The following is a 115343-nucleotide window of genomic DNA, read 5'->3' on the forward strand; positions in this document are numbered from 1 at the left end:
GCTGGTGATCTGCACGTCCGATGTCTGGAACGCCATGCTGAGGCCGATGGCGAAATAGCAGAAATCGACGTAATCGGGATTATCCGCCAACGGGAACTGCAATCCGCCACGCCTCGCGGCATTTTTGGATGATGAATAATACATATGCGCGTAATGGATGGCATAAACGAGACTGCTGAAAGACCAGGATAATATAAGTGTTGCGACGATGAGGAGCGTGGAGATCAAATCCGGAGTGCTCTGCTCCATCAGCACGCTGGCGACGACGATGAATATCGCCCCGGTTACGACTGCCGTGATGACCAGCAAGCCAATGCGATTGGCGTCATTGGACTTGGCCTCGTGATGCATTTCTTCCGAGGTTTGGTAAAACAGCGGCCAGCATAAGATAATGAAAATCAATGCGGCGATATCGAAGCCGATCAGGATGCCGCGTCGCCAATCCAGAAAAGGAATGGCCGCCATGCTTGCGAGAAGCAGTACCAGGCTGAATATGCTGAAGCGGGCAGGTGCGACAACGTTAAACACATATTGCATGAACGGGCCGCGCGGCTGTTGCGGGCTTCGCTCCTGCTGCTCCTTGCCTGCGTTTTGCGGGCCTGCTGCCGGTTTTCCATCTGCCGGATGCTGCTTAGGCGCTTCCGGTTGATCGGGTGTTTTCGCCTCTGTGGGCACGGGGGGACGCTCCATCTGATTGCTGGCCACACCACCGGGCAAAAATGCCGATTACGTTTTGCCGGTGAAGGTTACGGCGTGATTGTTTCACTGTCTTGACTATCCAATCATCCAATTTTTGGAAAATGGAGATGAACAACCAAACCAATTTGCTCGTTGTCATGCGGGGATGTATCAGATCTGGCGCAAACTGTTAATGCAGGTTCTTTTTATATCATTATATATAATATTTCGAAATGGTTGTTCGGATTATCTACTCAATTCAAATAAATATATATATCACATGCTGAAGTCCATTGTGATTTCGTGTTTCATTCCAGTTTCATATGCGCGCTGTATGCACCGAAAATACGTTCCGAATACAGGATATCAAAGCATGGCGCTCTCGGGCAATATATCTTCAGATGTCGGTGCATCAAATGCCGATGCCGTTGATTCACAAGGCCGTTCGGCTCAAAGTTATATCGACGAAACGCCGTTCTGGAAGGAAGGCACGCCAACTGCTTCCGCCTCGCTGACCGGCATGCAATGGACGATCTGGTTCCTTGCTGCATCAGCCAAGTTTTTCGAAGGTTTGATCGTCTTCATGACGGGCGTTGCCATGCCCCTCATTTCCAATGAATTTGGCTTGTCGGCCTTGCAGCACGGCTTGCTTGGCGCGGCGACGTTGTTCGGTATTCTGATCGGTGCCCTTTTTCTGGGTGGCCTGTCCGATCATTTCGGGCGCAAACCCGTGTTTATCGCCGAGATGGGCGTGCTTGTTCTTTTCCTGGTGCTGCTGTCGATAAGTCCCAATTTCGTCTGGCTGCTCATCGCGCTGTTCGGCGTGGGGCTGATGCTGGGGTGCGATTATCCCACCGGCCATCTTGTCATCTCCGAGGCTATTCCCTCCAGAAATCGCGGCAGCATGGTGCTGTCCGCCTTCGGTTTTCAGGCCATCGGCGCGTTGCTAGGCGCGGTCGTGGGCTTCCTGATCCTGAGCATCGTTCCCGAGGTCTGGGCGTGGCGTTACATGTATGCCGTCGTCATCATCCCCGCTTTGGTGGTGTTTCTGGCTCGCTTCAAGGTAACGGAAAGTCCGTCATGGCTGCTGGCGCACGGCAGGGAAGAAAAGGCTGAGAAGCAACTCGTCCGCCTGCTGAAGCGCCATCCGCAATATCCCACGGCCGTCAAGCTGAAACTCCCGCAAGAGAAGGCCGTCAAGCATAAGGGCAGTTACGCCGATCTCTTCAAGGGCCGCAATCTGCGGTCGACGATTTTCGCCAGCGTCCCCTGGCTGCTGCAGGACCTTGGCACCTATGGCATCGGCATCTTCACGCCGACTATTCTGGCCGCCACGGTCGGCGTTGCAACGGCGCACCATCGGAACGTCGCGGACCTCGTGGCCAGTGATATCTATGCCGCCAAAGGCTCGGCGCTGCTGGATATTCTGTTCATCTTCGGCATCATCGCCGCTGTGTTGCTGGCTGATCGGGTGGGGCGCATCTGGCTCCAGATCGTCGGCTTCATCGGCTGCGCGCTGGGGTTGTTCATCGCCGCCCTCTCCACCGGCTACACCGGCGGCACGCAGATGACGCTGATCTTCGTCGGCTTCATGCTGTTCAACTTCATGACGAACATGGGCCCGAACGCACAGACTTATCTGCTGGCGGGCGAGGTGTTCCCGGTGCATATCCGTGCGCGAGGCGCGGGCTTTGCCGCGGGTTTTGCCAAGATCGGCGCAGTGACGACGGCGTTTCTGTTCCCGATCCTGTTGCAGCACATCGGCATGTCGTGGCTGTTCACCATCCTGATCGTCACCTCCCTGTTAGGCGCGATCATCACCTGGAGTTTCCGTGTCGAGACAAGAGGCCGCAGCCTCGACAATATGGAATAACGCGGTTGATATCGAATAAAGCCGGCCTGCGGCTGGAGTGACCAAATCGGCAGGGATATGCCTCCCTGCCGCCATGCAAAATCACTGTCACGCGGTGGTCGCGGTACGGCTGCGGAAGGTGCCTGGGCTTTCCCCGGTCCATTTGCGGAAGGCGCGGTAGAATGCGCTGGGTTCGGCAAAGCCCAGATCGGCGGCGATCTTGCTGATGCTGTCGCTGCTGGAGGCGAGTTGCTTCATGGCCAGATCGCGGCGCAACTCGTCACGGATCTCCTGAAAACTCTGCCCGTCCTGCCGCAATTGTTGGCGCAGAGTGGAAGGCGAAACCCGGAATGAGCGAGCCATCTGGTCGAGGTTGGGCCAGACGTTCGGATGCATTTCCTTCAACTTCGCGCGCACCTTACCGACAACGCTGCCGTCATACCGATAGCGGACGAGGATGTTTGCCGGCGCATCTTTCAGGAATGCCTTCAGCATCCGCTCGGTCCGCGTATTCGCAAGCGTGAGGTAAGAGGCGTCGAAGGCTACGCGGTCGTGAGCCTGTCCGAAGCGCACCGACGCGCCGAACAATAACTGATACTCGGCGTTGCCCTCCGGCGCGGCGCATCGGAAGTCCACGAACCGAAGGGCGATCCGCCGGCCTGCGATCCAGCAGCACAGCCCCAGCAGGATCAGCCAGAACGTGCGGCATGCGAAGGCGGAGTGAGGCTCGTCTGTGTCTGCGAGCACGATTTCCGCCACGCCATCCCGCACGAGCAGCCTGCCATACGGATCGTCAAGCACCACGCGCAGAAAGCGCAGCGCGCGGCGCAGCGCCTGCTCCAACGTTTTGGTGTGAAGAACACAATGGCCCATAAGCGCGAAGCTTCCCGGCCGCATCGGCCGCGCGCCGAGCCCGAAGAACTCGTCCTGCGTCAGGCGAGCGATTTGCAGCCACAGGCGTCCGTAGGATTCGGCGGAAATCGGCTCGCCATCCTTCCACAATGCACCGTCCTGCAACGCAATGCCGGCAGCCTCCAAAAGCGGTTCGATGGGCGCGCCCATGCGCCGGACGGGCGCAAGCGCCTCCTCCACGAAGCAGGCCGCCACCGTTCTGCGATCGGCACGCCGTGCGCCGACTGGTAAATCCGACGGCAAAATTTGTTCAGACAGGTCACCGTTTGCCATAGCAACTCATCCTAACATCGATCCTCGCGCAACGGATGATGTCGAGAAGCGAATCCGGTCGGACAATCCCCGCACGGCCTCGCTTTTCGAGAGTGGGAACCTGCTCCGACAGAAGAGCTAATACACACAAAAGGCGCATCCGAGACCGGAATAATTGATAATTCTGAATGGGAGGTTCAGGTGCATCAAAGTGAATTGCAAGAGCTGATAGCGCGATCCAAATTCGGCCGCTATCACGCGGTGGTGTTGTTTTGGGGCATTATCATATTGGTGCTCGATGGCTATGATCTGGCCGTTGTCGGTGTCGCACTGCCCGCGATCATGGCCGATATGGGCATCGATGCCACGCAGGCGGGCTTCATGGCAAGTTCGGCCCTGTTCGGCATGATGTTTGGAGCGATCAGCTTCGGGACATTGGCCGATCGCATCGGCCGCCGCAAAACCATCGTGATCTGCATTCTGCTCTTGAGCGCGTTCACCGCGGCAAGCGGATTGGCGAACGACCCCGTGACATTCAGCGTTCTGCGCTTCATCGCCGGTCTCGGCATTGGCGGCGTCGTTCCCGTCGTCACGGCGCAAATGGCCGAAGTTGCACCGGCAAGGCTGCGCGGCAGGATGATAACCCTTGTTTTCGCGGGCTATTCGGTTGGTGGTGTCATCGTTGCGCTCGTTGGCCGGCAGCTGATCGAGGCATATGGGTGGGAGCCGGTCTTTTATGTGACGGCGCTTCCGATCCTGCTGATCCCGTTCATTCTGCGGTCGATGCCGGAATCGATCGCCTTTCTCATCAAGAAGGGCCGCGACGAAGAGTGGAAGGCGACGGTGCGCAAGCTCGTTCCCGATTACCCTCTCGACCCCAACCTCAAGATCATCCCCTCGGCCGAGAACCGCATCGCCAGTTCGCCGGTGTCCTCGCTGTTTCATGAGGGCAGGGGCCTGAGCACCCTGATGATCTGGGTGGCGTTCGGCATGGGCCTGTTCATGGTCTACTCGCTGAGTTCGTGGCTGACGAAGCTCATGGCGCTTGCTGGCTACAGCCTTGGTTCGTCACTCAATTTCGTGCTTGTCTTCAACGTGGGGGCAATTACCGGCGCGCTGCTCGGCGGCTGGCTGGGCGACCGCTTCAATATCAAATATGTCCTTGCGGCTTTCTACGCCATCGGAACCGTTGCGCTTGTATCGATGGGCTATGCCCGGTCGACGGAGCTGCTGTTCGTGATCGTCTTTATCGTCGGCGCGTCGACTTTGGGAACGCAGCTGCTCGCCTATGCTTTTGCGGGGCAGGACTATCCCACGCAGATCCGCTCGACCGGCATCGGTTTTGCCACCGGCATCGGCCGTCTCGGTGCTGTCCTCGGTCCGTCGCTGATCGGGTTTCTCGTGTCCTTGCAATTGCCGCTGGAGCAGAATTTCATGGCCATTGGCGTCGCAGGCTTCATCGGCACCATCGCTGTGCTCTTGATCGACCAGACCAGAGCCGCGGCGGTGACGGAACGCGTCATTCCCCAGGCAAGACCGGCAACGTAATCCGCACGCGGGCGCTCAACCCTGTCATTGAGCGCCCATCTGCTGCCCTCGCAAGACAACAGCGCCAGAGGGCGGTTTCTGTCCGCGCAACTCATATTAACCGCCGCGCCAAAGGGTGCGGCGGTTCTTTTACGAGGCGCGTCTATTATTTTACTGTGCGTTGGAAGCGGCGGCGGTTTGGGGGTCGATCCGGCCCGGCGGGGCGTGCACAGTTGCTTCCGCGAACCGCTTTCGCAATTCCGGGTGGTGCATCAGCAGGATGCGCACAGCATCTTCGTTGATGGACAGCAGCCGCGCTGCGGTGATGGCATGGACAAAATCGGGCGGCGGGGCCACGTCCTCAAGGCCCGGCACGGCGCCGAAGATATCGCCGGGGCCAATGGTGACGGGGCCAGTGGCGGTGGCCGCCTGTAGCAATCCGTCCAGCACGATGTAGGCGTTGTGAAAGGTCTGGCCCGGCAACACGATGGCCTGCCCCCGGACGATGCCGCGCGAGTTGACGACCTGCATCAGTTCGATCAGCACTTGCGAGCCGATGTTGTTGAACAGCGGCAGACGCGAAATCATCGGGAAGGTGACGACGAAGTCATGCCGCTGGATCAGCGTGGAAAACGACGATGAGATAATTGCGATGGGCAGCGCCAGCATGATCACGCCGGTCACCATGGTCAACGCGCCGACCATGCGGCCTATATCGGTTTGCGGCACGACGTCGCCATATCCCACTGTGGTCAGCGTGGTGATGGACCACCACATCGCCAGTGGAATGGAGCCGAACTTTTCCGGCTGAAGCGACCGTTCTGCCAGATAGGCCGCCGTCGCGGTGAGCAGAACGGACGCGCACAGAATAAGCAGGCAGGCCATCAGCGCGTAGCGCTCGTGCCGGATAGCGAGATAAAGCGCACTGAATCCGGACGAATAGCGCGCCAGCTTGAAGAAGCGCAGCAACCGCACGACCAGCAAGGTCTGCAAGCTGATGTCGAAAAAATATCCCAATACGAACGGCAGGATCGCGATCAGGTCGATGATGCCTGCGAAAGTTATCATATAAAGCAGGCGAGACTTCCACGCCGGCAGTTGGGAATGAAGCGGATTCTCCGGCGCGACCCATAGCCGGGCAATATATTCGACGACGAAAACGATAAGCGCAAAACGCTCCAGAGTGTTTACCCAGACGCTGTCGTGCAATTGCAGTGACGGCATGGTGGCGAGCACCGCAACCAGCACACTGACTATGATGACGCTGACGAGGAAGTAATACACCGCATCAGCCAGCCGGTCCCCGGTGGTGTCGCGTTCAAGGATATCGAACATCCATCGCCGGAGTTTCAGGTAGGTCATGCTTCAAAACCTTGTCGTCATTGTTGCCACCTGACTGGACAGGAGAAAGAAACCAGTTTCCCATATCCGGCGATCTTTGGCGAGATAACTATCCCTTCGCTGTATCCGTTAGCGACTTGCATGGCAAGATGGCTGTCATGGAGTGTCGTTCAGCTTTATAGTCTGTATAGCCGGCGAAATTGTCCATGATCATGAATGGTGCATACTTTATTTTTTATGGAATATATATTTCTAAATCAGGAATAAATGTAAATTTACATTATAATGTTGATCTCGATATCATGTATATGACGCTCTAAATTATCTGTAGAACTTGGCGCTCCGCAAGCCGAAAAGGCTTGGCTCCTGGAGAATTCACATGCAGGCAGGCAATAGTGGATTAATTTTGTAGATTTTATTGACTTATGAGATGCCTGACATCATAATCCGTGCGATGAATCATCCTGATAGTAGAAGGCATAAAATATAAATAGCAACGCAATTGTTATTTGTATTTCTTGTGCTTTACAGGAAGTAAATGGGTAGTTTCACCTAGTTTTTGGTGTTTAAACGGTTTTATTTTGCCGATTCCCTTCCATTTTTCGACAGTATCTGGGGTTGTCTATGTTCAATTCGCATAAAATTCGTCGCTTCAATCGTGTGTTATTGGCGGGGGTTATTGCCTTGGCCGTTTCAGGCGTTGGTGCTGCTGCCGTGGCGGAGACGCTGATCGTCGGAACCAATGCAGCTTTTGCCGACCCGATCCTGACGGCCGCGGCGGAAGCCAAGAAGGCTGGCCTCGACGTTAAGGTAATCGAATACACGGACCCGGTTTCCCCGAATACCGCGCTCGCCAGCGGAGAAATCGATGCGAACTACTTCCAGCACGGCTACTTCCTCGACACCGTCAAACAGGCGCGGAATCTCTACATTGTTCCGTTCGCCGATGGCATCGTCAACAAGACAGGGCTTTATTCAAAGAAGCACAAGAGTCTGGATGCGTTGCCGGATGGTGCGCGCGTTGCCCTCGCCGGCGATCCCGTCAACTTCGGACGCGGGCTGCGCTTGCTTGAGAAGGCCGGGCTGATCGAGCTGAAGCCGGAGGCAGACTTGCGGGCAACGACCGCCGATATCGCTGCCAATCCCAAAAACCTCAAGATTATAGAAGTCGACTTCCATCAATTACCCCTGTCGCTTGACGAGGTGGATCTGGCGCACGGTTATACTCACTTCCTGCTGGCTTCCGGCGTTATCGATCCCGCTTCCGCGTTGTTCTGGGAGCCTGAGAGCGAAACCAGAGGCTATGGCATCAAGTTCGTGATCCGCCCGGAAGGTCGCGATAATCCGCGAATTGCCGAATTTGTGAAGATCTACCAGACATCCCCTGCCGTGCGGAAGGTTCTCGACGACCAATACGGCGACCTCTACTTCCGCCTGTGGGAGAAAGATTGATGTCTGTCTTTTCGGAAGAAAAGACGCACATTCTCGTTTCGGGGCTTGTCAAAAGATATCCGGGGGCACAGGCCCCCGCCATCGCCGGTGTCGATCTTGCGATTCGGCGAGGGGAGATATTCGGCATTATCGGGCGCAGCGGTGCAGGCAAATCTTCGCTGCTGCGCACGTTCAACCGTCTGGAACTGCCAACCGAGGGCAGCGTGCAGGTTGCAGGGCAAGATGTCGGCAGTCTCACCGGGGCGAGCCTGATGCAGTTGCGTCGGCGAATCGGCATGATCTTTCAGCACTTTAACCTGCTGTCCGCGAAAACCGCATTCGGCAATGTCGCTCTGCCGCTCAAGGTTGCCGGCGTCGGGCGTGACGAGATCGAACGGCGCGTTACCGAACTTCTTGATCTTGTCGGGCTTGCGGACAAGCGCGATGCCTATCCGGCGCAACTTTCCGGTGGCCAGAAGCAGCGTGTGGGTATCGCCCGCGCGCTTGTGCACAGGCCGGAGATCCTGCTGTGCGACGAAGCGACATCGGCTCTCGACCCGGAAAGCACCGATGCCATCCTGACACTGCTACGGGATATCAACAGCCGGCTTGGGCTGACGATTGTCCTCATCACCCATGAAATGAGCGTGATCCACGAAATCTGTCATCGCGTGGTTGTCCTGGATCAGGGCCGCGTGGTGGAAGAGGGAGAGGTCTGGAACATTTTTGGTGCGCCGCAACATGACGTAACCCGCGCCTTGCTGCGAACGCTGCAAAAAACCATTCCGGGTGATCTGCGTGAGGGGCTGCTGGACCAGCCGCAAGCGTCCGATGATCGTCTGGTGCTCGATCTGCATTATACCGGAGGTCAGGGGCGCGGGCCTGATCTTGCCGGTCTTGTGGAGGCGCTCGGCAGCGGCGTTGAGTTGTTGTTCGGTGGCATCGACCGCATTCAGGGACATGGGCAGGGACATCTGCTCGTCGCCATCGAGAGGCGAGGGCGTTCCGATGCCGATATCCTTGCACGGGTACAATCTCTTTCGGACGATGTGAGAAAGCTTGGCTATGTCCCAGATCGTATATGATCGCCTGATCGAAGGGACTATCGACACTCTACTGATGATCGGTATTTCTTCCGTCATTTCCTTATTGCTTGGCCTGCCGCTGGCAGTTCTGCTGGCGACCACAACGAGGGGCGGCGTCTTTGAGTCCCCGTGGTTCAATGCAGGTCTCGGAAGTATCGTGAACGTGGTGCGCTCCATCCCGTTCCTGATCCTGATGGTGGCCCTCATTCCATTTACGCGAGCTTTGGTCGGCACCAGCTATGGGGTCTTGGGGGCGGTTGTGCCGTTGAGCGTTGCAACGATCCCCTTCTTCGCCCGTATTGCCGAAGTCAGTCTGAGAGAAGTGGATCGCGGTCTGGTCGAGGCGGCGGAAGCCATGGGATGCAGCCGCTGGCATATCGTGTGGCATGTTTTGTTGCCGGAGGCGCGGCCGGGTATCGTTGCCGGGTTCACCATTGCGGTGGTGGCGATGATCAACGCCTCTGCTGTGGCTGGCGCTATCGGAGCGGGCGGTCTTGGCGACCTTGCCTACCGTTATGGTTATCAGCGCTTCGACACGCAGGTCATGGTGACCGTCATCGTTCTTCTGGTGGCGCTGGTCATGCTGATCCAGTTGTTCGGCGACAGGCTGGCGCTGTTTCTCAACAAGCGGAAATGATGGCAGCGCAGTCGCGGCTCTCTATTTTCCGGGTTTCAATGATAGCCGGGGAACTATAGCTTTGGTTGACGCGCCTTTTTCCGTCCGAGACGGCGTAGGGTTTGCTTGAGAAGGTGTTAGGAGATTTCGCTTATGGCTGAGGCAGGCGACAAACCGACGATTGCCATTGTCGGCGGAGGTTTCACCGGCGCTGCGGTTGCTCTGCATCTTGCCGCGGGCTGGGCGGGGCCTGGGCGGCCCAGGATTGTCGTTTTCGAGCCTCGGCCGCAGCTGGGTGGTGGGCTGGCCTACAGCACACGTGAGCCGACCCACCGGATCAATGTCCCCGCCGGTAACATGAGCATGTATCCGGATGACCCTACCAGTTTCCTGCGCTATGCCGAAGACAGGATAACGCCCGCCAACGATCCCGATGCACGTAACGCAGCGGGGCTGCTTTTCCCGCGACGACGTGTTTTTGGCGATTATGTCGCGCACGAAATAGAGCCTTATCTTGCGTCTGGCGCGATTGAACATCGGCAGGCCGCAGTCACCGCAGTCGCTCGCGATGGGGCGGGCTGGCGTGTGGAAAGCGACGGCGCGGAGAGCCTTCCGGCCGATATCGTCGTGCTTGCCGTAAGCCATCCTGACGCCGGCTTGCCCCGCGCGCTTGCGCCGCTTGCAGGGCATGCGGGTTTGATTGCCGGGGATACCGGCCCCGAGGCGCTTACGGCCGTTCACGCCGAAGACCGCGTATTGGTCGTCGGAAATGGCCTTACCGCTGCTGATGTGATCGCCACGCTCAACCGGCAAGGTCATCGCGGTCCGATCCTGTCCATATCAAGGCGCGGCCTGCGTTCGCGCGGGCATGCGCCCGTGCCGCAGGAGTTCGAAGCGGATTTCACCTCTCCGCCGCCGGAAACCGCTTCGCAGTTGCTGCATCGCGTCCGCGTGTCGCTGCGGGAGGCTGACGCGCAGGGGATCGGCTGGCACGCGGTGCTCGATGCGGTGCGCCGACAGGGGCAGGCCTTATGGCGTCTTCTGCCGGTTGCAGAGCGCCGGCGGATTGTGCGGCACGTGCGGCCCTATTGGGACGTGCATCGGTTCCGTATCGCTCCGCAGGTGGAGCAGGTGCTTGAACGGGCGATTGCCGAGGGGCGTCTCGATGTCATCGCCGCCAGCCTGCGCGGCGCGCGTGCCGATGCAGATGGTATTCATATTGCCCTGAAGTCGCGCCGGGATGGCGAAACCATCGAAAAAACAGTCGATAAGGTCATTGTCACCACTGGCCCGGCCCACGGCGGAATTCTGGAATCGCAGCCTTTCCTCAGCGGCCTGCGTGACGCGGGTTATCTGACCTTATGCGCAACAGGCCTCGGCCTTGCGTGTGACGACCAGTCATATGCTATCGGCGCAGATCATTTGCCTGTGAAGGGGCTGCTGATTGCCGGCCCCCTGGCGCGCGGCACTTTCGGCGAACTGATGGGAATGCCGCAGGTGAGCGAGCATGCGCTGGATATTGCGCACCTGATCAAGACGCTCGCCGCCAGGGAAAGCCCCGCGACGGAAAACGCTGCTGCGGATCAGAGAACATAGGATTCATCGATCACGGATGGCTCCGCTACTGGCGGCGCTCCGGCATCGTTTTGAAATACAGGACACTTGTTATGACAAAAACCGACAAACCGCTTGATTTTCTATGGTTCATTCCCTCGTCCGGTGATGGAAGCTATCTGGGTTCCGATGCATTGAACCGCCCGGCCGATCCGGGTTACTTTCGCGAAATCGCACAGGCGTCGGATCGGTTGGGGTATTCCGGCGTGCTGATCCCAACCGGGGCAGCTTGCGAGGAAGCGTTCATATTGGCGGCCAACCTTGCCGCCAGTACCGAAAGGCTGAAGTTTCTCGTCGCAATCCGCCCCGGTACGGCATCGCCCGCCTATTATGCCCGGCTTGCCTCGACCCTTGACCGTGTGTCGAATGGCCGGTTGTTGCTGAACATCGTGGTCGGCGGCAGTGCTTCGGAACTGGCGGGCGACGGCATTTTTCTTCCACATGACGAGCGCTATGCCCATGCGGATGAGTTCTTTCAGGTCTTCAACAGCCTGATCGAGACGGGGCATGCCGATTTCGATGGCCAGTATATCAAGGCTCACAACGCTACTCTCACGCTGCCCCCCGTTCAGGAGCCGCGTCCGCCGATTTATTTCGGCGGTTCATCCGACGCCGCCATCGATTTCTCTGCCGGGCTTGTCGACAAATACCTGACGTGGGGCGAGACGCCTGAGCAGGTTGGGGAGAAAATCAGCCGTGTTCGCGCCGCCGCAGCAGCGCAGGGACGTGAAGTGACGTTCGGCATCCGCCTGCATTTCATCGTGCGTGAAACGGATGACGAAGCATGGGAAGCGGCGGATCGGCTGATTTCCCGTCTGTCGGACGACACCATCGCCGCGGCACAGGAGAATTTCCGCACCCGCTCGGATTCCGTGGGGCAGGCGCGCATGGTGGCGCTGCACAACGGCGACCGGCGGAAGCTGGAAGTTTCGCCCAATCTCTGGGCCGGAATCGGGCTTGTGCGTTCGGGTGCCGGGACGGCTCTCGTGGGCTCGCCGCAGACCGTTGCCGCGCGCCTGCGGGAATATCAGGCACTGGGCATCGACACGGTTATCGCATCCGGCTACCCCCATCTGGAGGAAGCCTATCGCGTCGCGGAACTGCTGTTTCCGGAAATCGGCATCACGCTGCCTTACAAGCCGTTGCGGTCTGCCTTCGGCGAAAAGCATGTGTTCGGCGGCGGCGGGCACCTCGGTAATATCAAGGCAAAATCTGCTTCGTAAAGGCACTGGCCACCATAAGCGCGTCCGCCGGAACCTCGGCGGACGCACATGTTCGATGAGCGCCTTTCAGTGATCGGAGGCTGGCAATTATGCTGCCTCCCGAATGTCTGCCTTTGGCTGCGCCGATTATAACACATTGGCAATTAATGATTTTATCACGCGAAGGCCAAGAGTGGATGGCCCCTTCGCTATTAATATACTAATTACATATTATTAATTGACATTAGATATTCCAACCTTTACCCCTTGCACAGGAGGTGCATTCATCGGCCTGCACTGGTCGGCGGTGACTGCATTGCAAGTCGGGCGTGAGAGCCGGGCAATCCGCTCTCGGGCAGAATCATTGAGGGGTCTGGAAAGATTTCATGACGAATTTTCAGCAGGGATGGGGCGCTGGACCCAGTCAACGTTACGACGCGCTCGCAGCGCCGTTCCGGCCGATCTTCGCCCGTATCCGTGAGCAGGCCATCGCCCGCGATCTCGACCATACCTTGCCCGCCGAGGAGATCGGCTGGCTGCGCGCTGCGGATTTCACCAAGCTGCGTCTCGCGCCGGAGCTGGGCGGGCAGGGGGCGACATTGCCCGAGCTTTTTGCTCTTCTGATAGAACTCTCCGTGGCAGACCCCAATGTCACCAACGCTCTGCGCGCCCATTTCGGTTTCACCGAGGACGTGTTCCACAGCGACGATGAGGCATGGCGTCAGTTGTGGATCGACCGGATTGCAGCGGGCCAGACTGTTGGCAGCGGCTATTCTGAAGCGGGCGCCAATCCTCTGGGAAGCCAGTCGACAACGCTGCGCCAGCGCGATGGCCAATGGGTCATCGACGGCGAGAAATACTACACCACCGGCTCGCTGTTCGCAGATTGGGTGCATGCGTCGGCAGTTGATGAAAACGGCGACGTGAGGTTAACTTTGGTGCCTGCCGGCGCGGCGGGCGTCGCCATCATCGACGATTGGGATGGTTTCGGCCAGCGCCTGACGGCCAGCGGCACGACCCGGTTGGACAATGTTGCGCTCGATCCATCGTCAGTGCGCTCGTCGCAGGTGCGCTTCGCCTATGCAACGGGTTTTTACCAGCTCGTTCATCTGGCGACGCTCGCGGGCATCGCCCGCTCTGCCGCCATTGATCTCGCTGAGCATGTCGCCTCACGCAAGCGGGTTTATGCGCGCGGAAACGGCCTTTCCGCCGCAACCGACCCGCAGATCCTGCAAGTTGTTGGCCGCGTGCGCTCTATCGCGTACACGACGGCGGCGATCGTGCTTCAGGCTGCCGGGGCATTGCAGCGAGCGCATGACGCCGCTTTCGACGACAGCCTGGATGAAGAGGGGCGCAAGTTCGTGCAGGATCTGTCCGAGCTTGAGGTCAGCCAATCCGTGACGGTGGTCACCGATCTTGTGCTTGAGGCGACGACAATCCTGTTCGACGCGCTTGGCGCTTCCGCCGCGAAACGCTCTCATGGCCTTGACCGCCACTGGCGGAACGCGCGCACGATCTCATCACACAATCCGCGCGTCTACCACGACCGCAACGTCGGACAATACGCGGTGACTGGCATCATCGACACGACGCGGCCCGGCGTTGGCGTTCCGACTGACGAACAGAAAACGGCCGTTTCCGCCCATTGATTTGGCGACGCGAGGGCCTCCCCGGTGAAAACGGAAGCCTCTCCGCGTGACAAACGCGCTGTATCGACAATAGACGGCGCTCCCCCGTTTCAATGAAAAACAGGGATGCTGTCATCGAAAAATAGGGAATAGCGAGCATGAGCGAGCGCGAGCTGCATCTCAATATCAATATCCTGCACTCGGGCTTTCACGTCGGCGCGTGGCGCGTGCCGCAGAGCGATCCGAATGCTTTCATCGATGTCGGGCATTATGTCCGCACCGCGCAAATCGCCGAGCGCGGCAAGCTGGATGCGGTTTTTCTGGCGGACGTGCCATCCTTTGCCGAGCGGCCGGAATATCGTCCGTATCCGGCGTTGGAACCCACAATCATTCTTGCCACCGTGGCCGCGCATACCAGCCAGATCGGCGTGATCGGCACGGCATCGACATCCTTCAACGACCCGTACAACATCGCCCGCCGGTTTGGATCGCTGGACCTCGCCAGCAACGGGCGAGCGGGCTGGAACATCGTCACGACGGCGGACCCCGGCGCCGCACGCAATTTCGGTCTCGATGCGGCCATCGCGCATCATGAGCGCTACGAGCGGGCGGCCGAGTTCGCGGATGTCGTCACCCGGCTCTGGGATAGCTGGGAAGATGGGGCGCTCGTTGCGGACAAGGCCAGCGGCCGCTTTGTCGATGTGGGTCGCGTGCATGCCATTGACCATGCAGGCAAGCATTTTCAGGTGCGCGGACCTCTGAATGTGCCGCGCTCCCGGCAGGGGCGGCCGGTGCTGGTGCAGGCAGGCGGCTCGGAAGATGGCCGTGAGCTGGCCGCGCGCCATGCGGAGGCGATCTTTTCCGTCGCCCTGACGCAGGAGGATGCGCTGGCCTTTGCCGCCGATGTCACCGCGCGCGCCAAGGCGCTGGGGCGTGCTCGCGGCCCATTGTTCCTGCCGGGTCTCGCGACGCTGATCGGCTCGACGGAGGCGGAGGTCAAGCGGCGTGAGGACGAGCTGTGGGACGTGTTCCCGCTGGAGTTCGGGTTGCAGCGTATCGCGGGCACCTTCCAGATCGACCCCGCGCGCCTTTCCTATGATGAGCCGTTGCCTGACGATATCGAGATCCCGAAGGACGGTGGGCACACATTCGCGCAGGCGACGCTGGCCGTTGCCCGCAGCGAAGGGCTGACTGTGCGCGAGATTCTGCGTCGTCTTGGAACAGGCGGCGGGCACCGTTTCATTGCTGCCACCCCGGAAGTTCTTGCCGACGATATCGAAGCCTGGTTCCTCTCCGGCGCTGCCGACGGCTTTAATCTCATGCCGGATGTTCTGCCTGACGGTCTTGAGGTCTTCGTCGACCATGTCGTACCGCTGCTTCAGCGCAAGGGCATTTTCCGCACCGAATATCGTGGCGATACGTTGCGCGATCACTTCGGGCTGTCCCGCACGGAGAGCGCGCTCCGGCGATAACATGAACATTGTCGAAGGTCATTTGCACCGCAGGTGAGCGTGTTGATGCTCGCCTGCGGCGCGACGTACTGCTCTCTACGGCCGGAACAGGTTATAGCCGAGAATTTCGGCCACCTTCGCAACCGCTACCTGCCCGCGAACGCTGTTGCCGGCGTCATCCAGCGGCGGCGCGAAAGCGGCTATGGCGAGCTTGCCCGGCACGACAGCGAGAATGCCGCCGCCGACGCCGCTTTTTGCCGGCAGCCCAACGTTGAACGCCCAGTCTCCGGAGGACGTGTAAAGGCCCTCCATCATCATCTCAGCCAGAATGGGCGCGACATGATCGCCGGCGATGACGCGCTCTTTCGTCACCGGGTTCACGCCGCCTGACGCGAGTGTCGCGCCCATCGTCGCAAGGTCGACGGTGGTCACGAGTGTCGAGCATTGGCGCGTATAAACATCAACGGCCCGCATCGGGTCGCTGTAGCAGGTGCCGGCGCTGTAAAGCAGCCATGCGATGGCGCGGTTGTGGAAGTTCGTAGCCTGCTCGGAACTGTTCACCTCCGGGCTCAGGGCGATGGGGCGGCCGGCGAAGCGGCTCTGGTTGTCGAGAATGCTGGCCCAGCAGCTTTCGGCATCGCTTCCGGCCACGAGGCTGGCTGCCGCGATGGCACCCGCATTGACCAGCGGTGACAACGGCTTGCCCTGATGCAACTCAAGCGCGATCACGGAATTGAACGGCAGGCCGGTGGGGTCCGCGCCCAGCTTCTCGTGCACTGCGGATGCTCCGATGGCCTCCATCACGAGGGCCAGCGTGAACACCTTGGAGATGGATTCAATGGCAAAGGCGTAATCGGCGTCGCCCGTCTTGAAAACCTGCCCCTCCGCCGTGACTACGGCGACAGCCAGCAGATCTGGCGGAACGGAGGCGAGGAAGGGAATGTAATCGGCGTTCTTGCCGCCACCCGTCGCCTGCGCTGCCGCGTATCCTGCGGCAATGGCTTCCTCGATCCGGGCACGTCCGGTTTCTGTCTGGGTCATACTGAAGCCTCCGGAGAAAGAAAAACCGGGAGATGCGTTTGGCATTCTCCCGGCACGAAGCGTGTCATGGCTCCTTCGGCAAGGCGTAGGACGCCTTGCCGGCGAGGACTGCCGTTATTGATCGCGCGGGACCACGATGTGGGTGGCGCGCGCCCGCGGCGTGATCGCGAAATGGCCATCAGGCGCATTATGCGACTTGATGTGGACCAGATCGGCCTGCGGAACCTTGCCGTGCTTGCTGTGGACAGCATACACGATGAAGGGAATGGCCACCACGATCAGGAAGCTGACCACGAGCAGCGTGACGTAGGTTTCGTCGCCGGTCGCGCCGGCGAGTCCGCTGGGCGGGAAGAAAGAAACGACGAACGCCAGCAGCGAGATGATGAAACCCACCACCGCCACGGCCACGCGGAACTTGTCGCTGCCGGGCAGGCGATAACCGCGCTTCTTGTCCTTCTGCTTCAGCACCAGGTTGATATAGGCGAGGAACAGCAGGAAGTACGTGATCAGATACAGCACAACCGTCAACGACATGGCGATGAGGAACGACATGTTGCCGCCGCTGCTGGTGTTGGTGAAAACGGTCAGCGCAACGGTGGTGATGAGGAGCTGGAAGATCACCATCGGAACCGGAACGCCGTTCTTGTTCACCTTGGCGGCGATGTTCGGCAGAATGCCATGCTGGGCCGTGACGTACATGCCGCGCGAGGGGCCGACGATCCATGAGGCGATTTCGGCCAGCACGCCGAGCGCCAGCAGCACGGCCACGAGGCGCACGGCCCATTCCAGCCCTGCGCCGTGGCTGAGAATAAGCTGCTGGAACGTCTGCACGACGCCGGCGCTGAGGTTGATCTGATCCTGCGGAATGACGGAAGCCACCGACAGGCCGCCGATCGAGCTGAGGACGATCGCGGTGATCATCAGCAGGAACATGGCGATAGGATAATCGCGGCCGGGATTCTTCATCTCGTTGACGTGGGTGGCGGACGCTTCCACACCCATATAGCTGAGGATGAAGGCCACGAAGACCACCAGCGTCCCGATCTTGGTAAAATCGGGGAAGAACGTGGCGGCGGTCATCTCGATTTCCAGCCGTGCGCCGCTCGTCAGGTGGACGATGGCCAGCACCACGAGCAGCACCGCCGGAAGCAGGATGCCGGCGAAAAAGCCGACCTTGGCGATCTGTGCGGTGTATTTCGTGCCGCCGAACTGGGTAAAGGCCAGTCCCCACAGAATGACAAGGCCGGCAATGGTCTTCACCACCGGATCATCGTTCAGGGCCGGCCACGACAGGATGTAGGACAGCGACCCCAGGACGAAGTAAAGCATCGGAATAAAGCCGATGGCGATTTGCAGATAGGTAAAGGAGATCGCGGCAAAGCCCCAGCGCTCGCCTAGCGTGTTGGACACCCAGGCAAAGACGCCGCCTTCTTCCCAGCCTTCCACGGTGGCCATTTCGGCGGCGCACAGCGCAACCGGAATGAACCAGAGAAAACCACCCAGAAGAAGGAAGAAGACGAGACTGAAACCGGATGTCGCGAAGGTCGGATACTCGTAAACCGCCATCACCATCGAAGCGGTGATGGCGAAAAAGCCCAGAAGCGTCAACTGCTTTGCTGGAGCTGGCGTGCTGCTTGTCGCCATTTTCGATTCTCCATAAATCGGGCACTGGAAGAGAGGGGGAACGGCCCTTTGGCAAGCGCCGCTGCGTTCCCCGGAGGGATTTGTCGATCTTGACCGCGATCCAATGGTGTCTGGGGGCAGTTTATGGTCACGCCGACGGTGCGGCCTGATCGTAAACTGCCATGGCGGGATGCCGGCTGGCGGCGAGATTCCCCACCTGCGGCCTCATGTCGTAACAAACAGTTTGTCGGCGCGGGACAATCGCGCCGACAAACGACCCTTGCGGAAGATGGCGCTGACGGCTTTCAGCGCCCTGCTTCAAGGTGTATCAGTGGTGGAAGCCCGTGGCTTCTTCCTTCGTCAGCGGGTTGGAAACCGGGTGCTTCTCGAAGTATTCGATGGCGCGCTTCATGTCGTCCAGCAGCAGGCTCGCCAGATCGTGGCTCACGCCGTGACGGACGAGAATGCGCTGCACCACGAGGTCTTCGCGGTTCGGCGGCATCGAATAGGCCGGCACCTGCCAGCCGCGGCTGCGCAGGCGGTCGGCCAGATCGTAAAGCGTGTAGCCGCCGATAGCCGCGCCTTCCTTCAGCTTCCAGGCCAGCGCCGGAATGCCAGCCTTGCGGTCACCGTCGAAAATGATCTCGAACGGACCCAGCTTGGCAATCTCGGCGGCAAGATATTCCGCCGTGTCATAGGAAGCGCCCTGGACTTTCGTATAGCCTTCGCGGCCGAGGCGGAGGATGTTGTAGTACTGCGCAATGATCTGGCCGCCCGGGCGGGAGAAGTTCAGCGCGAACGTGGGCATGTTGCCGCCCAGGTAGTTCACGTTGAAAATCAGCTCTTCGGGGAGGTCGGTCTTCTCGCGCCACACGACCCAGCCCACGCCCAGCGGGGCGAGGCCGAACTTGTGGCCGGACGAGTTGACGGACTTCACGCGCGGCAGGCGGAAATCCCATTCCAGTTCCGGTGCGCAGAACGGCGCGAGGAAGCCGCCCGAAGCGCCGTCGACATGGATCGGGATGTCGAGGCCCGTGTCCTTCTGCAGCTTGTCGAGAGCGTCGCTGATTTCCTTGACCGGCTCGTACTGGCAGGTGAAGGTCACGCCCAGCGTCGGCACGACGCCGATGGTGTTCTCGTCGACACGCTTCAGCACTTCTTCCGCGTTGAGAATGAGGCGGTCGCCTTCGCCGGGGACTTCACGCAGTTCGACGTCGAAGTAACGGGCGAACTTGTGCCAGCAGATCTGCACGGGGCCGGTGACGATATTCGGCTTGTCGGTGGGCTTGCCAGCCGCAGCCTGACGCTTGCGCCACTGCCACTTGAGCGCAAGGCCGCCCAGCATCGCAGCTTCGGATGAGCCGGTCGTGGAGCAACCCAGCGTGCCGCGCGGATCGGGCGAGTTCCACAGGTCAGCGAGCATGTGCACGCAGCGGTTCTCGATTTCAGCTGTCTGCGGATACTCGTCCTTGTCGATCATATTCTTGTCGATCGACAGCGCCATGAGCTGGTTGATCTCTTCATCAACCCACGTCTGGCAGAAGGTGGCAAGGTTCTGGCGCGAGTTGCCGTCCAGCATCAGCTCATCGCGGACAGCCGCGTAAACATTCTGCGGCACCTGCTCTTTTTCAGGAAATTCATACTTGGGGAGCGCACCGCGAAGCGCGCTGGACGCGTAGACATCATCCAAAAGGTCGTCACGCAGAGATTTCTCCAGATCTTCCTGCGACATCTCACTCTCCTGTAGTGTCGAACACATGAAATCCCATCGGAATGCTGATGGGACACTCTCCTCCCGGTGGAATACTGCTCCGCCAGATGGCGATAACAGGTCGATCGCCCGGTTATTTCCAAAACACCGGCGCTCTGACGAAATCAGAACGGGCGCTTCAAGTGCTGTTTTACCGCGCCTTGTGCTCAATTCGATGAAGCGGGCTGAACACAAGTTGCCTGAGCATACAATGTACACGGATTATCGAATTGACCGTGCGCAAAACAGGTGCGGTTTAAAGAGGATAATTGAGCCAAGTAAGGAAAATACGAGATCAAAACGCAAAGTTCGAATGGTCGACCTCCGGTCAAATGCACTGATATTTGATTCATATTCGCATCAATATCAGGCATGTTATCATGATTTCTTGCGATTAAATCAGTGATATGCGAATTTCTTCTCGTTATTTTCTCGTTTTTGTATCAGAAAGCAAAAAATGATGTCAACTGCCAATTCAAGATAAATATTTACTTATCATGACATAATTATTCATTTTTATTTTAATTATAGAAACGATAGCTTTGATTATGGGTGCCTAAAGCGTTTTCACGCAAAGCGATATCCGCTCTGCGTGAAAAACGTGTAAAAACAATATTATAGAGTGTTTTTGTGTTTCAGAGAAATGCCGAAAAGCTTTAAGTAGGACAGAGTACTGAAGCACAGCTCGATGAACGCGGCAAATATTGATTGCCGCGTCCCGATATAAAGTTGGCAGTCACAAATATGAGTTGGATCTCAGGATTACAGCCACCCGCTCTTTTTGAATCGCCAATACAGAATACTACATAGAATGACGATAACGCAAAGAACGTAGTAGTATCCATAAGTCAGATGAAGTTCCGGCATGTTATCGAAGTTCATGCCGTAAATGCCCGCTATGGCTGTTGGAACGGCCAGAATAGCGGCCCATGCGGCCAGCTTGCGGGTGATGTCTCCCTGACGCTGCTGTTCGAACAGGTTACTGGCCTCGAACACGCTGATCATGATTTCGCGCAAGCCCTCGACGGTCGTTTCGACGCGTTTGACGTGATCCTGCACGTCCTTGAAAAACGGGTGCGACTTTTCATTGACGACCGGCAGTTCGACCGTCGCCAGCCGGCCGGTGACTTCGGACATCGGGCCGAGAATGCGCTGGAAGAGAATGAGCTGGCGGCGCAGGTGAAACAGCCGTGCGATTTCGTCGCGCCCGAGGAAGGAGGACAGCATATGCCGCTCCATGTCGAGCACGCTGTCTTCGATGGTCTGCACGGTCGGCACGTAGCCGTTCACGATGAAATCCAGAATGGCGTAGAGAACGTAGTCCGGGCCATGTTTCAGCAGTTGCGGCGAGTCCTCAAGGTGGGCGCGCAGGTCGCTGTGCATGCGCGCGGAACCCTGCCGAACGGTGATGATATGCTGCTCACCGACAAAAATTGCCGTCTGACCATAGTAGATGCGGTCGTTTTCAAGATGAGCCGTCTTGGCGATGACGAACAACTGGTCTCCGAAGACATCCACTTTGGGAAGTTGCCGCAAGACACGCGAATCCGCCACCGCGAGCGGATGCAGATTGTAGGTCTTTTGCAGAGCCGTCATCTCCTCCGCCGTGGGTTCGAGAAGGCCGATCCAGACGAAATCACCCGGTTGCAGATCAGTCGGGGGATTATTGTAGACATCCCCCTCCTGGCGTTTCCCGTTGCGATAGAGATATGCGGCAATGCAGGTCATGAAACACTCTCGGAAAACAGAAACAGGAACGACACGTATACAGGCCCATGCCTGGTGCTCGGAGCGTGGGGGCACGCATCCAAACCATTCTATCGATGTTCCATTACGGTTCATTGAGCGCATAACGGCTCACCGCGCCACATCATGCCCTCAGAATATAAATCGTCTGCATCCCTTTGATGAAAGTTGTTGCTCAAGACAAATATATTTTTGCGGCAAACATCAATATGTTTGCCTGAGATTGTGCGGCTGTTTCCCCCCTGCACCCGGCCATTCCGCGCGGCTTGCGCCGTCTATGTCTGCCGCGGGCAGGGGCGCTCTTCATCGCGGCGTGAAGAAATGGCGTGTTTCATCCGCATTGCAGGGTGTCAGACCCAGTTGGCGAATGCTGCTTGCGACGACAGATACCAGCGCGGCATTGGACGGAGCCTGTTCTCCATCCGGCAGTGACAGGTTGTTCTCGAACCCGACACGAATATGGCCGCCAAGCAGGGCGCCGGCGGTGACGCAGGCGGCTTCATGCCGCCCGAAGGCGCAAACGCTCCAGTTATCGAAGTCCGGCGCGGCGCTGGCGCGAAACGGCAGCAGATCATCCGGCTGCGAAGTTTGCGACACAGTATAGCGCCCAAGCACATACAGAACGGGGATCTGTTGCCACGGCACGATGCCGCGCTCGATCATGCCGGATAATTGAACTGCCTCTGCCGGATCATAAAGTATGATCTGCGGCTGTACATCTGCGTGCTTGGCCCAGAGAAGAAACTCGGCGAAAGCAGATTCCGCGCCCGCATCCGGCACCAGCTCACGCAACGCGAGAGATACGGCTTCCGGGCGCACGGCTTTGACGACGGCGATCTGTTCGGCAGGCGCATAGATGCCCAGCGCCTCGCTGGTAATCTGAATCACCATGCGCTGCCCGACCTTGCTGCGAATGGCGGCGATGGCTTCACGATAGGCGCCGGCATCGAGCAGGTGGCGGCCATCGGGCCGCCGAACGTGAACATGAATCATCGCAGCGCCCGCATCGAGGCATTCAGCCGCCGTTCGTGCCAGTTCATTGGCCGTCAGGGGAATCGCGGGGTGGTCGACCTTGGTTCGCCGTCCGCCGTTGGGTGCGACAGTGATTGTCACGGGCGCGCCGAACCCGATCCGGGCTGACGCAGCCGCCGCTTGCGCGCTTACTCCCGCCGCGTTCGACAGCGTTTCATCCTGATTTTTATTCACCAGCCTGCTCCGGTTTGCGCCATTTGTATCTTAATTATGCATCGACGAAACGAATGTTGCAATGACGGATCAGGGGTGTTACGAATTCAGCATGCAGACCGAATCTGTCATCGAAAAAATTGTTCGCGCTTTTGACCGGATGTCCGGGCAGCTTCAGACTGCGGCGCGTTACATTCTGGAATCGCCGCATGAGGTGGCGCTTCTGTCGATGCGGGAACAGGCTCGGCAGGCCGGGGTGCAGCCGGCGACGATGACGCGGCTTGCCAAGCACCTTGGCTTTTCCGGCTACGACGATATTCGCAGGTTTTATGCGGATGCGATGCGCAACGACGCGACGGGATTTGCCGGTCGTGTCGACGCACAGGCCCGCAACCAGAAGTTGAAGGGCGATCTGGCGCTGGCCGCGGATATGCTCGATGGCGCAGCCAGGCAGATGGCGGCGCTCGGGCAATCTGCTGAGCTGGCCAGGATGCTCGAAGCCGTCGACCGCATTTGCGATGCGTCGCGCATTTATTGTCTCGGACTGCGGTCCAGCTATCCGGTTGCGTGGTACCTGCATTACAAGCTGTCGCTGGCTGGCAAAGAGGCGATCATGCTGTATGCCATCGCCGGCATCGGCGCGGATGTTCTCGGTCATGCAACCGCTGACGATACTCTGGTTGCGGTTAGCGTGGCCCCCTACACACGCCAGACGGTTGAAACCGCCGACTATGCGCGCTCCTGCGGCGTGCCCGTCATCGCCATTACGGACAGTCCGGTTTCGCCGCTGGCGCAACTTGCGACGACCGCGCTGATCGTGCCGACCGACAGCCCGTCGTTTCTGCATACGCTGACGCCGGCGTTTATCGTGGCGGAAATCCTCGGCGCGCTCGTTGCCGGGCGCAACAGCGAAACGTCGGGGCAGGCGTTGACGCGAATGGATCGGCAGTCGGCGGCGCTCAACACGCATCTCACGCCTCGGCATCCGCCGGGTCGCTCAACCGATAACAAGAACGAACGTCCATAGAGAATGTCCATGAGCACTCATCTCCTGCACCGCGCTATTCATGGTCACCTGCCGACAGCCGTTGGCGGCAAGGGCATCGAATTGTTCGATGCTGAAGGAAACGTCTATATCGATGCATCCGGCGGCGCCGCCGTGTCGTGCCTCGGGCACGGCCATCCGGCGGTTATCGATGCGCTGCACAAGCAGCTTGACCGGCTGGCCTACGCCCACACCGGCTTCTTCACCACCGAGCCGGCGGAGCAACTGGCCGATCTCCTCGTGCGCAATGCTCCTGCCGGTCTTGATCACGTGTATCTCGTCTCGGGCGGGTCGGAAGCCGTCGAGGCCGCCATCAAGATGGCGCGGCAATATTTCGTCGAGACGAACCAACCCCGGCGGCGGCATATCATCGCACGTCGGCAGAGCTATCACGGCAACACGCTGGGTGCGCTGGCCGCCGGCGGCAATGAATGGCGCAGGACGCAATTCCAGCCGCTGCTCATCAATACGCACCACATCGACCCTTGCTTTGCCTATCGCATGCAGCAGGTTGGAGAGAGCGACGAAGTTTATGCCGCGCGCGCGGCGCAGCAGCTTGAGGACAAGATCCTTGAGCTGGGCGCGGATGAAGTGATCGCCTTTATCGCCGAGCCTGTGGTCGGGGCCACCGCGGGGGCGGTTCCCTCCGTGGGGGATTATTTCAAGCGCATCCGCGAGATCTGCGACCGTTATGGCGTGCTGCTCATTCTGGACGAGGTGATGTGCGGTATGGGCCGCACCGGCACGTTGCATGCGTGCGAACAGGATGGTATCGCGCCTGACCTGATGACGGTCGCCAAGGGCCTTGGCGGCGGCTACCAGCCCGTGGGAGCGGTGCTGTTATCCGGGAAGATTTTCGACGCCTTTGCCAACGGCTCCGGCTTCTTCCAGCACGGCCACACCTACATGGGGCACCCCATGGCGGCGGCGGCGGGGCTTGCGGTGCAGCAGACCATCGAGCGTGAATCGTTGCTTGCAAACGTCGTGGCGATGGGTAACGAATTGGAGCGTCAGCTGGTCGAGCGTCTGGGGAACGATCGGCACGTTGGCGACATTCGTGGCCGGGGGCTGTTTCGCGGTATCGAGCTTGTCGCGGACCGCGCCACGAAGCAGCCTTTCGATCCGGCGCTCAAGCTGCACGCGCGCATCAAGAAGGAAGCGTTGAAGCGCGGTTTGATTGTCTACCCGATGGGTGGCACCATTGACGGCGTGCAAGGCGACCACGTCTTGCTCGCTCCTCCCTTCATCGTTGATCGCAACGATGTTGAACGTATCGTCGAACGTCTGGCCGATGCCATCAAGGCCGGGATCGACGGTATCCAAAGTTCGATAAAGACATGACGTAATATTCTCAAAGTAAACAGAAGGGGACAATAATGAAAATCCGTCATCTCGCCGCCATGGCTTTCGCAGTCGCAGTCGGTTTTGTGCAGCCCGCGCAGGCCAAGGATCTGATCGTCGCCACCGACACGGCATTCGTGCCGTTCGAGTTCAAGGAAGGGGACAAGTACGTCGGGTTCGACATCGACCTGTGGGATGCCATCGCCAAGGAAATCGGCGTCACGTACAAGCTCCAGCCCATGGACTTCAACGGCATCATTCCTGCCTTGCAGACCAAGCAGGTGGATGCGGCGCTTGCAGGCATCACCATCAAGCCCGAGCGCCTGCGGGCAATCGACTTCTCCGACGGCTACTATGACAGCGGCCTCATGCTGATGGTGCCGGCCGACAGCGACATCAAGGGGCCTGAGGATCTGAAGGGCAAGACTCTCGCCGTCAAAACTGGCACGTCAACTGCCGATTACGCCAAGGAAAACTTCAAGGACACCGAGCTGCGTCAGTTCCCCAATATCGACAATGCCTACCTTGAGTTGCAGACGGGCCGTGTGGACGCCGCCATGCACGACACGCCCAACGTGCTCTACTACATCGCCACCGCAGGCCAGGGAAAAGTCAAAGCCGTTGGCGACCAGCTGATGGGCCATGAATACGGCATCGGCTTTCCCAAGGGCAGTGAACTGGTTGCCAAGGTCAACGAGGCTCTCGCCACGTTGAAGAAGGACGGACGCTACAACGAAATCTACAAGAAGTGGTTCGGCACGGAACCTAAGGGCTGATCCCTGAGGCTGATCTGATGAGCGGATGCGCCGGCATGGCCGGTGCATCCACCTCTCCTCAAGTGGAATGCTGCCATGGATTTTGAATGGTCTGTCATTGCGGACGCGATGCCTGCTTTGCTGAATGGCGCGCGTCTTACCATCCTGATCACGCTTTCGGGCCTTGCCGGGGGCCTGGTGATCGGTTTCGTCATGGGGCTGATGCGGGCTTTCGGCAACCGTATCGCCAACACCATCGCCTTTCTCTACGTTGAGCTGATCCGCGGCACGCCGATTGTCGTGCAGGTCATGTTCATTTACTTCGCGCTTCCGGTGCTGGCGGAAATCCGCGTCAATCCGCTGACCGCCGCTATCACCGCAATTGCCATCAACGCGGGTGCCTACATCGCGGAAATCGTGCGCGGCTCGTTTCTCTCGGTTCATAAGGGCCTGCGGGAAGCGGGGCTCGCCATGGGCCTGCCGATGTGGAAAGTGCTGCTGTACATCATCGGCCCCGTCGCGTTCCGCCGCATGATACCGCCGCTCGGCAACCAGTTCATCGTCAGCCTCAAGGATACGTCGCTGTTCATGGTCATCGGCGTTGGCGAGTTGACACGCCAGGGGCAGGAAATCATGGCGTCGAACTTCCGAGCCGTCGAGATCTGGACCGCTGTCGCAATCTTCTACCTGCTGATGACGGGCGTGCTGACCCTCGTTCTGCGCATAACCGAGAAGAGGATGCGGATCCTATGAGCATCGTCGAGTTCCGCAAGGTTACCAAGGCATTTGGCCCTGTGGTCGTGCTGCAAGAGGTCGACCTGTCCATTTCGGTTGGCGAGGTGGTGGTGCTGATCGGGCCGTCAGGGTCGGGCAAGTCCACGCTGCTGCGCTGCATCAATGCGCTTGAAGAAATCACCTCCGGCGATCTGATCGTCGACGGCATCAGCGTGCGCGCCGGCGGATCGAAGGTCCGCCTGATCCGTCAGGAGGCGGGCATGGTTTTCCAGCAGTTCAATCTGTTTCCGCAGATGACGGCGCTGGAAAACGTCGCCTTCGGCCTGCGGCATGTGCGCGGCATCGGTGGCAAGGAAGCCAACAAGCAGGCGAATGCATTGCTGGCAAAGGTGGGGCTGGCCGAGCGTGGCGGGCATTATCCGTCAGAGTTATCCGGCGGGCAGCAACAGCGTGTCGCCATCGCCCGGGCATTGGCCATCAAGCCGAAGCTGATGTTGTTCGATGAGCCGACCTCCGCGCTTGACCCTGAATTGCGGCACGAGGTGTTGCAGGTCATGCGGTCGCTGGCGGAAGAGGGGATGACCATGGTCGTGGTTACCCACGAAATGGCCTTTGCACGTCAGGTCGGCACGCGCCTCATCTTCATGGAAGGGGGCAAGATCACGGTCGACGGCGATCCCAAATCCCTGCTTGCCTCTCCGGACAATCCGCGTTTGCAGGAGTTTCTCCAGCATGTCGAATGATACGGGTTCAAGGCTTCAGTCCATCAGGATAGAAGGGTCATCCTACGACATCGGCGTGCAGCTTGGCCGGTTCGGAGCAGCCATCGTGCATAGCCATCTGGTGAAACGGCATGCGTGGGCATCCGTCATGCGTCATCGGCACCACCCGCGCGTGGCTGCCATGCGCGAGGCGGCTCAGGTTCGTTTCCCGGCCTATTGGCGCGAGCTGGAGGGGCTGGCTGATGGGCTCGGACTGCCCTTCGACGATGTGTTCCTGTGGAACAGCCGGGGCGATATCTGGGCAATGGCCCCGGAAGGCTGTACCACGGTGCAGATTCCCGGCGACGAGCCGATCGTGGCTCATAATGAAGACGGCGATCCTGCCATGCGCGGCCATTGCGCGCTCGCGCATGTCCGGCCGGCGGAGGGCTGGGCATTCACCGCGTTCGTCTATCCCGGCTCGCTGCCGGGGCACACGTTCGCGGCGACTGAAACCGGGCTTGTGCAGGCGGTGAACAACATCCGCTCGCTGTCGTCCGGGCCCGGCGTGCCGCGCATGGTGCTCGGCAGGGCGGTGCTGGACTGCGGGACGCTCGACGAGGCGTTGTTACTTCTGGAAACGTCACAGCGGGCAGGGGCATTTCATTTCACGCTGGCGCAGCGCGGCGACACGCGGGTATTCGGTGTCGAGTTCACCCACGCGGCTTGTTCGGTGCAGGAGGTCGCTCATCCCGCCTGCCACGCCAACCACCTCGTGCATCCGGACATGAGCGCCGAGTTGCAGGAAATCACCGGCTCGTCCAGATCCCGTCAGAACCGCGGCGATGCTATCATCGACGCGGCTCTGGCCGAGACGGTGCTTGATCCGTTGACCATCCTCCGGGATCGGGATGACGATGTCCTGCCTGTCTACCGCAGCCAGCCCGATGATCCGGATTACGAAAACACGCTGGCGACGGCTGTTTTCAGGATTGGGCAGACTTCGCTGAATTGGCGTGTCTATGACCGCGCGCAGGCAGAGCCGCGCTTTGTTGTCGGCGACGATCTCGTGCCGGTGGAGCCTGCTTCCGGGCAGTAAGAGCCGTTCTGGCATCTGCCCGGTTGGCAGGCGTCATCCGGGCGGCGCGTGCTCCAGCACCACGGCGGGGGCGTTCGCGGTCAGCGTGACGCGCTCGCCAATCGTCAGCGATGCTTCGGACATCACGTCGATCTGGTAACGGTTGCCGTCGATATCGACGAGATATGTCCAGTCATGCCCCTTGAAGTCGCGCCCGATCACCGTGCCTGGTCCGGTGGGAGAGGGGGTGATGGCAATCGTTTCCGGCCGCAGCGACAGCAGCACCCGGCCCGTGGCAGGTGATCCGAGCGCAACCGGGCCCATGGGCGTTGCGGCGACATCGCCGTTTGCGTCGGCCTCAACCAGATTGGTGCGGCCGAGAAACTCCGCCACAAAGCGGGTACGCGGCCGCTTGTAAACCTCTTGCGGGGTGCCAATCTGCTCGATGCCGCCCGCGCGCATCACTCCGATCCTGTCGGCGAACGACAGCGCCTCTTCCTGATCGTGGGTCACGAATATGACGCCGATGCCCGTCCCTTTGAGAATTTCACGGATTTCGCGGCGGGTGCTGTGGCGTAGCGCCGCGTCGAGATTGGAGAAGGGTTCGTCGAGCAGGATCAGCTTCGGCTTTGCCGCGAACGTGCGCGCCAGCGCCACACGTTGCTGCTGGCCGCCGGAGAGTTCGTCGGGATAACGCTCCCCCAACCCGGAAAGGCCGACCATATCGAGGTGGCGCGCAACCAACGCCGCGCGTTCCTCTCGCGTGACATTGCTTGTGCCGAACCCCACATTGGCCGCCACTGTGAGATGCGGAAACAGCGCATAATCCTGGAAAACCATGCCGATTTCCCGCTGATCCGGTGGCAGGGCCATGACCGAGCGGCCGTTGAGAGACACGTCTCCCGTATCGGCGGTTTCAAAACCGGCAATGATGCGCAAAGTCGTGGTTTTGCCGCAGCCGGAAGGGCCGATGAGTGCGAAAATCTCCCCCGGCTCCAGCCTGAAGCTGACATCGCGCACCACCCACTGCGCCGCGGGTGAGAAGCGCTTGCCAAGGCCGGTGACGGCCAGCAGCGTGTCGGCTGTCGGGGCGGGCTGACTCATTTCTGACCCTCGTAACGCAGAATAAGGCCGACGAACAGGCTGGAGAACAGCACAATGGCGGCGGCAAACGGGGCGGCCTCCGCCATCATGCCCTCGGACGTGCGGCTGAAAACGGTCATGGCCAGCGTGGTATAGCCGGCGGGCGCGAGCAGGAACGTGATCGGCAACTCCTTGACCACCACGATGAACACCAGCAGCGCCCCGGCGACGATGGGCGCCCGCAACAGTGGCAGCACGGTGCGCCGGAAGGCTCTGAACGGCGGATCGCCGAGGGAGCGCGCCACCTCTTCCGGCCGGGTGCCGATCTGTAGCAGCGCCGTGCGCAGCGGGCCGACGGGTAGCGCGAGAAATGTCATCGAACAGGCGAAGATCAGCAATGCAAGGCTCTGGTAGAGGAAGGGCGCGGAACGCAGCGCGAAGAACACCATCGCCAGGCCGAAAGTCAGCGGCGGAATGGCATAGCCGAGATAAACGAGCCGCTCGATGACGGTGGAGAAGCGCGACGGAAACCGCACCACGAGATAAACCACCGGCAGCGCCAGCACCGCCGCCAGCAGGGCCGACGGTGCGGCCACCGCGGCTGTTCGGCCAAAGGCCCGCCACAACTCTCCCATCAGCGCGACGAAATCGACATTCGATGCCGCGAGGGTCATCCAGTGGATCAGCACAAGCGTTGGCAGGCCGAGGGATGCGATGAATACAAAGCCAAGGAAGAGCCAGGCAAGCGGACGCCATTGCCCCAGCGGCACGGGCGCGGCGCGTCGCCGCACGCCTGTTCCGGTGCGCGCGTGCCGGCGGCGGCGTGTCAGCGCGGCCTCGCCCAGCACGAATGTCAGCGTCACGGCCAGCAGCATCAGCGACAGCCATGCGGCATAGATGCGGTCGAACGCGCCGGAATACTGCGTGAAAATTGCGTAGCTGAACACTTCATAGCGCATCAGCGCGATGACGCCAAAGTCCCCCAGCACATAAAGCCCGATGATCAGCCAGCCGGACATGATCGCGGGGATGAGATGCGGCAGAACAACCTGCCGAAAGGCCCCCCAACGGGAATGGCCAAGGCTGCGGGCGGTTTCCTCAAGCGCCGGATCAAGGCCAAGCAGCGCCGAGCGCAGGTTGAGGAAAAGGTAAGGGAATGTATAGAGCGAGAGCGCCAGCGTCGCACCGGCCAGTCCCTCGGGACGTGGCAGGCGGATGCCGAAGAAATGGTTGGCGAAACCGTAATAGCCGGACATGCCGATCAGCGCGTAAGCCATGACATAACCGGGGATCGCCAGCGGCAGCACGCTGACAATCGACAGCAGCCTCTTATGCCGCAAGTCGGAGCGCACCACGAGCCATGCCAGCGGCAGTGCGATAACCGTCACCACCGCCAGCACGGAAAAGGTCAGCAGCAACGTGTTGACCAGAAGCATGAGATTGCGCGCCCTGAACACGATCTCGCCGAGCGTAGCGGTATCGGCCTCCAGCGCTCTCAGCACGAGGTAGGCCATGGGCAGAAGCATGCCCGCCCCTATGACGAGGGCGGCGACGCGCAATATCAGGGGCGGGCGCCGGCCATCGTGCGCCCGCCATGCGGTAACCGGTGTACTCAGAGCAGGCCCGCCTCACGCAGGAGGGCGAGCGTGCCTTCGAGATCGGTCAGCTTGTTGATATCCACCGCAGGTGCGTTTTCGAGAACTTCCGCAATCGGCGGCAGGGTCGGGTTCTGGATCACGCCGCTGATGACGGGATATTCATTGCCCTGGGTCGTGATGTACTGCTGCGCGGCGGGCGAAAGCAGGTATTCGATGAAGCGCTGGGCGCCTTCCTTGTTGTCGCTGGCCGAAACAACACCGATACCGGCCACGTTGACCAGGTTGCCGACGTCGCCCTTGCCGAAGCCCGTCTGCGCGACGGGGAACTTGCTGTCGTTGGCGAGGTAGCGGCCAAGATAGTAGTTGTTCACGAGGCCGAAATCGATCTCGCCGTTGGCAATGGCCTCAAGCTGCGTGCCATTGTTGCGATACTTCTTGGCGTCATTGGCGACGAGGCCCTTGAGCCATTCGCGAACGGCATCGTCACCCTCGGCAACGCGGAAGGCCGTGAGGAATGCCTGGAACGAACCGTTGGTGGGCGCGAAGCCGACGCGGCCCTTGTACTTTTCGTTGGCGAGGTCCTTGATCGAAGCCGGCAGATCCTCGGGCTTCACGCGGTCCTTGGAGTAGACCAGCGTGCGCGTGCGTCCGCTGGTGGACACCCACTTGTTGTCCGCATTGCGGAACACGGGCAGAACGCCCTCGTTCACGGCTGCCGGAAGCTCGACGAAGACCGCATTGACCGCGCCCAGCGCGCCGCCATCCTGCGCCCAGAACACGTCGGCGGGAGACTTGTCGCCTTCCTCAAGCAGCAGGGTGGCGAGTTCCGACGTGCCGCCATAGCGCACGTCCACTTTCAGGCCCGTTTCCTGCTCGAACTGCTTGATGACCTGGCCCACCAGCGCTTCGCCGCGGCCGGAGTAAATCGTCAGGTCCTGTGCCGATGCCCAGCTCGGCAGGCTGAGGGCAAAGACAGTGAGACCGGCGGTGATCAGCTTTTTCATGGTAACGAAATCTCCCCCAATAATAAGATCATGGCTACCGGCAGGTCAGGATTAACGGCGCATTTATTTTTAACTATTCTAATTAAATTCACAATAGATCAACCTGCAAGCTGCCTATACAACCGATATATCGTGATAAGCATTGCAGCACAAGTTTATATGATCGGCGGGATGTGCATATCCGCAATTTATGTAGTTTTATTATTTAAATCTGCGGTATGTATGGGAATGGTATTCATTCTTATATTCAATTTTAAATTGCTGTAAATTCAGATCCGCACCATGAAACGCGCGCCAAAATAATATTCAGGCAAATTATCCGATCAGACGGGCTTCAGGATCCATTGAACATGCGCGTGTGGGCAAGGGCAACGAAACGCCCGGCAGTTGATGCGACATACCTTGAAGCGCCCGATCCATTCGGCTACGCAGAAGTCCGCGCGGTCCTTGATCGAACTCGTTGAGAACGGTCGAAAACAGCGGGCGTTGCCTCGTCGGAGGGGACGCCGGAGGCAGTGTCCCTTTGGCTCTGAAAATGCGTTAACTGTTTAAAAATACAAGAAGAAAGGAAACACCATGCAAACAATCACCCGCCGGCTCGCGATGGTCGCGGCTTGCCTTGTCATAAGCACCGCCGGCCTTGGGTCTGCCGCTGTCGCAGGTCCGCGTCTGGACCGCATCACGGAGAGCAAGACGCTGCGCGTTGGCACGCCCGGGGATTATCGTCCTTTCGCCATCAAGGCAGGTGACGGCTATGAGGGGCACGATATCGACATCATTGAGAAGCTTGCGACTGATCAAGGGTGGACCATCGAATACGTCCAGACCTCGTGGCCGAACCTGATGGCAGACCTTCAGGCCGACAAATTCGATGTGGCTGTCGGCGGCATCACGCGCAACGCCAACCGCATCGGCAAGGTCGCCATGCTGCCGGGCTATGCGTCGTTCGGCAAGGTCGCGCTTGTGCGGCGCGAGGATGCGGACAAGTTCAAGGCGCTGGAAGATCTGAACAAGCCGGACGTGCGCGTCATCAAGAACCCCGGTGGCACCAACGAGGCGTTCGTTCTGGCCAACCTTGGCAATGCCCAGGTGAGCACGCACGAAAAGAATGCCGAAATCCCGGCCCTGATCGCCGAAGGCAAGGGCGATGTCATGATCACCGAGACCTATGAGGCGCTGCACTACAGCAATGCCGATCCGCGTCTGGCCGCGATTTTCATCGACGATCCGCTCACTCCCGAGAGCTTCCTCGGCTTCATGCTGCCTGTCGACGATAACGACTATCTGCGCGTCATGGAATTCGCTTGGGATCTCAACGACAAGCGCGGTGAGCTGGATAACGCTGCCGAACGCTGGCTGAAGTAAGAATAAAGCTGGCCAGGACAAGTCCTGGCCAGCTTGTTCCGTGGCTATAAGGGCCACTTGCTATGTCATCACACCAAGCGCGGCAATTTTACTGCGCGGTGCCCAACCAGGCCTTGATCTGGTCAGGATGCTTCTCGATGTAGCTCTGAATGGCCTGATCGTAGGAGGTGTTCTGAGCCTCGTACATGCCGTTCTGCAGATCCTCAATCGGCAGTTTCATGCGCGACAGGAACTCGGCAACCTTGGGGTTGTCTTCCTTGAAGCCCTTGCGTGCAAGAATATCGACGTGCTCTGCCTCACCAAGAGCGTTCTTGGGGTCGTCGAGGTAACGCAGCTCATACTTGCCGAACGCCCAATGCGGGCTCCAGAGCGTCGCGACGAACCAGTCGTCGGAACGGATGGCGCGGTCGATGGTCGTCAGCATGCCCGCCTCGCTGGAAATCTGTAGCCTGTAGCGGTTCAGGTCATAGTCCTTCACGGCAGCCTCGGACAGGCGCGTCAATCCTGCTCCCGGATCGATACCCTCGATGCGGCCTTTCAGCTTCTCGCGAACATCGTCCTTTTTCAGGTCTTCGATGGAGCTGATCGCGTCCTCTGGAATATAGGCCGGCACGGCCCAGCCCAGCTTGGCTCCGTCGTAGACGGTTCCCAGGGTATCGACCTTATCCTTGACGCGCGCGAAATAGTCGGCATGCGTCTGCGGCAGCCACGCCATCATCATCGCGTCGACATCTCCGCGGCTGACACCCTGATACAGCGGAGCGATATCGACCTGAATCAGCTCAACCTTCTGGTCGTAGTTGTCCTGGATGAGCTTCGCGGCCAGCTTGGTGACGAACTCGCCGTCCGCCCATGCGGACCAGCCGAGCTTGACCGGCTTGGTGTCCTGCGCCATCGCGGAGGAGGGAACGCTGCCGAGCAGAACCGCAGCCAGACCCATGGAAACGAGTGTTTTAAACATACCTGCTCCTTTTCAGAATGAGCGAATTAATCAGCGTGTATTGTCGTAAGCGCGGGTGAGGTCAGGTCGCGGGTTGCGCGACCTCCTGCTCAGTCTTCGCGGGCTTGCGGAAAAGCACCTGCCAGAAGTTGGCACCCTGCTTGCCGAGGCTCTGCGTGAGCCGGTCCAGAATGACCGCGAGGATCACAACGGCGATACCGCCTTCAAATCCGGTGCCGACATCCAGCCGCTGAATACCCGTCAGCACGGTGTTGCCCAGACCGCCGGCGCCGATCATCGACGCGATCACCACCATCGACAGCGACAGCATGATCGTCTGGTTGATGCCCGCCATGATGGAGGGCAGGGCATTCGGCAGTTGCACCTTGAACAATAGCTGCGATGCGGTGCAGCCGAAGGCATTGCCGGCCTCGATATATTCGGCAGGCACCTGCCGGATGCCGAGGTTGGTCAGCCTGACGACCGGCGGCATGGCGAAGATCACTGTTGCAATCGTGCCGGGCACCGCGCCAAGGCCAAAGAACATTGCGGCCGGAATCAGATAGACGAAGGCGGGCATCGTCTGCATCAGATCCAGCACAGGCCGCGTGATGGCTGCGACCCGGTCGCTGCGCGCCATGGCGATGCCGAGCGGCAGGCCGATGACGATTGCGATCAGCGTTGAAGCGATCACCAGCGACAGCGTGCTCATCATCTCCGGCCAGAGCTGCATATGCTCAACCAGCCAGAGCGAGACGGCCGTAAAGATGGCGAAGCCCACGCCAACGCGCCAGAGCGCGAGAATGACAAAAATTGCCAGAGCGGCAGGCATGGGAATAGCAAGCAGGAATTCCTGAATGTTATTCGTCACAAAGCCAATAACCGCCGAAATGAAGTCCAGCGTCGAGCCGAAATTGTCTTGAATGTAATTGACAATACTATCGACGCCGTTTCCGATGTTAAAGTTCATCCGTCCGTCCGTTCCTAGATGTCAGGTCGTTCTGTCGAGCGTTTCAAGAAGCGCCGACTTGGTGATGGAACCGACATAACGGTTTCTCTCGTCGACCACCGGCACAGGCGATGAGCTGCTGGCCACCCTGCCCAGAACATCCGACAGCGGTTCGCTGGCCAGAATTGGTTCCACATCGGTCAGAAAAGCGTTCCGGTAAGGGTCAATAACCTTGTTGCGGATATTGTCGACCAGCGATGTCCGGCTCACGATGCCGTGGAACGTCCTGTCACGGCCGAGAATAATCGCATATTCGCGGTCATAACTCTTCATGCGCTCCAATGTAGCGGCGGCCGAAACGCCTTGCCTTTCGATAAGGGTCACCTGGGTCTGGCGCGCGATGTCGCCTGCCTTGAACACCCGCGAAACGTCGACGTTGCGGAAGAACGAACGGACGTAATCGTTGGCCGGATTGAGCACGATGTCATCGGGGGTGCCGATCTGCACAACATTGCCGTTTTCAACAATGCAAATCCGGTCGCCGATGCGCATGGCCTCGTCGAGATCGTGGCTGACGAATACGACAGTGCGGCTATGTTCACCCTGAAGACGCACCAGTTCGTCCTGCATCTCCGTGCGGATCAGGGGATCGAGCGCGGAAAACGCTTCATCCATCAGCAGGATCGTCGGCTCGCTGGCAAGGGCGCGGGCAAGCCCTACACGCTGCTTCATGCCGCCGGAGAGTTGGTCGGGATGGCTTTCCGCATAGCCTTCGAGGCCGACGGCGCGCAGCGCATTAAGCGCCTTTTCCTTCCGCTCGCTCTCGCCAATGCCCGCGACCTCAAGGCCGAAAGCGGCATTCTGCAGGACGTTGCGGTTCGGTAGCAGCGCGAAAGACTGAAACACCATGCTGATGTCACGCCGGCGCAGGTCGATCAGCTCGCGGGACGATATCTGAGTGACATCTACGCCATCGATTTCGATGGCGCCGGCGGTCGGTTCGATCAGCCGGTTGAGCAGGCGCAGAAGAGTCGATTTCCCGGATCCGGACAATCCCATGATCACAAAGATTTCGCCGGCCATGATGTCGAAACTGGCATCGTTGACGCCAACAGAACATCCGGTATCGGCAAGAATCTCGGGCTTGCTTCTGCCGCTTTTTAACTGTTCGAGCGCGGTTTCAGGGCGCTCGCCAAAAATCTTATAAACGTTTTTCAGACTGATCTTGATTGGACTGGCTGCTGGCGCAGCCGCATCTTTTTCAATTGTCAAATCCATATGTGCAATGCCCAGCTCAACAGCGAAGGCACTCTCCTCATGTTATAATCCGCAGCCACGGATAACAAATATCCGCGCTACGAATATGTCAGTTGATTCTTTGACAGCGACAGAGGAGCCGCCGACTGTTTTGAGTGCCAGCGCCTGCCCTTTGAATGTAGTCAAAAGAACAGCGAATTCCGAGAGCGTTGAGCACTCAATGTCTACGAGCTCAACACTCATCACAGGCAAAAACAATGCCTTTTTACAGTGATAAACGTCAAATGTCCATCAAAAAAACAAAATTCAACGTAACACGCCGATAAGTGCCTCTTAGAGCAGCAGATTTATGGCGCTGCAATAAGGTGTCGAAACTCAGGCTCCTTTCAGCATGCCTGTTGCGCGTTTCCAGATCGGCGCCACGCAATAGCTCACGATCGGGATCGCCAGTCCGCCCAATACCAGACCGAAAATGGCCGAGCTTGCCGCACCGGCAAACCAGCCAAAAATAGGACCGGCGACCTCTTCCGCTGCGACGGAAAGGTCGTGGACGATATGGGCGCCGCCTGCCAGCCCGAACTGCTCCAGGCCGTGCAGCACGATGCCGCCTCCCACCCATAACATCGCAATCGTGCCGATTGTTCCCAGTCCTTTTAAAAGTCCGGGCATGGCTTTCACGATCCCGCGCCCGATGGCGCGGATCACGCTGCCGCTCATGGAGCGCCAGGTGACGCGCGACAGCATGAGGCCGAAATCGTCCGCCTTGACGATAAGCGCCACCACGCCATAAACGCCAAGCGTGATGCCGATGCCGACAATGCCGAGGATGACGGCCTGCATCTGCCATGACGCATCCGGGATCACGCCCAGGGTAATCGCCATGATTTCCGCCGACAGGATGAAATCTGTCTTGATGGCGCTGGCCACGCGCTGATCTTCCAGCGTGCTGGCATCCGTCGCTATCGGCTCCAGCGTTTCTTCGTGCTCGTGCGCTGCATGCGGAACGATGACCTGAAAGACCTTCTCCGCCCCTTCATAAGCAAGATAGAGGCCGCCAAGCATCAGCAGGGGGGTGATGACCTGCGGCAGCACGAGGCTCAGGATAACGGCTGCCGGGAGCAGAATGAGCAGTTTGTTGCGGAGCGAACCCATGGCAATTCGCACGACGATGGGAATTTCGCGCGCTGCCGAAAAGCCGGTGACGTAGCGCGGCGTAACCGCGGTGTCGTCGATGACCACGCCGGCTGCTTTCGTGCCGGCTTTCACCGCCTGCGTCGCGACATCGTCCAGAGAAGCGGCGGCAACCTTTGCCAGAGCCGCGATATCGTCAAGAAGTGCTATCAGGCCCAGGCTCATTGCCGCCTCACACAGGTTTCATGATAAAGGTGATATACGCCGCACGGCATGGCAACAAAATGACCTCGGCGGCGACAGGTTCCATGCGGTTATTATAGAAATAACGTTAAGGCTGAGGTGTGGTCTGGACACCCATAACTTCACTGGCTTTTGTGGGGGGCTCTGCCTCGACCAGAAGCGTCCTGGCATCGAGGTGCGGCAGGCGGCTTTCCTCTTTCGTTCCACGCGCCGAAGCGACATAGAGCGCAAATACAACGCAGAATTTGCCTCCAGATCGAATTGCAGGCCTGCGATAGTCTCGAAACAAGAAACGCACGTTCCGATAAAGTCGGAACGTGCGTTATCGTTTCCATAATATCGCGGAAGCTGCGTCAGCTTCCGGCGAGCCTTGCCAGATAGACCCACACCGGCGCTGCGACGATGAAGCCGAGCACGCTGACCGCCAGCGATGAGGTTCCCGTGCGCGTATACACCTGAAACCGGCTGGAGATGATGATTCCGGAAAATGCCGGCGGCAGTGCCACGCTGAGAACCAGCATCTGAAGGATCAGCGAGTCGAGTCCCGCAGCCCAGCCCGCGATCAGGAACAGGCCCGGCATCAGGACAAGTTTGAAGAACGTATTGTACGCAACTTCCCAATCCAGCTCGATCTTGTAAGCGGCAAGGGTCAGGCCCGCAGCAAACACGGCGACGCTGGAGTTGGCCTTGGCCAGCAAGTCAAACGTCGGGTCGACCTCATCGGGCACCTTGATGCCGACAAGCACCAACGCCACGGCGAGAATCGGAACCCACACCACCGGCTCTTTGAGCGAGGCAAGCAAAGCATTGCCTTGCGACGCGCCGCCGGCAGACTTGTCACCGCCACCGCCTGCGTTAAGCAGGTAAAGGCCGATCGGGATGGTTATCGCGTTCACCACAATGGCAACGATTGCGATGACAAGGCCGGTTTCGACGCCGGTTCCGTAAAGCGGATCAAGCACCGCGTAACCGAGAAAGCCAATGGTCGGCGAGCCCGCGATCAGCGCGCAGACAGCTCCTTCGGCCTTGGTCCGTTTGAAGAACAGCTGAACGGTAAAGTAAGAGACCATGAAAAGAGCAACCAGCCCGACTAGCGAGATAATGCTCAGTGCCGCGTTCTCAACCAACATCGCCCGGTCTGCGCGGACAATCGAAACAAACAAAGCCGCGGGCAGGGCGAAATCCAGAACCAGCTTGTTAAAGACGCGCGCCTGATCTGCCTGGAAGGCATTCACCTTGCCGGCCGCATAACCCAAAATCATCACGACGATGATCGGGATAAGATCGAACACCAGCATCTTGGACATGAACTCTTCCATGTCTGCTCCTTTTTAACATGCAAATGAGCACGCCGTTGTTGAAGCGGGGGCTCCGTAGCCCCCGCTTCATGTTCAACCCTTGGTGACAGGCTGGCGCGTGGCACGCAGCGATGAGATCAGCGGATCGCCAACATCAAGGTGGCCCTCAACCAGGTGCTTGGGTGTCAGAGCAAGCCAGTTGTTGAGCGAGATGTCTTTATATTCGCTTTTGTGGAAAATGTTCAGCACACGCACCGGCTCGTCGCCCGTATTCTCGATGTAGTGAGCGAGCGTCTTCGGAATATAGCCAACATCGCCAGCCACATAATCGAAGGTGCGAGCATTGTTGACAGCATCGAACACGGTTACGCGCGCTTTTCCGCTGATGTAATACTGCAGCTCGTCTGCATCGGGATGCCAGTGGATTTCACGCAGGCCACCCGGCTCCAGATCAATGAATAGAGCTGCGAGTTCGGTAGCGGGGAACGTGCGCGAATCGACCACCTGGGTAGCGCCGCCCGGATAAGGAGTCGGTGCAATCTCGGAGGCGCGGAAAACGTATTTATCGGTAAACGTTACAGCACCCAGCTCCGCACGGACCTGCTCCAGCGGCGGCGGAACGGGCTGACGGAAGATGTACTTCTCTTCAGCCGGAATGCCGTTAAAGGCTTCGACGGGTACGCCAAAGTTCTTCGCCAGCACCTCACGCGGGGTGTGTGCGAACAGCTCGGTGACCAGAAGTGTCTGATTCTCGGAGAAGTTGCCGTCATTGAAAACGAGAACGAATTCAGTGCCTTCTTCGTCAAGGCCCTGAATGGCGTGCGGGAAACCTGCCGGGGCGAACCAGAGATCGCCCGGTCCCAGATCCTCAATCAGCGTCTGGCGCTGATCGTCAACCAAGTAGAAGCGGACCCGGCCCTTGAGGACATATGCCCATTCGCCTTCCTTGTGCCAGTGCAGCTCACGCACCACGCCGGCCGGCAGGCGCATGTTGACGATGGCCAGCTCTTCCAGGCTACCCAGCTCACGATGCGTGACCTCACGTGCCCAGCCGCCATCTTCAAGACGGTTGTGGGCAAGGGCGAAAGGAAACTTCAAGTTGGGAATGCCGCCATGATCCGTCTCCGGCGGAAGCAGAATATCGGGATTCTGCGCTTCAACCTCAGGGTTGCGGGGGCCGAGAACGTTCGCGCCCTTATCGCCGCGGATGGGTTGCTTCAGATCGATATCAGACACTCTCAGTCTCCTTCATCATAATTACTTGAATCAGCGCCAGGAAGTATAGGTATCCTCGCATCATGACGCTGATATTTCAACGGAAATAAGTCAAATATATAATATCCATATATTTGAATATGCGATATGTGTCTGCCGATTAATTCAATCTATCTCTTCCAACCTCAGTTGGAGTGCGCACAGTGATGATATTTAAAAGGTCATAACTTAAAATAGATATATAAATTCTATTATAAAATTAGAAAGCTGTTTGATAAAAGTAATGTAAGTTCATTTAGTTTTTATTATAAGATGATGCATATATCTGTTGTATTGATGTCAGAGGTTTCCAGCCTGTCAGGCTGTATGGACGGATTTTCACATGAGGAGTGCCCGGGTTTGCCCCTGAAGTCGATTCGGGGGCGACAGGAGCTACGCCAGCAAGGCTAACCGGCAGGCGGCGCGGTCACGCGGTATCATCCCCGTCATTCCGCGAAGGACGAACGAGAAGGACAAGCCGGGATTTTTCATAAAGGCCATCTACAAAGGCGCGCACGTATCGAGCAGGCAGTCGGAATGCTCAAGCGCTTCAAGCGTGTCGCCCTACGACGCGAGAAGACCAGACACAACTTCGCATCCATCGCCGCGCTTGCAGCGGGGGTCGCCTGGGCCAAATCCGTCAGCACTGTCCAGGAGCCTCTGACAAACCTTCGCCGGCGCAACCAGTATCGATTGCGTTCGGCCCCTTGCAGGATGGCCAAATGTATTCGACCATCCTCAATCCCAGGGTTTTATTGGAGGCCCCTGATCAGAGTCAGCACGCCTGCTTGTCATGTTCAGGATGTCGCTGCTTCATATTCATTTTCGTCTTCGCTTTCGCTGGCGAATATATTGAGTTCGATAACTCCGAAGCAGACGATCCAAAGAAGTGCGTCGTATAACTCCAGAAGAGCGTGGGCGCTTTGGTCCACGACGAGACCGTCATAAGCCCACCAGATTGCAACTCCGAAGAGGATCGCATAGAGAACTCCCTTCACGAGATTGCGGATGCGCCATTCCAGCCCGCCGTACTCGCCCGGCACATGGACATCATATGAAATCGCCGCACAGACGCAGAGCCATGCGGAAGCATTGATGAAATCAGCCCATTGCTCCACCTGCCAGTAGCTCCAGGTGGCATAAATAGCAAAGGCGTAGCCCATGAATTGCAGTGTCCAGAGTATATATTTTTCGAGCGGAGAACTGTAATCCTCGTCTGAGGTTGAGGTCTCGTATTCGAAAGATCCAAGCAGGAGCATCCAACCAAGCGAGTCGATTGCTTCGTGCGGTTCGCCGAAAATCAGAAAAAGACCGATATTAAGGACCAGAAGGCCATAAACCACATATTTGAAAATCGTAAAGCGGAGTGATTGCGTCGGACTAGCTGACATGCTCATGACCGTTATTATCCATTGCGGCATCCAGAGCGCAACATACGTCGCTGTTATGCCGGGCCGATGACATTCCAGGAGCGTCATGGGGCAATGGAGCGGTAATGTGGTGCGCATGAGTTGGTCGTATGTCCGAGACAGCCAGTGACGATCACGTAAAAGAACGTAGGTGTGGAGGTCGTTATGCCCGTGCATAGCGCATTACAGCAGGCGCTGCCCCCAATGCGACAAGCTGGTGTTGCGAGGTTGTCGTGACGATTTAATTCTGGGGATTCCCAAAGCGGCGCACATCATGAGCACGATCGTCCGCGGCCATCGACATGATGAATTGCTCTTCCTCGGTGTGCGAAGAGGCTTTGTATGACGCGCGTCTGCGATTTGATAAAGGTGTTTTGGTTCGATATCGTGCTGACTTTAAACTCTCTGCGAAACAACCGGAACTTTGAATAAGTCATGCCAGAATGGGTTATATGGTCCGGCGTGTTTTTGGCCGGTGCTGTGGCGATCTACCTGTTGCTCGCTCTGGCGCTGATTGCGATCTCGCAACCCAAGACTTCGCATCCGACGGGCGAGGGCATTGATTTCAATTCAGCGATAGCGGCGGATTATGCCGATATGCCGACATTGAAAACGGTTCCGGCGAGAGACGGAGAGGGACTACGCTACAGAATTTATGGCGACGCGGCTGCGGCCCGCAGGCTGGTTGTGCTCATTCACGGTTCAGGCTGGCACGGCATGCAGTTCCATACGATGGCGCGTTGGCTCGCCGTGGAAGCGACTGCACTCGTCGTTGTGCCGGATCTGCGCGGCCATGGCGATAGTCCCCGGCGGCGGGGTGACATCGACTATATCGGTCAGTTGGAAGATGATCTCGCTGACCTGATCGAATCGATGGTCAAGCGTGTGGCGGGGCTCCCCGTCATCGTGGGCGGTCACTCTTCCGGCGGCGGGCTGGCGGTTCGTTTTGCCGGAGGCGATCATACAGGCAAGGTGGATGGCTATGTTCTGCTGGCTCCATTTCTGAAATACAATGCGCCAACCGTCAGGCGTGGTTTACAGTCATGGGCATCCGCTGCGATACCTCGCATCATCGGGCTGTCCATGCTCAACGCTGTCGGGATTACTGCTTTCAATCATTTACCCGTCATCGCGTTTGCTATGCCGCGGCAAGTGCTGGAGGGTCCCTATGGCGCGACGGTTACCGGGCGATACTCCTATCGGCTGAACACGTCCTTTGCGCCGCGTTCCGACTATCGGCGCGATCTCGCCTGCATCCGAAAGCCCCTGTTCGTGGTTGCGGGGGATGCCGATGAGGCGTTCGACGCCGCCCGATACGAACCGCTGATCGCCGCGCAGACCGCCACCGGCGAATATGCCGTGGTTCCTGGCGTAAATCATATTGAACTGCTGGCGGATCAGGCGACGTTGGTGCTGATCCGGGACTGGATCGACCGTCACTTTCCGATTTCAGCGAAAGAACAGCGGTGATTACCACTGCATGATGCGCCGGAAAGCCTCATCCATGGTGAGTTCAGGAATGAAACGCCCATCGCGCAGGTAGGAAAGCGTTTGCGCAATCGCCAGCGGGTTGTTCATGATGAAGGTATGGCTGGCGTGCAGGACGATGTGATCGCGCATGCCTTCGAGTTTCGTGCTGTCGACGGACACCTTGCCGTCATTCGGGCCGTGGAAGAACATTGATGTCAGCGGGTTTAGCGACACGTCGCCGGCGATGATGCCGACATCGAAATGCGCCGGGCCGAGGCGGTTTGGAATACTCTCCGGGTCTGTGCCGAGTTCCAGGCCAGCCGGCCCGTTCATGGTGCCGAACAGCGATAGATCCTTGAACGCGTCGACGAGTTCGGAGCCGTGGTTGGGCGGCGCCAGCATGATGACCCGCCCCAATCGTCGCGGCATGTCGGTCTCTGTCGATTCAGTGCCGGTTGCGAGGTCCGTCCGTCCGGCGAGCCAGCCGCGCACCAGAATGCCGCCCATGGAATGAGTAACAAAATGCACCGTCTTTGCGGGGCCGCAGGACGCGATGGAATCGCTGACATAAGCCAGCAGATCCTCGATCGATGCCTCGGTGGAGGGATAGGTCTTGTTGACGACAGTATAATCGAAGGCGTGTAGAACCTCTTCCATCAACGTGAATGAAGCCTGAGTGCGCGCCAGCCCGTGCAGCATGACGATGCAATCGCCGGCAGCCGATACAGGTCCCGCGGGTGGCGGCGGCCGGAATCGCGATGAGAAAGGGCAAAACCAGCAGGCGCTTCATGCGGCGGATTCCAGAAGTTATCATGCGGATACTGGTGTTGTAGTGCGCATGAGCCGTTTCAATCGGTTATTGAAGCCAATATGCTTACTTTGCAGGCAGAGGATTGCCGTTCTCCATTTTAGGAATAATACAAAATTTATGAATTTTGCACGATGAATCGGCTTTAGGTTAATATGTTGTGAGAAAAGATTTGCCAGATGTCACGGTTTCAATAAAAAGTCCTGTTATCGTCCTTAGATAGTATATATCGTCCGGCGAGATAATCAATGAAGGGCAGCCGAGTATGAGCACACTCTCCATCCATTATGACCGGGTGCTGTCAATCGTGGGGGAGGTTGTGCGTATTGCGCTGCCTTCGCGCGCGCCGGGTGTGGTGGAGGATGATCCGGACGGCCCGCGCTATGGCGATCTTGCCATCGTCAGCGAAGGCGAAGGTGATATCGGAGTCACCGGCCGGCTGGCGCAGGTGGTGCGGCTTGGTGCCGGCGAGGTGTCGCTGCAGGTGTTCGGCGGCACGCAGGGCCTGTCGACCCGGTCCAGAGCCCAGTTTCTCGGCCACCCGCCGCGCGTGGCCTTTTCCGGCAACATTCTGGGCCGCGTGTTTTCCGGTGACGGTAGCGTCTCCGATGGCGGGCCGGCGCTGGATTACGATCCGCAGGTGGAAATAGGCGGTCCTTCGGTGAACCCGGTGCGGCGCGCGCTGGCTTCACGTATGATCCGCACCAATGTTCCGATGATCGACGTGTTCAATTGTCTGGTGGAAAGCCAGAAGATCCCGATTTTTGCCCGCGCCGGCGAGCCCTACGATCCGCTGCTGGCGCGGATCGGTGTGCAGGCGGATGCCGACATCGTGGTGTTCGGCGGGCTTGGGCTGACGTTCGACGATTACTGGCGCTTCCGCTCGACATTCGAGGACGCAGGGGTTTTCTCGCGCACGGTGATGTTCGTCAACCAGGCCGCCGATCCGCCGCTGGAGCGGTTGCTGGTGCCGGACATGGCGCTGGCGGTGGCTGAGAAATTCGCCATTGAGGAAAAGAAGCGCGTCCTCGTGTTGCTCACCGACATGACCGCCTTCGCGGATGCGCTCAGGGAAGTGGGCGTCGCCATGGAGCGGGTGCCCTCCAACCGGGGGTATCTGGGCGATCTTTATTCGCAATTGGCGCGCCGCTATGAAAAGGCCACGGTGTTCCACGGCGCGGGTTCTGTCACGATCCTGACGGTGACGACCATGCCGGGCGGCGATGTCACCCATCCGGTGCCCGATAACACGGGCTACATCACGGAAGGTCAGTTTTACCTGCGCGACGGGCTGATCGACCCGTTCGGCTCGCTGTCGCGCCTCAAGCAGCACGTCATCGGCAAGGAGACACGCGAGGATCATTCGGCGGTGATGAACACCATGATCCGTCTTTATGCCGGCGCGCGCGAGGCGGATCGCAAGAAGGCCATGGCCTTCGACCTCTCGGATTATGACGAGCGGCTTGTGCGGTTCGGCGAGGCGTTCAAGGAACGCTTCATGGATATCGCGGTATCGATTCCGCTGGAAGAGGCGCTCGACCTTGGCTGGGCTACCATGGCGGAGAATTTTTCGCCGGAAGAGTTGCTCATTCGCCAGAACCTGCTCGACAAATATTACCCGCATCCGGCTTGAAGGGGCGACGATGAGCCAGATCCCCCTGAGCAAAGCGCAGCTTGCGCGCGAAAAAGACAGCCTCGCCGCCAGCAAGCGTTTTCTTCCGGCGCTCGATCTCAAGCGCCAGCAACTGATGGCGGAGCGCAACAAAGCCCGCATCGCAGCAGCGCGGGCGCGTCAGGCTTATGATGAGGCGGTGAAGGAGGCTGGTGCAGCAGTGCCCATGCTCGCGGACCGGCGCATCAAGCTCAAGAAGCTGGTGAAGGTCGATTCCGTCCGCATCGGCGAAATGAACATCGCCGGTGTGCGTGTGCCGGTGGTGGAAGATATCGTCATCACGGCACGCCCTTATGGCTTCTTCGTTCGCCCGCACTGGGTGGATGAGGTGGTGCGCAGACTGACGATAGCCGCGCGGCTGCGCATCGAGGCGGAAACGGCGGAGCGGGCCATCGCGCTGCTGGACCGCGCCGTGACGCGCACGACCCAGCGCGTGAACCTGTTCGACAAGATACTGATTCCGCAGGCGGAGAAGAATATCCGCCGCATCATGGTGGCGATTGGCGATACCGAACGCGCGGCGGTTGTCGGCGCGAAAATGGCCAAGCGCAAGCGTGAGCAGGAAGTGGTGTCGTCGGCGGGCAAGGTGGCGGGGACAGCGGGAGGTGACGCATGACCATCGTGCCCATGCGCCGCATCACCCTGTGCGGGCTGATCGGCGAAAAGGAAGCCGTTCTTTCCGGCCTTCAGGATCTGGGATGCGTTCATCTCATTCCGCTCAGCGCGCCGGGTGCGCTCACCACGGATAACCCGGTGCTGCGCCGGCGCACGGAAACGGCTTTCCGGCATCTGGAAGAAGCGCCCTACAAATTACGGCCCTTGCGCCCCTCGACAGAGTTCGATCAGGCCGAGGTCGTGGACGAGATCATCGCGAACCGCGCCCGTCTCAACCAGTTGCGCGAGCGTGTTGACGCACTGGAGCAGCGCATCGATACGCTGGAGCGCTGGGGCGATTTCAAGCTGCCGCCTATCGATGACCTACGTGGCCAGCGGCTGTGGTTCTATGTGCTGCCGATCAGCGAACGGATCGCTCTCGACGCGGTGGAGTTGCCCTGGCAGATCGTCGGCCGCGGGTCGACGTCGCTTTATGTAGCCATTATCTCGCCGGATGAGCCGCCTGCCGACATTCTGCCGGTCCCCCGCAGCCGTACCGGCGCGTTACCATTGAGCGATCTGCAGGAAGCGCTTGAGGATACGCGGGACGACATCGAGCAAGCGGAGGTGCGCCGTACGGAACTGACGCGCTGGCTTTTGCCGCTCGGTCTGCGCCTCGCAGATGCCGCCGACACCGATGAGCGGCGTGCCGTTGCGGAGCAGACGCTCGACGATGATCGCGTGTTTGCGCTTCAGGGCTGGGCTCCGGAGGGGGCCACGCAAGACCTCGAAACCTTCGCGCGCGATCACGGACTGGCGCTTGTCGTGGAGGAGCCCTCCGCGATCGATCAGCCGCCGACCCTGCTGAACCCGCACGAACGCGTGGCCAGCGGCGCGGACCTGACACGCTTTTACACCAGTCCGGGCTATCGCAGCTGGGACCCCAGCCTCGTGGTGTTCGTGTCATTCAGCTTCTTCTTCGCCATGATTCTGGCGGATGCCGGTTATGCGGCCATTATTGCGCTGTTCGTTGTGCTGTTCTGGGGCAAGCTGGGCAAAAGCCCGGCAACGCGCCGCGCGCGCGTGCTGCTGGTGGCGCTGTCTTCGGTGGCGATATTCTACGGCGTGTTGGCGGGATCGTATTTCGGGCTGAAATTGCCGGAAGGCAGCTTCCTGTCCCGCTTCGCCATCATCGATGTCCATGATTTCGATGTCATGATGAAGCTGTCGGTCGGCATCGGCGTCATCCATCTCAGCATCGGCCTTGGGGCGAACGCGTGGGTTTACCGGCACGTCAACGCGATCAATGGCGGCATTGTCATCAGCGGCAAATCGTTGACGTCGATCGGCTGGATCGTATCGATCTGGGCCGGATTCCTCATGTGGCTCGGCGACGGCGAGACGCTGGCCACCGGCCTGACATCGCTTCTGTTGTTCGGCGGCCTTGCGGCTGTGGTGCTTGGCGGCGCGACGGCGCAGCCGGGGGCGGGTTTCGGCGAGCGCGCGGTCAAGGGCGCAATGGCGTTGACCGGCATCACCAAGATCTTCGGCGATATCCTGAGCTATCTGCGCCTGTTCGCGCTCGGCCTCGCCAGCGCATCGCTCGCAGCGACATTCAACTCGCTGGCGGCAGACATTCGCGGCGAAGGTCCGGCGATTTACGTGCTGCTGTCCATCCTTGTGCTGCTGCTGGGGCATGGCGTCAATTTCGGGCTCGGCATCATGAGCGGTGTGGTGCACGGGCTGCGGCTTAATTTCATCGAGTTTTTCGGCTGGGGGTTGAGCGAAGAAGGCTACCCCTTCCGGGCATTCGCCAGACGCGCGGCACAACCGGCGCCGACCGGGAAGCAGCCGGCACACGCCAAATGAAAGAGGCAATTCATGAATGAGTTCATCATCGCCCTCGGGTGGCTTGGCGTATTCGCGCCGATGGGTCTGGGCGCGCTGGGCAGCGCCATCGGCGTCACACTTGCCGGGCAGGCAGCCATCGGCGCCATGCTGGAGACGGACGGTAATTATGGCCGGTTCCTCGGTGTGTCGCTGATGCCGTCCTCGAACGTGATCTACGGCATCGTGGTGATGTTCTCGCTGCAACAGCCGATCACGCCCGAAAACGGCGGCGCGCTTTTCGGCATCGGCATCATCACCGCGCTCGTGCTGCTTTATGCCGGCATGTATCAGGGCCGCGTGTGCGCCAGCGCCATCGCCGCCTCCAAGAACAAGCCGGAGATTTTCGGCCTCAGCCTTGCGCCGGCGGCCATCGTGGAAGGCTTTCAGGTTTTCGCCTTCGTGTTCGCGCTCGTGCTCGCGGGCTCCATCGGATCTTGATAACAGGCAGGGGAGGATCGCCGCATGGCTGAGCAGACAGGATCACAGCGCACGGCATCCGGCGTGGAAACGCTGATCGCCCGCCTGCGGGACGAGGGCGTCGTTTCCGGCAAGGCGGAAGCCGACAGGATTGTGGCCGAAGCGCAGGCGCTGGCACGCGCCACCGTCGAGGAAGCGCAGTTGCAGGCCACCGAGATACTGGAGCGATCGCGGCGCGAGGCGAACAACTTCCAGCGCGCCGGCGAGGATGCCCTCAAGGCCGCCGCGCGCGACACGGTGCTGGACCTGAAGGACTTTCTCTCCAGCCGGTTCGCCGGCGATGTCCTCAAGACCATCTCCGCCACCATGCGCGACGAGGAGCTGCTGAAGCAGATGATCCTGGCCGTCGCCGGGCGTGTGCGCGAGGAAGCAGGCGTCGATCGCTCGAAGGAAGTCGTGTTCAGGCTGCCCCGCGCGGCCGTCGGCCTCGATGAACTGCGCCGTAACCCGGAGGAGCTGAAGGAGGGGTCGTTGACCCACTTCGCCGCTGCCTCGGCCGCGGCCATGTTGCGCGACGGCGTGACCTTCGCCCGTGCCGATGACGATGAGGGCGGCCTGCGCATCCAGCTTGTGGATCGCGGTGTATCGGTCGATCTCACAGACAAGGCCACGGCGGACATGATCCTCGCCCACCTGCAGCCGCGGTTCCGCGCGCTGCTGGAAGGCGTCGTGAAATGAGTGGCAAGGATTCGTACATCCTGCTGGTTTCGAGCCTGCCCGATCTCGGCGGGTTCCTGGAAGCGCATGTGCCGCCGATCAGCCGTTCGCAGATCGAGGAACGACTGGGCATGCTCTCTTCCGAAGACCGGGCTGAACTCGAAGCCATGGTCGACGTGCTGTCGTGGGAACATCTGCGCATTGGTGACGATGACGCTACCGTTTTGGCCCGCGCCAACAAGGTGATGGCGTCGCTGAGCAGTGAAACGCTCCGTCATCTCTTTCGCGACCGGCTGGAAATCCGCACGGTCATCACCGCCTTGCGAAAGCGGTATGCGGGAGAGGACGCGCCCGCACCGCAGACGCCTTGGGGCTATGGCCGTTTTCGGGAGACGATCCGGGCCAACTGGTCCGATCCCGCTTTTGGCATCTCCCGTGCCTTTCCGTGGGTGATCGAAGCGCGCGATAAACTTGAAAGCGGCGATACGGCGGGCATGGAGCGCATAATTCTCAAGGCGGTCTGGGACTCCATCGACCGTTATGCCGACAATCACACGTTCGATCTTGAGGCCGTTGCGATCTACCTGCTTCGCTGGTCCGTGGTCGACAACTGGGCGCATTACGACACCGCCGCCGCCACGACGCGCTTCAGCCATCTGCTCGATGAAGCACTGACAGACGCCATTCCGACATTCGAGGCTGTGCCATGACCGGACCAAATTCCACCGACACTGCATCCGGTTCCGCCGAGCCGACGGCCAGCGTCGTCGCCGTGCAGGAGGATATCATCCGCCTGCGGCTGAACGACCCCGAAACCGGGCGGCTGGTGAAAAACGAGGTGATCTACATTCACCCCGCGCGCGCTCCGGGCCAGCGGCTCAAGGGCGAGGTGCTGCGCGTGGAGGGCGATATCGCCGATGCGCAGGTTTTCGAAAGCACCGGCGGCATCGGGCTTGGCGACCCGGTGGAGCAAACCGGCGAGCAACTGTCCATCCTGCTGGGGCCTGGCCTTCTGGGGCAGGTGTATGACGGTTTGCAGAATCCGCTCGAAGGGCTGGCGCAGAAATCCGGCGTGTTCCTGCCGCGCGGCGTCGAGGTGACGGGGCTTGACCCGGCGACGAAATGGGCCTTCACCGCTACCCGCCGCGTCGGCGAGCGGGTGAAGGCGGGCGATGTGCTGGGCACGGTGCCGGAGGGGCCGATCACGCACAAGATCCTCGTGCCGTTCGATCTCGACGAAACGGTGACGATCGACTGGATTCGCGATGGCTCCATGACGGTAGATGAGCCGCTGGCGCGCCTCAAGGCATCGTCCGGCGCAACGCGCACCATCACCATGAAACAGCGGTGGCCGGTGCGTCAGGCACTGCCGCGCCGCCTGCTGGCGAAAGGCTATTCCACGCGGCTTTATCCCGATGAGCCTATGACGACGACACAGCGCATCATCGATGCGTTCTTCCCCATCGTGCAGGGCGGCGCGGCATGCATTCCCGGGCCTTTCGGCGCGGGCAAGACGGTGCTGCTCAACCTCATCGCCCGGCATTCGGACGTGGATATCGTGATTCTGGTGGCCTGCGGCGAGCGCGCGGGCGAGGTGGTGGAAACCATCACGGAATTTCCCCAACTCATCGATCCGCGCACCGGCAACTCACTGATGGACCGCACCGTGATCGTGTGCAACACGTCCTCGATGCCGGTGGCCTCCCGCGAGGCGTCGATCTACACCGGCATCACCATTGGCGAGTACTACCGCCAGATGGGCCTGCGTACGCTGATGATCGCCGACAGCACCTCGCGCTGGGCGCAGGCGATGCGCGAAATCTCCGGCCGGCTGGAGGAAATCCCCGGCGAAGAAGCTTTCCCGGCCTATCTCGACAGCGCCATCAAGGGCGTTTACGAACGCGCCGGTGTGATCGCCACCAACGACGGCGAAAAGGGCGCGCTGACCATCATAGGCTCGGTGTCGCCGGCCGGCGGCAACTTCGAGGAGCCTGTCACGCAGTCGACTCTCGCCGCTGTGAAGTGCTTCCTCGGCCTCTCCTACGACCGTGCCTACAAGCGTTTCTATCCCGCCATCGACCCGCTGCAATCGTGGTCGCGCTATCGGCAACAGCTCGCCGGCTGGTATGCAGAACACATGGGCGCGGGCTGGACGTTGCAGGTTGACGAACTCGTCGAGCTGCTGCGGCGCGGCGATGAAATCGCGCAGATGGAGCAGGTGGCCGGCGAGGAGGGGATCAGCACCGACGATTTCGTCACCGCCGAGGCGGCACGTTTCGTCGATATGGTCTTCCTGCAGCAGGACGCGTTCGATCCCATCGATTCCTCTGCCTCTCCAGAGCGGCAGAAGGAGCTGTTCGACATGGTCTATGCCATTGCCACCCGGCCTTACGCCTTCGAGGAAAAGGACGACGTGCGCCGCCACTTCACCAAGCTTACCGGCCTGTTCAAGAACTACAATTATGCCGCCCCCGGCTCCAACGACGCCAAAAGGCTGATGGGCGAAATCGAAAAGGTCGATGCCAGCGCAGCAGTAAGTTGAGGCCAGCGGACGTTGTGGGGGCAAGGGGCATCCTGCCCATTGCCTTTGCGACGCAAAGTCACGCATCGGCTTGAAAACGGCGGAGAGCGGCTGCATGATGCAGCTCTTCGCTCGCGCTGCCGCGACAACAAAAAGGATGACAGACCTTGTTCGACTCAACGAAGCTTGAACACAAGCTCACCAAGGAAGCGTTCAAGGAAATCCAGGCGCAGTTGCGCAACGAACTGCTCGATGCCCAGCGCGAGCTTCGTGAGCGCGGCACGCACAGCATCATGATTCTCATCAACGGCGCCGATGGTGCGGGCAAGGGCGAGGTGCTGAATCGCCTCTATGAATGGCTCGATCCGCGCTATCTCGAAACGATCAGCGTCGACATCCGCAACAACGACGACAACGACCGGCCGAACCAGTGGCATTACTGGCGCGACATGCCGCCGAAGGGCACCATCAGCGCGGTGCTGGGATCGTGGTATCACGTCATGCTGCGCGACCGCGCGCTGGGCAAGCTGGACCGCGACGGGTTCATGCAGTCCGTTTTATCGGCGCGAGCGTTCGAAACCATGCTGGGGCACGAGGGCGTCAAGGTGCTCAAGCTCTGGCTGCATATCGATTTTGAAGAAGCCGAGCGCCGTCACAAGGAAGAACGCAAGAGCGACCATTTCCGCCGTCCGCTGGTTGAGGAATGGGCGGATGTTCCGGCAGCGCATAGCAGGAAAAAGCTGCACGAGGCCGCCCGCGAGGTCGCGCAATTCATCTCGCCGGATTCCGTGCCGTGGAACGTGGTGCCTGCCGCCGATGCCCGTTATCGCGATGTCGCCATCGGTCAGGCCCTTCTGGCCCTTATCCGCAGCACGTTCATAGTGGAAGAATCCGCACCCGCACCCGCGCCGGAACCTGATTCCGCTGCGGGTTATCATCTGCCGCGCCCGTCGATTATCAGCACCATCGACCTAACCAAAACCATTGACGAAGATACCTACAAGCGCAAACTCAAGGAAGAGCAGGAGCGCATTTTCGATTTGACGGAATCGGCTGCTTTCAGCAAGCGCGCGCTTGTCTGCGTGTTCGAAGGCAACGACGCAGCCGGCAAGGGTGGCTGCATCCGCCGCATCCGGCAGGCGCTGGACCCGCGCGACTTCCGCGTGCACGCCGTTGCAGCGCCTTCCGAGGAAGAGCGTGCGCGCCCTTATCTGTGGCGTTTCTGGCGTAACATCCCGCCCAAGGACCACGTGGCGATTTTTGACCGAAGCTGGTATGGCCGCGTGCTGGTGGAGCGGGTGGAAGGGTTTGCGTCCCCTGCCGACTGGATGCGCGCTTATGGCGAGATCAACGCTTTCGAGCGTGAGTTGACGAATGACGGCTATATCATCGCCAAGTTCTGGCTGGCGATTACGCCCGAGGAGCAATTGAACCGCTTCAACGAGCGCGCCGATACGCCCTACAAGCAGTTCAAGATCACCGAAGAGGATTGGCGCAACCGCGACAAGTGGGACCAGTACGACGAAGCCGTCACCGACATGGTCGACCGCACATCCACGGCACTCGCGCCATGGACGCTGGTGCCGGCGGTGGACAAGCGCTACGCCCGCGTGCACGTGCTGAAAACGGTCGCCGACAGGATTGAAAAGGCCCTTTAAGGCATCTCAAATGCGTTTCTCCCGCAAAGCAATCTCCTTTTTGCGGGAAAGTTCTTTTATGAATGGCGCATCCGGAATCATGAGGGCCGTTCGTCACCGCCATGAAAAACACACCTGCGTTTTCCGATGCTGCCTCACCGGCCGCTCGGCGACTGTCGTCACGTCTGGAAACCGTATCGCCGTTTCTGGCCATGGATGTTCTTGCCCGGGCGCGGACCATCGAAAGGTCCGGCGGCAGCGTCATCCACATGGAGCTTGGGGAGCCTTCAGCCGCAACCCCGGCGATAATCCGCGAGGCCGCCGCCCGCGCTCTGTCCGCAGGGCGCGTCAGTTATACGGAGTCCTGCGGACTGCAAACTCTGCGAGCGCGGATCAGCAACCATTACAGGCAGGCCTACGGTGTTGAGGTCGATCCCTCGCGTGTTGTGGTCACGACGGGGTCATCCGCCGGCTTTGTCCTGTCCTTCCTGGCGCTGTTCGAGCCGGGAGCGCGGGTTGCCGTGTCATCGCCGGGTTATCCGGCCTATCGCAACATCTTCGCGGCACTGGGGCTGGAAGCCGTGCCGATGCCGCTGAACGCCGATAACGGCTGGGTCATGACGGCCGATGACATTGAGCGTCTGCACAAGGACAAACCGCTTGCGGGCGTGCTGGTGATGAGCCCCGCCAACCCCTCCGGCGTCACCATGGATGGCGCCTCGCTTGAGGCAGTGGCGCGGGCATGCCGGCGGCTTGGCATCTGGCTGATTTCGGACGAGATTTACCACGGTCTGACCTATGGCGTCGCCAGCGAGACCGCTTTGGCATTTGACGACGAGGCCATCATCGTCAACTCGTTCTCGAAATATTATTGCATGACGGGCTGGCGCGTCGGCTGGCTCGTGGTGCCGGAAAGCATCGTGCGCGGTGTGGAGCGGGTGGCCCAGAACCTCTACATATCCGCTCCCTACCTGTCACAAGTGGCGGCGGAGGCGGCTTTCGATGCCGTGGAAGAGCTTGAGCAGATCAAAACGGGTTATGCCGCCAATCGCGATTTATTGCTGAACGCATTGCCTGACCTCGGCCTGGATAAAGGACCGGAGCCGACAGGCGCGTTCTACTTCTATCGCGACGTGAGCCATCTGACCGATGACTCACTGAGTTTCTGCCGCGACATTCTCGAACGGGCAGGGGTCGCCGTCACGCCGGGGCTGGACTTCGATCCGGAAAACGGCGGATCATACATCCGGCTGTCGTTCGCCGGGTCATTCGACGATTGCCGCGAGGGTATCTCACGCCTGCGCACTTATATCCGCACGCGCGGATGACGAGCAAAATGGCCTCACCCGTTGAACGGGTGAGGCGCTTGCATATCAGGCTTCGTTTTTGTCGAGTTCCGCGCGGATACGCGCGGCGTGATCGGCCAGAACCTGCGGATCTGCGAAGCCGCCTTCAGCATGACGGCGCAAATCGACATCCTTGAAACGCGGCACGATATGGACGTGCAGGTGGTAGACGGTCTGCCCGGAAACGGCTTCGTTATATTGCCCAATGAATACGCCGTCCGCCCCGAAGGCCGCGCGTGCCGCCACAGCGATCTTCTGCGCCGCCCTGAACAGCTTTGAGACGGTTTCCGGATCCGCATCCAGCAGATTGCGCGACGGCATCTTCGGAATGACGAGCGCGTGGCCATCGCCCTGCGGCATGGCATCCATGAAAGCAAGGACATCGTCGTCTTCGTAAATCCGGGCGGCGGGAAGCTCGTTCCGGAGGATTCGGGCGAAAACGTTATCGGGATCATAAGCGGTCATGGATTCGCCTTTCGCGTGCTTTGCGTCAGTCGTGTTTGGCCACAGGCATGGCAAGTTCGCTGCGGCGCGTCAATATCTCGCCGCACGGTATTCATAGAGCCGCGCAGTTTTGCTTAATCCGGCTCGTGCCTGAACGGCGTTTCATCCGCCAGCAGCGCGATCTCCTGCTCGACGGCCGGGCGCTCCTGCGCCAGATAGGCTGCCACGGCGCGCCTGAAATCAGGGTCGGCGATGTCGTGCGCGGAGCGAGTCATGGTAGGCACGTAACCCCGCGCCAGCTTGTGCTCACCCTGCGCGCCGGCTTCCACCCGTTTCAACCCGCGGGCAATGGCAAAGTCGATTGCCCGATAATAGCAAACTTCGAAATGCAGAAACGGATGCTCCTCGATAGCGCCCCAGTGCCGCCCGAAAAGCGTGTCGCTGCCGATAAAGTTGATGGCTCCCGCAATATATCGGCCCGCCCGGCGCGCCATCACCAGCAACACGCGATCGCGCATAGTCCGGTCGATCGCGTCGTAAAATTCACGCGTCAGATAGGCCCGGCCCCATTTGCGCGACGCCGTATCCTGATAAAATGCGTAAAACGCATCCCAGTGCGCGGTCGTAATGGCGTCGCCCGTCAACTGCTCGATGGTTATGCCATCGCCCGGTGTCGCGCTGCCAATCGCGTCGCGTCGCTCACGACGAATGGTCTTGCGTTTGCGCGATGAAAGCGTTGCCAGAAAATCGTCGAAACTCGCAAAATCATGATTGATCCAGTGATACTGGCAATCGATACGCGGCAAGAATCCAGCCGAGCCCAGCACCGCGGATTCTTCAGGTAAAGCAAAGTTGACGTGGATGGAGGATGCCTCGGTCGCTTCCCGCAACTGCCGCAATCCGACGATCAGCGCTTGCGTGGCCTTTTCGGCGAATGGGCCATCACGCACCAGAAGACGAGGGCCGCTGACAGGCGTAAACGGCACCGCAACCAGCAGCTTCGGATAATAATCCCCGCCAGCCCGTTCATAGGCATCGGCCCACGCGTGATCGAAGACATATTCACCGCGCGAATGGCCCTTGAGATAACACGGCGCAACCGCGACGATGACATCGTCCTCATCTCGAACGATAACATGCAAAGGTTGCCAGCCAGACTCTGGCCGCACGGAATCGGATGACTCAAGCGCCAGAAGAAAAGAGTGTCTCAAAAATGGGTTATCGGCATCGCCTCCAGCGGAACGTAAGGCGGAATCCAATGCACACGCGTCCCAATCCTGGGCAGGAACATCCGCAATTGATGCTGCAACGGTGACCTTCAAGGATCTAAGCCCTCGAAAATAATCTGGTCGGCAAAGCGGGCAGCCAGCCGCCGATCTTCCTCGCCTCGCACGGTCCAGGCAAGCACGAGAACACCGAAATGGCGCGCAACAACGGGGGTGGGGTGCGGAAAATCACCGACATGCCACGCAATAAATTGTGGTTTGCTGCGGTCGATATGGAGGAAATGCATCAATTCCTCACGGCGCTCGACAGGCAGATCCTGCCACTCGTCAGCGGCATAAGTTGCCTCGGCGACAATTCCAATGGGGCTATCCGGGGCAAGCTGGTGCAGAGCTTGGACGATATCGGGATCGAAGGACATCAATGCGATTCGGGCGCGACAGCCGCGAACGATTTCAGCCGTGCGGCGTGCCAACGTCAGGTCGCCGTCGAAGCGGCTCTTGATCTCAACGATCAGCGGAACGCGGTCGGCAATTGCCTCTATATAGGCGTCGAGCCGGGTTATCCGGTCACTCGTTTGCCTGAGAGGGATATCCGCCAGTTCGGAGGCGGGCAGGGCATCGACACGGCCTTGCCCATGCGTCAGCCGGTCGAGGGTGAAGTCGTGAAACACGACAGCTTCACCATCGGCCGTGATCTGAACGTCGCATTCAACAGCGAAACCCGCCTGCACGGCGCGCTCCGCAGCTGATGGCGTATTTTCGACAATCCCGGCAGCGGCATCATGCAGCCCGCGATGGGCGATGGGGCGCGCAGTCAGCCACGCGGGAGCCGGCATTACGCAACCTCGAAAATAGCCTCAACTTCAACAGCCGCGCCAAGCGGCAGCTCGGCGACGCCGACTGTGGAGCGGGCATGCCGACCGGCATCACCAAGCACTGCGACGACGAGATCGGAAGCGCCGTTCATGACAGGCGCAATCGCCGTGAAGCCGGACGCGACATTGATAAAGCCGCCGAGGCGCACTACGCGAACGATTCGCGACAGGTCACCGACAGCGGCCTGAGCCTGGGCGAGCACGTTGATGGCGGCAAGGCGCGCGGCCTCCGCGGCGGCCTCGGGATCGACATCCGCGCCGACCTTGCCCTTGTGCTGGGCGGCAAGGGTGCCATCGCCCTGAAGCGGCAACTGCCCCGAAATGACGAGCAGCGAACCCGACTGAACAAAGGAAACGTAGTTCGCAACAGGCGTGGCGGGCGTGGGCAGGGTGATGCCGAGTTCTGCAAGCCGGGTATCGATAGCGCTCATGGCCTCATCTTTCTGTCGTCATGGCGACGGGAGCGGAAGGCTTCCGCCGAATCGGTGACCGGACAAGTGGCAGGTATCATGACCCACCGCAGCCGGTAGCGCTATATAATCAGGGAATAGCGCGGCTACCGAGTCATTTCCTGCCGCTTCGTATCAGGAAAAATCGTTTTCCCCGGCATTGCCCTCAGCGTCTTTCACACCCTCGGTGTCTGCAAGACGCGCCTGAGCGCGGGTGACGGCCTCCGGTGCAATTCCGGCATTCGCTGCAAAAGCGACAAGCAACGTTTCATCGCTCATAAGATAATCCAGAATAGCCGTCAGAAAACCTGGCCGCGCGGCAGCATCGCGCAAGGTTTCAGGCCCAAGCCCGGTCACCGCGAGAAAACGGCCCAACCGCTCTGGATCGCTTGCGAGAAATGACAACGCGGCGATAGCCAACGCCTCGTGCGTAAAATCCGCCTTGTCGACAGTTGGACGATTCATGATCAAAATTTGCCTTTCATCAATAGGTTACTGATATATAAGTAGAGTATAGGGTGTTGCATGCAAAACAGCCAGCCGGCACGGGTGGAAATGCCGGGCATGCACATCGTCAGGCGCGTCCTTGGCTTCTCGCGAGGAGGCGGACGCAACAGGAATGATGAGGCGCGTGCATGGTCAGCACAGTACTGATCGTCGAAGATAACGAGTTGAATATGAAGCTCTTCGGCGATTTGCTGGAAGCTCATGGCTATGCCACGATCAAAGCGACCAACGGCCGCGAAGCCATGGAACTCGCGTCGGAACACAAGCCCAACCTTATCATCATGGATATTCAGCTGCCGGAGATTTCGGGAATCGAAGTCACGGAATGGCTGAAAGCCGACGCGGATTTGCGTAGCATCCCGGTGATCGCGGTAACCGCTTTCGCCATGAAGGGGGATGAAGAACGGATTCGGGCCAGCGGCTGCGAGGCCTATCTTTCCAAACCGATTTCGGTGGCGAAGTTTCTGGAGACAGTGCGTACATACGCGCCGCCATCCTCCTGAACATCAAGCCGTTTTCCGCATTGCAAAATGAGTGTCTGGCGGTGCAGCGACGAAATCGTTTTACACTTGTTCCAGACTCACTATACAAATGATCGTTGAATTCCCTACGGAGTGCTCAGGTCCGCCGCATCTCCTGGGTCCGTGGGGCACCGGCCGGTGAGCGTCGCGTTTTATCGCATGCTCCCGGCCGGACTTCTTTCAGGCACCCATCAATGCTCCGGCAATAAAAAACGCCCTTGAAGCAAGGCTCCAAGGGCGTTGATATTTGATCTCCGGAACCAGATCTTACTTGATCTTGGTTTCCTTGAACTCGACGTGCTTGCGCACGACGGGGTCGTACTTGCGCTGAGACAGCTTGTCGGTCTGAGTGCGCGAGTTCTTCTTGGCGACGTAGAAATAGCCGGTGTCGGCGGTCGACAGCAGCTTGATCTTGATGGTTGTGGCCTTGGCCATGGCGGAACCTCTAGCAGGCTGACGCCTCTACGGGCGTCCGTAAAACTAAAAGAGCCGGAAAACCCGGCCATTCATGCAGTGACATGCAACATGCATACTTCGCTGTCAAGGCCTGAACCGTTTCCGTTGATCATCGCCGGTCTAAAAAACGTTATCGACAGGCTGGCAATGAAATCCTTGTTTTCGCCTTTCCAGCCTCGTAACGTAAGATGACATTTATGCGCAACGCTGCCGCAGGATCGGATTGTCATGATTCGCGATCCAGCCGCAGTCAAGGCACAGACCCGGTCAGCCAGTCAGCAGGCGCTTACCGGATCTGGACGGAGGAATAAGGTTATGGGTGGATTTGGCAGCATCTGGCACTGGGTCGTGGTCGGCGTCCTGGTTCTGATCCTGTTCGGCGGGCGCGGAAAAGTGTCCGATCTGATGGGTGACGTGGCCAAGGGTATCAAGGCGTTCAAGAAGGGCCTGTCCGACGATGACAAGCCTGCGGCGGAAACGGGCACGGCGACAGGCCGCGTTGCTCAGGATGACACCGTCAAGCCTGCCGCGACCGAGAATACCAAAGTCAACTGAAAACGGGTTACGCGTTCTCCGAATGCGGGCTTTGCCGTTCACACGGCATGCCTTGTGATTCTGGATAAGCCTGTTGAATTGCAATTGATTAAAGGAAAGCCCTGATGTTGTTTGTCAGGGTTATCCGTCACAAGACGTATAGAGCGCGGCATGTTCGATTTGAGTTGGAGCGAGCTTCTGCTGGTGGGGGCCATCGCGCTGGTCGTCATCGGCCCGCGTGAACTCCCGCGGGTTTTGCGAACGGCCGGGCAGATGCTGGCAAAGCTCAAGCGCACGGCAGCGGATTTTCAGGCGCATTTCAGCGCGGCGATGCGCGAGGCGGAGCTGGATGAGTTGCATAACGCCGTCGACAAGGTGAAAACGGCTGCCGGTCATATTCCATCCAAAACGTTCGACCCGTTGCGCAACGTGCGTGACGAATTGCGTGATGCGATTCAGAAGCCGACGTCAACCGCGTCCTCCACGCCCGGGCCGGATGGTGTGTCGCGTTTCAGCAGCCTTGCGGAAAATGCCGCTGCAGCAACTCCTCCGCTTGTACATACCCCTGCGAATATCGAATCGCTGCCAGCGGAGGCTTTGCCCAAGCGGCGGAAGGGCAAACGTGCGCGTGTCATTGTTGCCGCACCTCGTGACGTGGTCAAACCATTGGCCAGCCCAACTCGCCGGTCGTCGCGTCTTTACAGAAAAGTGCGGTTTTCCGCCTTTCCGGCCCATCCGCGCCGGACACCCGACAGGGAGGGTGGAGCATGAGCACTTCCGAATCCGTACAAGGGGATGATCCCCTGAACGCCAAGGCGTTACCGCCTCCAGATACGCTGGAAGATGAGATCGAGGCCTCCCGTGCGCCGCTTATCGATCATCTGATCGAGCTGCGCTCGCGCTTGCTGAAGGCAATGGCGGCTTTCATCATCGCGTTTTTTGTATCTTTCGCCTTTGCAAAGCAGATCTACAACATTCTGGTTTGGCCATATGTCTTCGCGGCAGGCGAGGGAGCTGATGTCCGGCTGATTTATACGGCCCCGCTGGAGTATCTGTTCACCCAGATCAAGATCGCGGCATTTGGCGCGGCCTTCATTTCTTTTCCTGTCATCGCGATACAGATATACAAGTTTGTGGCACCCGGCCTTTATCGCAATGAGAGGCAGGCGTTTGTCCCCTATCTCATCGCTACACCTGTGTTTTTCGTCCTGGGCGCTTTGGTGGTTTATTTTATCGCCATGCCTATCGTGATGCAGTTTTCGATCGGCCAGCAACAATCCGGCGCTGAGGGGCAGGCAGCTATCCAACTGCTCCCGAAGGTCAGCGAGTACCTGTCGCTGATTACAACGCTTATATTTGCGTTCGGAATATGCTTCCAGTTGCCGGTTATTCTGAATCTGCTTGGCCGGGCAGGCGTCGTTGATTCCGCTTATCTGAAGTCCAAGCGCCGCTATGCCATCGTCATCGTGTTCATCATTGCTGCGGTGCTCACCCCACCGGATGTGATCAGCCAGATCGCTCTTGCGATCCCGACGCTGCTCCTTTACGAGCTTTCCATCGTCTCGGTTCGTATGATCGAGAAGAAGCGCGCTGCTGAGCAGGCTGCGCGTGAACAGGACTAATTTCACGCGCCTTTTGTGCGCAGGCAATGGCAAAGCTTGAGGAGAAACGACGTCGCTCGCGCGCCGCCGTTCTGAAACGTCATGCACGACATCCGCACTATCCGTGACGACCCGCAAGGTTTCGACAGCAATCTCGCGCGCAGAGGGCTGGCGCCAGCGGCGGATACCATCCTTGCGATTGACGATCGCCGTAAGGCCGCGATTGCCTCGCTTCAGGTACTGCAGGAAAAGCGCAATGCGCTGTCAAAGGAAGTCGGGCAGGCGAAGTCCGCCAAGGACGAGGCGCGCGCGCAGACGCTGATGACCGAGGTATCAGCGCTCAAGGACGCCATGCAGGAGGCTGACGAAGCTCAGAAAGCTGCGATCACCGAACTGGATGACGTGCTTGCCGCAATCCCAAATCTGCCTCTGGCCGAAGTTCCCGAAGGCCCGGACGAAAGTGCCAATGTCGAGTATCACCGCGTTGGCGAGCCACGGCAGTACGATTTTACCCCGCGGCAGCATTTCGATCTCGGCGAGCAACTTCGGTTGATGGATTTTGAAACGGCGGCGCGGCTGTCCGGATCGCGCTTTGTCGTGCTCAAAGGGCATCTGGCGCGGCTGGAGCGGGCGCTCGGTCAGTTCATGCTCGACACGCATACCCAGCACCACGGGTATACGGAGGTGAACCCGCCGCTACTGGTCAATGATGCACCCATGTTCGGCACGGCGCAGTTGCCAAAATTCTTCGACGACCAGTTTGCAGTTTCCGACAACAAATGGCTGATTCCAACGGCTGAAGTGCCATTGACAAATCTGGTGCGGGAAATGGTTTTGCCGGAAGGCGAACTGCCGCTTCGTTTCACGGCGCTGACGCCGTGCTTCCGCCGAGAGGCGGGTGCTGCGGGACGCGATACGCGCGGGATGCTGCGCCAGCACCAGTTCAGCAAGGTGGAACTGGTGTCGATCACGACGCCAGAGGCGTCCCGGGATGAGCATGAGCGCATGTTGCATTGCGCCGAGGCTGTATTGAAGGCGCTGGATCTGCATTATCGTGTCGTCACACTTTGCACCGGCGACATGGGGTTTGCCTCTCAAAAAACCTACGATATCGAAGTCTGGGTGCCGGGGCAGGAAGCCTATCGCGAGATTTCAAGCTGCTCGGTCTGCGGTGATTTTCAGGCGCGGCGCATGAATGCGCGCTATCGTCCGGATGACGAGAAAGCGCATGGCAAGGGGCCTCGCTTCGTGCATACGCTGAACGGTTCCGGCACGGCGGTTGGCCGGGCGCTCATTGCCGTGATGGAAACGTGGCAGAATGCCGATGGTTCGATAACGGTGCCGCCGGTGCTGCGGCCTTACATGGGCGGCGTCGAGCGTGTCGCGGCGGCTGACTGAGGGTGACAGACCGGGCAGGGGGGCGAACATGCGCATACTGGTAAGCAACGACGACGGAATCAATGCTGAAGGCCTTGGCGTACTTGAAAAGGTCGCAGCCGAGTTGTCGTCGGATGTCTGGGTCGTTGCACCGGAGACCGACCAGAGCGGCGTTTCCCATTCCCTTTCCCTGCACGATCCGCTGCGGATGCGCGAGCTTGGCGGCAATCGCTTCGCCGTCTCCGGCACGCCGACAGATTGCATCATCATGGCCGTCCGGCATCTGTTTCAGGATGAACTCCCGGATCTCGTGCTGTCAGGCATCAACCGGGGCCAAAACGTAGCCGAGGACGTGATCTATTCCGGCACCGTCGCGGCGGCTATGGAAGGGACCATCTTCGGTATTCCGTCGATTGCCCTGTCGCAGGTCTATGGTCCCGGCGGGCGGGCAGAGACACGCTGGGACAGCAGCGCGGCGCATGCAGCGGATGTCATCCGACAAATCGTTGACGCGGGCATCGATCCCGGTGTGCTGGTCAACGTCAATTTTCCGGACTGCGCATCGGAAGAGGTGGAAGGCATTGCCGTCACGGCGCAAGGCCGGCGCAATATCGCCTTCATGAAGGTTGAAGAACGCGAAGACGGACGCGGCAGGCCATATTATTGGTTGATGGGCGCGCGAGCGCCACACGAACCAAAGGACGGCACCGATCTGTGGGCCGTGCGTAATAAGCGGATTGCGGTCACGCCATTGCAGATCGACCTCACACATGAGCCTAGCATGACACGCTATGCCAGCCTCTTTCACGGCCAGCGTCAATAGTATCGCAGATGCCTCCGGACGGTAGCAACGCGATTGCGGCAAGAGGCGCGGAGAAAACGGTCGCCTTTCTGTTGGCCTTGCGGGAACGCGGCATCAGAGATACGGCGCTGCTGCGGGCGATGGAACTCGCGCCGCGTGATCTGTTCGCACCGCGTCGTTTCAGCGATCTGGCGCGCGCGGATATATCGCTGCCCTTATCCTGCGGCCAGACGATGACCGCACCGGGTATCATCGCCCGTATGTTGTTGGCATTGAAGGTGACATCCGAACACCGCGTATTCGAAGTCGGGTCCGGGTCCGGGTATGTCTCGGCCGTTCTCGCACGGCTTGCGCATGAAGTCATATCGACGGAAAGATATCGCACTTTGGCGATGGCCGCAGGTGAGCGTCTGGCCACGCTTGAACTGAATAACGTGCTCGTGCTGCCTGCTGACGGGCTGGCAGCTGAAACAGTTTCCGGCAAGCGATTCGATCGCATCCTGCTTAACGGTGCCGTTCCCGACGTTTTCCCCGATGTCTTACTCAACGCATTGAGTCCTGACGGCATTCTCGTCGGCGCACTTGTCGTCGCTGGTGAGCCAAGACTGATTCGTGTCACCCGGCATGTGCCGGAGGAGGATGCCGCTGCGTCATCCACGGATGGAGACACGTTCGCACATGAAGACCTTGGACTGATCAGGTTGCCGCCGTTGGCGCACGGCGTCGCAAAAGTCCTATAGGCATATTCCGCTTGGCCCTGGAATGCCTGGCCCAGGAATGCCTGACCCTGGAATAAAGACAGCACGGCAGATCCACTCGTCCGAATTGTGTTTATGAAGCCATGTTTGTGAAGAATTCGGTGTCAAGGTGAATCAAATCGCGACAAATTCAGGTTTGGCAACGCTTGTTTAACCAGAATCCGATCTTATCAGGGGCATCGAAGTTCACGCGTAGGGGTTAGGTGGGACGATGCCTCAGAGCGAAAAAACGTTGCTGCCATTGATGCATGTGGGGTCCATCCAGCGCCTTGCTATTGCCGGGCTCCTTGCCGGTGTCACTGCCGCTTGCAGTTCTGACACCATGCGCTTTGCCGACAATCCATTCTCGAATCCATTCGGGCAGGGTCAGACTGCTGACGCAACCACAACTGCAAGCATCAGTCCGTCGCCAGCTCCGCAGGTCTATTCGTCGCCGTTGGCGCCGCCCCAATCTGCCTCGCCTGTGAGGCAGGCCGCACAGAGTGCTGTAGCATCGGGCCCCGTGGCGGCAGTGGGGGGGTCGGCAAAAGGCTGGACGGCTCAGGGCGGCTCGCCGGTCTATGTTGGCACGGCGGATACGCTGGCCACGCTTTCAGGGCGCTACAACGTGCCTTCAGCCGCAATTCTGGCTGCCAACGGGCTATCGAGCGCTTCGCAGATCGCCCCCGGCCAGCAGCTTACGATTCCGGTCTACAATCCCGGCGGTGGAGCGCTGCCGTCGAGCGCGGCCGTTGCTTCCGCGCCGCAGGTGGAGAGCACCTTTGCCGCTCCGGCGCAGCATGCAACCGCACAGCCGGTGCGCAGGGCAGAAACCGTTTCCGGCTCTCTGAACGAACAGGCTGCGCGGCTCGGTCAAACCAGTCCTGCCGTTGCTCCTCCCGCGCGGCAGGTCGTCGCGTCGTTGCCGACCGCCACGGATGCCATCAAGCCGACGCCTGCACAGCAAAAGGCGATTGCCACAGTCTCTCCGACCCCGGCCGCTCCGCCCGCAGCTGAACAGGCTGCCGCATCGAAACCCGAACCTGCTCAAGCCTCGAAAGCTGAGGATACCGGCGGCAGCGGCTTCCGGTGGCCGGCACGAGGCCGCGTTATCAACGGTTTCGGTAAAGGAAACGAGGGTATCAATATCGCCGTACCGGAGGGAACGCCGGTAAAAGCCGCAGAGGGCGGTGTCGTCGCCTATGCGGGCAGCGAGTTGAAGGGGTATGGTAATCTTGTGCTTGTCCGCCATGACAATGGCTGGGTCAGCGCATATGCAAACAATGCCGAGTTGAAAGTGAAGCGCGGCGACAAGGTCGCGCGTGGCCAGACCATTGCCCGTTCGGGGCAGACGGGTAACGTCACCTCACCGCAGCTTCACTTTGAGCTTCGCAAGGGATCAACCCCTGTGGACCCGCTGCCGCACCTCGCTGGCTTATAAGGCATCAGTACATTGTAGAATGCTGAAACATAGAAAAGGCCGCCATCAAGGCGGCCTTCTTGCTGTGTAATCGCTACTGGTCGATAGAGACGCCCAGCCGGCCGGCCAGATCCGTGATGTACTGCCACGCGGTGCGCCCCGAGCGCGCCCCGCGTGTCGTCGACCACTCAAGCGCCTCTGCCCTCAACAGAGTCCGGTTGATATCAAGCTTGAGAAAGTCGGCATAACCATAGACCATTTCAAGATATTCATCCTGACTGCATTTGTGGAAACCGAGCCAGAGACCAAAGCGGTCAGACAGCGAAACCTTTTCCTCAACCGCTTCGCCCGGATTGATGGCGGTAGAGCGTTCATTCTCCATCATATCTCGGGGGAGAAGGTGGCGGCGGTTGGATGTTGCGTAAAATACAACGTTGAGCGGCCGCCCCTCGATGCCGCCTTCCAGCACAGCTTTCAGCGATTTGTAGGATGTGTCATCGGAATCAAACGACAAGTCATCGCAGAAAATGATGAAGCGATGCGGATCGTGACGCACGATATTCATAAGCGCTGGCAGCGACTCGATGTCCTCGCGATGAATTTCCACAAGTTTCAAAGCCGGTCGTTCACTTTTTTGAAGTCGCTGATTGGTATCCGCGTGCACCGCCTTCACGAGCGAGGATTTTCCCATACCGCGCGCTCCCCATAGCAGAGCGTTGTTGGCCGGCAGCCCTTTCGCGAACCGTTCCGTGTTGTCCGCCAGTGCATCGCGGGAGCGGTCTATGCCGCGCAAAAGGCTCATCTCGACACGATTGACACGCGGCACAGGCACCAGCGAGCCGGGCGGTTGCCAGACGAAAGCGTCTGCGGCTGCGGTGTCAGGGACGGTTGGAGCCGGCGGCGCAAGCTGAGCAAGCGTATCGGCGATGCGGGCAAGCTCTGTCAGAATGGCGACCTCGCGCTGACGCCGTGCGGGCTTCTTCTTTGCCTTGCCGATGGCCTTTTCAGAGAGCATGCCATACCCCTTCATCGTCACTTTCCTCAATAATTTGATCTCGACGGCCTGTATAGCTCCGGCTCATCGTTTGATTTCGCTTGCGTGATCGTTATAGTCCGGCCAACTTTCCGACTCCATATCCATAGTGGGTGGGCCATGGTGGGTGGGGAGTGGCTTCCGTTGGAGAGAAACCAGTGATCATTTCGACAGCCTTTGCCCAGGGCGCGGCACCTGCCGCCAGCGGCGCCGATATCTTTATCCAGTTTATTCCGTTCGTCCTTATCTTTGTGGTGATGTGGTTTCTGATCCTGCGTCCGCAGCAGAAGCGCGCCAAGGCCCATCAGGAAATGGTCAAAAGCGTCCGCCGGGGCGATACCATCGTGACGTCCGGCGGCTTCATCGCAAAGGTCAGCCGGGTGATTGACGATAACGAGATCGAAGCCGAGATCGCCGATGGCGTGCGCGTGCGCATCGTGCGCAGCACCATCGCCGAGGTCCGCTCCAGAAGCGAACCGGTTAAATCCGAGGCCTCTTCGTCGTAACATGCGCCGCTACAGCGGCAACATGCGAATCAATTTCAGATAAACGCTATCCGGCAGCGCAGGGAAGGCCCTTCGACGATGCTCCGTTATTCGACCGGCAAGGTTGTTGCCGTTCTCATACTGACAGTCCTCGGCTTTCTCTATGCCGCCCCAAGTCTGTTCACGCCGGCACAGCGCGACGCCTTTATCGCCTCTGTGCCTTCGTGGATACCGCGTGTGCTCGTGCCGCATCAGGGCATCGTCCTGGGTCTCGATCTTCAGGGCGGCTCACACGTCGTGCTGGAGGTCGATACTATCGACCTGCTGCGCTCCCAGATCAATCTGCTCCGTGACGATGTTCGTAACATCCTGCGAGAGGAGCGTGTGACCGCTCAGGGCGGTATCGTCATTCTCCCGCGCGGAGTGCAGATCCGGGTGCCGGATCAGGCTGCGCGTGACAAGATATTGCCGCGCCTGCGTCAGTTGTCGCAGCCGATCGGCAACCCGCTTCTTGGCCAGACGGGCGCAAGTTCCATCGATATCAACACCGGCAGCGACGGGCTTATTCAGCTGACCCTGTCCGAAGCCGGTATCAACGAACGTGTTCGTCGTGCGGTCGATCAGGCCATTGAGGTGCTTCGCCGCCGTGTGGACGCACTGGGCACGACCGAGCCGAATATCCAACGGCAGGGCGCGGACCGCGTACAGGTTCAGGTTCCCGGATTGCAGGATCCGCAGCAACTCAAGGAAATCCTCGGCCGTACCGCCAAGCTGGAATTCCGCTTTGTGTCGGACACCGGATCGGGTGACGTGGACAACCTGCCGATGCAGGAAGCCCCCGGTCAAACGCTGCCGGTGGAACGCGAATTGGCCGTAGACGGCGCTGATCTCGTCGATGCCCAGCCTTCGTTCGATTCGCAAACCGGACGCCCGATCGTCAATTTCCGCTTCAACTCGCGCGGCGCCCAGCGCTTCGGGCAGGCAACATCGGCCAATGTCGGGCGGCTGATGGCCATTGTCCTCGATAACGAGATTATTTCCGCACCGCGCATCCAGTCGCCGATCACTGGCGGGTCGGGCATGATTTCGGGCAGCTTCACGGTCGAGCAGGCCAACAATCTGTCGATCCTGCTGCGCGCCGGTGCATTGCCGGCCAAACTCACCATCGTCGAGGAACGCACTGTCGGCCCCGGCCTCGGGCAGGATTCAATCGAGGCTGGTAAGGCAGCCGTCGCGGTGTCCACGGTTTTGGTGGCATTGTTCATGTTCGCCACCTATGGTCTGTTTGGCTTCATCGCGAACATTGCACTCATCGTCCATGTCGTCTTCATCTTCGCGCTGATGTCGCTGCTGGGGGCAACGCTGACGCTGCCGGGTATTGCCGGCATCGTGCTTACCATCGGCACGGCAGTAGACTCCAACGTGCTCATCTATGAGCGAATGCGTGAGGAGTTCAGGGGAGGCCGATCACTGGTGACGGCTCTGGAGGCAGGGTTCAACCGCGCTTTCGCGACCATCATCGATTCGAACTCCACCATGCTGATCGCGGCATTGATCCTGTTCTTCCTCGGATCAGGTCCGGTGCGTGGGTTTGCAGTGGTGTTCATTCTGGGCATCCTGACAACCGTGATCACCGCCGTCACCATGACGCGCATGATGGTGGCGTTGTGGTACAAACTGGCTAAACCGCGAAAACTGCCATTCTAAAGAGTTTTTAAGCAAAGCGGATACCGCTTTGCGTGAAGAAAACGCGTAAACCCAATAAGATAGAGCATTTCTGCGTTTCAACGAAATGCCGAAATGCTCTAAAACGCCGCCGTTCAAAGTTAGCCTGGTGGTGGATCGCCGCCCCTTAAGGAGACAAGCGTGGGTCTGCTTCGTATCTATCCCGACGATACCCGGTTCGGGTTTGTCCGCTTCCGGCGCGTGACGCTGCCGCTGTCGGCGATTCTCGTCGTGGCGACGATCATTCTCGGCTTCACCGTCGGCCTCAATTTCGGCATCGATTTTCGTGGCGGCACGTTGATCGAGTTGCAGGCAAAGTCTGGACAGGCCGATGCCGGATCGATTCGACAATCCGCCGAGTCGCTGGGCTTTGGCGGCGTCGAGGTTCAGGAGTTTGGCTCACAGGGCGGCGTATCACTGCGCTTCGCCATTCAGGATGGCGGTGAGGAAGCGCAGGGCAGGGTTGTCCAACAGGCTCGCAACCTGTTCGAAGAAGATTACGAGTTCCGCCGCGTCGAAACTGTGGGCCCGCGAGTGTCAGGTGAACTGGTCCGCTCCGGTACACTCGGCGTCGTGCTGGCGATTGCAGCCGTGATGGCCTATCTCTGGGTCCGTTTCGAGTTGCAACTGGCCATTGGCGCCATCATCGGTACAATTCACGACATCATCCTCACGGTTGGTTTTTTTGTCGTGACGCAATCTGAGTTCAATATGACCTCGATTGCCGCCATTTTGACAATTGTCGGCTACTCGTTGAACGAAACCGTCGTCGTGTTCGATCGGACACGCGAGTTGATGCGGCGTTATAAATCGATATCTGTTGAAGAACTGCTGGATCTTTCCGTCAACAGCACGATGTCACGCACCGCTATGACGGCAACGACCACCTTCCTCGCGACACTGGCGCTCGTGATCTTCGGCGGCGAGGCTATTCGCGGCTTCGCGGAAGTCATGCTGTTCGGGGTGGTTATCTGTACATACTCGGCCATATTCGTGTCGTCGCCGGTACTGATCTACCTTGGCTTGCGGTCGCGTCCCGGCGAGGCAGAAGAAGCAGCAGACGAACGCGCCGCTCAACTTCCGTAACAAGAGGCGATAGTCTTTGGCCAAACCCGTAGCCCTATATGACGGTTTTCTGCCTGGGCAGCATCCGATAACCGCTTATGGTGACGGTGGCTTTCGCTTTGCGGAGATGTCGCACCGGGGCTCGCTTGTGCTGCTACCGTCCGGGATACGGGCTGTGGCAGCCAAGAGCATCCGTGACCTGACTTCTTCGGATTTCGATGCCATCATAGCGGAAAGAGATAAGATCGAGTTGTTTTTGGTCGGGAGTGGCATTGATCTTATCCCGCTGCCGGCACCGATGCGATCCCTCCTGACAAATGCCGGCATACGTCATGAAGCGATGCAGACCGGTGCGGCAATACGCACCTACAATGTACTGCTCGCGGAAGATCGGCAGGTTTCAGCTCTGTTGCTGGCAGTGTAAGGGCAACCATGATGCATGATGCATCTCTCGCCGATGCGTTGTCGCACTGCGACCAGTTGGTCCGCGCCGGCGATCCTGATCGTTACTGGGCAACATATTTTGCCCCTGCGGACAAAAGGCCCTACCTTCTCGCCCTCTACGCGTTTAATCAGGAAATCGCGCGTGTGCGCGACAATGTCAGCGCACCGTTACCGGGTGAAATTCGTTTCCAGTGGTGGCGGGACTGGCTTGACGCACATGCAGCCGACAATCTGGCGACAGATGAGTCTCACCCTCCGGTAGCGCAAGCGCTCGCCGAAACCATCACCCGTTTCCGATTGCCTTTGCAGCCCTTCCACGATTTGATCGACGCGCGCGTCTTCGATCTTTACGATGACATGATGCCATCGGTCGCAGATCTTGAAGGCTATTGCGGCGAAACTTCGTCTACGCTGTTCAGGCTGGCCAGTTTGATTCTGGCCGATGGCCGTGATCCCGGCGGTGCCGATGCCGCTGGTCATGGCGGGGTCGCCTTCGCCGTTACAGGGCTATTGCGCGCGCTGCCATGGCAGCTTCGGCGTGGTCAGGTTTTCATACCGTCCGACATTGCCAGCCGGCATGGACTGGACAGAGACGCCATTCTCGCGTCAAAAACCGATGACACTGCGTTCCGCCTCGCACTTGCCGATATGCGCATGCTAGCTGCGGAGCATCTTTCACGCGCGCTGGCATCCATCAACGATATCATGCCAGAGGCCCGGGCCGCTATGCTGCCGTTGGCGACAGTGCCGTTCTATCTAAAAAAGATGAGCGCGGGAGATTACACCCCCCGCACCAGTATCATTGATATTCCGCAGTGGCGGCGGCTTTGGGTTTTATGGCGGACTTCAGTTCGATGGCGGAATCTCTGATAACGCCTCAAGCCAGCCAGCGAGATCTTTCCGCGCACGCGTTGTAAGCGCCTTCTTGCGCGCCACCGCCTTTGCGGATCCCCGCAACCGCTTGCCATCTTCGGAGCGAAGAGGCTCGGTGAGTGGGGGAAAGAGACCAAAGTTGACATTCATCGGCTGGAATGAGGATGGCCGGGCGGACACGCCGGCCTGCTCCTCGCCTGAAGTCTCATCTTCATCCACACTGACATGACCGCCGGTAATGTATTCGACCAGCGCGCCAATGGCTGTTGTCGAAGGAGGCTGGGGCAAAGTGACGTTCTGCGCCTCAGCAGCCGCATAACGGCCGGCAATAAGGCCAATGGCTGCGCTTTCTACATATCCTTCACAGCCGGTGATCTGTCCGGCAAAACGCAGACGCGGCAGAGCCTTGAGCCGAAGCGTATTGTCCAGAAGGCGGGGCGAATTGAGGAAAGTGTTGCGATGCAGGCCGCCAAGGCGCGCAAACTCAGCGTTCTCAAGCCCAGGAATCAAACGCAGGATGCGCGCCTGCTCGCCATATTTCAACTTGGTCTGAAAACCGACGATATTGAAAAGAGTCGCAGCTGCATTGTCCTGACGAAGTTGCACAATAGCATGCGGCTTGACGTTCGGGTTGTTGGGATTGGTCAAGCCAACTGGTTTCATGGGACCGAAACGCAACGTCTCACGACCGCGTTCAGCCATGACTTCAATCGGCAGACACGCATTGAAATAGGGCGTATCTTTCTCGAACTCGCGGAAATCGGTTTTTTCGCCAGCGAGGAGGGCGTCGATAAACGTGTTGTACTGCTCTTCCGTCAGCGGGCAGTTGAGATAATCAGCGCCAGTGCCGCCCGGACCTGCCTTATCATAACGCGACTGCGCCCAGACAATACTGCGATCAATGGAATCCGCATGGACAATCGGTGCGATAGCGTCAAAGAACGCAAGCGCTCCTTCACCCGTCAGACCGTGAACGGCTTGCGCAAGAGCATCCGAGGTGAGTGGGCCAGTGGCGATAATGGTCTGGCCCCATTCCTCCGGTGGCAGGACTGTAACCTCTTCGCGAACGATCGTGATCAGCGGATGCGCCTCGAGCGTCGCAGTCACTGCTTCAGCAAATGCATCCCGATCCACAGCCAGAGCGCCGCCCGCCGGCACTTGATGAGCATCGGCCGAGGCCATAATCAATGACCCAAGTGCGCGCATTTCCTGATGTAGGAGCCCAACGGCATTTGTCTCGGCATCGTCCGAACGGAAAGAGTTTGAGCAAACGAGCTCCGCCAGCGCTTTGGTCTTATGAGCGGGCGAGATCGCGTCCGGACGCATTTCGTGCAATACGACGGGCACGCCCATGGAGGCAAGTTGCCATGCGGCTTCCGAACCGGCCAAGCCGCCGCCAATGATGTGAACAGGCTTTATCATTCGCACTATGTGTCCCGGCAGCCCGCGAACGTCAAGCACGATTGCAGCTTGCCGCCATTGGACCGCAGTGATTATTCAGCAGCATCAACACGTCCGCGCAATGGCCGGCGCTCAAGCACCTCACGCAGGAAGCGGCCCGTATGACTGGCCTCGCTCGCAGCTATTGTTTCAGGAGTGCCCTGGGCCACAATGCGCCCGCCGCCATTGCCGCCCTCTGGTCCCATGTCCAGAACCCAGTCAGCCGTTTTGATGACTTCGAGGTTATGTTCAATGACGATGACCGTATTTCCCTGCTCAACCAGCTCATGCAGCACCTCCAAAAGCTTGGCGACGTCATGGAAATGAAGGCCCGTTGTCGGCTCGTCCAAAATATATAGCGTGCGGCCGGTGGCGCGTTTGGACAATTCCTTGGACAGCTTGACGCGCTGGGCCTCACCGCCGGAAAGGGTTGTTGCCTGCTGACCGATCTTGACATACCCAAGCCCGACACGTGACAGCGTCTGTAGCCTGTCGCGAATGGCAGGAACAGCCTTGAATAGCTCCAGCCCCTCATCGACCGTCATATCCAGCACGTCGGAAATAGAGCGGTTGCGATATTTCACTTCCAGCGTTTCCCGCTCGTAACGCTTGCCCTTGCATACGTCACACGTGACATAAACATCTGGTAGAAAGTGCATCTCGATCTTGATGACGCCGTCACCCTGACATGCCTCGCATCGGCCGCCCTTGACGTTGAATGAGAAACGTCGAGGCAGATATCCGCGCGCCTTCGCTTCTGGCAAACCCGCGAACCATTCGCGAATTGGTGTAAATGCGCCTGTGTAGGTAGCCGGATTCGACCGGGGTGTGCGGCCAATCGGCGCCTGGTCTATGTCGATAACCTTGTCGAGATGTTCAAGCCCTTCGAGCTTATCAAACGGGGCAGGGTGGGTTATCGCGCCGTTGAGACGTCGGGCGACAGCCTGATAAAGTGTATCGATGACAAGCGTCGACTTACCGCCGCCGGAAACCCCGGTGACGCAGGTGAACGTCCCGAGCGGGAAAGATACACTAACATCCTTGAGATTATTGCCCCGTGCGCCAGTCAGCGTCAGCATCCGGCTCTTTTGCGGCTTGCGCCGTTTTTCTGGAACAGGAACGGATAATTCACCAGTCAGATACTTTGCCGTCAACGACGCCGGATTTTGCAGCAATTCTGCCGGAGTGCCCTGCGCGATAATCGTGCCGCCATGGATGCCCGCACCGGGTCCGACGTCGACGACATAATCAGCCTGCAAAATAGCATCCTCATCATGCTCGACAACGATAACGGTGTTGCCCAGATCACGCAGCCGCTTCAATGTTTGCAGCAACCGCTCGTTGTCCCGCTGATGCAGACCGATCGATGGTTCATCGAGCACATAGAGAACTCCGGTCAGACCGGAGCCAATCTGCGACGCCAGTCTGATGCGCTGGCTCTCGCCGCCGGAAAGCGTTCCCGAAGCCCGCGCAAGTGTCAGGTATTCCAAACCGACATCGAGAAGAAACGTCAGTCTCTCACGGATTTCTTTCAAAATGCGATTGGCTATAGCTTTATGCTGCTCATTCAGCTTTTCCGGTAGCGCCTCAAACCAGTTACGCGCATCGCTGACAGACATCAGCCCGATTTCGCCAATATGCCGTCCATCAATCTTGACCGCGAGAGCCTCGGGCTTCAGACGGAATCCGTTACAGGCCACGCAAGGCGTTTCCGACATGAAGCGCCCGATATCTTCACGGGCCCATTCGCTATCGGTCTCTTTCCATCTCCGTTCCAGGTTGGAAATGACACCTTCAAATGGCTTGTTGACTTCATAACTTCGGCTGCCGTCGTTATAAAGAATGCGGATTTTTTCCTGCCCGCTGCCATAAAGAATGGTTTTACGCAGCTTTTCCGAGAGCTTGCCCCATGGGGTCGTCATGTCCTCACCAAAATGGGCGGACAACGCATCCAGGGTCTGCCCATAATAAGGCGAGGTGGACTTGGCCCATGGCGCCACCGCGCCATCTCGCAGGCTGCGATCCGCATCCGGAATGACGAGATCCGCGGAAACATTCATCTCCCGCCCCAGGCCGTCACAGACAGGACACGCACCAAAAGGGTTATTGAAGGAGAAAAGACGAGGTTCAATTTCCGGAATTGTAAAGCCAGAAACCGGGCAAGCGAATTTGGATGACAGCACGAGACGTCGCGGCTCGCCCTTGTCATCCTTTTCATCGGCGAATTCCAGGACCGCGATGCCGTCTGCCAGATCCAACGCCGTTTCCAGCGACTCGGACAGGCGCGCGGCCATATCCGCGCGCACGACCAGCCTGTCAACGACGACATCGATATCGTGTTTGAACTTTTTGTCGAGCGCGGGAGCCTCGGCGATCTCGTGGAAAGTGCCGTCTATCTTGACGCGTTGAAATCCGGTTTTGAGGTACTCAGCCAGCTCCTTGCGATATTCGCCTTTACGGCCGCGCACAACAGGTGCAAGCAAATAGAGACGCGTCTTTTCTGGCAACGCCAGAACTCTGTCGACCATCTGACTGACTGTCTGGCTTTCGATCGGCAAGCCTGTCGCCGGCGAATACGGCACTCCGATGCGTGCCCACAACAGCCGCATATAGTCGTAAATTTCGGTGACCGTCCCCACCGTTGAGCGCGGATTACGGGATGTGGTTTTTTGTTCGATTGAGATGGCGGGAGACAGGCCGTCAATCTGGTCAACATCCGGTTTCTGCATCATCTCCAGAAACTGGCGCGCATATGCAGAAAGCGATTCGACATAACGCCGCTGACCTTCCGCATAAATCGTGTCGAAGGCCAGGGACGACTTGCCGGAACCGGAGAGTCCGGTAAACACCACCAGCCGGTCACGCGGAATGATCAGGTCAACGTTCTTCAGGTTATGCTCGCGCGCGCCACGAACGCTGATGACATGCCGGGAGGAGCCCGGTGCGCGCGGCGATTCATCGAAAAGGTCGTCAAGAGAGGCCATTGATCATGCCCGTGAAATTGTTGTACCGACAGCATAAACTGCCACGCGCACTTCCGGTTTCGTCGACCGGAAATTCGCCTGTGTCCATACTGCACAAACCCGACTTGCATGCAGTGTCGCATTGAGCTAGGAACAATTCAAGAACAATCTGCTTTCAATTTTCTGGCATATTGTTTCCGGGCATAAATACGGGCCGCCCGCAGGTTGACAGTGGCGGCTGGCCGGGTTTGCGCTATTGTCCGGACTATCTGACGGCAATGGCATCAGGAGGGTATCCGCATGGCGGGCAGTGTTAACAAAGTCATTCTCGTAGGCAATCTGGGCCGCGATCCGGAAGTCCGGCGTCTGAACTCTGGTGAGCCTGTGGCTTCTCTGCGCATCGCGACATCCGAAACCTGGCGAGACAAGGCGTCGGGAGAACGTCGCGAACGCACTGAGTGGCATAACGTCGTCATTTTCAACGAAAATCTCGCCCGCATTGCCGAACAATACCTGCGTAAGGGTACGAAAGTGTATGTGGAGGGTCAGTTGCAGACCCGCAAATATCAGGACAAGGACGGGCAGGAGCGTTACACGACGGAAGTCGTGCTGCAGCGTTTCCGTGGCGAACTGACAATTCTCGACAGCCGGGGCAGTGGCGGGGATGATTTCGGGGGCGGTTCTGGAGGTGGTGGCTATGGCGGCGGCAGCTTTGGCGGTGCCGAACCGTCACGCCCGGCCGTGATCGACAAATCCTCAGGCAGCCAGAGCGGTGGACATTCCAACTTCTCAAGCGATCTTGACGACGACATTCCGTTCTAAACGGTCAGCAGTGCGGTGCTTTTTCGGAGGGACCACACTTCATCATAGATTCGCCTAAGCAGGATTATGGAACTAAACTGGACGTGCCATGACGCCTTCACGTGACATCAGCCGGCTGCTTGAAATCATGGCGGCGTTGCGGACGCCAGAAACCGGTTGCCCTTGGGATCTTGAGCAGGACTTTGCCTCGATCGCACCTTATACGGTCGAAGAAGCCTACGAAGTTGCCGATGCAATAGAACGCAACGATCTTCATGACCTGCGCGATGAACTTGGCGATCTGCTGCTTCAGGTCGTTTTTCATTCGAGAATGGCTGAGGAGCAAGGAGCTTTCGTTTTTGGTGATGTCGTTCAGGCAATCACCGAAAAGCTCATTCGTCGCCATCCTCACGTGTTTGGTAATGCTCAGGATCTTTCGCCAGAAACCGTCAAGATTCTATGGGCCGACATAAAGGCCGAGGAACGGCGGCTGAAGGCTGAAAGGCTTGGTGCAGAACCCGCGCAGGCCGCATCGAGCGCTCTGGATGGCGTCCCACGCAATATGCCAGCGCTTGCAAGAGCAGAAAAATTGCAGAGCAAGGCGGCGCGTGTCGGGTTCGACTGGACAAATACGGCTGACGTGATTGCAAAGATACGTGAAGAATTGACGGAAGTTGAAGAGGCGCTCACAGCAGCAGATAAATCTGCAGTCAGAGAGGAAATCGGTGATCTGGTTTTTGCCGTTGCCAATCTGGCCCGGCATGTCGGCGTCGATCCCGAGGCGGCCACGCACGCGACAAATGCCAAATTCACGTCTCGCTTTAATTATATTGAGCGGCATATTGATAGAACAGGAAAAACAATGGCCAACGCATCTCTTGGCGATATGGAGATGCTTTGGGAAGAAGCCAAACAGCTTGCCAAGGGTTCACAAGCTTAGGGTATTTTGCGCTCAAGTTGACGGAAAAACTTGGGCGCAAATTTCTTTAAAATAGAGCCAAAAATTTGCCGAGTACGTTGAAATCAACGGGCCTATCGAATAGTACGTGCGTCGGGAAAACGGTTGAGCAGACGTGGTTCTTTTTCCGGGGCAATGCGAACCACAACGGCTAAGTGACCCTCTGTGTCTGCACGTCTCTCCAGCACCTCGGTTTCTTCGTAAAGCCAGCTCAGGAGTGCACCTTCTGATGGTTCGAGATTCACGAGGTAAACACGCCGACCCTGCGCTATCCGGTTTTCTATAACCGTGAGAAGAGTGCCGACCCCCTCGCCTGTCACGGCCGAAATCAGCACCGGCCGATTGTCTGCAGGACGTGATGCAGCAATCGTGAGCAATCGCTCATGAGCTGCTTCGTCCAGCAAATCGCCCTTGTTCCAGACTTCGATGATATGTGGCGAGTCGGGATTGATACCAAGTTCGCGCAAGATCTCATTGACGTCAGATGCCTGCGCCTGGGTATCAATATGGGATACATCGCGAACATGGAGCAGGACATCAGCCTCGATCACATCTTCCAGCGTTGCACGAAAGGCAGCGACGAGCGTTGTCGGCAAATCCGAGATAAATCCCACAGTGTCAGACAAGATTGCTTTCCCGCCGTGCGGAAGCTTTACAGCGCGTGCCGTCGGATCGAGGGTGGCGAACAACATGTCTTCCGCCATGACTTCAGCAGCAGACAGACGGTTGAAAAGCGTGGATTTACCGGCGTTCGTGTATCCAACCAAAGCGACCACGGGATACGGCACACGTTTGCGGCTTTCGCGATGCAGAGAGCGCGTCCTTTTCACGCCCTCCAGATCGCGCTCGATGCGTGTCATTCTCTCCTGAATAATACGCCTGTCAGCTTCGATCTGCGTTTCACCTGGGCCGCCGAGAAAGCCAAAACCACCGCGCTGGCGTTCAAGGTGGGTCCATGAGCGCACAAGGCGACTTTTCTGATACCCCAGGTGCGCGAGTTCAACCTGCAATGTGCCTTCGCGCGTGTGAGCGCGATTGCCGAAAATTTCCAGGATCAAGCCAGTACGGTCAATGACCTTGACTTTCCATGCTTTTTCGAGATTACGCTGCTGCACAGGCGAAAGCGCACAGTCAACGACGACAAGACCGATCTCGTCATCTTCGACGGCTTCCGCAATCTCCTCAACCCGCCCCTTGCCGATGTAGGTCGATGGACGCACCGCATCCAGATTAATCACGATCGGCTTGATGACATCAAGATCGATAGCGCGCGCCAAGCCTACAGCTTCATCAATGCGGGCATCCGTATCGCGGACTACCTCGATATTGTCGCCGCTGCCCGGGAATGGAGCCGATCGATCAGGTCGGCGCGTAAGATAGGGGCCAACGACAAATGTTCGTGTGCCACCTGCTGTCGGAGCCTGCAATTCAGTCAGCGACATGGAAATCCAGTCTGGAAGCGATACAGCAACCTTTCACCTTCTTATCTGTCAGTTGTCTCGTCGATTTGATCGAAGAGTTGCACTGGCTGGCCAGGCATGATCGTGGAAATAGCATGCTTGTAGACGAGCTGGGAGTGACCGTCCCGCCGGAGCAGCACGCAGAAATTGTCAAACCAGGTGACCACGCCCTGCAATTTCACACCGTTGATGAGGAATATCGTCAGCGGGACTTTGTTCTTTCGGACGTGGTTGAGAAACGTATCCTGCAGATTTTGCGCGCGTTCGCCCGCCATATTCTTGAGCCTCGTGAGCCAATCGCCACCCAAAAAGCAGCGATAATGTTGTTGTTATTGTCCGCCGCCCCCAAGTCGTTCCCGGAATGTCATTCCGGGAGGGTGTTCCGGGAGCGCGAAATACGGACCTGAACCTTCAATGTTGCATCACAGCATCAAATTCGCAAGTACTTGCACGGCTCCAGTTGATGAAAAGAGCCGCGCCGCTTTGCTCGATGCCGTGATCAGTCGATATCCTCGACATCGCCCCCGCCGCCGTAGACTCGCTGGGCCAGAGCAGCTTCAAGGAAGGGGTCGATCTCGCCATCCAGAACGTCTGACGGAGTGCCGGAGGTTACCCCGGTGCGAAGATCCTTGACCAGCTGATACGGCTGAAGCACGTACGAACGCAGTTGATGTCCCCAACCGATATCCGTTTTGCTGGCTGCTTCCGCGCTGGCTTTTTCCTCGCGCTTTTTCAGCTCCAGCTCATAAAGGCGTGCGCGAAGCATGTTCCACGCCGTCGCGCGGTTCTTGTGCTGCGAGCGCTCGGACTGGCACGAAACGACGATATTGGTCGGAATATGCGTAATACGTACTGCCGAATCGGTCTTGTTGATGTGCTGCCCGCCAGCGCCAGAGGCGCGGAAGGTATCCACGCGGCAGTCCGATTCCTTGATGTCGATCTGAATACGATCATCAACCACCGGATAAACCCACACCGACGCAAAGCTCGTATGCCGGCGCGCGGCGGAGTCGAACGGCGAAATGCGCACCAGACGATGCACACCCGACTCGGTCTTCGTCCAGCCGTAAGCGTTGTGACCCTTGATCTGCAAAGTGGCGGATTTGATTCCAGCCTCTTCGCCGTCGGTCAGTTCCAGCATTTCGACTTTGAAGCCACGCCGTTCAGCCCAGCGCGTATACATACGCATGAGCATCAACGCCCAATCCTGACTCTCGGTGCCCCCGGCGCCAGAGTGGACTTCAAGGAACGTGTCATTGGCATCCGCCTCGCCGGACAGCAGCGTCTCCACCTGCCGCCGAGCTGCTTCCACCGATAAGGCGCGGATGGTTTCCTCGCCTTCGTTGACAACTTCCTGATCACCTTCAGCTTCACCGAGGTCGATCAGATCGACAGCATCGGCCAGATCCTGCTCAATCCGCTTGATACTTGCAATGGCCTCATCCAGCTCGGTGCGCTCGCGCATAATTTTCTGCGCAGCATCGGCATCGTTCCACAAATCAGGCGTTTCAGCCAGAGCATTCAGTTCGGCAAGGCGTTTTTGTGCGACATCCCAGTCAAAGATGCCTCCTCAGCAGTCCCACGGACTGCTTGACGTTATCGACCAACGATTCGATTTCTGCGCGCATATGTTTCGTACTGCCATTAAAGTGATTATCAGAGGCAAGCTCGCAAGCATGCCCCGATATGACCGGACGCAAGCCGGCTGTATAGACTTTCCGTCAAAATCAGTAAAGGCCGCCCGCTGCGAACCCGCCCGGGCCTTGATCGGCCATTGGCGCTTCCGCAGGCTGCCCCGGTTCGCCGAACTCCGCGACCTGTGCCGATCCCCCAGAATCCGGAGGTGCCGTGCCAGGTTTGAAGGCTTCGAGGATTACCCCCTTGCCGCTTCCAGAAGTGCGCTTGCCCGTGTTCGCATCAACCTTGACCAGCTTGATACCCGGCGGCACGCGGAACGGCGTCGCGGGCTTGTCCTCCAATGCAATTTTCATGAAGTCACGGAACATCGGTGCTGCATAAGCAGCCGCCTGTGCCTTTGCGCCAAGCGAGCGTGGGCGGTCAAATCCCATATAGACGCCCACGGCCAGATCCGGAGAGAAGCCGACGAACCACACGTCCTTGGCGTCGTTCGTGGTTCCGGTCTTGCCCGCCAGTGGCTTGCCAACCTCTGCGACAATGCGTCCGGTGCCGCGTTCCACCACGCCTTCCAGCATGGATACGACCTGATACGCGGACAGCGGATCGAGAACCTGTTCGCTGTTGTCGATGAGCGTGGGTTCGGGCTGATTTTCCCATGTGGTCGCCGTGCAGGTATCGCAGACGCGCTGATCGTGCCGGAACAATGTTTTGCCCCAGCGATCCTGAATGTGGTCGATCAGCGTCGGGCGGATATGGCGACCGCCGTTGACGAACATAGCGTAGGCTGCGGTCAAGCGCATGACTGTTGTCTCGCCTGCCCCAAGCGACATGGACAGCATGGCGGGCATATCATCCATGATGCCGAAACGCTTGGTGTATTCGATGATGAGCGGCATACCGACATCACGTGCCAGCCGCACCGTCATCAGGTTTTTGGAACGCTCAAGTCCGTACCGCAGTGTGCGCGGACCGGCAAAGCGCCGCTCGTAGTTTTCGGGCCGCCACATGCCGATGCCCGGTCCTTGGTCGATCTCGATCGGACCATCGACGACAATGCTGGACGGGGTGTAACCATTGTCGATAGCTGCCGCATAGACGAACGGCTTGAAGGCGGAGCCGGGTTGGCGCAGGGCCTGAATAGCGCGATTGAACTCGCTCTGATCAAAGGAAAAACCGCCTACCATGGCAAATACACGGCCTGTCGCGGGGTCCATGGCAACGATGGCCCCGGACACCGCAGGCAACTGCCGGAGGCGATAGTTGCCCGTATTGCCGGACTGCGGTTCCACGTAGACAATATCCCCGACCGACAGCACCTGCGCCAGTCCGCGACGGGTCCAGCGGACGCCGTCCGCCGTAATCAGCCCGGTGCGACGTTCGGCATCGACACGACCGCCCGGATCGACACCCGGTTGCAGACCGATCCGTGCCCCTGTCCTGTCCACGGACAGGACCACCGCGAGTTCCCACGGCCGTATGTCGCCAAGCACGGGCTTCTTCGCCAGCACCTCACCCCAATCGCCATTCAGCTCAATGGTCTCGACCGTACCGCGCCAGCCGCGCGCCTCATCGTAGCGGACGAGCCCGTCCGTCAGCACCTTTCGGGCCGCGGCCTGCAAGCGCGGATCGAGAGTTGTACGAACGGAAAGACCGCCCTCATAAAGCTCGTTATGGCCGTAGCGCTCCGCAATCTGCCGACGCACTTCCTCGGCGAAATAGCCTGCCACATAAGTATTCGGCGACAGCGTGCGCGGCGTTGCCGTGAGGGGTACGGCCCTGGTTTCCGCCGCAGTTTCAGCGGTGATATAGCCATTGTCGACCATGCGGTCGAGCACCCAGTTGCGGCGATCGACAGCCGCTTGATTCCGCGTGTAGGGATTGTAGTTGTTCGGCCCCTTGGGCAGGGCGGCGAGATACGCCGCCTCGGCCAGCGTCAGTTCATTGACCGATTTATTGAAGTAATTCAGCGCCGCCGCAGCGATTCCGTAGTTCCCCATTCCGAGATAAATCTCGTTCAGGTACAGCTCAAGAATCTTTTCCTTCGTGTAGACATTCTCCATCCGCAGAGCGACGAGAATTTCACGTATTTTGCGATCGTAGCTACGTTCGTTCGTCAGAAGGAAGTTTTTCGCGACCTGCTGGGTAATGGTGGATGCCCCCTGCGGACGACCGCCACTGCGCGCATTGCTGACAACGGCGCGGACGATTCCCTCGGGATCGACGCCGTTGTGCGTATAGAAGTTCTTGTCTTCGGCAGAAAGAAAAGCGTCGATGATGAGTTTCGGCGTAGCCGAAATAGGAAGATAGAGCCTACGCTCACGCGAATACTCGGCCAACAGACTGCCGTCCCCCGCGTGTACGCGGGTCGTCACTGGCGGCTGATAATTGGCAAGCTGAGAATAGTCGGGCAGATCCTGCGTGTATTTCCAGATGAAAAGACCCGCCACTGCAGCGCCGCCGATGAAAAGCAGCGCCAGCGAAGCGAACACGAACCCGACGAACCGAAGCAGAAATCTCATATGTGAAGGCCTGTCGCCCTTGTTTCAGTCAACCCGGGCTTGACGCCCATAGGTGCGGCTCTCCCTGCGCGCATATGATTCATAATACCTCTAGCATAAAGAATCTATTAGCTGAAAGGCCGTGCAGCCCCATTCGACCTGAATGTGATGTCCACGCATTGCTTGTTGCGGGCGGGGACGGGCCCGGTGATCAGCAGGCACCCTCACCCGCTGTCCGTCTGCTGCTGCGCGATTTGCCGCGCAAAGAACTTGTCGAGCGCCTTTAACAGTGCGGTAATCGTCTTGCCCTGCCACTCCTCGGATGTAAGCAGCGCCACGTCCTGCTCACTGGAAATATAGCCCAGTTCGATCAGGACCGAAGGTACATCCGGCGCACGCAGAACGATGAATCCCGCGGAGCGATGCGGATTGCGCGTAAGGTGCACTTCCTTGCGCAAGACCTCAATCGTGCCGTCGGCGAAGTAGCTTGAAAGCGTTCTGGTTTCGCGACGCGTCAGTTCGGCCAGAATGCCGACAACATCGTCGGTATCTTCTTCCACCTCGACGCCGGCAATCTGGTCCGCCAGGTTCTCTTTCGCCGCAAGTTGCGCGGATTCCGCGTCGGTGGGCGTGTTAGAACTTGTATAGACTGTCGCACCGCGAACGGTGCTGTTGCGGCTGAGCGAGTCTGCGTGGATCGAGATAAGCAGATCGGCTTTGGCCTCACGTGCAATGCGCACGCGTCCGCCCAGCGATACAAAGCTGTCATCGTTGCGGGTCATCTGCACGCGATAGCGGCCTGTTGCCTCTATCCTGTCGCGAAAACGCTGCGCGAAATCATAGACGAGATCCTTTTCCTGCAAACCGAAACGCATGGCTCCCGGGTCGACCCCTCCGTGGCCGGGATCGAGCATGATGAGCGGCCGATTGTCTCGCTCCTCGGCGGCGGTGGCCGATGCGCGCGCTGCAGCCACCCGGGCGTTCTCGGTTTGAGACAACGCTGCGGCTGCCTCCACCATTGGCTGCATTGCGGCACGGCTGTAGGTTGCCCTATCGGCTTTGGTCAACTCGATTGTCAGAATCGTGCCATGTGTTGCGGCCTCGTTGACAACTTTCGTCGCCAGAGCGGGCTCCTTCAAGTCGATGACGATGCGTGAGCGCCCTTGGGCAAAAAGGCCATACCGATAGGATGACACCAGAGTCGCCGGCTTTTTCCCTTCAGGCGTCTCATCTGCCGCTGGCAGGTTGAATGCAACCTGCGGCAGATCGACGATGACTCTGTCCGGCCGCTCAAGCAGGAATGCACGCGCCTCGACCGGCCCCGACAAGGTAAGGACGAAACGGGTTTGGTCGCTATCTCCTGTGATGTTGACCTCAACGGCGCGAAGGTCGCCTTGGCCGCTTTTCGCCGGCTCAGCGGCATAGGCAGGGCTGCCGGCAAACAGAAGTGCGGTCAGGAAAGCCATAACGAGTTGGAGTAACGGAAGGCCATGGCCAGTGCGCGAATCCCCGCATATACGCAGACGCTCGCCGCCGCGATTGAAACCGCGAACGCCGAACGCTGCCAACAGGTTGATGCCATTCCAGAAATTCATCCGATGCCGATGCCCTTCCCAGGACGCTTTCAACAACATAATGGAGAAACAGTTAACCACGCTTTACCGGATGTTGAGCAGCGCGAAAAGCCCCTGACATCTTAAAAGGCACCACCACACACCGTTTGACGAAAGATGGTGGTTGCGTCGGACCGTTACTTATTCTCAAATCACATGGTGCATAACGCTTGCCAAATGGCTATGCCGTTCTGTAATGAAAATGATCCGGTTTCGGTGCCGTCGTGTTTTGCCCCTCTCTTGTTCGGGGCGAATCTCTGGTGGCCTGTGCTTTGCGTTGTCGCTGCGCTCTTTTTTAATATAAGGCGCGCGTGCGCAAAGGTTTTTGAAGGCTCGCCTGTCACGATTCACGTGGCGTGCCGATGTCCGGGTTGATGGAGTGTGCGTTGGCGGAAGCCGGTTCGCGTATGTCCGTGCGGATGATCCCGCCGGTATGAGCGCGTTGCCCGGGTTTCTGGCAAGTGTGAGGACGGGTCAATGCGCCGTCCACCTGCTCCATGTAAGCTGCATTCAGAATGCCTTGTCGTGGTGCGTCCGATGCTACGACAGGCCCGGGCCGCGTGGGGCGGTCTGGCCGCAGGCATTCCATTGTGCTCCGCCTCCGTCGGCGGATCGGTCGGATTGTGTTGCCGGGGCGTGTCTCAAAATTGAGTACGGCTCGTCATTTTGGAATGTGCATTGAGTCAGTCGCTTGAGATCGCATCGCATCATCCCGTTCGCCCTTCGGCGAACCGTGTGGCTTGTTGCCCGGCGTATCTTCAGTTCATGACCGCAGGGTCGCAAATGTCTCTATGCCGCGCTTTTGCAAGTGCAAAGCCCGTGGTGGCGCGAGCGCATTCCATTTCAGATTTCTTATTTTTCCAGATCCAACATCCCTTAAGCCGGACACTGTCCGGCATTCTTGCGTTTCGTCGCCGCGCGGCTCGCAGATTCGGGCAGGCTTTCAAGCCAGCCGGTTTATCGTGCAGCCCGCCACTCGCAGTGGCCGCGTGGCGGTGTGAACGCCTGTTCGAGAGTTCAACATGGCTAACAAGATGCTTATCGATGCCTCGCACCCGGAGGAAACCCGGGTCGTCGTGGTGCGCGGAAACAAGGTAGAAGAATTCGATTTCGAATCCGCCAATCGCAAACAGTTGCGTGGCAACATCTATCTGGCGAAGGTGACGCGGGTGGAGCCGTCGCTTCAGGCGGCTTTTGTGGAATATGGCGGCAACCGCCACGGCTTCCTCGCATTTAGCGAAATCCACCCCGATTATTATCAGATCCCGGTCGCGGATCGTCAGGCGCTGCTTGAAGAAGAGGCTCGCGCCGAGCGCGACCAGGACAGCGATGACGAGCGCGGCGCGCGCAAGACCCGCGTCGCCCGGCGGGATGACGACAGCGAGGGTTCCGAGGAGCGGATTTCGACATCGGCGGAAGCGCCGGGCGATGACGATACCAGCGCAAACGAGACAGACGATAACGGCGACGGCAATGGTGATGACGATCACGTCGAGCATGTCGGCGGTTCTAACGACGCTTTGGAAGAGGTGCCCGATCGCCGGCAGCGCCCCCTGCGCCGTCAGTACAAAATCCAGGAGGTCATCAAGCGCCGTCAGGTGCTGCTGATCCAGGTCGTCAAGGAGGAGCGCGGCAACAAGGGTGCGGCGCTGACCACATACCTGTCACTGGCGGGACGCTACTCGGTGCTGATGCCGAACACCGCGCGCGGTGGCGGTATCTCCCGCAAGATCACGAATATTCCCGACCGCAAGCGCCTCAAGGCCATTGCGCAGGAGCTTGAAGTGCCGGAAGGAATGGGCGTTATCGTCCGCACGGCCGGCGCCGCTCGCACCAAGTCCGAGATCAAGCGCGATTTCGAATATCTGCTGCGTCTGTGGGAGAACGTGCGTGAGCTGACGCTACAATCCAGCGCGCCCGCGCTTGTTTACGAGGAAGGCTCGCTGATCAAGCGCGCGATCCGTGACCTTTATAACAAGGACATCGATGAGGTTCTCGTCTCCGGCGATGAAGGGTATCGCGAGGCGAAGGACTTCATGCGCATGCTCATGCCGAGCCATGCGAAGGCAGTGCAGGCGTACAAGGATATCCACCCCCTGTTCGCACGGCATGGTGTAGAGGCGCAGCTCGACGCGATGTTCTCCAGCCACGTGACTTTGAAGTCCGGCGGGTACATCGTGATCAATCCGACGGAAGCGCTCGTTTCAATCGACGTGAACTCCGGCCGGTCGACCCGCGAGCACAACATCGAGGATACGGCTTATCGCACCAATCTGGAAGCCGCCGAGGAAGTGGCGCGGCAGGTGCGGCTGCGCGATCTCGCCGGGCTGATCGTCATCGACTTCATCGACATGGAGGACAAGCGCAATGTCCGTAATGTCGAAAAGAAGCTGAAAGACTGCCTCAAGAATGATCGCGCGCGCATCCAGGTGGGCCGGATTTCCGCATTCGGCCTTATGGAGATGTCGCGCCAGCGCATCCGCACCGGCGTACTGGAAAGTTCCTCGGTCCCCTGCCCGCATTGCGCGGGCACCGGCTTCGTGCGTGCCACGCCTTCCATTGCGCTTCACATTCTGCGCGCCATAGAAGAAGCATTGCTGCGAAACGCTGGTTACGACATTAATGTCAAGACCCGAACCGAGGTAGCTCTGTACGTGCTGAACCAGAAGCGCGTGCATTTGCGCGAGTTGGAAACACGTTTCGGTGTTGTCATCTCCGTTCTTGCCGACGATCTCAACCTGACCGGCACCAATTACTATGCGCTGGAGCGTGGTGAGGCTGCGGTTGCGCCCCGTGCACCAGCGACCGGCGTGCAGATTCAGCAGATCGAGGTTGAGCCCACGTCCCCCGTTGAAGATGAGGACGAGGACAAAGACACCGAACCCACGACGCGCCACCGGAGGAGGCCAGCTGCCGCTGAGCGTAACGTCAATCAGGGCAAAGCTGTCGTCAGTGCTGATGTATCATCATCGGATGAGGATGAGGCGGACGACGAGGAAACTGTGTCTGCCTCTTCTGACGAGTCGTCGGAAGGCGAAAATGGTGCTCGTCGCCGTCGCCGCCGTCGCCGCCGTGGAGGGCGTCGCAACGGCGAGAATGGCTCTGCCGCATCGCAGCCGAATGGCGAGCAAGATGGCGAGTTGGAAGACAACGGCGACGATGATGCCAATGAGACCGACGAAACCGTTCTGGCGACGGGGGGTAGCGAGAGTGTCGAGGCCGTAGAGGACACGTTCTCTGCCGTCAGCGAAGATACCGCTGGCGTCGATGCCTGGGAAATCGAAAGCGCTGAACGCGTTGCCGCCGACGAGACTGACGGTGACGAAGCCAATAACGCTGACGGACACGAAACTGACGAAGACGAGCCCGCACATGCTTTTGACTCCGACTTCCCGGACTCCGAAGCGGTCGGGGATGCAGCCGTGATTGAAGATACCGACAATCATGAAGAACAGCCCGCGCCGACCTCATGGTCATCGGAACGGGAGGTCGCTGCCGTCATCGACGAAACACCACGTCCGAAGCGTAGTGGCTGGTGGTCGCGCAAGAGCTGAGAAAATCTGACTGCCTGTATATTGGATTGAGACGGGCCGGTGAGTGATCCTCACCGGCCCGTTTTATTGTGTATTGCCGCAGCGCCTGATCCCCTTCCGACTGAATAGCCAAACAAAAACCCGCCCGAAACAGCGGGCGGGTTATGCGAGTGCAAGCGGCGCGATCTGTTTACGGCTCAGCATTCATGCTTTGCATGAAACTTGAGATGGGCTCCTCAAACTCTTTATACACCTGCGAGCCGACAACCCATGTGATGATGACAATCACCGGCAGGATAATCCAGGCGGCAACCTCTTCCAGATGCCGCCGCCGACGCGCACGCTCGCGCCGGCTCACAGTCCGTATACTCATCTGTCCATCAACTCCGTGTCAGCGGCACTTTCGGCACTGTCCTTATTGCTGGCGCAGCTTTGTCCGTTTGTCCTTTTTCGTCAATAGGGCCGCTTGCAGGTGTTTCAGAAATATCTGCGGTTTTCGCGGTCTTGCGTGAGCGGCGTGGCTTGGCGGGAGTTGGCTCTTCACCTGCGTCCGCCTTTGCAGAAGGGGTGCGCCGCTTGCTCGGAGCACCAGCAGGCGGATCGCCGCTATCGTCAACGCCAGACGGGCCGGGATCATCGACGTCATTCGGTGCGGCATCGCCACCGGCATCACTGTCGTCGGAGCCACGCTTGCGGGAGACTGCCTTCTTGACGCTTTTTTCAGGCTGTGGCGTGGCCGGTTCCTGAGGGTAATCAAGCGCCAGAGAACGGATGCCCTCCTCCTCCTTCACCACCACGCGCACGACACCGCCATTCCGCAACAGCCCGAACAGAACGGCATCCGCAAGCGGCGTCTTGATCGTCGTCTGGATCAGGCGGCCGAGCGGGCGCGCACCCATGGCCTCGTCATAGCCGTTTTCAACCAGCCACTCCCGAGCCTCATCACTGAGTTCGATGGTAACGTTGCGTTCGGCCAGCTGGGTTTCGAGCTGGATGACGAACTTGTCCACCACCTTGGCAATGACTTCCTTCGGCAGATGTCCGAAGGAAATGACGGCGTCGAGACGGTTGCGGAACTCAGGTGTGAACAGGCGTGAGATCGCCTCCTGATCGTCCCCTTCCCGCCGCGTGCGGGTGAAGCCGAAAGCCTGCTTGGCGAGGTCGGATGCGCCCGCATTCGTGGTCATGATGAGGATCACGTTGCGGAAATTGACCTGCTTGCCGTTATGATCCGTCAGCTTGCCGTGATCCATGACCTGCAACAGAATATTATACAGGTCCGGGTGGGCTTTTTCGATTTCGTCAAGGAGCAGCACGCAATGCGGGTGCTGATCCACGCCATCCGTCAACAGACCACCCTGATCGAAGCCGACATAGCCGGGCGGCGCGCCGATGAGGCGGGAAATCGTGTGCCGCTCCATATATTCCGACATATCGAAGCGCAGCATCTCGACACCGAGCGCGTTGGCAAGCTGGCGCGCAACTTCGGTCTTGCCGACGCCCGTCGGACCGGCGAACAGATAGCTGCCAATCGGCTTTTCGCCATCACGAAGGCCAGCGCGCGCCAGCTTGATGGACGACGACAACGCCTCGATGGCCGCATCCTGACCATAGACAACGCGCTCAAGCGTTTCCTTCAGATGCGCCAGCACTTCGGCATCATCCTTGGAAACGGTTTTGGCCGGAATCCTCGCCATGGTGGCGATCGTGGCTTCAATCTCGCGTGTGCCGATGGTCTTCTTCCGCCGACTGGGCGGAAGCAGCATCTGGGATGCGCCGGTTTCATCGATGACGTCGATAGCCTTATCTGGCAGCTTGCGGTCATGGATGTAGCGCGCGGACAACTCAACCGCTGCCTTGATGGCATCGTTGGTGTAGCGGAGCTTGTGAAACTCCTCGAAATAGGGCTTCAGCCCCTTGACGATCTCAATGGTGTCCGGAACGCTTGGTTCGTTGACATCGATTTTCTGGAAACGACGTACAAGCGCCCGATCCTTCTCGAAGTACTGGCGGTACTCCTTATAGGTCGTCGAGCCGATACACCGCAATGCGCCGGAAGCCAGCGCAGGCTTGAGCAGGTTTGAGGCATCCATCGCACCGCCGGAGGTTGCTCCCGCGCCGATAACGGTATGGATTTCATCGATGAAGATGATGGCGTTCGGATGCGCCTCGACTTCCTTCATCACCTGCTTGAGACGTTCCTCGAAATCACCGCGATAGCGCGTGCCTGCCAGCAAGGTGCCCATGTCGAGCGCAAAGACGGTTGCATCCTTCAGCACATCCGGGACGTCGCCGGTAACGATCTTGCGCGCCAGGCCCTCTGCGATGGCTGTCTTACCGACACCGGGGTCGCCGACAAGCAACGGATTATTCTTCTGCCGCCGGCACAGAACCTGAATGGTGCGCTGGACTTCCGGGCCGCGTCCGATAAGCGGATCGATGCGCCCGTCCTTGGCTTTGCGATTGAGATTGACACAATAGGCTTCGAGCGCGTCGCTCTTTTTCTTGCCGCGCCCGTCTCCCTCTTCATTGGGTTGCGCGCGCGGCTCGACCTCTTCGTCGGCCCCGCGCGGCGGGCGTGCCTCGGTGACGCCGGGACGCTTGGCGATGCCGTGGCTGATGTAATTGACGGCGTCATAGCGCGTCATGTCCTGCTCTTGCAGGAAGTAGGCTGCGTGGCTTTCGCGCTCGGCGAAAATAGCGACGAGCACATTCGCGCCGGTCACTTCCTCTCGCCCGGAGGACTGAACGTGAATGACGGCCCGCTGGATAACACGCTGGAAGCCGGCTGTCGGCTTTGAGTCCTCGCGGCCAGCGGTGATGAGGTTGGCGAGTTCGCCATCCACATATTCAACCAGATTGCGGCGCAGGGCGTCGATGTCGACGTTGCAGGCGCGCATAACTGCTGCGGCGTCCTGATCGTCGATCAGCGCCAACAACAGATGCTCAAGCGTGGCATACTCATGCTGACGCTCGTTCGCGAAAGCCAGAGCGCGGTGCAGGGCTTGTTCAAGACTGCGGGAGAATGTCGGCACGGGAGGATCCTTTCTCCGGCTGGCGGGCCCTTAACTCTTCTCCATGACACATTGGAGAGGATGCTGATGTTTTCGCGAGAAGTCCATAACCTGCGTTACTTTTGTCTCAGCGACTTCATATGTAAAAATTCCGCATTCACCAACACCTGTCTGGTGCACGTGAAGCATGATGCGGGTTGCCTCTTCTTTATTCTTGTTAAAAAAGCTCTCCAGAATGTGAACGACAAACTCCATCGGTGTGTAATCGTCGTTCAACAGGAGAACCCTGTACATATTCGGCCGGCGTACACGCGTGCGGGTTCTCGTCAGAACCGAGGCGCCCGGCCCATCCGGCACGGAAACAGTTCGGGAGCGCTTGTCGGCCATGGCCACGGCGGGCACATCTTTACCCGGCGAAACGCGCGCGAGCGTCGCTCCGTTCCCGACCATCGATTTTCCGCGGCGTGAAACGCTTAATGTTTCCCACGCGCGGAGCGCTTTTCCCGCCCCAGTCATAGCCGTATGCACCACACCCCGACGCCGTCGTCCGCGCCCCTGATTCCAGCCTCGACACGTCATTCGCGGCGCTCATCGCATGAGAGCGCGCATCGTCGACGCGTCACTATGATCCGTTCATCATCCATACACAATCTAGTCGTGGCAAGCGATCATTGCCAGTCCTTGCCCGATAATTACGTTACGAACCTTCCCTGGGGATTGAGCCGTGAAAGATTATGATGTTCCATCCGTTTTACGGCCAATTGGTAAAGCTCGAAACAAACAAAAGCGGCTCGATGCATCTGAGCATCGAGCCGCTTCATGACATTCTGCTGCCTTGCCGGGTTATCCGATGCCCCACCGGGGTCGAAATGCCCCCTGCGGGCAGCTTATTGAACGCATTGGAATCACCTCGGCGGCGAAGCCATGCGGCGGTGACCGATCAGCGCGCGCGGTTGAAAGCGCCTTCGTAGGGGCGGAAAGCCTCCTGAGCGATTTCCTTGTAGATCTCACCGATCTTGGCGCTTTCCTGAACGAAGTTCTCGTAGGACTTGCGTGCGTACTCGGTCTGCACCTCGATGGCCTTGTCGAGCGACTTGGTGGCAGCCAACTTTTCCAGAGCAGCGGAACCTTCCTCGAACGACTTCTTGGAATAGCCAACCAGCTCCGTGGCAACCGTCTGCAGGCCCTTTGAAAACACGTTGAAAGCCTTCAGCGAGCTTTCGATGTTTTCCTTACCGAAATTCTGGAAGTTATCGTACTGCGTAGCCATCTCAGTTTCCTTCATATCTAGAGCCGGGTTTTCGCCCGTGGTGGTTGATGCTGTGACTCAACGCCCCGGAAAACCAGGCGCGGACCGCATATCGCTTTCCGCGAAAAGCTACGCGGCACCTGCCTGATAATGACGCATTAGTTCCATACGCACCATATGTGCACTGCACAATCAATGTCAATACACATGTTGCACTGCAAAAACGTCGGTTGGAAAAATCCGATGCCGAAGTTGGGTGCGGATTAACGCCTCCGTAACCGCGTCCCTATACGTTCGTTGACTGTGTTGGGAACGCGACGAGCCGTGCGCCGCGTCGAAACAGTGAATCATCATCCGGAACGGGGGCTTCGGCCATGATTTGGGGTTGCGTTGTACGAGGACGTCAGTCCATCGGAAACTATGCTGGCATGGCCGGTCTGGCTGCGGCGCTCATCGTGAGCGTTGCGACACCTGCCGATGCAGCGCGGCGAAACGTCGCCGCACCAGCTTACGACCCCCCTTCCGCTGCAATCGTCGTGGACGTGAACACAGGGCGCACCCTGTTCGCCGAAAATGCGGACGCGCCACGCATTCCAGCATCGATCACCAAGGTCATGACGCTTTATCTGCTGTTCGAGCAGCTCGAAAGCGGCCATTACAAGCTTGGCACGAACCTCAAGGTCACGAAATACGCTGCCTCCCAGCCGCCGTCCAAGCTGGGCGTGCGAGCAGGCGCCACCATTACAGTGGAAAACGCGATCAAGGCCCTCATCACCCGTTCGGCCAATGACGTCGCCGTTGTCGTGGCGGAAAACATCGCAGGAACCGAGGCTGAATTCGCCCGCATGATGACAGCCAAGGCGCGGGCGCTGGGCATGAGCAAGACCAGTTTCCGCAATCCTCACGGCCTGCCCGCCAATCCGCCAAACATCACCACCGCCCGTGACCTTTCTGTTCTCGGCCGCGCGATTCAGGATCGCTTCCCGCGTTATTATGCCTATTTCGGTACGCGCAGCTTCAATTATGCCGGGCAGAGCATCGGCAACCATAACCGGCTGCTCGGTCGCGTCGAAGGTGTCGACGGTATCAAGACCGGGTACACGCGCGCCTCCGGCTTCAACCTTCTGACGTCCATGCGTGCGGACGGCCGCCACGTCGTCGCCACGGTTCTCGGTGGCCGGTCGGGCGCGCAGCGCGACCGCCGCATGGAGCAGATCCTTAGCCAGACATTGCCGCAGGCACACTCAGGCCGTCGCCGCACGCCTTTCGTCGTGGAAGCGCCGAGCGCCCGCGCTCCGGAATTGCGCGTCGCTGCAACGCCGCCGGAGGCGCCGCGCCGCACTGTGTTCGTGCCGCCATCCCAGCCGCTGTCGGATACGGTGCCGCTTGCCATCGGCAAGCCGGTTGACCTCTCGAACATCCGGCCTGTCGTAGCTTCCGCAGATGCCGCAACTGCAACGCCTTCCTCCGGTGCGCAGGTCAGATCAACCACCAACGCGTTGGCTTATGCCGAGGCGCCTGTCCCCGCACCGCGTCCGGACACGTCCATATTGACGGCATCGGTGCCGGCTCCGGTCGCGCGGGTTGCCGCAGCCACAGCCGCTGCTCCCCAGCCGCAAATTGCGGTAGCAGCAGCACCACGCGCGGCGGCAGGCGCAAGCGGTTGGATCATTCAGCTTGGTGCATCTGCTGACGAGGACAAGGCGCATCACCTGTTGCAGCAGGCACGCAGCCGCGCGAGCGACTTGCTCGCCAATGCATCGCCGTTCACGGAAAAGGTCGTGCGCGGCAATGTCACGCTGTTCCGCGCCCGGTTCTCCGGCTTCGATCCGGAAGGCGCGCAGGCAGCGTGCAAGAGCCTGAAGCGTAGCGGTTTCGACTGCTTCGCCACGAAGAGCTGATCGGCAGAAACGACAAGATGCGGAGCAGGAAATGCTTTTCCTGCCCGGGAGATACACCAGACGCGGACGAGCCGGAGTTCAGCCCGGCCTTATCCTTCAGTATGCGTAACAGCAAGGGGCGGAGCGTTTAACGATGTCCATGCAGCAAGACATCTTTGGCCTGGTTGACCCGGGAAGCAAGATAATTCGTTCCCCCCTGGTCGGGATGCAGCCGCTTCATCAAGGTTCGGTGGGCCTCGCGGATCTGCGCTTCCGTCGCCCCTGGTTGAAGGCCAAGAACCTCAAGAGCTTCCTCTTCGGTCATCCGCCCCTGTCCCGTGCGATTGACAGGCCCCGCGTGAGGATCTCGCTCAGCGTTTTTTCCCCAGACGGAAAACCGGCCGCCCAGATACGTATCTAATCGCCGTCCCTGCACCAGCCACCAGCCAGCACCACCCAGCAGCAGGGCGATATCGATCCGGCCGCGAAACAGCAGCAACGCCGCGACTGCGATAGCGGCCCAGCCGCCGATCTTGCGCAACAACCCGGCAAGTTGCTTCGTATCGGCATCGGCGTAGTTACGGCCCAGCCACCACAACAGCCATACGGCGACAGCGCCGCCAAGCAAATAAATCATGCTGCCGTCACCGTGAGAATACTCCTTCAACGCGGACAGAACCCGAGATCGTTACGGACGAGCCGCCAACCTGAAAGGAATTTCCGGCCGGCCCCCCGCGCTCGGCAGCACGTGGAACGACTGGTGCACCAAGGCGCGGATCGCCGGGCTGTAGCGGCCCACCCTTGCACCCCGCCACAGATGAGGCAGCCTTGCTGCCGCCAAGCTGAACGCACCCTTGATTATCTGCGGAACGTGCGAAGGCTGGAGATGCAAAGGCCGAAACCGCCAGAAGCATACAGCCCGAGAGGATTGTCAGCGTTTTCACCTTGGTCTCCCGTTTCTGACTGCATCTGGCACTGGTTTAGTGGCGAAGCACATTTGCCGATGAGGCTTGCAGCTACATCCATGAATCGCCCGACATACGCATTCTCGGATTATGCTGTTTTTCCGCTCTGTTTCAAAATCGCTTTTGCGTCATGCCGGATAAAAGGCTTTATAAAAGCCCCAGCGCGGCAAGGTCGCGGCGCAGGCTTTCGGGCATCTCAGCGGTTTCTGCAGTTTCGCCGGCGCCGATGTCCGGTGGGGCATCCTTGATATCGAGATAGCGCCAGCCCTGAAACGCGCGAAACGGACGCGGCACCACGGGGACGACCGCGTCGTCAAGTATCAGCCGGCAGCGGGAAATCCCGTCATCACCCCGCACCTCACACAGATCAAGCAGCTTCTGCCGGCATGCGATCTGCCCCTTGATCACCCAATAGAGTGACCCACCAGCCAGCAGTTCGTCTTTGCGCTTGGGAAACATCCGCGTTGTATGGCTATGCTCGCCCGAACGTTGGGACGTCCAGGCAGTGAGTTCGGCCACAGAGTCGATGCCGACGCACAACTTGAGCAGATTAAGACCGCTCACGGCGCTTTGCCGATTTGCGTGGGGCCGAAAATTGGCTCGAACGCCGCGCGCAATGCCAGATCAGCATCGCTCATGCTGACGAGCAAACCGAGATCAACGAGGCTCGTGACGCCAAAACCGCGAATGCCGCAGGGCACGATGCCGCGGTAGTGATCAAGCTCCGGATCGACATTGAGGCTGATACCGTGGAACGTCACGCCGCGCCGCACGCGGATGCCGATGGCCGCGATCTTGTCTTCCACGCCCTCACCTTTTTCCGGACGCCGCACCCATACGCCGACCCGGTCTTCCCGCCGTTCGCCGCGTATGTTGAAGGCGTCAAGCGTGTCGATGACCCACGCCTCCAATGCGGCAACGAAGCGCCGCAGATCCGGCGTGCCGTTGGCGGCCCGGCGGCGCAGATCCAGCATGACATAGGCCACACGCTGGCCGGGGCCGTGGTAGGTATATTGCCCGCCGCGTCCGGTCGTATAGACTGGAAACCCCTGCGTATCGAGCAGATCAGTGCCCTGCGCCGACGTGCCGGCCGTGTAGAGCGGAGGGTGTTCAACCAGCCAAATGGCCTCGGACGCCTGCCCGGCAGCAATAGCCGCAACCCGCTCTTCCATGAAACTCACGGCCGTTTCATAGGGCACGGGGGAATCGCTAACGATCCACTCAACGGGCTCACTCTCGCGCACAGGCAGAAATGCCCCGGCAAGATCAGCGCGGTCTATAGCCGAAATCGAGGATGCGGATGTTGTCATATCAGCGGCACGCCTTCAAACTTCGCTCGATGCGGCCAGCCCCATGCGCTCGCGCACGATGGCGTCGATAGCCGGAACGGCCAGCGTGGCCGGTTCGTAAAAACGCTTGTCCCAGACGTGTTCGTCTATCGCACCCACAACGTTGTCGAGCACGTTGAGGATGCCGAGTGCGCCGGTCATTTCCACGATGGGGTCGATATTCACAACCGCGCCCGAACTGCCGATGCTGATGACCGTATCGCTGGCGTCGAGAGTGTTGGCGATGTCGGATAGCACGCGATAGAGCGGCGCCATTTCGCCGAAAAAGACCACATCCGGCTTGATGATCCGGTCCGGGTCCGTCGTGGCGTCGAAACCGGAATAGCCGATATCGCGCAATTCTTCGGTGCGGATGTTCCGCAGATTGCGCAGGAACCCGTGCAGATGCACCGTATCCACGACACCGGCGCGCTCGAACAAATCATCGATGTTCTGGGTGATGTTGATGACCCGGCCCGGATAAGCCCGCTGCCATGTCGCGACCGCGGCATGGGCGAGGTTCGGCGAAGCCCGCCCCAGCTCGACGCGCCGATGGTTATAGAACTCATGCACGAGCGTATGATTGGCGCGCCATGTGTCGTAATTCGCGACATCGCGCGGATCGTGCCCGTGCCACAGACCATCGCTATCGCGGAAAGTGGCGATCCCCGATTCAGCGCTGATCCCCGCACCCGAGAAAACCACGAGACGCGGCAAGCGCTCTTCCGCCCGAAAGGTGGATCGGGACACTTTGTTATCCAGGAAATCGTTCATCGGAAACCGCTCATCGGGAACGCCCTTCAAATGGCGTCCCAAAGCATGAAACGCGCCGTTCGCGGGATGCCGTCCGCACCTAGTCTGCAACACACGAACGTCACCATCCGTGGCGACTATCGCAGGCCGCTGACGCATCCGCCTCCTAGCAGATAGCGCGTCGATCCGAATATTTCCAGAGAAGAATGGCCGCGCCCGCTTTGGGCGCGACGTCATCCCGTTACGCCGTAGCCTGCTGAATGGTGGCAGGCGGGCGCAAGCCTAGCAGATGGCAGATGGCATAAACCAGATCGGCGCGGTTCATGGTGTAGAAGTGGATATCCGTGACGCCCCGGTCCACGAGATCGAACACCTGCTCCGCCGCAACGGCAGCGGCAATCAGACGACGCGTTTCGGCGTCATCGTCCAGCCCGTCGAAGCGATGCGCCAGCCATGCAGGCACGTGGGCACCGGTGCGCTCGGCAAATGCCGCAGTCTGGCGGAAGTTTTGCACCGGCAATATGCCGGGAACCACTGGAATGTTGATGCCCGCTCCGCGTACCTTGTCCAGATAACGGAAATACACGTCATTATCGAAGAAGAACTGCGTGATAGCCCGCGTTGCGCCGGCATCCACCTTCTGCCGCAGCACATCGATATCGACGGCGAAGCTATCGCTTTCCGGGTGCTTCTCCGGGTAAGCGGCGACGCTCACCTCGAAATCACCGATAGCCCGGATGCCTTCGATCAAGGCCGGTGTCGATGCATAACCCTCCGGGTGCGGCTCATAGCGCGTGCCGAGGCCGCCGGCGGGATCACCGCGCAGCGCGACGATATGGCGGACGCCGGCATCGAGATACGAGCGGATAACGTCATCCACCTCGCCCTTCGTTGCGGAAACACAGGTCAGGTGCGCCGCCGGGCGCAGCGGCGTTTCATCAACGATGCGCTTCACCGTTGTATGCGTGCGCTCGCGCGTGGTGCCGCCCGCACCGTATGTCACGGACACGAAGGCCGGGCTGAGTGGCTCCAGCCGCTTGATGGAGGCCCACAACGTCTCCTCCATGGCAGGCGTTTTGGGCGGGAAAAACTCGAAAGAGACGCTCGCCGGGCGCGACGTATTTCTGCTGGCGCGAAAGCCGGAATGGTTAGCGTGGGAGGACATGCGGAACTCCGGTCAGGCAATCGCGTGCAGAGGTTGATCGGGAATGGTGTCGGTGATGATGCGTCTGTCGCGGGCAAGATACAGCGACACCGTCAGTTGATCTGCCGCGGGGTTGGGCGGGGTCAGGTCACGATGCGAAACGACATCGAGCCCCGCATCCTCAAGCCAGCCGGTCATCTGTTCATAAGTGAAACCCAGCCGCCGATGCGCGTGCTTCTCGCGCAGGAATTCCAGCTCGTGGGCGGCAAAATCGACAATCAGCAGCCGGCCACCCGGCGCCAGCGCAGCCGTTGCCTCCCGAATGGCACGGGCGGGATCGTCGAGATAGTGCAAAACCTGATGGATCACCACCAGATCGAACGCGTTGCGTTCCACCGGCAAGGCATGAATGTCGCCTTGCCGGAGTTGCACCTGGCTCAACCCGGCTCGCTCCAGATTGGCGCGCGCGACGGCCAGCATGCCGTGGTTCGCATCCACCCCGACAGCCCGCTCCGCCTGCGCTGCAATGAGCTGGAGCATGCGCCCGGTGCCGGTGCCAAGATCCAACACCGCATTGAACCGCAACGAAGCCAGAGCTTCGTGAATTGCACCCTCGACCGCTTCCTCGGGCACGTGGAGGGAGCGCATCGCATCCCAATGCCCGGCAACGAGCGAGAAATGCGCCTGCGCCGCATCCGCCCGCGCACGGCGCACTGCCTGAAGTCGCTCACGGTCGGCTTGCAACTGCGTGTCCTGAACATCCAGCCGCGACACGAGATCGCGCACGGCCACAGCGCCGGCGCTGTGGTCGGCAAGCCGGAAAAAGGCCCAGGCACCTTCGCGCTGCCGCTCGATCAGGCCGGCTTCGGTCAGCAACCGCAAATGGCGCGAAATGCGTGGTTGCGACTGGGCCAGAATATCCGTCAAGTCGGAGACGTTCAGCTCGCCTTCGGTCAGCAGCGCCAATATGCGCAGACGCGTTTCTTCTCCCGCCGCTTTGAGCGTGGTCAGCATCGCCGACAGGGAAACGGGCGCGGGGGCCGGCATCGGAAAGCACTCCTGAAATTATGCAACAGCTGGAATCGTGCAACAGCGTGATCAAAAAAACCTCGCTACGAAGCTGCCGCAAGGAGATTCTTCTTATCGTATAAATATATCTTTATGTTTAAAGCCATTCCAGTGCAAGGCTTGACCTTGCCCCGCACGATGATCATATCTGTGAAACGCCGTTTTCGCACGATGCTGCCGCTGCGGGTCGAGCGAGAATCAACTGGAACGAAGTGCCAAAAAGGGCTTCGGAATGTCTCGTTCGCCATCACTGTCATCACCGTTCCTGCTCGGGTTCGACGAGATCGAGCGTGCTCTCGATCGCGTCACGAAAACAGCCAATGACGGGTATCCTCCCTATAACATCGAGCGCATTCCCGGCGAGGCCGATGCCCCGGACAGATTGCGCATTACGCTGGCCGTCGCGGGTTTCTTGCGCGAGCAGCTTGAAATTACGGTTGAGGAAAACCAACTCATTATCAAGGGCCGGCAAACAGAAGACAAAAGCAGGCACTACCTGCATCGCGGCATCGCGGCACGGCAGTTTCAGCGGTCGTTTCTTCTGGCTGACGGCATGGAGGTTTTGGGGGCCGACCTCGCAAACGGTCTCTTGTCGATCGATCTCGTCCGGCCGGAGGCCCAGCGCATCATCCGGCGGATCGATATTCTGGCGCGCGAGTGATCGCGGCCGCAGTTTCGCCAACGCATGGGCGCATGATCTGGAGGCCGTCAACGTCCACTAAAGCGTTTTCGGCTCCGCAAAACCCACGTTAACAGCGCCGCCGCATGGCTCATGCGGCGGCGTTTCATTTGTTACGCCCGGACAGCCCGATCCACTGTGTTGACGAGCAAATCGATATCCTGCGGGCGCGACAGGCGGTGATCGCCGTCCTTGATCAGGGTGACCGTCGTGGCCTCGCCCGGCAGGTGCTCCACCAGTTCAAGGGCATGCTGCCACGGCACGTCGGGATCTTGCATACCCTGAAGGATGGACACAGGGCATCCGGGACGGATCGGTGCGCCGAACAGATTGTGGCTTGAGCCGTCCTCGATAAGGCGCCGCGTGATCGGGTACGGCTCGCCATAAGCAGATGGCACCAGCAATTGCCCGGTCTCCGAAATGGTACGCCGCTGTTCTTCCGACATCGAAGCCCACATTAGTTTTTCAGTAAAATCGACTGCGGGCGCGATCAGGACCAGTGCCGATGGGGCAGACGGCGAACCCGCCAGTGCCCGGGCGGCGAGCAACGCCAGCCAGCCGCCCATCGACGACCCAACCAGCACGGGAGACGGCCCGCCGCGCTCCCGGATAACGGCGAGTGCGTCGGAGAGCCAGTCGGATATCGTGCCATCCTCAAACCGTCCGTCCGATTCGCCATGCCCCGAATAATCGAGGCGCAGGAACGCATGGCCGTTCTTTTGCGCCCAGGCATCGAGCGCCTCGGCTTTGGTGGCGCGCATGTCAGAACGGAAGCCGCCAAGCCATATCACGGCCGGCCCCTGCCCCTCACGCAGCAAAAAAACGAGTTTTCGATCGCCATTGGCCGTTGAATTAATTAAATATTGCGGTTTAGGCTGGTTCACTGTGTTCAACTCCACTATCAGCATGATCAGAAACGAATCTTATTGCAGCCTTTTACTACGGTGAACCAGACGATGCGACCACGCGCTTCCGAAGCAGCGCCCACTGGCCACGCGCTGCCCCGGGGATCGCAGCCCCTGAGGGGCCGCACCGTTCTCCAGATTGTACCGGACCTCGACGCCGGTGGCGCGGAACGGACGACCGTCGATATCGCCGCCGGTCTTGCGGAAGCCGGTGCACGCGCGCTCGTCGCCACGGAGGGCGGACGGCTGGTTGGCGAGTTGCAGGCCATGGGCGGCATCTGGGTTCCGTTTCCCGCACGCACGAAGAACCCGCTCGCCATGACAATGAATGTCGGCAAGCTCATGAGCATCTGCCGGCGCGAGGGTGTGGACCTGATCCACGCACGTTCACGCGCGCCGGCATGGGTTGCACTCATCGCGGCTCGCACGCTGAAGCTGCCGTTCGTGACGACGTACCATGGCAGCTATTCCGGCAAATCCTCCGCGAAGGTGTTCTACAACTCCGTCATGGCGCGCGGCGACGTGGTGATCGCCAATTCGCGCTACACCGCCGGACTGATCGAAGCGGCACATCCGGTTTCCCTCGGGCGGATCAAGGTCGTTCATCGCGGAACGGACCTGTCGCGCTATCGGCCGGACAAGGTCGAGCCGGACCGTGTGGATGCCCTGCGCAAGACATGGAATGTCGCGCCCTATCAACGCATCGTGCTGCTTGCGGCGCGGCTCACCGCATGGAAGGGGCAGCGAGTGTTGATCGAGGCAGCAAACCTTCTCCATAAGCAGGGCCTTCAGGACGTCGTGTTCATCCTCGCCGGCGATCCGCAGGGGCGGGACGGGTACGTTCGCCAACTCGACAAGGACATCACCGACAAGGGGCTCACAGGCGTCGTGCGCCGCGTTGGACATTGTACGGACATGCCCGCCGCCCTGCTCGCTTCCGCCATCGTCGTGGTGCCGTCGATCGAGCCGGAGGCGTTTGGCCGCGTGGCGGTGGAAGCGCAGGCGATGGGCACGCCAGCCATCGTGTCGGACCTGGGGGCCGTGCCCGAAACCGTACTAGGCCCGCCCGAAGTGCCCGTCAGCGAGCGCACGGGCTGGCGCACACCGCCCGGCGATGCCGAAGCGCTGGCCGATGCGATCAACGAAGTATTCGCCCTTGGCGCCTCCGCGCGTCAGGCGCTCACAACAAGGGCGCGGCGGCATGTGGAAGCGCATTTCTCGCTGGAATACATGGTGAACGAGACACTTGACGTCTACGGGCACCTGCTGGGCGGCCGCGCCGCACCGCCGAAGCAGTGATAGAAGAACAGTTTTTCTGTCGCTGCAGACGTTGATGCTATTGACTTTACGGGACTTTGTGCAAATGTTCCTCATTATCGAGGCTTAGCGTCGCGGCAGGAAAGGCAGTCTGTTGTTCGGTTGATCCGGGACTTGTCCACGACCTGCCCGTCGTCAATCAGGAGACAACAGCCATTCGCCGTCCCATAAGATCGTTAGCGGTTCCGCAAAAAGAAGGGCCGCGCGCCAACAGAGATATTCGTGGCGTCCGTGAAGTTCAGCTTATCGATGAGGAAGGGCAGAACCGCGGCGTCGTGTCGTTTTTCGATGCTCTGCGTCTGGCTGAGGAAGCCGGGCTTGATCTCGTCGAGATCGCTCCGAACTCGGAGCCGCCGGTTTGCAAGCTGCTCGACTACGGAAGATACAAGTTCCTTGAGCAGAAGAAGCAAGCCGAGGCACGTAAGCGCCAGAAGACTGTTGAGGTGAAGGAAATCAAGCTTCGCCCGGGTATTGACGATAACGATTATGGCGTCAAACTGAAGGCGATGCATCGCTTCTTCGAGGAAGGCGACAAGGTCAAGGTGACTTTGCGTTTCCGTGGCCGCGAAATGGCTCACCAGGATATCGGCTATAAGCTGATGATCAGGGTCAAGGCGGATACCATCGACACGGCCAAGGTTGAAACCGAGCCGCAGCTCGAAGGCCGTCAGATGATCATGATACTTGCGCCGCGTTGATAACGGCATGGCGCTTATGACTTTATCAAGTCTTGCGCCATCCTGATCGCACGAGCACAATGCCCTCCCCGGGCGGTTCACCAATGAACCGCCCGCCGATTCCGGGAGTGCATTATGTCTTCGCCTGTCGTGTCGCCAGAATGGCTTGCTGAAAAACTCGGACTTCGCGATGGGGAGCAAGACCCGTCTGTTGTCGTAGTTGACGGTTCCTGGTATCTTCCGGACCAGAAACGCGATCCCGAAGCTGAATATCTTGCTGCGCACATTCCCGGTGCAATTCGTATCGATATTGATGCGATCAGCGACAAAACATCCCCCCTGCCTCATACGTTGCTGCCGCCAGCCGATTTTGCCGCTGCGGTGGGAGCGCTCGGTCTTTCGAATAGCGATACGATTGTCGTTTATGATGGCGCGGGTCTTTTCTCAGCCGCACGCGTCTGGTGGACCTTTCGCCATTATGGCTTCGAAAACATCTATGTTCTGGATGGTGGTTTCCCGGAATGGCAGCGGCTGGGCCTGAAAGTCGAATCCGGACATGTCACGCGCCCACCCACGACATTTTCCGTAAAACCGGCTTTGGAAAAAGCTGTCGATGCAGAAGAGGTGCTCGCGCACGTTCGCAGCGGTACGTCTCAAATCGTCGATGCGCGCGGCGCACCGCGATTTCAGGGACAGGCCGCAGAACCGCGCCCGGGCGTGCGCTCCGGGCATATTCCGGGCAGCCGCAACGTTCCCTACAGCGCAATCATCCATGACGGGCGCTTGAAGACGCCGGACGACATTGCGCAGGTTTTCGAGAGCGCAGGCGTCGATACCGACAAGCCGGTCATCGTCACCTGCGGGTCTGGCGTCACAGCCGCGGTTCTGGCGCTGGGTCTGGACATTATCGGCAAACCGGCGAAAGCGCTCTATGACGGCTCGTGGTCTGACTGGGGCTCGCGTCAGGATCTGCCGGTCGAGACCGGACCGGCAAAATAAATTCGCGCGCTTCCCGCCGGATCTGCTTATGCACCCGGCGGGGGTGAGGCCGTCGCATCGGGTATGTGCCGTGTCAGGCGACGTTCAAGCACCAGCCATATGCGGCGGGTGATCTCCACAAGGATCAGGTACAGCACTGCCGCATAGATGTAGATGGTGAAATCGTAGGTACGCGAATACGCATAACGCGCCTCGCCCATCAGATCGAGCACCGTCACGAGCGCCGCCAAAGCGCTGGCCTTGATCATCAGGATGACTTCGTTGCCAAGCGGCCGCAACGCCATAACCATCGCCTGCGGCAGGATAACGAGCCGCACGGCCTGCCAGCGCCCGATACCAAGCGCGCGCGACGCCTCCCACTGCCCCTGCGGAACAGCAGCGATTGCGCCGCGAAAGATTTCAGCCTGATAGGCGGCGGTGTTGAGCGTGTAGGTGAGCAGCACGCAGTACCACGCCTCACGGAAGAACCACCACACACCCAGCGCTTCGAGCGTGCCACGGAACTGAAGGCCGCCGTAATACACGAGGAAAAGCTGCACCAGCAGCGGCGTACCGCGCACCGAATAACTGAAGAGCCGGAAAGGCGCGCGCAGCCATCTGTTACCGGACGCCAGCGCAAAGGACGCAATCAGCCCGAGCACCGTGCCGATGGTGCAGGTGATGATGACGATCTGGATGGTGATGCCAAGACCGGACACAATCCGATTGCCATACCGCTCCCAGAGTTCGGGGTCGCCGAACGGAATAAAGAGAAAGCCGAACAGCGCAACCAGCGCGGCATGCAACTGGCCGGTGACGGAAGCGATGATTTCGCTCATGCTCCACGCTCCCGCCCGCGCGCGCTACGCCGTTCGAGGTGCCCGAACGCTTCGCCGGAAATGGCCGAGATCGCCAGATAAACACCGAACGCCAGCACATAAAACACGAAATACTGTTTCGTCGCGCCCGCTGCGACCTGCGTGGCACGCATCAACTCGGTGAGCGAAATCACAGAGACGAGCGACGTATCCTTCAGCAACACCATCCACAGGTTGCCGATGCCCGGCAGTGCGACACGCAGGAGCTGCGGGAAAATGACAAGGCGCAGTGTCTGGCTACGCGACAGACCAAGCGCCGCCGCTGCCGCATATTGACCACGCGGAATGGCCGTGAAAGCGCCGAGCCAGACTTCGCTCGCGTAGGATGCATTGACAACTCCAAGCGCGACGACGCCCGCGAGGAACGCGGGAATCTCGATAATCACGCCCGGCGCAATAGTGGCAAACAGTTGCCGCAACCCGATCTGCGCGCCATAAAATACGAGAAACAGCGTCAGAAGCTCCGGCAAGCCTCTGAAAACCCATGTGAATGTCACGGAAAGACTGCGCGCGATGCGCCCGCCGGAACGCTGCGCAAGCGCCAGCAGCAGCCCAAGCCCTATGCCGAACGGAAATGTGACGACGGCGAGGGCAATGGTGAGCAGCGCTCCCTTAAGAAGCTCGTCGCCCCATCCACCTTCACCAAACGATAACAGGCTCAGCAGTTCAGACGCCGACATCCGCGCGCCCCTGCGTCCACCCCTGCGTGACACGCATCATGGAATCATCATTGATCTTGGCCGCGCGAAGCCTTTCGGCAAACGCTGGCGGCTTGAGGAACAGCATACGGCCCCGAACCGGGACAATGTCTATAAAAGCACGATTCCGGAAGGTGGCATCCCACCCTCCGGAATTCGACGTCGACCGTTGTCAAACCTTAAAACCGCCCACATGTCAAATGCAGCGGCAGATCGTTCAGTCGAGCTTGTAGTCGAAATACTTATCGGCGATGCGCTGGAAGGTGCCGTCCGCATGCACCTCATCAATGGCCTTGTCGAGAAGCGCCTTCAGCTCGGTATCTTCCTTACGCACGGCGGCGCCGATGCCCTCGCCGTGATACTCGAACACATTGTCGAGATCAGCCAGCAGCTTGCAGCATGCCTGCCCTTCCTTGCTGCGCAGGAAGTTGACGATGGTTGGCTTATCCGCCATCGTGGCGTCAATACGTCCGCCCGCCAGATCGGTATTCGCTTCGTCCTGGTTCGGGTAGAGGCGAATATCGGAGCCCTTATAGACGCCTTCGGCATAGTTGGTGTGGTTGGTGGAGGACTGCACGCCCAGCACCTTCCCCTTCAGGCTCTCGGGCGACGCATCGGTCAGCGGCGAATCCTTCGGCACCGCGACGCTGGCACGCAACACGAGGTAGGGCTTGGAAAATGCGACCTGCTTCTTGCGCTCGTCGGTGATCGAGACGGAAGCGAAAACAGCGTCATAACGTCCCGCCAGCAATGCCGGCAAAATGCCGTCCCAATCCTGCGCCTGGAACGTGCATGTCACCTGCGCCTTTTCGCAGATAGCCTCGGCGAGCTCGATCTCGAAGCCAACGACCTTGCCCGACGGATCCGTGTAGTTGAAGGGCGGATAGGCACCCTCGGAGGCAATTCGAATGGTCTTCCATTCCTTGGCAACCACGGGCGCAGCCAGCGGAAGGGCCGCACTCATAATGGCGGCGACGGATACGGTGAAGGCAAGACGGCGCATCTGTAATTCCCCTCTGTTTTTTCACTTAACGGCAATCGCCATTCAAACCGATCACTCGACCTGAACGCGAGAGAACCGAAGTCCGGATTTCGGACACGGTTTGACCGCACGTTGCCGAAACCTTGACCACAACTCTGTCGGACCGGGAATCATGCAGCGCTATTTTGCTAGTTAACGGAAAGAAAACGCGGCAGGCAAGATGCCCACCGCGTTTCAAATCATCAGGGCGCCTGTCGATCAGGCTGCTTCGGAAGTTGCGCGCCGCGCCTCTTCGAGCGTGCGGATGCTCAGTTCCATTTCGGGAACGGTATCCGGCACGATGAGCTTGGCCGTCGTGTTTTCCAGGATGGTTTCGACCGAAACGTCAGGAGCGCGTTCGCGCAGCACGAGGCCATCGTCGGTGGGTTCAATCACAGCCAGATCGGTGATGATCAGCGTCACGCGGCGAAGCGAGGTCAGCGGCAGCGTGCACTTGGGCACAATCTTCGGGCGGCCACGAGCGGTGTGCTGCATGCCGACAAGCACGCGGCGAGCGCCGGTCACGAGATCCATCGCACCGCCCATGCCGGGCACCATCTTGCCGGGCACGACCCAGTTGGCGAGCTGGCCGTTCTCGTCGACTTCAAGGCCGCCGAGCACGGTTGCATCCACGTGACCGCCACGGATGAGGCCGAAGGAAATGGCGCTATCGATCGTCGCGGCACCCGGAAGCGCCGACACGAAACCGCCACCGGCGTCCGTGAGATCCTCGTCTTCCATACCTTCCGGCGGACGGGCGCTCATGCCGATGATGCCATTTTCGGACTGGAAGAACACGGAATATTCGTCCGGAACGAACTTCGACACGCCGGTAGGCAGGCCGATGCCGAGATTGACCAGCGAGAGAGGCTTGAGCTCGCGCGCAACGCGACGCTGGATGATTTCAAGTGCTTCCATGATCAGACCCTCGCGATCAGATGGTCAACGATGACGCCGGGAGTGCGCACGTCATCCGGCGGAATGACGCCGATTGGCACAATGACGCGCGGCTCGCAGATGACGGTTTTCGCGGCCATCGCCATGATGGGGTTGAAGTTCGTGGCGGTGAGCTGATAGGTGAGGTTGCCGATGTAATCGGCCCGATCTGCATGGATCAGCGCGAAATCAGCCGGCAGCGGCGGCTCATACAGCCATTCCTCGCCGTCGATCTCGATGATGCGCTTACCCTCGGCGGCGATGGTGCCGATGGCGGTCTTGGTCAGTACGCCGCCAAGGCCGTGGCCGGCAGCGCGCAGGCGCTCGGCCAGCGTTCCCTGCGGTACGAGATCGATCTCCATCTCGCCTGCGATCATCTGCTTCTGCGATTCGGGGTTGAGACCGATGTGAGAGGCGATCAGCTTCTTCACTGCGCGGGCATGGACGAGACGGCCAATGCCGAAATCGGGACGGCCGGCGTCGTTGCCGATGACCGTCAGATCCTTGCGACCGGCTTCCACCAGCGCATCGATGACGCGGTGGGGCGAGCCCACGCCCATGAAACCGCCGATGGCCAATACGGCGCCATCCGGGATGATCTCCGCAGCCTGTTGCGGCGTGATCGCTTCTTTCATCGTGACCTCCAGTCGGTACGAACGCAGAGCAAAATCCGTAACGCCGTGTCGGCAATACCTGATTCAGCGGCGAAACGAATGTCGCCGATCCCAGAATTGCGCACAAGTCGTTCCAGTTGTGACTGGTACTGCACTACAACGATGAAAGGAATATGTCGGTGCTCCAAACAGGAGATTATTGTCAGCATTTCAGCATAGGCTGGAGAGGTTACAACATCCAGACACGATACCGCCCACGACCTGTTGTTTCCCGTAGCCCCAGTTCGGCGACGAGATTTCGGGCCGCGCGCTGGGTTATTCCCAGTGCCTGCGCCACTGTCGCCGCTGTCAATAATGGATGCGCGGCGGCCAATTCAACGAGATCCTGAAGACGGGACGTGACACGGCGGCCAGAACTTTTGCGCTCAAGCGTCGCCAGCGCCGCCACCAGGCGATCATGCTCGCGCAGGCCCGCAAGCGCACCGGCCTGAGCCGCTTCAAGCCAGGCCCGCAGGCGGGCGCCGCCGTCCCGCGCCCTGCGATGCTCCCATGGAACAGCACGCAGACCGCTGTTGATCGCGGGCAGATGCGCGGCCGCCTTTCCACGCGCGCGCAGATAATCCGCAACCAATTGCCGCCCCAGCCATGCCCGCCCGGAAGCAGGCGGATGCGCCTCCCACCGATCCCACAGCAGCCCCGCAGCCAGCAACGGCGGCAGGTGCTCAAGCGAATCAGCCATGCGGCGCAGATCTTCTGTTGGCGTCAGCGCGGGCGATGGAGGAGTCTCGATATTTTCGCCCGACAAAACCCGGCCAGTGCGCGAGAGAACCTCGTCCAACGCCGAAAGCGCGTCGTCAAGTCCTGTTTCGTCGGTATCGGCCGACCTGCTGCCGTGCCGGTACATTTCGGTGGCGAACTCTTTATCGGCTGCCGGTTTGCCTGACAGCAAGGCCAGGCCGCCGCGCTCCAGTGCCCGGCCCGGCGGTTGATCGGAGATGATGCGCCGCGTGCGCAGGACCGTCCGGGCACGCGCCAATTGCGGCGTCGGGGCGCGGACATCCGCCGCCGCGTCATGAAGCACCAGATCTTCCAGCGATACCAGTTCGCCTTCGAGCCACATCGATGCACACGCATCCGCATAATGCAGACGCGAGATGAAGCCCTCTCGGATGCGACTTGTGCGCAGGCGCTCATCCATGCGCGCCAACGCATCTTCAGCCGCCACGAGAGGCGCGATGAGCTGTGACAACGGCAAACTTTCAGGAATCGTCAGTTCAGCGGGAGGTTGATGCGCTCCGATCATCGCCCCGGCCCGTTAAAACAGGGCACGCAAGATGACCACGGCAGCGATCCCGATGGCGATCACGCCTAACAGTGGCAGGCGCAGCGCGGCGATACCTGCCGCAGCCGCAGCCAGCGTTTCCGGCCAGCCATGGGTCAGAACCACGGGAGCAATGAGCGCGAAAAGAACAGCAGGAGGGATTGCGTCAATGGCGGCCCGCGCGCGGCCTCGTAAAGACAGGCGACTTGCGAGCAAAAATCCCGCCAGCCGGGTGAAGTAGGTGACGGCGGACATCATCGCGATTGCCAGCAGCATTCCCGGATCGATGCTCACAGCAGATGCCCCTCTGGCGATGAAGACTCCGGCTCATCCGGCTCCGTAGCCGTGAACCATGCAGCCACGATCCCGGCCGCCGCGCCGGCGAGCACGTTCCAGGGCTCACCGATTGTCAGCGCTACCAAAGCCGATGCACCGCCGCTGGCAACCAGCACCCATGCGGTGGTGGCGCCCTTCCAGAAACCCGCGATGAGACCGATGAACAACGCGGTGAACGCGAAATCGAGACCAATCGCCGCCGGATCACCCAGCATTGGCCCCACCATGGACCCGGTGACCGTCGACGCCACCCACACGAGATGCACCGGCACCGCCATGAAAAACCAATAGGCGACCGTGATGGTTTGCCGACGCGCCCGCCGTTCGCCCAGCGCCCACGCCTCATCTGTCATGAACCACGCCGCTGCCCACAGCCGCCAACCTTTAAAGGCATGCATCTTCGGTGCCAGCGAGACGCCCATCAAAATGTGACGTGCGCTGACAAGCGCCGTGGATACGAACAACGCCAGATAGGGAATCGGCCATTTCCACAGGCCGATGGCGGCGAACTCCGCTCCGCCCGAAAACACCAGCGTCGACATCAGCCACACGTCCGATGCCGCCCAGCCTTTTGTGGTGCAGATCGCGCCGAAAAGCAGCCCGATGGGCACCATTGCCACCAGAACAGGAGCGATATCCGCAAGCCCCTGCCTGATTTCATCAGCCGTCGATGATTGATACTCGGATTGAACGGTCATGGATCAGCCCGCACCAGCCAGTTCGAGCCAGGCGGCTTCATCGATGACCTCGATGCCCAGTTCCTTTGCACGCTCAAGCTTCGAACCCGCCTTGGGGCCAGCCACGACGAGGTTGGTCTTCGCCGAAACCGATCCCGCGACCTTCGCCCCGAGACGTTCGGCCATCGCCTTCGCCTCGTCGCGCGTCATCCGCTCCAGCGACCCTGTGAAGACAACCGTCTTGCCTGCCACCGGGCTATCGCCGCCCAATGCCTCCATGGGCTGAGGGTCGACCTGCGCCAGCAGTGCGTCGAGGGTCTCGATGTTATGCGGTTCGTCGAAAAAGGCCACGATAGCATCCGCAACCACCGGGCCGATGCCGTCGATGGAAGTGAGTTCCGCCCAGGCCTCGTTATTGAGCACCTCAGCCGAAATGCCCTGCCCCGCCGCTATCGCCGCCTGCCGGAAAGCGTCGAAGCTGCCGTAATGACGCGCCAGCAACTTCGCCGTGGTATCCCCGACATGGCGAATGCCCAGCGCGAAGATGAAGCGGTTCAGCGGCATATTCCGGCGTGCATCTATGGCGGCGAACAGGTTGCGGACGCTGGTGTCGCCGAACCCTTCCCGCGCACGCAGCGGTGTCATGCTTCCCGCATCGCGTTCTGCGAGCGTGAAGATGTCTTGCGGGCTGCGCACGAGACCTTCGGCATAGAAATATTCGATCTGCTTTTCGCCCAGCCCGTCGATATCAAGGGCGTTGCGGGAAACAAAATGCCTCAGCCGCTCAACCGCCTGTGCCGGACACGTCAGCCCACCCGTGCAGCGGCGGGCCACATCCTGCCGGCCTGTGCGCGGGTTGATCTCCCGCACAGCATGCGCCCCGCATACCGGGCATGAATGCGGGAACTCGTAGGGAACCGAACCGGGCGGACGCCGTTCGGCCACAACCCCTGCAATCTGCGGAATGACATCGCCCGCGCGCTGGATTACCACCGTGTCGCCAACGCGCACATCCTTGCGGGCGATTTCATCTTCATTATGCAGCGTCGCGTTGGAAACGACGACACCACCCACCGTGACCGGACGCAGCTTCGCGACAGGTGTCAGAACGCCGGTGCGCCCAACCTGAATCTCAATGGCGAGCAGTTCAGTCGTCGCCTGTTCAGCCGCGAACTTATGCGCCAGCGCCCAGCGCGGGCTTCGCGAGACGAACCCCAGCCGCGCCTGCAAGGCAAGGCTGTCCACCTTATAAACCACACCGTCGATATCGTAACCGAGCGTGGCCCGCTCCATCTCGATGGCCCGGTAATGCGCTACAAGTTCTTCCACCGAATGGCAGAGCTTCATCAGCGGATTGATTGGCAGACCCCACCGTCCGAATCCGGCGATGACGCCATATTGCGTATCGCCCGGCAGCGCCGTGGCCTCGCCCCATGCATAGGCGAAGAATGCCAATGGGCGCGAAGCCGTGATCGCAGGATCGAGTTGCCGCAGCGATCCCGCCGCCGCGTTACGCGGGTTGGCGAACAGCGGCCTTCCCGCCTCCTGCTGGCGGCGGTTGAGTGCCGCGAAATCCTCATGCCGCAGGTAGATTTCGCCACGCACCTCGATGACATCCGGCACACCGCCCCCCGCGAGGCGATGCGGAATGCCGGAGACCGTCATCACGTTGGCAGTGACATCCTCGCCCACCTCGCCGTCGCCGCGCGTCGCAGCCCGCACCAACTCGCCCTTTTCATAGCGCAGGCTGCATGAAAGGCCGTCGATCTTCGGCTCGGCCGTGAAGGCAAGCGGGGCATCCGCGGGCAGGTCGAGAAAGCGACGAATCCGTGCGACGAACTCCGCAATGTCTTCGTCATCGAAACCGTTGGCCAGCGACAGCATCGGCACGCCGTGGCGAACCTTGGCGAATTTCTCCGAAGGTCTTGCCCCCACTTTGAGGGACAGGCTTTCGCCATCGCGGAGCGCGGGAAACCGGGCCTCAAGCGCCTCGTAGCGCCGCCGCAGCGCATCGTATTCAGCATCCGATACGGTCGGCGCATCTTCGTTGTAATAACGCATGTCGTGGGCAGCAATATCCTGGCCCAGCGCCTCATGCTCCCGCTTCGCCTCGCGCGGGGTCAGCACCGCGACGTCGACGGTGCGCAAATCAGCAGCCATGCTCACGCCCCCTTCAGCAGCCGGATGGCGGCGGCGCGGGCTTCGGCCGTGATCGTTGCACCGGCCAACATGCGGGCAATTTCCTCCTGCCGTTCATCGTGCTCCAACGGCGCAACACGGGTGGCGACGCGTTCCTCATCTCCCGCCGGAACCATCTCCTTGGCGATGAGCAGATGCCGCACGGCACGCGCTGCAACCTGCGGGGCATGCGTCACCGCCATCACCTGAACGCCCGCCGACAGGCGCTCCATCCGGTGACCAATGGCGTCCGCAACCGCACCGCCGACGCCGGTATCGATCTCGTCGAAAACCAGTGTCGGCGCGGAACCACGATCCGCCAGCACGACCTTCAGCGCCAGCATGAAGCGCGACAACTCACCACCGGACGCGACTTTCATCATCGCACCCGGCTTGGTGCCGGGGTTGGTCTGTACCCAGAATTCCACCTTGTCGAAGCCATCCGGTGCGCGGATGGTTTCATCCGTATCAACCTGCGTCATAAAGCGCGCCCGCTCCAGCTTGAGTGGCGGCAACTCCGCATTGACAGCTTCATCAAGCTGCGCACCTCCCGCCTGACGCGCCTTGCTCAGTTCGCGCGCCGCTGCGAGATACGTGGCCTCCGCCGCCGCCAATTCCGACGACAGCGCGGCGAGCCGCCCCTCACCGGCATCGAGCGCAGCCAGATCAGCCTCGAATTTTTCGCGCAGCACGGGCAACTCGTCCGACATCACATTGAATTTACGGGCTGCCGCGCGGATGGCGAACAGCCGCTCTTCCGTCTGCTCAAGCTCACGCGGATCGAATTCGGCCTCGCGCAGTGCCTGCTCAAGCGCCGAGCCGGCAAGCTCGATGGCGTTCAGGGCTTCGTCGAGCGCGGTCACGCATGGCGCGATCAGGTTCGGCGCCTGATCGGCCCGCCGCTCCAGCCGGCGCACGGCGGCAGAAATGACAGCAACAGGCGAAGCGCGGCCCGCGACAGCGTCATAGGACTCCTGCAACTCACGCGAGACTTTTTCGGATTGCATCATGATCTGGCGGCGGGTGGCCAGTGCCTCTTCTTCGCCTGCCTCGATGTTCAGCGTGGCCAACTCGTCGGCGGCATGGCGAAGAAAATCGGCTTCCTGACGCGCTGTCTCGACGCGCTCGGTATGCGCGGCCAGTTCCTTCCGAATACGCTGATAAGCATGATAGGCCACCGCAACCGCCTCCACCTGCGGCCCAAGATCGCCGAGCGCATCGAGAATGGCCCGATGCGATGCGGGATCGGTCAAGGCGCGATCGTCATGCTGGCCGTGGATCTCCACCAGATGCACGCCGATGCCGCGCAACGTCTGCGCGCTGACGGGCCTATCATTCACGAAAGCCCGCGTGCGCCCGTCCGCATATTGAACACGGCGCAGAATGATCTGGTCTTCACCGTCATCCAGGAACTCCGCCGCGGCCCGGCGGGCGGGATGTGCCTCAGCCACCTCGAACGCCGCCGTCACCTGGCCCTGCGCCTCGCCGTGGCGCACCAGAGAACCGTCGCCGCGCCCGCCGAGCGCAAGCGCGAACGCATCAAGCAGGATGGATTTACCCGCGCCTGTTTCGCCGGTCAGCACCGTCAACCCCGCACCAAGGGCGAGGTCGAGGCGATCGATCAGCACGATGTCACGTATCGAAAGGTGAACAAGCATCGCTCAGGAGTATCCGCATGCCCCGGCCGGGCGTTGGAATCAGTTATAAAGCGGCCGGAACATATTGGCAACAACCCCTGTTTACAGCCACCCCTTCCAGCGGAAGAAAAAGTAAGGTGTGACGGCCGCCATAATCATCACAATGATGGCGACGGGGTAGCCAAAGTCCCAACCCAGTTCGGGCATGTCCTGAAAGTTCATGCCATAGATCGAGGCGATCAACGTCGGCGGCATGAACACCACCGACATGACCGAAAACAACTTGATAATGTTGTTCTGTTCGAGATTCACGAGACCGAGCGTCGCGTCAAGCAGGAACTGGACCTTGCCGGACTGAAAATTGGCATATTCCTCCAGAGACTGGATGTCCCGCAGGGTGCTGCGGATATCCTTGCGCAG

General features: G+C 59.5%; 104 protein-coding genes and 1 pseudogene (2 of these 105 running past the window's edge). 48 read left to right on the forward strand and 57 right to left on the reverse strand.

The window, feature by feature from the left end; all coding sequences use genetic code 11:
- Window positions 1-690, reverse strand: partial view of a DUF1345 domain-containing protein gene (locus FHS81_RS03195; RefSeq protein ID WP_210281507.1) — the 5' portion only. The gene continues 96 nt to the left of window position 1, outside the view; 690 of the gene's 786 nt are visible here — the first part of the coding sequence; it begins with the start codon at window positions 688-690; its stop codon lies off the left edge, out of view.
- A gap of 361 nt (window positions 691-1051) precedes the next feature.
- Here FHS81_RS03195 and FHS81_RS03200 point away from each other — a divergent pair, with 361 nt between their 5' ends.
- On the forward strand, window positions 1052-2551 hold the full coding sequence (locus FHS81_RS03200; RefSeq protein ID WP_183750555.1) for an MFS transporter: 1500 nt from the start codon (window positions 1052-1054) through the stop codon (window positions 2549-2551).
- An 87-nt stretch (window positions 2552-2638) separates the two neighbouring features.
- On the opposite strand, the gene FHS81_RS03205 is transcribed toward FHS81_RS03200, so the two are convergent.
- Window positions 2639-3715, reverse strand: a complete 1077-nt coding sequence (locus FHS81_RS03205; RefSeq protein WP_183750556.1) for an AraC family transcriptional regulator — start codon at window positions 3713-3715, stop codon at window positions 2639-2641.
- 180 nt (window positions 3716-3895) lie between these two features.
- Between FHS81_RS03205 and FHS81_RS03210 the strand changes: the two genes are divergently transcribed.
- A complete protein-coding gene (locus FHS81_RS03210; protein WP_183750557.1) occupies window positions 3896-5242 on the forward strand; it encodes an MFS transporter in 1347 nt (448 codons plus the stop codon).
- A gap of 150 nt (window positions 5243-5392) precedes the next feature.
- Here FHS81_RS03210 and FHS81_RS03215 read toward each other — a convergent pair whose 3' ends face one another.
- Window positions 5393-6583, reverse strand: coding sequence for a cyclic nucleotide-gated ion channel (locus tag FHS81_RS03215; RefSeq protein ID WP_183750558.1), 1191 nt, complete (start codon window positions 6581-6583; stop codon window positions 5393-5395).
- A gap of 663 nt (window positions 6584-7246) precedes the next feature.
- On the opposite strand from FHS81_RS03215, the gene FHS81_RS03220 reads away from it, so the two are divergent.
- The 7 genes from FHS81_RS03220 to FHS81_RS03250 all read left to right on the forward strand — a co-directional run bounded on the left by FHS81_RS03220 (window position 7247) and on the right by FHS81_RS03250 (window position 15610).
- The gene (locus FHS81_RS03220; protein WP_246374445.1) at window positions 7247-8014 is read left to right on the forward strand and encodes a MetQ/NlpA family ABC transporter substrate-binding protein; all 768 of its coding nucleotides are present in this window, start codon (window positions 7247-7249) and stop codon (window positions 8012-8014) included.
- Window positions 8014-9078 carry a methionine ABC transporter ATP-binding protein gene (locus FHS81_RS03225; protein WP_183750560.1) on the forward strand — a complete coding sequence of 355 codons (1065 nt, stop codon included), beginning with the start codon at window positions 8014-8016 and terminating at the stop codon, window positions 9076-9078. The genes FHS81_RS03220 and FHS81_RS03225 overlap by 1 nt, the downstream gene beginning before the upstream one ends.
- Window positions 9059-9715, forward strand: coding sequence for a methionine ABC transporter permease (locus FHS81_RS03230; protein ID WP_210281508.1), 657 nt, complete (start codon window positions 9059-9061; stop codon window positions 9713-9715). Before FHS81_RS03225 ends, FHS81_RS03230 begins: the two co-directional genes overlap by 20 nt.
- Before the next feature lie 132 nt (window positions 9716-9847).
- Entirely contained in the window at window positions 9848-11290 is a 1443-nt protein-coding gene (locus FHS81_RS03235; protein WP_183750561.1) for an FAD/NAD(P)-binding protein, read from the forward strand.
- 71 nt (window positions 11291-11361) lie between these two features.
- On the forward strand, window positions 11362-12531 hold the full coding sequence (ssuD, locus tag FHS81_RS03240) for an FMNH2-dependent alkanesulfonate monooxygenase (RefSeq protein WP_183750562.1): 1170 nt from the start codon (window positions 11362-11364) through the stop codon (window positions 12529-12531).
- A gap of 365 nt (window positions 12532-12896) precedes the next feature.
- Window positions 12897-14159, forward strand: a complete 1263-nt coding sequence (locus FHS81_RS03245) for an acyl-CoA dehydrogenase family protein (RefSeq protein ID WP_183750563.1) — start codon at window positions 12897-12899, stop codon at window positions 14157-14159.
- Between the two features lie 137 nt (window positions 14160-14296).
- Window positions 14297-15610 (forward strand): LLM class flavin-dependent oxidoreductase, encoded by a 1314-nt coding sequence (locus FHS81_RS03250; RefSeq protein WP_183750564.1) that lies wholly within the window; start codon window positions 14297-14299, stop codon window positions 15608-15610.
- Window positions 15611-15685: 75 nt separating this feature from the next.
- Here FHS81_RS03250 and glsA read toward each other — a convergent pair whose 3' ends face one another.
- The 5 genes from glsA to FHS81_RS03275 form a co-directional block, all read right to left on the reverse strand.
- On the reverse strand, window positions 15686-16630 hold the full coding sequence (glsA, locus tag FHS81_RS03255; protein WP_183750565.1) for a glutaminase A: 945 nt from the start codon (window positions 16628-16630) through the stop codon (window positions 15686-15688).
- 114 nt (window positions 16631-16744) lie between these two features.
- Window positions 16745-18274, reverse strand: a complete 1530-nt coding sequence (gene gadC / locus FHS81_RS03260; RefSeq protein WP_183750566.1) for a glutamate/gamma-aminobutyrate antiporter — start codon at window positions 18272-18274, stop codon at window positions 16745-16747.
- 307 nt (window positions 18275-18581) lie between these two features.
- Window positions 18582-19985 carry a glutamate decarboxylase gene (gene gad, locus FHS81_RS03265; protein WP_183750567.1) on the reverse strand — a complete coding sequence of 468 codons (1404 nt, stop codon included), beginning with the start codon at window positions 19983-19985 and terminating at the stop codon, window positions 18582-18584.
- A 780-nt stretch (window positions 19986-20765) separates the two neighbouring features.
- Complete coding sequence (locus FHS81_RS03270) at window positions 20766-21731, reverse strand: magnesium and cobalt transport protein CorA (RefSeq protein WP_183750568.1); 966 nt, start codon at window positions 21729-21731, stop codon at window positions 20766-20768.
- A 321-nt stretch (window positions 21732-22052) separates the two neighbouring features.
- Window positions 22053-22880 carry a 3-keto-5-aminohexanoate cleavage protein gene (locus tag FHS81_RS03275; RefSeq protein ID WP_183750780.1) on the reverse strand — a complete coding sequence of 276 codons (828 nt, stop codon included), beginning with the start codon at window positions 22878-22880 and terminating at the stop codon, window positions 22053-22055.
- 166 nt (window positions 22881-23046) lie between these two features.
- Between FHS81_RS03275 and FHS81_RS03280 the strand changes: the two genes are divergently transcribed.
- From FHS81_RS03280 to FHS81_RS03305, 6 genes are all read left to right on the forward strand, one after another.
- Window positions 23047-23961, forward strand: coding sequence for a MurR/RpiR family transcriptional regulator (locus FHS81_RS03280; protein ID WP_183750569.1), 915 nt, complete (start codon window positions 23047-23049; stop codon window positions 23959-23961).
- Between the two features lie 9 nt (window positions 23962-23970).
- Window positions 23971-25320, forward strand: coding sequence for an aspartate aminotransferase family protein (locus FHS81_RS03285; protein WP_183750570.1), 1350 nt, complete (start codon window positions 23971-23973; stop codon window positions 25318-25320).
- A gap of 35 nt (window positions 25321-25355) precedes the next feature.
- Window positions 25356-26096, forward strand: coding sequence for a glutamine ABC transporter substrate-binding protein GlnH (glnH, locus tag FHS81_RS03290; protein WP_183750571.1), 741 nt, complete (start codon window positions 25356-25358; stop codon window positions 26094-26096).
- Between the two features lie 75 nt (window positions 26097-26171).
- Window positions 26172-26828: a glutamine ABC transporter permease GlnP gene (gene glnP / locus FHS81_RS03295; protein ID WP_183750572.1), complete on the forward strand. Its 657-nt coding sequence runs from the start codon at window positions 26172-26174 to the stop codon at window positions 26826-26828.
- Window positions 26825-27553: a glutamine ABC transporter ATP-binding protein GlnQ gene (gene glnQ, locus FHS81_RS03300; protein WP_183750573.1), complete on the forward strand. Its 729-nt coding sequence runs from the start codon at window positions 26825-26827 to the stop codon at window positions 27551-27553. The genes glnP and glnQ overlap by 4 nt, the downstream gene beginning before the upstream one ends.
- The gene (locus tag FHS81_RS03305) at window positions 27543-28610 is read left to right on the forward strand and encodes a C45 family autoproteolytic acyltransferase/hydrolase (RefSeq protein ID WP_183750574.1); all 1068 of its coding nucleotides are present in this window, start codon (window positions 27543-27545) and stop codon (window positions 28608-28610) included. Before glnQ ends, FHS81_RS03305 begins: the two co-directional genes overlap by 11 nt.
- Window positions 28611-28643: 33 nt before the next feature.
- Here FHS81_RS03305 and FHS81_RS03310 read toward each other — a convergent pair whose 3' ends face one another.
- The 3 genes from FHS81_RS03310 to FHS81_RS03320 all read right to left on the reverse strand — a co-directional run bounded on the left by FHS81_RS03310 (window position 28644) and on the right by FHS81_RS03320 (window position 32274).
- Window positions 28644-29693: an ABC transporter ATP-binding protein gene (locus tag FHS81_RS03310; protein WP_183750575.1), complete on the reverse strand. Its 1050-nt coding sequence runs from the start codon at window positions 29691-29693 to the stop codon at window positions 28644-28646.
- Window positions 29690-31198: an ABC transporter permease gene (locus FHS81_RS03315; RefSeq protein ID WP_183750576.1), complete on the reverse strand. Its 1509-nt coding sequence runs from the start codon at window positions 31196-31198 to the stop codon at window positions 29690-29692. Before FHS81_RS03315 ends, FHS81_RS03310 begins: the two co-directional genes overlap by 4 nt.
- Before the next feature lie 86 nt (window positions 31199-31284).
- The gene (locus FHS81_RS03320) at window positions 31285-32274 is read right to left on the reverse strand and encodes an iron ABC transporter substrate-binding protein (RefSeq protein ID WP_183750577.1); all 990 of its coding nucleotides are present in this window, start codon (window positions 32272-32274) and stop codon (window positions 31285-31287) included.
- A 576-nt stretch (window positions 32275-32850) separates the two neighbouring features.
- On the opposite strand from FHS81_RS03320, the gene FHS81_RS03325 reads away from it, so the two are divergent.
- On the forward strand, window positions 32851-33639 hold the full coding sequence (locus tag FHS81_RS03325) for a transporter substrate-binding domain-containing protein (RefSeq protein ID WP_183750578.1): 789 nt from the start codon (window positions 32851-32853) through the stop codon (window positions 33637-33639).
- Window positions 33640-33727: 88 nt separating this feature from the next.
- Here the strand turns inward: FHS81_RS03325 and FHS81_RS03330 are convergent, their stop codons facing one another.
- The 7 genes from FHS81_RS03330 to FHS81_RS03360 form a co-directional block, all read right to left on the reverse strand.
- Window positions 33728-34600, reverse strand: a complete 873-nt coding sequence (locus FHS81_RS03330) for a glycine betaine ABC transporter substrate-binding protein (protein ID WP_183750579.1) — start codon at window positions 34598-34600, stop codon at window positions 33728-33730.
- Between the two features lie 61 nt (window positions 34601-34661).
- Entirely contained in the window at window positions 34662-35549 is an 888-nt protein-coding gene (locus tag FHS81_RS03335) for an ABC transporter permease (protein ID WP_183750580.1), read from the reverse strand.
- A gap of 21 nt (window positions 35550-35570) precedes the next feature.
- Window positions 35571-36806, reverse strand: a complete 1236-nt coding sequence (gene proV, locus FHS81_RS03340) for a glycine betaine/L-proline ABC transporter ATP-binding protein ProV (RefSeq protein ID WP_183750581.1) — start codon at window positions 36804-36806, stop codon at window positions 35571-35573.
- A 354-nt stretch (window positions 36807-37160) separates the two neighbouring features.
- Window positions 37161-38141: a DUF808 domain-containing protein gene (locus FHS81_RS03345; RefSeq protein WP_183750582.1), complete on the reverse strand. Its 981-nt coding sequence runs from the start codon at window positions 38139-38141 to the stop codon at window positions 37161-37163.
- Between the two features lie 371 nt (window positions 38142-38512).
- Window positions 38513-39478 carry a transporter YfdV gene (yfdV, locus tag FHS81_RS03350; RefSeq protein WP_183750583.1) on the reverse strand — a complete coding sequence of 322 codons (966 nt, stop codon included), beginning with the start codon at window positions 39476-39478 and terminating at the stop codon, window positions 38513-38515.
- A 72-nt stretch (window positions 39479-39550) separates the two neighbouring features.
- Window positions 39551-40693, reverse strand: coding sequence for a cupin domain-containing protein (locus FHS81_RS03355; protein ID WP_343052403.1), 1143 nt, complete (start codon window positions 40691-40693; stop codon window positions 39551-39553).
- Between the two features lie 815 nt (window positions 40694-41508).
- Complete coding sequence (locus FHS81_RS03360) at window positions 41509-42108, reverse strand: hypothetical protein (protein WP_183750584.1); 600 nt, start codon at window positions 42106-42108, stop codon at window positions 41509-41511.
- 447 nt (window positions 42109-42555) lie between these two features.
- Here FHS81_RS03360 and FHS81_RS03365 point away from each other — a divergent pair, with 447 nt between their 5' ends.
- Window positions 42556-43590 carry an alpha/beta hydrolase gene (locus FHS81_RS03365; RefSeq protein WP_183750585.1) on the forward strand — a complete coding sequence of 345 codons (1035 nt, stop codon included), beginning with the start codon at window positions 42556-42558 and terminating at the stop codon, window positions 43588-43590.
- Here the strand turns inward: FHS81_RS03365 and FHS81_RS03370 are convergent, their stop codons facing one another.
- The gene (locus tag FHS81_RS03370) at window positions 43591-44289 is read right to left on the reverse strand and encodes an esterase/lipase family protein (RefSeq protein WP_210281509.1); all 699 of its coding nucleotides are present in this window, start codon (window positions 44287-44289) and stop codon (window positions 43591-43593) included. It lies immediately after the preceding gene.
- Between the two features lie 374 nt (window positions 44290-44663).
- Here FHS81_RS03370 and FHS81_RS03375 point away from each other — a divergent pair, with 374 nt between their 5' ends.
- The 9 genes from FHS81_RS03375 to FHS81_RS03415 all read left to right on the forward strand — a co-directional run bounded on the left by FHS81_RS03375 (window position 44664) and on the right by FHS81_RS03415 (window position 55174).
- Complete coding sequence (locus FHS81_RS03375; RefSeq protein ID WP_183750586.1) at window positions 44664-46031, forward strand: V-type ATP synthase subunit B; 1368 nt, start codon at window positions 44664-44666, stop codon at window positions 46029-46031.
- A 10-nt stretch (window positions 46032-46041) separates the two neighbouring features.
- Window positions 46042-46686, forward strand: coding sequence for a V-type ATP synthase subunit D (locus FHS81_RS03380; RefSeq protein ID WP_183750587.1), 645 nt, complete (start codon window positions 46042-46044; stop codon window positions 46684-46686).
- The gene (locus tag FHS81_RS03385; RefSeq protein ID WP_183750588.1) at window positions 46683-48533 is read left to right on the forward strand and encodes a V-type ATP synthase subunit I; all 1851 of its coding nucleotides are present in this window, start codon (window positions 46683-46685) and stop codon (window positions 48531-48533) included. The genes FHS81_RS03380 and FHS81_RS03385 overlap by 4 nt, the downstream gene beginning before the upstream one ends.
- Before the next feature lie 12 nt (window positions 48534-48545).
- Window positions 48546-48992: an ATP synthase subunit C gene (locus tag FHS81_RS03390; protein WP_183750589.1), complete on the forward strand. Its 447-nt coding sequence runs from the start codon at window positions 48546-48548 to the stop codon at window positions 48990-48992.
- A 24-nt stretch (window positions 48993-49016) separates the two neighbouring features.
- Window positions 49017-49709 carry a hypothetical protein gene (locus tag FHS81_RS03395; protein ID WP_183750590.1) on the forward strand — a complete coding sequence of 231 codons (693 nt, stop codon included), beginning with the start codon at window positions 49017-49019 and terminating at the stop codon, window positions 49707-49709.
- Window positions 49706-50398, forward strand: a complete 693-nt coding sequence (locus tag FHS81_RS03400) for a DUF2764 family protein (RefSeq protein WP_183750591.1) — start codon at window positions 49706-49708, stop codon at window positions 50396-50398. Before FHS81_RS03395 ends, FHS81_RS03400 begins: the two co-directional genes overlap by 4 nt.
- The gene (locus FHS81_RS03405) at window positions 50395-52230 is read left to right on the forward strand and encodes a V-type ATP synthase subunit A (protein ID WP_183750592.1); all 1836 of its coding nucleotides are present in this window, start codon (window positions 50395-50397) and stop codon (window positions 52228-52230) included. Before FHS81_RS03400 ends, FHS81_RS03405 begins: the two co-directional genes overlap by 4 nt.
- Before the next feature lie 146 nt (window positions 52231-52376).
- Window positions 52377-53867, forward strand: a complete 1491-nt coding sequence (gene pap / locus FHS81_RS03410; RefSeq protein WP_183750593.1) for a polyphosphate:AMP phosphotransferase — start codon at window positions 52377-52379, stop codon at window positions 53865-53867.
- A 101-nt stretch (window positions 53868-53968) separates the two neighbouring features.
- Window positions 53969-55174, forward strand: coding sequence for a pyridoxal phosphate-dependent aminotransferase (locus FHS81_RS03415; RefSeq protein ID WP_183750594.1), 1206 nt, complete (start codon window positions 53969-53971; stop codon window positions 55172-55174).
- 45 nt (window positions 55175-55219) lie between these two features.
- On the opposite strand, the gene FHS81_RS03420 is transcribed toward FHS81_RS03415, so the two are convergent.
- From FHS81_RS03420 to FHS81_RS03440, 5 genes are all read right to left on the reverse strand, one after another.
- Window positions 55220-55657 (reverse strand): HIT family protein, encoded by a 438-nt coding sequence (locus FHS81_RS03420; RefSeq protein WP_183750595.1) that lies wholly within the window; start codon window positions 55655-55657, stop codon window positions 55220-55222.
- Window positions 55658-55770: 113 nt separating this feature from the next.
- Window positions 55771-56958, reverse strand: a complete 1188-nt coding sequence (locus FHS81_RS03425) for a GNAT family N-acetyltransferase (protein ID WP_183750596.1) — start codon at window positions 56956-56958, stop codon at window positions 55771-55773.
- On the reverse strand, window positions 56955-57698 hold the full coding sequence (locus FHS81_RS03430; RefSeq protein ID WP_183750597.1) for a glycerophosphodiester phosphodiesterase family protein: 744 nt from the start codon (window positions 57696-57698) through the stop codon (window positions 56955-56957). Before FHS81_RS03430 ends, FHS81_RS03425 begins: the two co-directional genes overlap by 4 nt.
- Window positions 57698-58168, reverse strand: coding sequence for a RidA family protein (locus tag FHS81_RS03435; protein ID WP_183750598.1), 471 nt, complete (start codon window positions 58166-58168; stop codon window positions 57698-57700). The genes FHS81_RS03430 and FHS81_RS03435 overlap by 1 nt, the downstream gene beginning before the upstream one ends.
- 153 nt (window positions 58169-58321) lie before the next feature.
- The gene (locus tag FHS81_RS03440; RefSeq protein ID WP_183750599.1) at window positions 58322-58651 is read right to left on the reverse strand and encodes a DUF3572 domain-containing protein; all 330 of its coding nucleotides are present in this window, start codon (window positions 58649-58651) and stop codon (window positions 58322-58324) included.
- A gap of 170 nt (window positions 58652-58821) precedes the next feature.
- On the opposite strand from FHS81_RS03440, the gene FHS81_RS03445 reads away from it, so the two are divergent.
- Entirely contained in the window at window positions 58822-59196 is a 375-nt protein-coding gene (locus FHS81_RS03445; RefSeq protein ID WP_183750600.1) for a response regulator, read from the forward strand.
- A gap of 285 nt (window positions 59197-59481) precedes the next feature.
- Here FHS81_RS03445 and rpmG read toward each other — a convergent pair whose 3' ends face one another.
- Window positions 59482-59649 carry a 50S ribosomal protein L33 gene (gene rpmG, locus FHS81_RS03450; protein WP_183750601.1) on the reverse strand — a complete coding sequence of 56 codons (168 nt, stop codon included), beginning with the start codon at window positions 59647-59649 and terminating at the stop codon, window positions 59482-59484.
- Window positions 59650-59985: 336 nt separating this feature from the next.
- Here rpmG and FHS81_RS03455 point away from each other — a divergent pair, with 336 nt between their 5' ends.
- The 7 genes from FHS81_RS03455 (at window position 59986) to FHS81_RS03485 (ending at window position 66162) form a co-directional block, all read left to right on the forward strand.
- Window positions 59986-60225: a twin-arginine translocase TatA/TatE family subunit gene (locus tag FHS81_RS03455; protein WP_183750602.1), complete on the forward strand. Its 240-nt coding sequence runs from the start codon at window positions 59986-59988 to the stop codon at window positions 60223-60225.
- A gap of 150 nt (window positions 60226-60375) precedes the next feature.
- Window positions 60376-60975: a Sec-independent protein translocase protein TatB gene (tatB, locus tag FHS81_RS03460; protein WP_183750603.1), complete on the forward strand. Its 600-nt coding sequence runs from the start codon at window positions 60376-60378 to the stop codon at window positions 60973-60975.
- Window positions 60972-61826, forward strand: a complete 855-nt coding sequence (gene tatC, locus FHS81_RS03465; protein WP_183750604.1) for a twin-arginine translocase subunit TatC — start codon at window positions 60972-60974, stop codon at window positions 61824-61826. Before tatB ends, tatC begins: the two co-directional genes overlap by 4 nt.
- 81 nt (window positions 61827-61907) lie before the next feature.
- The gene (serS, locus tag FHS81_RS03470) at window positions 61908-63203 is read left to right on the forward strand and encodes a serine--tRNA ligase (RefSeq protein WP_183750605.1); all 1296 of its coding nucleotides are present in this window, start codon (window positions 61908-61910) and stop codon (window positions 63201-63203) included.
- 28 nt (window positions 63204-63231) lie between these two features.
- On the forward strand, window positions 63232-64005 hold the full coding sequence (gene surE / locus FHS81_RS03475) for a 5'/3'-nucleotidase SurE (RefSeq protein ID WP_183750606.1): 774 nt from the start codon (window positions 63232-63234) through the stop codon (window positions 64003-64005).
- 8 nt (window positions 64006-64013) lie between these two features.
- Window positions 64014-64724 (forward strand): protein-L-isoaspartate O-methyltransferase family protein, encoded by a 711-nt coding sequence (locus tag FHS81_RS03480; RefSeq protein WP_183750607.1) that lies wholly within the window; start codon window positions 64014-64016, stop codon window positions 64722-64724.
- Window positions 64725-64953: 229 nt separating this feature from the next.
- Window positions 64954-66162 (forward strand): peptidoglycan DD-metalloendopeptidase family protein, encoded by a 1209-nt coding sequence (locus FHS81_RS03485; protein WP_246374449.1) that lies wholly within the window; start codon window positions 64954-64956, stop codon window positions 66160-66162.
- 73 nt (window positions 66163-66235) lie between these two features.
- Here FHS81_RS03485 and FHS81_RS03490 read toward each other — a convergent pair whose 3' ends face one another.
- Window positions 66236-67171 carry an ATP-binding protein gene (locus tag FHS81_RS03490; RefSeq protein ID WP_246374459.1) on the reverse strand — a complete coding sequence of 312 codons (936 nt, stop codon included), beginning with the start codon at window positions 67169-67171 and terminating at the stop codon, window positions 66236-66238.
- Between the two features lie 164 nt (window positions 67172-67335).
- Here FHS81_RS03490 and yajC point away from each other — a divergent pair, with 164 nt between their 5' ends.
- From yajC to FHS81_RS03515, 5 genes are all read left to right on the forward strand, one after another.
- Window positions 67336-67680 (forward strand): preprotein translocase subunit YajC, encoded by a 345-nt coding sequence (gene yajC, locus FHS81_RS03495; protein ID WP_343052411.1) that lies wholly within the window; start codon window positions 67336-67338, stop codon window positions 67678-67680.
- Window positions 67681-67758: 78 nt separating this feature from the next.
- Entirely contained in the window at window positions 67759-69366 is a 1608-nt protein-coding gene (secD, locus tag FHS81_RS03500) for a protein translocase subunit SecD (RefSeq protein WP_183750609.1), read from the forward strand.
- Between the two features lie 159 nt (window positions 69367-69525).
- A complete protein-coding gene (gene secF, locus FHS81_RS03505) occupies window positions 69526-70470 on the forward strand; it encodes a protein translocase subunit SecF (protein WP_183750610.1) in 945 nt (314 codons plus the stop codon).
- A gap of 16 nt (window positions 70471-70486) precedes the next feature.
- Window positions 70487-70873, forward strand: coding sequence for an Mth938-like domain-containing protein (locus FHS81_RS03510; RefSeq protein WP_183750611.1), 387 nt, complete (start codon window positions 70487-70489; stop codon window positions 70871-70873).
- Window positions 70874-70884: 11 nt separating this feature from the next.
- Window positions 70885-71763: a phytoene/squalene synthase family protein gene (locus FHS81_RS03515; protein ID WP_183750784.1), complete on the forward strand. Its 879-nt coding sequence runs from the start codon at window positions 70885-70887 to the stop codon at window positions 71761-71763.
- Here the strand turns inward: FHS81_RS03515 and trmFO are convergent.
- A complete protein-coding gene (trmFO, locus tag FHS81_RS03520) occupies window positions 71740-73188 on the reverse strand; it encodes a methylenetetrahydrofolate--tRNA-(uracil(54)-C(5))-methyltransferase (FADH(2)-oxidizing) TrmFO (protein WP_183750612.1) in 1449 nt (482 codons plus the stop codon). The genes FHS81_RS03515 and trmFO overlap by 24 nt on opposite strands.
- 71 nt (window positions 73189-73259) lie before the next feature.
- Complete coding sequence (gene uvrA, locus FHS81_RS03525) at window positions 73260-76190, reverse strand: excinuclease ABC subunit UvrA (protein ID WP_183750613.1); 2931 nt, start codon at window positions 76188-76190, stop codon at window positions 73260-73262.
- A gap of 279 nt (window positions 76191-76469) precedes the next feature.
- Here uvrA and ssb point away from each other — a divergent pair, with 279 nt between their 5' ends.
- Window positions 76470-76991, forward strand: a complete 522-nt coding sequence (gene ssb, locus FHS81_RS03530) for a single-stranded DNA-binding protein (RefSeq protein WP_183750614.1) — start codon at window positions 76470-76472, stop codon at window positions 76989-76991.
- Between the two features lie 88 nt (window positions 76992-77079).
- The gene (mazG, locus tag FHS81_RS03535; protein ID WP_183750615.1) at window positions 77080-77910 is read left to right on the forward strand and encodes a nucleoside triphosphate pyrophosphohydrolase; all 831 of its coding nucleotides are present in this window, start codon (window positions 77080-77082) and stop codon (window positions 77908-77910) included.
- Window positions 77911-78002: 92 nt separating this feature from the next.
- On the opposite strand, the gene hflX is transcribed toward mazG, so the two are convergent.
- The 5 genes from hflX to FHS81_RS03560 all read right to left on the reverse strand — a co-directional run bounded on the left by hflX (window position 78003) and on the right by FHS81_RS03560 (window position 84990).
- Window positions 78003-79370 carry a GTPase HflX gene (gene hflX / locus FHS81_RS03540; RefSeq protein ID WP_183750616.1) on the reverse strand — a complete coding sequence of 456 codons (1368 nt, stop codon included), beginning with the start codon at window positions 79368-79370 and terminating at the stop codon, window positions 78003-78005.
- 41 nt (window positions 79371-79411) lie between these two features.
- Window positions 79412-79663 carry an RNA chaperone Hfq gene (gene hfq, locus FHS81_RS03545; RefSeq protein WP_183750617.1) on the reverse strand — a complete coding sequence of 84 codons (252 nt, stop codon included), beginning with the start codon at window positions 79661-79663 and terminating at the stop codon, window positions 79412-79414.
- A 224-nt stretch (window positions 79664-79887) separates the two neighbouring features.
- Window positions 79888-81016 (reverse strand): peptide chain release factor 2 gene (gene prfB / locus FHS81_RS03550; RefSeq protein WP_183750618.1). Its coding sequence is split into 2 segments (ribosomal slippage): window positions 79888-80946 and window positions 80948-81016, totalling 1128 coding nucleotides; the frame shifts between segments, so codons are not numbered across the junction.
- A 99-nt stretch (window positions 81017-81115) separates the two neighbouring features.
- Window positions 81116-83545, reverse strand: coding sequence for a penicillin-binding protein 1A (locus FHS81_RS03555; RefSeq protein WP_183750619.1), 2430 nt, complete (start codon window positions 83543-83545; stop codon window positions 81116-81118).
- A 203-nt stretch (window positions 83546-83748) separates the two neighbouring features.
- A complete protein-coding gene (locus FHS81_RS03560; RefSeq protein WP_183750620.1) occupies window positions 83749-84990 on the reverse strand; it encodes an N-acetylmuramoyl-L-alanine amidase in 1242 nt (413 codons plus the stop codon).
- Window positions 84991-85014: 24 nt separating this feature from the next.
- Between FHS81_RS03560 and FHS81_RS03565 the strand changes: the two genes are divergently transcribed.
- Window positions 85015-85224: a hypothetical protein gene (locus FHS81_RS03565; RefSeq protein WP_183750621.1), complete on the forward strand. Its 210-nt coding sequence runs from the start codon at window positions 85015-85017 to the stop codon at window positions 85222-85224.
- A gap of 253 nt (window positions 85225-85477) precedes the next feature.
- Here the strand turns inward: FHS81_RS03565 and FHS81_RS03570 are convergent, their stop codons facing one another.
- Entirely contained in the window at window positions 85478-85636 is a 159-nt protein-coding gene (locus tag FHS81_RS03570; RefSeq protein ID WP_183750622.1) for a hypothetical protein, read from the reverse strand.
- A 523-nt stretch (window positions 85637-86159) separates the two neighbouring features.
- Between FHS81_RS03570 and FHS81_RS03575 the strand changes: the two genes are divergently transcribed.
- A complete protein-coding gene (locus FHS81_RS03575; protein ID WP_183750623.1) occupies window positions 86160-88691 on the forward strand; it encodes a ribonuclease E/G in 2532 nt (843 codons plus the stop codon).
- Between the two features lie 169 nt (window positions 88692-88860).
- Here FHS81_RS03575 and FHS81_RS03580 read toward each other — a convergent pair whose 3' ends face one another.
- The 4 genes and pseudogenes from FHS81_RS03580 to FHS81_RS03595 all read right to left on the reverse strand — a co-directional run bounded on the left by FHS81_RS03580 (window position 88861) and on the right by FHS81_RS03595 (window position 92954).
- The gene (locus tag FHS81_RS03580) at window positions 88861-89043 is read right to left on the reverse strand and encodes a hypothetical protein (protein WP_183750624.1); all 183 of its coding nucleotides are present in this window, start codon (window positions 89041-89043) and stop codon (window positions 88861-88863) included.
- A gap of 229 nt (window positions 89044-89272) precedes the next feature.
- Window positions 89273-91705, reverse strand: a pseudogene (gene clpA, locus FHS81_RS03585) (ATP-dependent Clp protease ATP-binding subunit ClpA); the annotation flags it as partial.
- A 30-nt stretch (window positions 91706-91735) separates the two neighbouring features.
- The gene (gene clpS / locus FHS81_RS03590; RefSeq protein WP_183750785.1) at window positions 91736-92071 is read right to left on the reverse strand and encodes an ATP-dependent Clp protease adapter ClpS; all 336 of its coding nucleotides are present in this window, start codon (window positions 92069-92071) and stop codon (window positions 91736-91738) included.
- A 553-nt stretch (window positions 92072-92624) separates the two neighbouring features.
- Window positions 92625-92954, reverse strand: a complete 330-nt coding sequence (locus FHS81_RS03595) for a phasin family protein (RefSeq protein WP_183750625.1) — start codon at window positions 92952-92954, stop codon at window positions 92625-92627.
- 407 nt (window positions 92955-93361) lie between these two features.
- Between FHS81_RS03595 and FHS81_RS03600 the strand changes: the two genes are divergently transcribed.
- Complete coding sequence (locus FHS81_RS03600; RefSeq protein WP_183750626.1) at window positions 93362-94834, forward strand: serine hydrolase; 1473 nt, start codon at window positions 93362-93364, stop codon at window positions 94832-94834.
- Between the two features lie 127 nt (window positions 94835-94961).
- On the opposite strand, the gene FHS81_RS03605 is transcribed toward FHS81_RS03600, so the two are convergent.
- The 7 genes from FHS81_RS03605 to FHS81_RS03635 form a co-directional block, all read right to left on the reverse strand.
- Window positions 94962-95450 (reverse strand): DnaJ domain-containing protein, encoded by a 489-nt coding sequence (locus FHS81_RS03605; protein ID WP_183750627.1) that lies wholly within the window; start codon window positions 95448-95450, stop codon window positions 94962-94964.
- 7 nt (window positions 95451-95457) lie between these two features.
- A complete protein-coding gene (locus FHS81_RS03610) occupies window positions 95458-95757 on the reverse strand; it encodes a hypothetical protein (protein WP_183750628.1) in 300 nt (99 codons plus the stop codon).
- A gap of 168 nt (window positions 95758-95925) precedes the next feature.
- Window positions 95926-96342 (reverse strand): DUF1489 family protein, encoded by a 417-nt coding sequence (locus FHS81_RS03615; protein WP_183750629.1) that lies wholly within the window; start codon window positions 96340-96342, stop codon window positions 95926-95928.
- Window positions 96339-97088 carry a lipoyl(octanoyl) transferase LipB gene (lipB, locus tag FHS81_RS03620; protein ID WP_183750630.1) on the reverse strand — a complete coding sequence of 250 codons (750 nt, stop codon included), beginning with the start codon at window positions 97086-97088 and terminating at the stop codon, window positions 96339-96341. The genes FHS81_RS03615 and lipB overlap by 4 nt, the downstream gene beginning before the upstream one ends.
- Window positions 97089-97103: 15 nt before the next feature.
- A complete protein-coding gene (locus tag FHS81_RS03625; protein ID WP_183750631.1) occupies window positions 97104-97880 on the reverse strand; it encodes an SIR2 family NAD-dependent protein deacylase in 777 nt (258 codons plus the stop codon).
- 220 nt (window positions 97881-98100) lie between these two features.
- Window positions 98101-99024 (reverse strand): methylenetetrahydrofolate reductase [NAD(P)H], encoded by a 924-nt coding sequence (gene metF / locus FHS81_RS03630; protein ID WP_183750632.1) that lies wholly within the window; start codon window positions 99022-99024, stop codon window positions 98101-98103.
- A gap of 12 nt (window positions 99025-99036) precedes the next feature.
- Window positions 99037-100050 (reverse strand): ArsR/SmtB family transcription factor, encoded by a 1014-nt coding sequence (locus FHS81_RS03635; protein WP_183750633.1) that lies wholly within the window; start codon window positions 100048-100050, stop codon window positions 99037-99039.
- 253 nt (window positions 100051-100303) lie between these two features.
- Here FHS81_RS03635 and FHS81_RS03640 point away from each other — a divergent pair, with 253 nt between their 5' ends.
- On the forward strand, window positions 100304-100732 hold the full coding sequence (locus FHS81_RS03640; protein ID WP_183750634.1) for an Hsp20 family protein: 429 nt from the start codon (window positions 100304-100306) through the stop codon (window positions 100730-100732).
- Between the two features lie 131 nt (window positions 100733-100863).
- Here FHS81_RS03640 and FHS81_RS03645 read toward each other — a convergent pair whose 3' ends face one another.
- Window positions 100864-101658 carry an alpha/beta hydrolase gene (locus FHS81_RS03645; protein WP_183750635.1) on the reverse strand — a complete coding sequence of 265 codons (795 nt, stop codon included), beginning with the start codon at window positions 101656-101658 and terminating at the stop codon, window positions 100864-100866.
- A gap of 48 nt (window positions 101659-101706) precedes the next feature.
- Between FHS81_RS03645 and FHS81_RS03650 the strand changes: the two genes are divergently transcribed.
- From FHS81_RS03650 to sseA, 3 genes are all read left to right on the forward strand, one after another.
- Window positions 101707-102954: a glycosyltransferase family 4 protein gene (locus tag FHS81_RS03650; RefSeq protein WP_183750786.1), complete on the forward strand. Its 1248-nt coding sequence runs from the start codon at window positions 101707-101709 to the stop codon at window positions 102952-102954.
- 185 nt (window positions 102955-103139) lie between these two features.
- Window positions 103140-103670, forward strand: coding sequence for a translation initiation factor IF-3 (infC, locus tag FHS81_RS03655; protein WP_183750787.1), 531 nt, complete (start codon window positions 103140-103142; stop codon window positions 103668-103670).
- Window positions 103671-103784: 114 nt separating this feature from the next.
- Window positions 103785-104648 carry a 3-mercaptopyruvate sulfurtransferase gene (gene sseA, locus FHS81_RS03660; protein ID WP_183750636.1) on the forward strand — a complete coding sequence of 288 codons (864 nt, stop codon included), beginning with the start codon at window positions 103785-103787 and terminating at the stop codon, window positions 104646-104648.
- A 26-nt stretch (window positions 104649-104674) separates the two neighbouring features.
- On the opposite strand, the gene FHS81_RS03665 is transcribed toward sseA, so the two are convergent.
- The 11 genes from FHS81_RS03665 to corA all read right to left on the reverse strand — a co-directional run.
- The gene (locus FHS81_RS03665; RefSeq protein ID WP_183750637.1) at window positions 104675-105466 is read right to left on the reverse strand and encodes an ABC transporter permease; all 792 of its coding nucleotides are present in this window, start codon (window positions 105464-105466) and stop codon (window positions 104675-104677) included.
- Window positions 105463-106185: an ABC transporter permease gene (locus tag FHS81_RS03670; protein WP_183750638.1), complete on the reverse strand. Its 723-nt coding sequence runs from the start codon at window positions 106183-106185 to the stop codon at window positions 105463-105465. Before FHS81_RS03670 ends, FHS81_RS03665 begins: the two co-directional genes overlap by 4 nt.
- 235 nt (window positions 106186-106420) lie before the next feature.
- A complete protein-coding gene (locus FHS81_RS03675) occupies window positions 106421-107206 on the reverse strand; it encodes a transporter substrate-binding domain-containing protein (RefSeq protein ID WP_183750639.1) in 786 nt (261 codons plus the stop codon).
- A gap of 237 nt (window positions 107207-107443) precedes the next feature.
- Complete coding sequence (locus FHS81_RS03680) at window positions 107444-108142, reverse strand: 3-oxoacid CoA-transferase subunit B (protein ID WP_183750640.1); 699 nt, start codon at window positions 108140-108142, stop codon at window positions 107444-107446.
- A gap of 2 nt (window positions 108143-108144) precedes the next feature.
- Window positions 108145-108795: a CoA transferase subunit A gene (locus FHS81_RS03685; protein WP_183750641.1), complete on the reverse strand. Its 651-nt coding sequence runs from the start codon at window positions 108793-108795 to the stop codon at window positions 108145-108147.
- 208 nt (window positions 108796-109003) lie between these two features.
- A complete protein-coding gene (locus FHS81_RS03690; protein WP_183750642.1) occupies window positions 109004-110077 on the reverse strand; it encodes an RHE_PE00001 family protein in 1074 nt (357 codons plus the stop codon).
- 12 nt (window positions 110078-110089) lie between these two features.
- Window positions 110090-110389, reverse strand: a complete 300-nt coding sequence (locus tag FHS81_RS03695) for an AzlD domain-containing protein (protein ID WP_183750643.1) — start codon at window positions 110387-110389, stop codon at window positions 110090-110092.
- On the reverse strand, window positions 110386-111129 hold the full coding sequence (locus FHS81_RS03700; RefSeq protein WP_183750644.1) for an AzlC family ABC transporter permease: 744 nt from the start codon (window positions 111127-111129) through the stop codon (window positions 110386-110388). The genes FHS81_RS03695 and FHS81_RS03700 overlap by 4 nt, the downstream gene beginning before the upstream one ends.
- A gap of 3 nt (window positions 111130-111132) precedes the next feature.
- Entirely contained in the window at window positions 111133-113268 is a 2136-nt protein-coding gene (gene ligA / locus FHS81_RS03705; RefSeq protein ID WP_183750645.1) for an NAD-dependent DNA ligase LigA, read from the reverse strand.
- A gap of 2 nt (window positions 113269-113270) precedes the next feature.
- Complete coding sequence (gene recN / locus FHS81_RS03710; protein ID WP_183750646.1) at window positions 113271-114944, reverse strand: DNA repair protein RecN; 1674 nt, start codon at window positions 114942-114944, stop codon at window positions 113271-113273.
- 81 nt (window positions 114945-115025) lie between these two features.
- Window positions 115026-115343 carry the final stretch of a magnesium/cobalt transporter CorA gene (gene corA / locus FHS81_RS03715; protein ID WP_183750647.1) on the reverse strand. Its footprint extends 723 nt past the window's final position, so 318 of the gene's 1041 nt are visible here — the last part of the coding sequence; its start codon lies off the right edge, out of view; it ends in the stop codon at window positions 115026-115028.

The sequence above is a fragment of the Pseudochelatococcus contaminans genome (genome assembly GCF_014195635.1).
Classification (GTDB): domain Bacteria; phylum Pseudomonadota; class Alphaproteobacteria; order Rhizobiales; family Beijerinckiaceae; genus Pseudochelatococcus; species Pseudochelatococcus contaminans.

Bases quoted from the DNA above. Each gene is read 5' to 3' on its own strand.
- FHS81_RS03200 (WP_183750555.1), top strand. From the start codon at position 1,052: ATGGCGCTCTCGGGCAATATATCTTCAGATGTCGGTGCATCAAATGCC.
- FHS81_RS03205 (WP_183750556.1), bottom strand. From the start codon at position 3,715: ATGGCAAACGGTGACCTGTCTGAACAAATTTTGCCGTCGGATTTACCA.
- FHS81_RS03215 (WP_183750558.1), bottom strand. From the start codon at position 6,583: ATGACCTACCTGAAACTCCGGCGATGGATGTTCGATATCCTTGAACGC.
- FHS81_RS03225 (WP_183750560.1), top strand. From the start codon at position 8,014: ATGTCTGTCTTTTCGGAAGAAAAGACGCACATTCTCGTTTCGGGGCTT.
- FHS81_RS03230 (WP_210281508.1), top strand. From the start codon at position 9,059: ATGTCCCAGATCGTATATGATCGCCTGATCGAAGGGACTATCGACACT.
- FHS81_RS03235 (WP_183750561.1), top strand. From the start codon at position 9,848: ATGGCTGAGGCAGGCGACAAACCGACGATTGCCATTGTCGGCGGAGGT.
- ssuD (WP_183750562.1), top strand. From the start codon at position 11,362: ATGACAAAAACCGACAAACCGCTTGATTTTCTATGGTTCATTCCCTCG.
- FHS81_RS03245 (WP_183750563.1), top strand. From the start codon at position 12,897: ATGACGAATTTTCAGCAGGGATGGGGCGCTGGACCCAGTCAACGTTAC.
- FHS81_RS03250 (WP_183750564.1), top strand. From the start codon at position 14,297: ATGAGCGAGCGCGAGCTGCATCTCAATATCAATATCCTGCACTCGGGC.
- glsA (WP_183750565.1), bottom strand. From the start codon at position 16,630: ATGACCCAGACAGAAACCGGACGTGCCCGGATCGAGGAAGCCATTGCC.
- gadC (WP_183750566.1), bottom strand. From the start codon at position 18,274: ATGGCGACAAGCAGCACGCCAGCTCCAGCAAAGCAGTTGACGCTTCTG.
- gad (WP_183750567.1), bottom strand. From the start codon at position 19,985: ATGTCGCAGGAAGATCTGGAGAAATCTCTGCGTGACGACCTTTTGGAT.
- FHS81_RS03270 (WP_183750568.1), bottom strand. From the start codon at position 21,731: ATGACCTGCATTGCCGCATATCTCTATCGCAACGGGAAACGCCAGGAG.
- FHS81_RS03280 (WP_183750569.1), top strand. From the start codon at position 23,047: ATGCAGACCGAATCTGTCATCGAAAAAATTGTTCGCGCTTTTGACCGG.
- FHS81_RS03285 (WP_183750570.1), top strand. From the start codon at position 23,971: ATGAGCACTCATCTCCTGCACCGCGCTATTCATGGTCACCTGCCGACA.
- glnH (WP_183750571.1), top strand. From the start codon at position 25,356: ATGAAAATCCGTCATCTCGCCGCCATGGCTTTCGCAGTCGCAGTCGGT.
- glnP (WP_183750572.1), top strand. From the start codon at position 26,172: ATGGATTTTGAATGGTCTGTCATTGCGGACGCGATGCCTGCTTTGCTG.
- glnQ (WP_183750573.1), top strand. From the start codon at position 26,825: ATGAGCATCGTCGAGTTCCGCAAGGTTACCAAGGCATTTGGCCCTGTG.
- FHS81_RS03305 (WP_183750574.1), top strand. From the start codon at position 27,543: ATGTCGAATGATACGGGTTCAAGGCTTCAGTCCATCAGGATAGAAGGG.
- FHS81_RS03310 (WP_183750575.1), bottom strand. From the start codon at position 29,693: ATGAGTCAGCCCGCCCCGACAGCCGACACGCTGCTGGCCGTCACCGGC.
- FHS81_RS03315 (WP_183750576.1), bottom strand. From the start codon at position 31,198: ATGCTTCTGCCCATGGCCTACCTCGTGCTGAGAGCGCTGGAGGCCGAT.
- FHS81_RS03320 (WP_183750577.1), bottom strand. From the start codon at position 32,274: ATGAAAAAGCTGATCACCGCCGGTCTCACTGTCTTTGCCCTCAGCCTG.
- FHS81_RS03325 (WP_183750578.1), top strand. From the start codon at position 32,851: ATGCAAACAATCACCCGCCGGCTCGCGATGGTCGCGGCTTGCCTTGTC.
- FHS81_RS03330 (WP_183750579.1), bottom strand. From the start codon at position 34,600: ATGTTTAAAACACTCGTTTCCATGGGTCTGGCTGCGGTTCTGCTCGGC.
- FHS81_RS03335 (WP_183750580.1), bottom strand. From the start codon at position 35,549: ATGAACTTTAACATCGGAAACGGCGTCGATAGTATTGTCAATTACATT.
- proV (WP_183750581.1), bottom strand. From the start codon at position 36,806: ATGGATTTGACAATTGAAAAAGATGCGGCTGCGCCAGCAGCCAGTCCA.
- FHS81_RS03345 (WP_183750582.1), bottom strand. From the start codon at position 38,141: ATGAGCCTGGGCCTGATAGCACTTCTTGACGATATCGCGGCTCTGGCA.
- yfdV (WP_183750583.1), bottom strand. From the start codon at position 39,478: ATGGAAGAGTTCATGTCCAAGATGCTGGTGTTCGATCTTATCCCGATC.
- FHS81_RS03360 (WP_183750584.1), bottom strand. From the start codon at position 42,108: ATGAGCATGTCAGCTAGTCCGACGCAATCACTCCGCTTTACGATTTTC.
- FHS81_RS03365 (WP_183750585.1), top strand. From the start codon at position 42,556: ATGCCAGAATGGGTTATATGGTCCGGCGTGTTTTTGGCCGGTGCTGTG.
- FHS81_RS03370 (WP_210281509.1), bottom strand. From the start codon at position 44,289: ATGCTGCACGGGCTGGCGCGCACTCAGGCTTCATTCACGTTGATGGAA.
- FHS81_RS03375 (WP_183750586.1), top strand. From the start codon at position 44,664: ATGAGCACACTCTCCATCCATTATGACCGGGTGCTGTCAATCGTGGGG.
- FHS81_RS03380 (WP_183750587.1), top strand. From the start codon at position 46,042: ATGAGCCAGATCCCCCTGAGCAAAGCGCAGCTTGCGCGCGAAAAAGAC.
- FHS81_RS03385 (WP_183750588.1), top strand. From the start codon at position 46,683: ATGACCATCGTGCCCATGCGCCGCATCACCCTGTGCGGGCTGATCGGC.
- FHS81_RS03390 (WP_183750589.1), top strand. From the start codon at position 48,546: ATGAATGAGTTCATCATCGCCCTCGGGTGGCTTGGCGTATTCGCGCCG.
- FHS81_RS03395 (WP_183750590.1), top strand. From the start codon at position 49,017: ATGGCTGAGCAGACAGGATCACAGCGCACGGCATCCGGCGTGGAAACG.
- FHS81_RS03400 (WP_183750591.1), top strand. From the start codon at position 49,706: ATGAGTGGCAAGGATTCGTACATCCTGCTGGTTTCGAGCCTGCCCGAT.
- FHS81_RS03405 (WP_183750592.1), top strand. From the start codon at position 50,395: ATGACCGGACCAAATTCCACCGACACTGCATCCGGTTCCGCCGAGCCG.
- FHS81_RS03415 (WP_183750594.1), top strand. From the start codon at position 53,969: ATGAAAAACACACCTGCGTTTTCCGATGCTGCCTCACCGGCCGCTCGG.
- FHS81_RS03420 (WP_183750595.1), bottom strand. From the start codon at position 55,657: ATGACCGCTTATGATCCCGATAACGTTTTCGCCCGAATCCTCCGGAAC.
- FHS81_RS03430 (WP_183750597.1), bottom strand. From the start codon at position 57,698: ATGCCGGCTCCCGCGTGGCTGACTGCGCGCCCCATCGCCCATCGCGGG.
- FHS81_RS03435 (WP_183750598.1), bottom strand. From the start codon at position 58,168: ATGAGCGCTATCGATACCCGGCTTGCAGAACTCGGCATCACCCTGCCC.
- FHS81_RS03440 (WP_183750599.1), bottom strand. From the start codon at position 58,651: ATGAATCGTCCAACTGTCGACAAGGCGGATTTTACGCACGAGGCGTTG.
- FHS81_RS03445 (WP_183750600.1), top strand. From the start codon at position 58,822: ATGGTCAGCACAGTACTGATCGTCGAAGATAACGAGTTGAATATGAAG.
- rpmG (WP_183750601.1), bottom strand. From the start codon at position 59,649: ATGGCCAAGGCCACAACCATCAAGATCAAGCTGCTGTCGACCGCCGAC.
- FHS81_RS03455 (WP_183750602.1), top strand. From the start codon at position 59,986: ATGGGTGGATTTGGCAGCATCTGGCACTGGGTCGTGGTCGGCGTCCTG.
- tatB (WP_183750603.1), top strand. From the start codon at position 60,376: ATGTTCGATTTGAGTTGGAGCGAGCTTCTGCTGGTGGGGGCCATCGCG.
- tatC (WP_183750604.1), top strand. From the start codon at position 60,972: ATGAGCACTTCCGAATCCGTACAAGGGGATGATCCCCTGAACGCCAAG.
- serS (WP_183750605.1), top strand. From the start codon at position 61,908: ATGCACGACATCCGCACTATCCGTGACGACCCGCAAGGTTTCGACAGC.
- surE (WP_183750606.1), top strand. From the start codon at position 63,232: ATGCGCATACTGGTAAGCAACGACGACGGAATCAATGCTGAAGGCCTT.
- FHS81_RS03480 (WP_183750607.1), top strand. From the start codon at position 64,014: ATGCCTCCGGACGGTAGCAACGCGATTGCGGCAAGAGGCGCGGAGAAA.
- FHS81_RS03485 (WP_246374449.1), top strand. From the start codon at position 64,954: ATGCCTCAGAGCGAAAAAACGTTGCTGCCATTGATGCATGTGGGGTCC.
- FHS81_RS03490 (WP_246374459.1), bottom strand. From the start codon at position 67,171: ATGAAGGGGTATGGCATGCTCTCTGAAAAGGCCATCGGCAAGGCAAAG.
- secD (WP_183750609.1), top strand. From the start codon at position 67,759: ATGCTCCGTTATTCGACCGGCAAGGTTGTTGCCGTTCTCATACTGACA.
- FHS81_RS03515 (WP_183750784.1), top strand. From the start codon at position 70,885: ATGCATGATGCATCTCTCGCCGATGCGTTGTCGCACTGCGACCAGTTG.
- trmFO (WP_183750612.1), bottom strand. From the start codon at position 73,188: ATGATAAAGCCTGTTCACATCATTGGCGGCGGCTTGGCCGGTTCGGAA.
- uvrA (WP_183750613.1), bottom strand. From the start codon at position 76,190: ATGGCCTCTCTTGACGACCTTTTCGATGAATCGCCGCGCGCACCGGGC.
- ssb (WP_183750614.1), top strand. From the start codon at position 76,470: ATGGCGGGCAGTGTTAACAAAGTCATTCTCGTAGGCAATCTGGGCCGC.
- mazG (WP_183750615.1), top strand. From the start codon at position 77,080: ATGACGCCTTCACGTGACATCAGCCGGCTGCTTGAAATCATGGCGGCG.
- hflX (WP_183750616.1), bottom strand. From the start codon at position 79,370: ATGTCGCTGACTGAATTGCAGGCTCCGACAGCAGGTGGCACACGAACA.
- hfq (WP_183750617.1), bottom strand. From the start codon at position 79,663: ATGGCGGGCGAACGCGCGCAAAATCTGCAGGATACGTTTCTCAACCAC.
- FHS81_RS03555 (WP_183750619.1), bottom strand. From the start codon at position 83,545: ATGAGATTTCTGCTTCGGTTCGTCGGGTTCGTGTTCGCTTCGCTGGCG.
- FHS81_RS03560 (WP_183750620.1), bottom strand. From the start codon at position 84,990: ATGGCTTTCCTGACCGCACTTCTGTTTGCCGGCAGCCCTGCCTATGCC.
- FHS81_RS03565 (WP_183750621.1), top strand. From the start codon at position 85,015: ATGGCCAGTGCGCGAATCCCCGCATATACGCAGACGCTCGCCGCCGCG.
- FHS81_RS03570 (WP_183750622.1), bottom strand. From the start codon at position 85,636: ATGGAGCAGGTGGACGGCGCATTGACCCGTCCTCACACTTGCCAGAAA.
- FHS81_RS03575 (WP_183750623.1), top strand. From the start codon at position 86,160: ATGGCTAACAAGATGCTTATCGATGCCTCGCACCCGGAGGAAACCCGG.
- FHS81_RS03580 (WP_183750624.1), bottom strand. From the start codon at position 89,043: ATGAGTATACGGACTGTGAGCCGGCGCGAGCGTGCGCGTCGGCGGCGG.
- clpS (WP_183750785.1), bottom strand. From the start codon at position 92,071: ATGGCCGACAAGCGCTCCCGAACTGTTTCCGTGCCGGATGGGCCGGGC.
- FHS81_RS03595 (WP_183750625.1), bottom strand. From the start codon at position 92,954: ATGGCTACGCAGTACGATAACTTCCAGAATTTCGGTAAGGAAAACATC.
- FHS81_RS03600 (WP_183750626.1), top strand. From the start codon at position 93,362: ATGGCCGGTCTGGCTGCGGCGCTCATCGTGAGCGTTGCGACACCTGCC.
- FHS81_RS03605 (WP_183750627.1), bottom strand. From the start codon at position 95,450: ATGATTTATTTGCTTGGCGGCGCTGTCGCCGTATGGCTGTTGTGGTGG.
- lipB (WP_183750630.1), bottom strand. From the start codon at position 97,088: ATGACAACATCCGCATCCTCGATTTCGGCTATAGACCGCGCTGATCTT.
- FHS81_RS03625 (WP_183750631.1), bottom strand. From the start codon at position 97,880: ATGAACGATTTCCTGGATAACAAAGTGTCCCGATCCACCTTTCGGGCG.
- metF (WP_183750632.1), bottom strand. From the start codon at position 99,024: ATGTCCTCCCACGCTAACCATTCCGGCTTTCGCGCCAGCAGAAATACG.
- FHS81_RS03635 (WP_183750633.1), bottom strand. From the start codon at position 100,050: ATGCCGGCCCCCGCGCCCGTTTCCCTGTCGGCGATGCTGACCACGCTC.
- FHS81_RS03640 (WP_183750634.1), top strand. From the start codon at position 100,304: ATGTCTCGTTCGCCATCACTGTCATCACCGTTCCTGCTCGGGTTCGAC.
- FHS81_RS03645 (WP_183750635.1), bottom strand. From the start codon at position 101,658: ATGCTGATAGTGGAGTTGAACACAGTGAACCAGCCTAAACCGCAATAT.
- FHS81_RS03650 (WP_183750786.1), top strand. From the start codon at position 101,707: ATGCGACCACGCGCTTCCGAAGCAGCGCCCACTGGCCACGCGCTGCCC.
- sseA (WP_183750636.1), top strand. From the start codon at position 103,785: ATGTCTTCGCCTGTCGTGTCGCCAGAATGGCTTGCTGAAAAACTCGGA.
- FHS81_RS03665 (WP_183750637.1), bottom strand. From the start codon at position 105,466: ATGAGCGAAATCATCGCTTCCGTCACCGGCCAGTTGCATGCCGCGCTG.
- FHS81_RS03670 (WP_183750638.1), bottom strand. From the start codon at position 106,185: ATGTCGGCGTCTGAACTGCTGAGCCTGTTATCGTTTGGTGAAGGTGGA.
- FHS81_RS03675 (WP_183750639.1), bottom strand. From the start codon at position 107,206: ATGCGCCGTCTTGCCTTCACCGTATCCGTCGCCGCCATTATGAGTGCG.
- FHS81_RS03680 (WP_183750640.1), bottom strand. From the start codon at position 108,142: ATGGAAGCACTTGAAATCATCCAGCGTCGCGTTGCGCGCGAGCTCAAG.
- FHS81_RS03685 (WP_183750641.1), bottom strand. From the start codon at position 108,795: ATGAAAGAAGCGATCACGCCGCAACAGGCTGCGGAGATCATCCCGGAT.
- FHS81_RS03690 (WP_183750642.1), bottom strand. From the start codon at position 110,077: ATGATCGGAGCGCATCAACCTCCCGCTGAACTGACGATTCCTGAAAGT.
- FHS81_RS03700 (WP_183750644.1), bottom strand. From the start codon at position 111,129: ATGACCGTTCAATCCGAGTATCAATCATCGACGGCTGATGAAATCAGG.
- ligA (WP_183750645.1), bottom strand. From the start codon at position 113,268: ATGGCTGCTGATTTGCGCACCGTCGACGTCGCGGTGCTGACCCCGCGC.
- recN (WP_183750646.1), bottom strand. From the start codon at position 114,944: ATGCTTGTTCACCTTTCGATACGTGACATCGTGCTGATCGATCGCCTC.